The organism is Rufibacter sp. JT3400010 (assembly GCF_054956755.1).
On sequence record NZ_JBUDXA010000004.1, the window covers coordinates 115,343 to 230,685 of the forward strand.

105 protein-coding genes (1 of these 105 cut by a window edge) are annotated in these 115,343 nt (G+C 46.9%); 73 read left to right on the top strand and 32 right to left on the bottom strand.

Annotated features, from left to right (window positions below):
• Positions 1 to 317: 317 nt before the first annotated feature.
• The 6 genes from asnB (ACY0JR_RS05570) to ACY0JR_RS05595 all read left to right on the top strand — a co-directional run bounded on the left by asnB (ACY0JR_RS05570) (position 318) and on the right by ACY0JR_RS05595 (position 8,238).
• Entirely contained in the window at positions 318 to 2,225 is a 1,908-nt protein-coding gene (gene asnB, locus ACY0JR_RS05570; RefSeq protein ID WP_462632952.1) for an asparagine synthase (glutamine-hydrolyzing), read from the top strand.
• Between the two features lie 346 nt (positions 2,226 to 2,571).
• Positions 2,572 to 4,011, top strand: a complete 1,440-nt coding sequence (locus tag ACY0JR_RS05575) for an MOP flippase family protein (RefSeq protein WP_462632953.1) — start codon at positions 2,572 to 2,574, stop codon at positions 4,009 to 4,011.
• A 12-nt stretch (positions 4,012 to 4,023) separates the two neighbouring features.
• Positions 4,024 to 5,100, top strand: a complete 1,077-nt coding sequence (locus ACY0JR_RS05580) for a DegT/DnrJ/EryC1/StrS family aminotransferase (RefSeq protein WP_462632954.1) — start codon at positions 4,024 to 4,026, stop codon at positions 5,098 to 5,100.
• Positions 5,094 to 5,714 carry an acetyltransferase gene (locus ACY0JR_RS05585; RefSeq protein ID WP_462632955.1) on the top strand — a complete coding sequence of 207 codons (621 nt, stop codon included), beginning with the start codon at positions 5,094 to 5,096 and terminating at the stop codon, positions 5,712 to 5,714. The genes ACY0JR_RS05580 and ACY0JR_RS05585 overlap by 7 nt, the downstream gene beginning before the upstream one ends.
• Positions 5,715 to 6,151: 437 nt before the next feature.
• On the top strand, positions 6,152 to 7,279 hold the full coding sequence (locus tag ACY0JR_RS05590; protein ID WP_462632956.1) for a glycosyltransferase family 4 protein: 1,128 nt from the start codon (positions 6,152 to 6,154) through the stop codon (positions 7,277 to 7,279).
• Between the two features lie 41 nt (positions 7,280 to 7,320).
• Entirely contained in the window at positions 7,321 to 8,238 is a 918-nt protein-coding gene (locus ACY0JR_RS05595) for a glycosyltransferase (RefSeq protein ID WP_462632957.1), read from the top strand.
• A 77-nt stretch (positions 8,239 to 8,315) separates the two neighbouring features.
• On the opposite strand, the gene ACY0JR_RS05600 is transcribed toward ACY0JR_RS05595, so the two are convergent.
• Positions 8,316 to 8,525, bottom strand: a complete 210-nt coding sequence (locus tag ACY0JR_RS05600) for a hypothetical protein (protein ID WP_462632958.1) — start codon at positions 8,523 to 8,525, stop codon at positions 8,316 to 8,318.
• A gap of 333 nt (positions 8,526 to 8,858) precedes the next feature.
• Here ACY0JR_RS05600 and ACY0JR_RS05605 point away from each other — a divergent pair, with 333 nt between their 5' ends.
• The 16 genes from ACY0JR_RS05605 (at position 8,859) to ACY0JR_RS05680 (ending at position 28,828) form a co-directional block, all read left to right on the top strand.
• A complete protein-coding gene (locus ACY0JR_RS05605; RefSeq protein WP_462632959.1) occupies positions 8,859 to 10,628 on the top strand; it encodes an ABC transporter ATP-binding protein in 1,770 nt (589 codons plus the stop codon).
• A gap of 847 nt (positions 10,629 to 11,475) precedes the next feature.
• Positions 11,476 to 12,588 (top strand): GDP-mannose 4,6-dehydratase, encoded by a 1,113-nt coding sequence (gene gmd / locus ACY0JR_RS05610; protein ID WP_462632960.1) that lies wholly within the window; start codon positions 11,476 to 11,478, stop codon positions 12,586 to 12,588.
• Positions 12,589 to 12,592: 4 nt separating this feature from the next.
• Positions 12,593 to 13,525 (top strand): GDP-L-fucose synthase, encoded by a 933-nt coding sequence (gene fcl, locus ACY0JR_RS05615; RefSeq protein ID WP_462632961.1) that lies wholly within the window; start codon positions 12,593 to 12,595, stop codon positions 13,523 to 13,525.
• A 58-nt stretch (positions 13,526 to 13,583) separates the two neighbouring features.
• Positions 13,584 to 14,723, top strand: coding sequence for a glycosyltransferase family 2 protein (locus tag ACY0JR_RS05620; RefSeq protein WP_462632962.1), 1,140 nt, complete (start codon positions 13,584 to 13,586; stop codon positions 14,721 to 14,723).
• Positions 14,724 to 14,875: 152 nt separating this feature from the next.
• On the top strand, positions 14,876 to 15,805 hold the full coding sequence (locus ACY0JR_RS05625; protein WP_462632963.1) for a nucleotide-diphospho-sugar transferase: 930 nt from the start codon (positions 14,876 to 14,878) through the stop codon (positions 15,803 to 15,805).
• A 41-nt stretch (positions 15,806 to 15,846) separates the two neighbouring features.
• Positions 15,847 to 17,130, top strand: a complete 1,284-nt coding sequence (locus ACY0JR_RS05630) for a glycosyltransferase (RefSeq protein WP_462632964.1) — start codon at positions 15,847 to 15,849, stop codon at positions 17,128 to 17,130.
• Between the two features lie 39 nt (positions 17,131 to 17,169).
• Positions 17,170 to 17,871, top strand: a complete 702-nt coding sequence (locus ACY0JR_RS05635; RefSeq protein WP_462632965.1) for a GNAT family N-acetyltransferase — start codon at positions 17,170 to 17,172, stop codon at positions 17,869 to 17,871.
• A gap of 4 nt (positions 17,872 to 17,875) precedes the next feature.
• Positions 17,876 to 19,003 carry a dTDP-4-amino-4,6-dideoxygalactose transaminase gene (gene rffA / locus ACY0JR_RS05640; RefSeq protein ID WP_462632966.1) on the top strand — a complete coding sequence of 376 codons (1,128 nt, stop codon included), beginning with the start codon at positions 17,876 to 17,878 and terminating at the stop codon, positions 19,001 to 19,003.
• Between the two features lie 69 nt (positions 19,004 to 19,072).
• Positions 19,073 to 20,155: a glycosyltransferase family 2 protein gene (locus tag ACY0JR_RS05645; RefSeq protein ID WP_462632967.1), complete on the top strand. Its 1,083-nt coding sequence runs from the start codon at positions 19,073 to 19,075 to the stop codon at positions 20,153 to 20,155.
• A 2-nt stretch (positions 20,156 to 20,157) separates the two neighbouring features.
• Complete coding sequence (locus ACY0JR_RS05650; protein WP_462632968.1) at positions 20,158 to 21,075, top strand: glycosyltransferase family 2 protein; 918 nt, start codon at positions 20,158 to 20,160, stop codon at positions 21,073 to 21,075.
• On the top strand, positions 21,072 to 22,187 hold the full coding sequence (locus ACY0JR_RS05655) for a glycosyltransferase (RefSeq protein WP_462632969.1): 1,116 nt from the start codon (positions 21,072 to 21,074) through the stop codon (positions 22,185 to 22,187). The genes ACY0JR_RS05650 and ACY0JR_RS05655 overlap by 4 nt, the downstream gene beginning before the upstream one ends.
• 1 nt (position 22,188) lies before the next feature.
• Positions 22,189 to 23,025, top strand: coding sequence for a glycosyltransferase family 2 protein (locus ACY0JR_RS05660; RefSeq protein WP_462632970.1), 837 nt, complete (start codon positions 22,189 to 22,191; stop codon positions 23,023 to 23,025).
• A 130-nt stretch (positions 23,026 to 23,155) separates the two neighbouring features.
• Positions 23,156 to 24,208, top strand: coding sequence for a glycosyltransferase family 61 protein (locus ACY0JR_RS05665; protein WP_462632971.1), 1,053 nt, complete (start codon positions 23,156 to 23,158; stop codon positions 24,206 to 24,208).
• Positions 24,209 to 24,440: 232 nt separating this feature from the next.
• Entirely contained in the window at positions 24,441 to 26,300 is a 1,860-nt protein-coding gene (gene asnB / locus ACY0JR_RS05670) for an asparagine synthase (glutamine-hydrolyzing) (protein WP_462632972.1), read from the top strand.
• 4 nt (positions 26,301 to 26,304) lie between these two features.
• Positions 26,305 to 27,528 (top strand): glycosyltransferase, encoded by a 1,224-nt coding sequence (locus tag ACY0JR_RS05675; protein ID WP_462632973.1) that lies wholly within the window; start codon positions 26,305 to 26,307, stop codon positions 27,526 to 27,528.
• A gap of 226 nt (positions 27,529 to 27,754) precedes the next feature.
• On the top strand, positions 27,755 to 28,828 hold the full coding sequence (locus tag ACY0JR_RS05680; RefSeq protein WP_462632974.1) for a glycosyltransferase family 4 protein: 1,074 nt from the start codon (positions 27,755 to 27,757) through the stop codon (positions 28,826 to 28,828).
• Here ACY0JR_RS05680 and ACY0JR_RS05685 read toward each other — a convergent pair.
• Together ACY0JR_RS05685 and ACY0JR_RS05690 are read right to left on the bottom strand one after the other, a co-directional pair.
• Positions 28,780 to 30,123 carry a hypothetical protein gene (locus ACY0JR_RS05685; RefSeq protein WP_462632975.1) on the bottom strand — a complete coding sequence of 448 codons (1,344 nt, stop codon included), beginning with the start codon at positions 30,121 to 30,123 and terminating at the stop codon, positions 28,780 to 28,782. The two genes, ACY0JR_RS05680 and ACY0JR_RS05685, sit on opposite strands and share 49 nt — an antisense overlap.
• An 11-nt stretch (positions 30,124 to 30,134) precedes the next feature.
• Positions 30,135 to 31,403 (bottom strand): tetratricopeptide repeat protein, encoded by a 1,269-nt coding sequence (locus ACY0JR_RS05690; RefSeq protein WP_462632976.1) that lies wholly within the window; start codon positions 31,401 to 31,403, stop codon positions 30,135 to 30,137.
• 206 nt (positions 31,404 to 31,609) lie between these two features.
• Here ACY0JR_RS05690 and ACY0JR_RS05695 point away from each other — a divergent pair, with 206 nt between their 5' ends.
• From ACY0JR_RS05695 to obgE, 5 genes are all read left to right on the top strand, one after another.
• A complete protein-coding gene (locus ACY0JR_RS05695) occupies positions 31,610 to 32,524 on the top strand; it encodes a M20/M25/M40 family metallo-hydrolase (RefSeq protein WP_462632977.1) in 915 nt (304 codons plus the stop codon).
• A 108-nt stretch (positions 32,525 to 32,632) separates the two neighbouring features.
• Positions 32,633 to 34,879 (top strand): sodium-translocating pyrophosphatase, encoded by a 2,247-nt coding sequence (locus tag ACY0JR_RS05700; protein WP_462632978.1) that lies wholly within the window; start codon positions 32,633 to 32,635, stop codon positions 34,877 to 34,879.
• Positions 34,880 to 34,992: 113 nt separating this feature from the next.
• On the top strand, positions 34,993 to 35,532 hold the full coding sequence (gene hpt / locus ACY0JR_RS05705; RefSeq protein WP_462632979.1) for a hypoxanthine phosphoribosyltransferase: 540 nt from the start codon (positions 34,993 to 34,995) through the stop codon (positions 35,530 to 35,532).
• Between the two features lie 126 nt (positions 35,533 to 35,658).
• Positions 35,659 to 36,252: an adenylate kinase gene (locus ACY0JR_RS05710; protein ID WP_462632980.1), complete on the top strand. Its 594-nt coding sequence runs from the start codon at positions 35,659 to 35,661 to the stop codon at positions 36,250 to 36,252.
• Positions 36,253 to 36,393: 141 nt separating this feature from the next.
• Positions 36,394 to 37,389 (top strand): GTPase ObgE, encoded by a 996-nt coding sequence (gene obgE / locus ACY0JR_RS05715; protein ID WP_462632981.1) that lies wholly within the window; start codon positions 36,394 to 36,396, stop codon positions 37,387 to 37,389.
• Between the two features lie 320 nt (positions 37,390 to 37,709).
• Here obgE and ACY0JR_RS05720 read toward each other — a convergent pair whose 3' ends face one another.
• Positions 37,710 to 37,889, bottom strand: a complete 180-nt coding sequence (locus ACY0JR_RS05720; RefSeq protein WP_462632982.1) for a hypothetical protein — start codon at positions 37,887 to 37,889, stop codon at positions 37,710 to 37,712.
• An 81-nt stretch (positions 37,890 to 37,970) separates the two neighbouring features.
• Here ACY0JR_RS05720 and ACY0JR_RS05725 point away from each other — a divergent pair, with 81 nt between their 5' ends.
• The 5 genes from ACY0JR_RS05725 (at position 37,971) to ACY0JR_RS05745 (ending at position 43,281) form a co-directional block, all read left to right on the top strand.
• Entirely contained in the window at positions 37,971 to 38,540 is a 570-nt protein-coding gene (locus ACY0JR_RS05725) for a nucleotide exchange factor GrpE (RefSeq protein ID WP_462632983.1), read from the top strand.
• Between the two features lie 6 nt (positions 38,541 to 38,546).
• Positions 38,547 to 39,704: a molecular chaperone DnaJ gene (dnaJ, locus tag ACY0JR_RS05730; protein ID WP_462632984.1), complete on the top strand. Its 1,158-nt coding sequence runs from the start codon at positions 38,547 to 38,549 to the stop codon at positions 39,702 to 39,704.
• A 359-nt stretch (positions 39,705 to 40,063) separates the two neighbouring features.
• A complete protein-coding gene (locus tag ACY0JR_RS05735) occupies positions 40,064 to 40,978 on the top strand; it encodes an ABC transporter ATP-binding protein (protein WP_462632985.1) in 915 nt (304 codons plus the stop codon).
• Positions 40,971 to 42,281 carry an ABC transporter permease gene (locus ACY0JR_RS05740; RefSeq protein WP_462632986.1) on the top strand — a complete coding sequence of 437 codons (1,311 nt, stop codon included), beginning with the start codon at positions 40,971 to 40,973 and terminating at the stop codon, positions 42,279 to 42,281. The genes ACY0JR_RS05735 and ACY0JR_RS05740 overlap by 8 nt, the downstream gene beginning before the upstream one ends.
• Before the next feature lie 181 nt (positions 42,282 to 42,462).
• On the top strand, positions 42,463 to 43,281 hold the full coding sequence (locus ACY0JR_RS05745) for a ChaN family lipoprotein (protein ID WP_462632987.1): 819 nt from the start codon (positions 42,463 to 42,465) through the stop codon (positions 43,279 to 43,281).
• Positions 43,282 to 43,738: 457 nt separating this feature from the next.
• Here ACY0JR_RS05745 and ACY0JR_RS05750 read toward each other — a convergent pair whose 3' ends face one another.
• On the bottom strand, positions 43,739 to 44,089 hold the full coding sequence (locus ACY0JR_RS05750) for a HesB/IscA family protein (RefSeq protein ID WP_462632988.1): 351 nt from the start codon (positions 44,087 to 44,089) through the stop codon (positions 43,739 to 43,741).
• 208 nt (positions 44,090 to 44,297) lie between these two features.
• On the opposite strand from ACY0JR_RS05750, the gene ACY0JR_RS05755 reads away from it, so the two are divergent.
• Positions 44,298 to 44,834 (top strand): DUF7935 family protein, encoded by a 537-nt coding sequence (locus ACY0JR_RS05755; RefSeq protein ID WP_462632989.1) that lies wholly within the window; start codon positions 44,298 to 44,300, stop codon positions 44,832 to 44,834.
• A 122-nt stretch (positions 44,835 to 44,956) separates the two neighbouring features.
• Here ACY0JR_RS05755 and dinB read toward each other — a convergent pair whose 3' ends face one another.
• A complete protein-coding gene (gene dinB, locus ACY0JR_RS05760) occupies positions 44,957 to 46,018 on the bottom strand; it encodes a DNA polymerase IV (RefSeq protein ID WP_462632990.1) in 1,062 nt (353 codons plus the stop codon).
• Between the two features lie 262 nt (positions 46,019 to 46,280).
• On the opposite strand from dinB, the gene ACY0JR_RS05765 reads away from it, so the two are divergent.
• Positions 46,281 to 46,874 (top strand): DUF308 domain-containing protein, encoded by a 594-nt coding sequence (locus tag ACY0JR_RS05765; RefSeq protein WP_462632991.1) that lies wholly within the window; start codon positions 46,281 to 46,283, stop codon positions 46,872 to 46,874.
• A 105-nt stretch (positions 46,875 to 46,979) separates the two neighbouring features.
• On the opposite strand, the gene ACY0JR_RS05770 is transcribed toward ACY0JR_RS05765, so the two are convergent.
• Both ACY0JR_RS05770 and ACY0JR_RS05775 read right to left on the bottom strand, forming a co-directional pair.
• Positions 46,980 to 47,165 carry a hypothetical protein gene (locus ACY0JR_RS05770; RefSeq protein WP_462632992.1) on the bottom strand — a complete coding sequence of 62 codons (186 nt, stop codon included), beginning with the start codon at positions 47,163 to 47,165 and terminating at the stop codon, positions 46,980 to 46,982.
• Between the two features lie 179 nt (positions 47,166 to 47,344).
• Positions 47,345 to 47,731, bottom strand: coding sequence for a hypothetical protein (locus tag ACY0JR_RS05775; RefSeq protein ID WP_462632993.1), 387 nt, complete (start codon positions 47,729 to 47,731; stop codon positions 47,345 to 47,347).
• A gap of 255 nt (positions 47,732 to 47,986) precedes the next feature.
• Between ACY0JR_RS05775 and ACY0JR_RS05780 the strand changes: the two genes are divergently transcribed.
• The 9 genes from ACY0JR_RS05780 to ACY0JR_RS05820 all read left to right on the top strand — a co-directional run bounded on the left by ACY0JR_RS05780 (position 47,987) and on the right by ACY0JR_RS05820 (position 57,149).
• The gene (locus ACY0JR_RS05780) at positions 47,987 to 50,260 is read left to right on the top strand and encodes a Tex family protein (RefSeq protein WP_462632994.1); all 2,274 of its coding nucleotides are present in this window, start codon (positions 47,987 to 47,989) and stop codon (positions 50,258 to 50,260) included.
• Positions 50,261 to 50,698: 438 nt separating this feature from the next.
• Entirely contained in the window at positions 50,699 to 52,261 is a 1,563-nt protein-coding gene (locus ACY0JR_RS05785; protein WP_462632995.1) for a hypothetical protein, read from the top strand.
• 274 nt (positions 52,262 to 52,535) lie between these two features.
• Positions 52,536 to 52,964, top strand: a complete 429-nt coding sequence (locus tag ACY0JR_RS05790; RefSeq protein WP_462632996.1) for a hypothetical protein — start codon at positions 52,536 to 52,538, stop codon at positions 52,962 to 52,964.
• A 25-nt stretch (positions 52,965 to 52,989) separates the two neighbouring features.
• A complete protein-coding gene (locus ACY0JR_RS05795; protein WP_462632997.1) occupies positions 52,990 to 53,181 on the top strand; it encodes a hypothetical protein in 192 nt (63 codons plus the stop codon).
• Positions 53,182 to 53,190: 9 nt separating this feature from the next.
• Positions 53,191 to 53,451 carry a hypothetical protein gene (locus tag ACY0JR_RS05800; RefSeq protein WP_462632998.1) on the top strand — a complete coding sequence of 87 codons (261 nt, stop codon included), beginning with the start codon at positions 53,191 to 53,193 and terminating at the stop codon, positions 53,449 to 53,451.
• A 134-nt stretch (positions 53,452 to 53,585) separates the two neighbouring features.
• Positions 53,586 to 54,263, top strand: a complete 678-nt coding sequence (locus ACY0JR_RS05805; protein ID WP_462632999.1) for a response regulator transcription factor — start codon at positions 53,586 to 53,588, stop codon at positions 54,261 to 54,263.
• Complete coding sequence (locus ACY0JR_RS05810) at positions 54,260 to 55,525, top strand: sensor histidine kinase (protein WP_462633000.1); 1,266 nt, start codon at positions 54,260 to 54,262, stop codon at positions 55,523 to 55,525. Before ACY0JR_RS05805 ends, ACY0JR_RS05810 begins: the two co-directional genes overlap by 4 nt.
• Positions 55,526 to 55,692: 167 nt before the next feature.
• Positions 55,693 to 56,133, top strand: coding sequence for a PepSY-like domain-containing protein (locus tag ACY0JR_RS05815; protein WP_462633001.1), 441 nt, complete (start codon positions 55,693 to 55,695; stop codon positions 56,131 to 56,133).
• 161 nt (positions 56,134 to 56,294) lie between these two features.
• Positions 56,295 to 57,149: a hypothetical protein gene (locus ACY0JR_RS05820; RefSeq protein WP_462633002.1), complete on the top strand. Its 855-nt coding sequence runs from the start codon at positions 56,295 to 56,297 to the stop codon at positions 57,147 to 57,149.
• Positions 57,150 to 57,288: 139 nt separating this feature from the next.
• Here ACY0JR_RS05820 and ACY0JR_RS05825 read toward each other — a convergent pair whose 3' ends face one another.
• Complete coding sequence (locus tag ACY0JR_RS05825; protein ID WP_462633003.1) at positions 57,289 to 57,663, bottom strand: SPW repeat domain-containing protein; 375 nt, start codon at positions 57,661 to 57,663, stop codon at positions 57,289 to 57,291.
• 193 nt (positions 57,664 to 57,856) lie between these two features.
• Between ACY0JR_RS05825 and ACY0JR_RS05830 the strand changes: the two genes are divergently transcribed.
• The 6 genes from ACY0JR_RS05830 to ACY0JR_RS05855 all read left to right on the top strand — a co-directional run bounded on the left by ACY0JR_RS05830 (position 57,857) and on the right by ACY0JR_RS05855 (position 62,159).
• The gene (locus tag ACY0JR_RS05830) at positions 57,857 to 58,708 is read left to right on the top strand and encodes an SPFH domain-containing protein (protein WP_462633004.1); all 852 of its coding nucleotides are present in this window, start codon (positions 57,857 to 57,859) and stop codon (positions 58,706 to 58,708) included.
• Between the two features lie 3 nt (positions 58,709 to 58,711).
• A complete protein-coding gene (locus tag ACY0JR_RS05835) occupies positions 58,712 to 58,903 on the top strand; it encodes a type II toxin-antitoxin system antitoxin (protein WP_462633005.1) in 192 nt (63 codons plus the stop codon).
• Positions 58,904 to 59,176: 273 nt separating this feature from the next.
• Complete coding sequence (locus ACY0JR_RS05840; protein WP_462633006.1) at positions 59,177 to 60,502, top strand: inositol-3-phosphate synthase; 1,326 nt, start codon at positions 59,177 to 59,179, stop codon at positions 60,500 to 60,502.
• A 7-nt stretch (positions 60,503 to 60,509) separates the two neighbouring features.
• Entirely contained in the window at positions 60,510 to 60,968 is a 459-nt protein-coding gene (locus tag ACY0JR_RS05845; RefSeq protein ID WP_462633007.1) for a phosphatidylglycerophosphatase A family protein, read from the top strand.
• Positions 60,969 to 61,358, top strand: a complete 390-nt coding sequence (locus ACY0JR_RS05850; protein WP_462633008.1) for a GtrA family protein — start codon at positions 60,969 to 60,971, stop codon at positions 61,356 to 61,358. It begins immediately after the preceding gene.
• A 36-nt stretch (positions 61,359 to 61,394) separates the two neighbouring features.
• The gene (locus tag ACY0JR_RS05855; RefSeq protein ID WP_462633009.1) at positions 61,395 to 62,159 is read left to right on the top strand and encodes a CDP-alcohol phosphatidyltransferase family protein; all 765 of its coding nucleotides are present in this window, start codon (positions 61,395 to 61,397) and stop codon (positions 62,157 to 62,159) included.
• 96 nt (positions 62,160 to 62,255) lie between these two features.
• Here ACY0JR_RS05855 and ACY0JR_RS05860 read toward each other — a convergent pair whose 3' ends face one another.
• The 7 genes from ACY0JR_RS05860 to ACY0JR_RS05890 all read right to left on the bottom strand — a co-directional run bounded on the left by ACY0JR_RS05860 (position 62,256) and on the right by ACY0JR_RS05890 (position 70,707).
• On the bottom strand, positions 62,256 to 63,110 hold the full coding sequence (locus ACY0JR_RS05860) for an alkaline phosphatase family protein (RefSeq protein WP_462633010.1): 855 nt from the start codon (positions 63,108 to 63,110) through the stop codon (positions 62,256 to 62,258).
• Positions 63,111 to 63,253: 143 nt separating this feature from the next.
• On the bottom strand, positions 63,254 to 64,543 hold the full coding sequence (locus tag ACY0JR_RS05865; RefSeq protein WP_462633011.1) for an exo-beta-N-acetylmuramidase NamZ family protein: 1,290 nt from the start codon (positions 64,541 to 64,543) through the stop codon (positions 63,254 to 63,256).
• 609 nt (positions 64,544 to 65,152) lie between these two features.
• A complete protein-coding gene (locus ACY0JR_RS05870) occupies positions 65,153 to 66,958 on the bottom strand; it encodes a glycoside hydrolase family 3 protein (RefSeq protein ID WP_462633012.1) in 1,806 nt (601 codons plus the stop codon).
• 273 nt (positions 66,959 to 67,231) lie between these two features.
• On the bottom strand, positions 67,232 to 67,906 hold the full coding sequence (locus ACY0JR_RS05875; RefSeq protein WP_462633013.1) for a hypothetical protein: 675 nt from the start codon (positions 67,904 to 67,906) through the stop codon (positions 67,232 to 67,234).
• A gap of 207 nt (positions 67,907 to 68,113) precedes the next feature.
• On the bottom strand, positions 68,114 to 68,905 hold the full coding sequence (locus ACY0JR_RS05880) for a dienelactone hydrolase family protein (RefSeq protein WP_462633014.1): 792 nt from the start codon (positions 68,903 to 68,905) through the stop codon (positions 68,114 to 68,116).
• Positions 68,906 to 69,162: 257 nt separating this feature from the next.
• A complete protein-coding gene (locus tag ACY0JR_RS05885; RefSeq protein ID WP_462633015.1) occupies positions 69,163 to 69,708 on the bottom strand; it encodes a phosphatase PAP2 family protein in 546 nt (181 codons plus the stop codon).
• Between the two features lie 540 nt (positions 69,709 to 70,248).
• Positions 70,249 to 70,707 (bottom strand): DUF2059 domain-containing protein, encoded by a 459-nt coding sequence (locus ACY0JR_RS05890; RefSeq protein WP_462633016.1) that lies wholly within the window; start codon positions 70,705 to 70,707, stop codon positions 70,249 to 70,251.
• A 159-nt stretch (positions 70,708 to 70,866) separates the two neighbouring features.
• On the opposite strand from ACY0JR_RS05890, the gene ACY0JR_RS05895 reads away from it, so the two are divergent.
• The 8 genes from ACY0JR_RS05895 (at position 70,867) to ACY0JR_RS05930 (ending at position 77,778) form a co-directional block, all read left to right on the top strand.
• On the top strand, positions 70,867 to 71,415 hold the full coding sequence (locus ACY0JR_RS05895) for an NUDIX domain-containing protein (protein ID WP_462633017.1): 549 nt from the start codon (positions 70,867 to 70,869) through the stop codon (positions 71,413 to 71,415).
• A 258-nt stretch (positions 71,416 to 71,673) separates the two neighbouring features.
• Positions 71,674 to 72,216, top strand: coding sequence for a hypothetical protein (locus ACY0JR_RS05900; protein ID WP_462633018.1), 543 nt, complete (start codon positions 71,674 to 71,676; stop codon positions 72,214 to 72,216).
• Positions 72,217 to 72,527: 311 nt separating this feature from the next.
• A complete protein-coding gene (gene ligD, locus ACY0JR_RS05905; RefSeq protein ID WP_462633019.1) occupies positions 72,528 to 73,454 on the top strand; it encodes a non-homologous end-joining DNA ligase in 927 nt (308 codons plus the stop codon).
• A gap of 7 nt (positions 73,455 to 73,461) precedes the next feature.
• Positions 73,462 to 74,487 carry an SDR family NAD(P)-dependent oxidoreductase gene (locus tag ACY0JR_RS05910; protein ID WP_462633020.1) on the top strand — a complete coding sequence of 342 codons (1,026 nt, stop codon included), beginning with the start codon at positions 73,462 to 73,464 and terminating at the stop codon, positions 74,485 to 74,487.
• A gap of 64 nt (positions 74,488 to 74,551) precedes the next feature.
• The gene (locus ACY0JR_RS05915) at positions 74,552 to 74,938 is read left to right on the top strand and encodes a CZB domain-containing protein (RefSeq protein ID WP_462633021.1); all 387 of its coding nucleotides are present in this window, start codon (positions 74,552 to 74,554) and stop codon (positions 74,936 to 74,938) included.
• 165 nt (positions 74,939 to 75,103) lie between these two features.
• Entirely contained in the window at positions 75,104 to 75,358 is a 255-nt protein-coding gene (locus ACY0JR_RS05920) for a hypothetical protein (protein WP_462633022.1), read from the top strand.
• Between the two features lie 222 nt (positions 75,359 to 75,580).
• Complete coding sequence (locus ACY0JR_RS05925; protein WP_462633023.1) at positions 75,581 to 76,513, top strand: M48 family metalloprotease; 933 nt, start codon at positions 75,581 to 75,583, stop codon at positions 76,511 to 76,513.
• Positions 76,514 to 76,848: 335 nt separating this feature from the next.
• Entirely contained in the window at positions 76,849 to 77,778 is a 930-nt protein-coding gene (locus tag ACY0JR_RS05930; RefSeq protein WP_462633024.1) for a M20/M25/M40 family metallo-hydrolase, read from the top strand.
• 122 nt (positions 77,779 to 77,900) lie between these two features.
• On the opposite strand, the gene ACY0JR_RS05935 is transcribed toward ACY0JR_RS05930, so the two are convergent.
• Both ACY0JR_RS05935 and ACY0JR_RS05940 read right to left on the bottom strand, forming a co-directional pair.
• A complete protein-coding gene (locus ACY0JR_RS05935; protein ID WP_462633025.1) occupies positions 77,901 to 78,344 on the bottom strand; it encodes a DUF937 domain-containing protein in 444 nt (147 codons plus the stop codon).
• A 107-nt stretch (positions 78,345 to 78,451) separates the two neighbouring features.
• Positions 78,452 to 80,983: a PAS domain-containing sensor histidine kinase gene (locus ACY0JR_RS05940; RefSeq protein ID WP_462633026.1), complete on the bottom strand. Its 2,532-nt coding sequence runs from the start codon at positions 80,981 to 80,983 to the stop codon at positions 78,452 to 78,454.
• Between the two features lie 381 nt (positions 80,984 to 81,364).
• On the opposite strand from ACY0JR_RS05940, the gene ACY0JR_RS05945 reads away from it, so the two are divergent.
• The 5 genes from ACY0JR_RS05945 (at position 81,365) to ACY0JR_RS05965 (ending at position 88,290) form a co-directional block, all read left to right on the top strand.
• Positions 81,365 to 83,164: a S8 family peptidase gene (locus ACY0JR_RS05945; RefSeq protein ID WP_462633027.1), complete on the top strand. Its 1,800-nt coding sequence runs from the start codon at positions 81,365 to 81,367 to the stop codon at positions 83,162 to 83,164.
• A gap of 11 nt (positions 83,165 to 83,175) precedes the next feature.
• Complete coding sequence (locus ACY0JR_RS05950; RefSeq protein WP_462633028.1) at positions 83,176 to 84,513, top strand: hypothetical protein; 1,338 nt, start codon at positions 83,176 to 83,178, stop codon at positions 84,511 to 84,513.
• A gap of 152 nt (positions 84,514 to 84,665) precedes the next feature.
• Entirely contained in the window at positions 84,666 to 86,420 is a 1,755-nt protein-coding gene (locus tag ACY0JR_RS05955) for a tetratricopeptide repeat protein (protein WP_462633029.1), read from the top strand.
• A gap of 461 nt (positions 86,421 to 86,881) precedes the next feature.
• Entirely contained in the window at positions 86,882 to 87,358 is a 477-nt protein-coding gene (locus ACY0JR_RS05960; RefSeq protein WP_462633030.1) for a hypothetical protein, read from the top strand.
• Between the two features lie 251 nt (positions 87,359 to 87,609).
• Positions 87,610 to 88,290 carry a porin family protein gene (locus ACY0JR_RS05965; protein WP_462633031.1) on the top strand — a complete coding sequence of 227 codons (681 nt, stop codon included), beginning with the start codon at positions 87,610 to 87,612 and terminating at the stop codon, positions 88,288 to 88,290.
• Between the two features lie 87 nt (positions 88,291 to 88,377).
• On the opposite strand, the gene ACY0JR_RS05970 is transcribed toward ACY0JR_RS05965, so the two are convergent.
• The 6 genes from ACY0JR_RS05970 to ACY0JR_RS05995 form a co-directional block, all read right to left on the bottom strand.
• The gene (locus ACY0JR_RS05970) at positions 88,378 to 89,076 is read right to left on the bottom strand and encodes a ferritin-like domain-containing protein (RefSeq protein ID WP_462633032.1); all 699 of its coding nucleotides are present in this window, start codon (positions 89,074 to 89,076) and stop codon (positions 88,378 to 88,380) included.
• A 308-nt stretch (positions 89,077 to 89,384) separates the two neighbouring features.
• Complete coding sequence (locus ACY0JR_RS05975) at positions 89,385 to 89,936, bottom strand: hypothetical protein (protein ID WP_462633033.1); 552 nt, start codon at positions 89,934 to 89,936, stop codon at positions 89,385 to 89,387.
• A gap of 105 nt (positions 89,937 to 90,041) precedes the next feature.
• The gene (locus ACY0JR_RS05980; RefSeq protein WP_462633034.1) at positions 90,042 to 90,455 is read right to left on the bottom strand and encodes an EamA family transporter; all 414 of its coding nucleotides are present in this window, start codon (positions 90,453 to 90,455) and stop codon (positions 90,042 to 90,044) included.
• 148 nt (positions 90,456 to 90,603) lie between these two features.
• Complete coding sequence (locus ACY0JR_RS05985) at positions 90,604 to 92,274, bottom strand: M28 family metallopeptidase (RefSeq protein ID WP_462633035.1); 1,671 nt, start codon at positions 92,272 to 92,274, stop codon at positions 90,604 to 90,606.
• 283 nt (positions 92,275 to 92,557) lie between these two features.
• Positions 92,558 to 93,067 carry an SIMPL domain-containing protein gene (locus tag ACY0JR_RS05990; RefSeq protein WP_462633036.1) on the bottom strand — a complete coding sequence of 170 codons (510 nt, stop codon included), beginning with the start codon at positions 93,065 to 93,067 and terminating at the stop codon, positions 92,558 to 92,560.
• Between the two features lie 125 nt (positions 93,068 to 93,192).
• Positions 93,193 to 95,349, bottom strand: a complete 2,157-nt coding sequence (locus ACY0JR_RS05995) for a S9 family peptidase (protein ID WP_462633037.1) — start codon at positions 95,347 to 95,349, stop codon at positions 93,193 to 93,195.
• Positions 95,350 to 95,545: 196 nt separating this feature from the next.
• Here ACY0JR_RS05995 and ACY0JR_RS06000 point away from each other — a divergent pair, with 196 nt between their 5' ends.
• The 5 genes from ACY0JR_RS06000 to ACY0JR_RS06020 all read left to right on the top strand — a co-directional run bounded on the left by ACY0JR_RS06000 (position 95,546) and on the right by ACY0JR_RS06020 (position 101,083).
• Positions 95,546 to 95,827 carry an ATP-dependent Clp protease adaptor ClpS gene (locus tag ACY0JR_RS06000; RefSeq protein ID WP_186642124.1) on the top strand — a complete coding sequence of 94 codons (282 nt, stop codon included), beginning with the start codon at positions 95,546 to 95,548 and terminating at the stop codon, positions 95,825 to 95,827.
• 16 nt (positions 95,828 to 95,843) lie between these two features.
• Positions 95,844 to 96,452, top strand: coding sequence for a recombination mediator RecR (recR, locus tag ACY0JR_RS06005; RefSeq protein ID WP_462633038.1), 609 nt, complete (start codon positions 95,844 to 95,846; stop codon positions 96,450 to 96,452).
• A 145-nt stretch (positions 96,453 to 96,597) separates the two neighbouring features.
• Positions 96,598 to 98,505, top strand: coding sequence for a glycosyltransferase (locus tag ACY0JR_RS06010; protein WP_462633039.1), 1,908 nt, complete (start codon positions 96,598 to 96,600; stop codon positions 98,503 to 98,505).
• A gap of 232 nt (positions 98,506 to 98,737) precedes the next feature.
• On the top strand, positions 98,738 to 99,946 hold the full coding sequence (locus tag ACY0JR_RS06015) for a pyridoxal phosphate-dependent aminotransferase (protein ID WP_462633040.1): 1,209 nt from the start codon (positions 98,738 to 98,740) through the stop codon (positions 99,944 to 99,946).
• Between the two features lie 105 nt (positions 99,947 to 100,051).
• On the top strand, positions 100,052 to 101,083 hold the full coding sequence (locus tag ACY0JR_RS06020; protein WP_462633041.1) for a bifunctional heptose 7-phosphate kinase/heptose 1-phosphate adenyltransferase: 1,032 nt from the start codon (positions 100,052 to 100,054) through the stop codon (positions 101,081 to 101,083).
• A 405-nt stretch (positions 101,084 to 101,488) separates the two neighbouring features.
• Here ACY0JR_RS06020 and hemE read toward each other — a convergent pair whose 3' ends face one another.
• Together hemE and ACY0JR_RS06030 are read right to left on the bottom strand one after the other, a co-directional pair.
• Positions 101,489 to 102,520 (bottom strand): uroporphyrinogen decarboxylase, encoded by a 1,032-nt coding sequence (gene hemE, locus ACY0JR_RS06025; RefSeq protein WP_462633042.1) that lies wholly within the window; start codon positions 102,518 to 102,520, stop codon positions 101,489 to 101,491.
• A 153-nt stretch (positions 102,521 to 102,673) separates the two neighbouring features.
• A complete protein-coding gene (locus ACY0JR_RS06030) occupies positions 102,674 to 103,291 on the bottom strand; it encodes a MarC family protein (RefSeq protein WP_462633043.1) in 618 nt (205 codons plus the stop codon).
• 298 nt (positions 103,292 to 103,589) lie between these two features.
• On the opposite strand from ACY0JR_RS06030, the gene ACY0JR_RS06035 reads away from it, so the two are divergent.
• The 3 genes from ACY0JR_RS06035 to ACY0JR_RS06045 all read left to right on the top strand — a co-directional run bounded on the left by ACY0JR_RS06035 (position 103,590) and on the right by ACY0JR_RS06045 (position 105,778).
• Positions 103,590 to 104,717 carry a 5-(carboxyamino)imidazole ribonucleotide synthase gene (locus tag ACY0JR_RS06035; RefSeq protein WP_462633044.1) on the top strand — a complete coding sequence of 376 codons (1,128 nt, stop codon included), beginning with the start codon at positions 103,590 to 103,592 and terminating at the stop codon, positions 104,715 to 104,717.
• Positions 104,714 to 105,241, top strand: a complete 528-nt coding sequence (gene purE, locus ACY0JR_RS06040) for a 5-(carboxyamino)imidazole ribonucleotide mutase (protein ID WP_462633045.1) — start codon at positions 104,714 to 104,716, stop codon at positions 105,239 to 105,241. The genes ACY0JR_RS06035 and purE overlap by 4 nt, the downstream gene beginning before the upstream one ends.
• A 63-nt stretch (positions 105,242 to 105,304) precedes the next feature.
• On the top strand, positions 105,305 to 105,778 hold the full coding sequence (locus ACY0JR_RS06045; RefSeq protein WP_462633046.1) for a GNAT family N-acetyltransferase: 474 nt from the start codon (positions 105,305 to 105,307) through the stop codon (positions 105,776 to 105,778).
• 50 nt (positions 105,779 to 105,828) lie between these two features.
• Here the strand turns inward: ACY0JR_RS06045 and ACY0JR_RS06050 are convergent, their stop codons facing one another.
• Positions 105,829 to 106,176: a transmembrane 220 family protein gene (locus ACY0JR_RS06050; RefSeq protein ID WP_462633047.1), complete on the bottom strand. Its 348-nt coding sequence runs from the start codon at positions 106,174 to 106,176 to the stop codon at positions 105,829 to 105,831.
• 126 nt (positions 106,177 to 106,302) lie between these two features.
• Between ACY0JR_RS06050 and ACY0JR_RS06055 the strand changes: the two genes are divergently transcribed.
• From ACY0JR_RS06055 to ACY0JR_RS06065, 3 genes are all read left to right on the top strand, one after another.
• On the top strand, positions 106,303 to 107,763 hold the full coding sequence (locus tag ACY0JR_RS06055) for a PQQ-dependent sugar dehydrogenase (RefSeq protein ID WP_462633048.1): 1,461 nt from the start codon (positions 106,303 to 106,305) through the stop codon (positions 107,761 to 107,763).
• Complete coding sequence (locus ACY0JR_RS06060; RefSeq protein ID WP_462633049.1) at positions 107,760 to 108,161, top strand: c-type cytochrome; 402 nt, start codon at positions 107,760 to 107,762, stop codon at positions 108,159 to 108,161. Before ACY0JR_RS06055 ends, ACY0JR_RS06060 begins: the two co-directional genes overlap by 4 nt.
• Before the next feature lie 78 nt (positions 108,162 to 108,239).
• On the top strand, positions 108,240 to 108,821 hold the full coding sequence (locus ACY0JR_RS06065) for a histidine phosphatase family protein (protein WP_462633050.1): 582 nt from the start codon (positions 108,240 to 108,242) through the stop codon (positions 108,819 to 108,821).
• A gap of 48 nt (positions 108,822 to 108,869) precedes the next feature.
• Here the strand turns inward: ACY0JR_RS06065 and ACY0JR_RS06070 are convergent, their stop codons facing one another.
• From ACY0JR_RS06070 to fabG, 5 genes are all read right to left on the bottom strand, one after another.
• The gene (locus ACY0JR_RS06070) at positions 108,870 to 109,490 is read right to left on the bottom strand and encodes a 3'-5' exonuclease (protein ID WP_462633051.1); all 621 of its coding nucleotides are present in this window, start codon (positions 109,488 to 109,490) and stop codon (positions 108,870 to 108,872) included.
• Between the two features lie 113 nt (positions 109,491 to 109,603).
• Entirely contained in the window at positions 109,604 to 111,547 is a 1,944-nt protein-coding gene (dnaK, locus tag ACY0JR_RS06075) for a molecular chaperone DnaK (RefSeq protein ID WP_462633052.1), read from the bottom strand.
• Positions 111,548 to 111,985: 438 nt separating this feature from the next.
• Positions 111,986 to 112,591: a pseudouridine synthase gene (locus ACY0JR_RS06080; RefSeq protein ID WP_462633053.1), complete on the bottom strand. Its 606-nt coding sequence runs from the start codon at positions 112,589 to 112,591 to the stop codon at positions 111,986 to 111,988.
• A 96-nt stretch (positions 112,592 to 112,687) separates the two neighbouring features.
• Positions 112,688 to 114,775, bottom strand: a complete 2,088-nt coding sequence (locus ACY0JR_RS06085) for a vWA domain-containing protein (RefSeq protein ID WP_462633054.1) — start codon at positions 114,773 to 114,775, stop codon at positions 112,688 to 112,690.
• A 348-nt stretch (positions 114,776 to 115,123) separates the two neighbouring features.
• Positions 115,124 to 115,343, bottom strand: partial view of a 3-oxoacyl-[acyl-carrier-protein] reductase gene (gene fabG, locus ACY0JR_RS06090; RefSeq protein WP_462633055.1) — the 3' end only. It continues 527 nt past the right edge of the window; only the last 220 of its 747 coding nucleotides appear in the window; its start codon lies off the right edge, out of view — the gene reads right to left on this strand; it ends in the stop codon at positions 115,124 to 115,126.

Genomic DNA, 115,343 nt, shown 5'->3' on the forward strand with positions numbered 1-115,343 from the left:
CATACAGCTTTTTTTTAATTGTCATTATATTCTGTAGGAGTAATTGCTTGAAAGAGAGTTGTATGCAGAGTTTTGTAACTGCTTAAACAGTAAGCTGTGTTACTAAATTGTAAATTCTGCAAGGTAGGTAAATAGTGATTTTAGTAGTTGAATCTACTTGAGAATAGAGAATTAATGTTTAAGTAAGAAGTTACTGGTTTGATTTTCAATAGTATATGTATGTTTCTTGGGGCCTTAAAAGAAGAATAGGTAAGGGCGAAGTATAATCTAAACAATATAAGTAACCGTCTCAAGGATATATCGTACCTTTGCGGCATATGTGCGGTATATCAGGAATCTACGCTTTTACTCAGGAAGGCCGTTTGGCTATCCAACGTTTATCAGACTCAACTGACGCGCTTCAATCGCGCGGCCCAGACTCTAGCGGGCATTTTACCCATGGGCCGGTAGGATTGGGGCACAGGCGGTTGTCCATCATTGATGTAAGTGATGTGGCGTGCCAGCCCATGCATACAGAGAATGAGCGCTATACCATTGTGTTCAACGGTGAAATCTTCAATTACCAGGAACTGAAGAAGCAACTCGTGGAAAAAGGATACACCTTCTTCTCGCAGTCAGACACAGAGGTGCTCCTGAAGTATTACATTGAAGAAGGACCCTCTTTTCTTAAAAAACTGAACGGCTTTTTCGCTTTCGCTATCTATGACAAGGAAGAGGAGAGCTTATTTGTCGCTAGGGACCGATACGGCGTAAAGCCCCTCCTGATGTATCAGGATGAGGATAAATTGGTGTTTGCCTCAGAGATGAAGTCGCTGCTCACGTTCGGAATTCCGCGTAAGTTAGACTATGCTTCTTTGTATGAATACCTGCAGCTAAACTACATTCCCGCGCCCGCTTCTATTTTCAAAGGGGTGAAGAAGCTCATGCCCGGCCATTACTTCATGGTAAGTAAAAAAGGCAAAGTGGAGGTGAAGCGTTGGTACAAGATTCCGTACGACGAGAAAAAGGTTAAGCACAATGATCTCACCTATGAGGCACAGCAGAAAAAACTGGTTGACCTGATGGACGGAGCCGTGCAGCGCCGTATGATTGCCGATGTGCCCTTAGGCGCTTTCCTGAGCGGAGGAATTGACTCCTCGGCCATTGTAGCCTTGGCTTCGCGTCATACCCAGCACCTGAACACCTTCTCCATTGGGTACAAAGACGAGCCGTTCTTTGACGAGACCAAGTACGCCAAATTGGTGGCAGACAAATACAAGACCAATCATACCGTCTTCTCGCTCACCAATAATGATTTGTACGAACACCTATTCCGGGCATTAGAGTACATAGATGAGCCCTTTGCCGATTCTTCGGCCCTAGCCGTCAATATCCTCAGCCACTACACCCGCCAGAAAGTAACCGTAGCCTTGTCGGGAGATGGGGCCGATGAGCTTTTTGCCGGTTATAACAAGCACATGGCGGAATACAAGGTGCGCCAAGGCGGATTTGCCGCCGAGACCGTGGCCGCATTACTGCCGCTTTGGGAAATGATGCCCAAATCCAGGAACTCTTCCTTCGGAAACCGCATCCGTCAGTTTCAACGCTTCGGCGAAGGGATGAACCTTTCCGCCAAAGACCGCTACTGGCGCTGGGCTTCCTTTGCCACTGAAGAAGATGCCAAATCTCTGCTCAGCGGGAAATCCAAAAAGATACTTTCCAAAGATGTCTACAAGAAACGCCGGCAGAAGATTTTAAGCCATCTTTCCCAAAAAGGGGACATAAATGAAGTCTTGTTAACGGACATGCAGTTGGTGTTGCCTAATGATATGCTCACCAAAGTGGATCTAATGTCTATGGCCAACAGCCTGGAGGTGCGCACGCCGTTCCTGGACTATAAAGTAGTCAATTTTGCTTTCTCCTTGCCTCAGTCTTCCAAAATTGATGGAGGTATGAAAAAGAAGATTGTGCAAGATGCGTTCCGCGAAATGCTTCCGCCGGAATTATACAAACGCCCTAAGCATGGTTTCGAAGTACCTTTGCTAAAATGGTTCCAAAACGAACTACGGCCTATGATTGTGGATGATCTGTTGTCAGATGCCTTCATTGAAGCCCAAGGTATTTTCAACCTGAAAGAAATTCAACGGCTAAAAGCCCAGCTTTTCTCCAACAATCCCGGTGATATCCATGCTCGCATCTGGGCCTTGGTGGTGTTCCAGCATTGGTGCAAGAAGTGGATGGCGTAGGACTTAAGCTTACGTGCTAATTTCAGTCTTTTAATTTGCGTCATATTAGCTCCTTCACTAAAACACAGCTTTGAATATCCTAATTGACTAAATAAGATCAAATGATTGCAGTTAGTGATAGAAGGTAGGCTTTAAATATTAAATACTATTCTTTAATAACTTTATATATAAGTGTTCCTTGAGTATGAGCCTCGTTAGTCGCATCGGCTAATGGAGTAGAGTAATCAGGTGTGCTATAATGATGTGTGAAGATTGAGAAGTTTAGGATTAAAAATATAGTTTTCTGTGAACGCTTACTTAGGAAGGTGAGAAAACTCAAACAAATTTAAAGGACATAGTAACTATAGTGACTACTACTTTCAAAGAAAAAGCTGTTTCAGGAGTTAAATGGAGCGCAATAAGTCAATTTGGGACCCAAGGGGTGATCATGGTCTCCTCTATCATGCTAGCCCGTCTGTTATCACCGGGGGAGTTTGGTTTAATGGCTATGTTAACCGTACTTGTTGGCTTAGCACATCATTTTACCAGTTTTGGCTTTGGAATAGCACTTATTCAGCAAAAAGAAGTTTCAGAGATAGAGCTTTCTTCTGTTTTCTGGGTAAACTTGGGATTAGGTGTGTTACTGACGTCGGTATTTGCGCTGCTTTCTCCAATTATTGCAAGGTTTTATAATGAGCCATCTCTTACGTATTTAACTGCTGCTGTCTCCGTTAACTTTGTTTTGGCCGCACTTACCGGGGTTCATGTATCCATTTTGAATCGGCAATTGGCATTTAAACAATTAGCAATTACAACTTTCAGTTCAATTTTTATTTCCTACACAATTGCCATTCTTTGTGCCAGTCTAGGTGGGGGAGTTTGGAGTCTTCTTATTCAAAGTATTGTTAATACGTTAGCTCTTACCTGCTTCTATCTGTATTTCTGTAGGTGGAAGCCAAAATTTGTTTTCAGCAAGAAGGCTATTCGTCAATTAAGTAGAGTGGGCGGGCATATCTTCTTTATTGGCATTTTTGACTACATAGCTACCAACATAGACACTGTATTAATTGGGAAATATATTAACAAGAAGCAATTAGGTGAGTATGGTAGGGCTAATGCCTTCACCATGTTGCCCGTGTCCAATGTTTCCTCAGTCCTTGCTCGTGTACTAATGCCCTCACTTGCTCAGATACAGGATGATAAAAAACGAGTTGCTGATATATACCTCCGTACGGCTCGGGTGCTTGCGTTAATAATCTTCCCAATGATGATTGGGCTAGCCTTGGTCGCGCATCCTTTTGTAGAAGTAGTTTTTGGGTCAAAATGGTTAGGTATGGTTCCTATGCTGCAATGGTTTGCCCCTTTAGGAATATTAATATCTTTTAATAGCATCCATGACCCAATAATAGTATCTCAAGGGCGTAGCGATCTTTTGTTCAAGATAGCTCCCTTTGAAAAAGGCTTATTAATTGCGGTCGTTTTTATAGGACTACCTTGGGGAGTATTCGGGATTATTGTTTGCAAGGCTATCGCCAATCTATTAATCTCCTTCCCAAAATTCTGGCTGCTAAGTAAAGCAGTTCATATTAGAATGAGTAAAATGTATATAAATTTGATGCCAGCTGCCGCTTTGTCAGGTATGATGGCAATAGCAGTCTATTTCAGCGTAGATACGCTTGATTCTGTTTTATCTGCTCCGCTTCTGTTAGGTGCAGGGGTGCTGGTAGGGGTGACTTCTTATGTAGTAGGTACAATCATTTTCAATTCATCTGTTTTCACTGAAATCAAAGATATTTTAAAAAAATAAAAAGGAGTTTTGATGATTAATGTTACAAAGACTTTTCTTCCGCCCTTAGAAGAATACACAACATATTTGAAAGGAATATGGGAAAGGTCATATGTTACGAATAGAGGGCCTCTAGTCTTAGAACTAGAGGAAAAGTTGAAGAATTACTTGGGTGTTAAGCATTTGCTTTTCGTTTCAAATGGTACAATAGCTCTGCAAATTGCAATAAAAGCTTTAGAACTCAAAGGTGAAATTATCACTACCCCCTTTTCATATGTAGCTACTACAACCTCTATCCTTTGGGAAGGGTGTGAGCCAATTTTTGTAGATATTGAGTCAAATACTTATTGCATTGATCCAGATAAGATTGAGCAGAAGATTACGGAAAGAACCTCTGCTATACTAGCAACTCATGTTTACGGGTTTCCATGTGCAGTTGAAAAAATCAACTCAATTGCAGAAAAATTTAATCTAAAAGTCATATATGATGGAGCTCATGCATTTGGGGCAAAATATAGAGGTGAGGCTGTTTTAAGTTTCGGAGATGTATCCACTGTAAGTTTCCATGCAACAAAATTGTTTCATACCATAGAAGGAGGGGCCATCATCACGAACGATGATGAGCTATTTAAGAAAATAACCTTGTTCCACCAATTTGGGCATGTATATGATGATTATTTCCTAATGGGGATTAATGGTAAAAACTCAGAACTTCATGCTGCTATGGGGCTTTGTACTTTGCCTTTGATAGATAAATTCATACTTAAGCGTAATTCTCTTATCAAGCTCTATGATGAGTTGTTATTGCCAAAAGGACTAACAAGGCCCGATGTTGTAGATGACTTTGAGTACAATGGTGCTTATTATCCAATTCTGTTTCATTCTGAAAAGGAATTGGTAAAAGTAAAAGCGTCGCTGTCAGATAATATGATTAATACCAGAAGGTATTTCTACCCCTCTTTAAATAACTTGCCTTATTTAGAAGAGCAAAAATGTGATGTCTCAGAAAACATAGCTAAAAGAGTACTTTGCTTACCACTTTTCTATGAACTTGAAGAGCGTCAAGTGCATGAAATATGTGCTGCCATTGAAAATGCTTTGATATGCTGATAGCAGGCGCTAAAGGACATGCTAAAGAAGTATTAGAGATCCTCCACAAACAATCAAACCAGATCATTCATTTATATGATGATGTAAGCACTGATTTACCTGAAAAGCTATATAATCTTTTTTCTATCATCCGCTCCAAAGAAGAAGTTGTGAAGCTTTTTGAAATAGACCCCTTCTTTGTTTTAGGTATAGGAGGAGCACAGCAACGGTATGCTTTATGTTCTAAACTAGAGGATATAGGAGGTGAACTTGTGTCTGTGATTGCTGGGAATGCTGAAATTGGCAGTTTTAATGTGGAGTTGGGAGAAGGAGTAAATATTATGCAAAAATCATTCATATCCAATGATGTCAAAATAGGAAGAGGTACACTCATCAATGCAAAATGTTCAATTCACCATGATTCTTTAGTTGGAGAATTCTGTGAGATTTCGCCTGGAGTAACCATTACAGGAGGAGTAAGTATCGGGAACTTTACAACTGTTGGTACTGGAGCTATCATATTACCAAAAATAAAGATTGGAGACAATGTAATCATTGGTGCAGGAGCAGTAGTAACCAAAAACTTGGAAAGCAACTCTCTTGCGGTTGGAGTACCGGCGCAACCAAGGATATAGAAGTAGCTGATACTCTTTCAGATATTTTTTATTAGGATAATTAACTAATGAAATAGATTTGTTAGTGATTAGATCATGCTAGGTATTTTTCTATTTTGAAATTTATTTTACAGGCAGGTTTGTTGCTAAAAGACTTGCAAATGATAGCCAAAAAGATCAAGCTAAAAATCTATAAACGCTCAGGGTATTTGGAGGTATGTTGAAAGGTTAGTTATGCATGAATAAAGTGTTTTATTTTTATTGAATATTTCTGAAAATTAGTTTTTTAACTATTGTATAAAGAGGCCTTATAGAAAATAGCGATCTTTATATGATGAAGTTGCTTTCTTAATTTGATTAAGTATTTGAAGGAAAGAAGCCAGTAAGAATGTTAACGAGTAAGCATTTTGATGATTGTTTTCTTCTGTGGAATAGAACTAGATTTTAAAATAGGTTGAATGAACATACTGTATTATTACCCTTCAAACAAAAGAGCTATTGGCTTTGATACTATCTTTATCGAACTGATAAAACGGGGACATAGTATATATCTGCTTACAACCTGTGAAGAGGGGTTATTGCATGAGGATGTAAAGAAGTTAGGCGTAAAGGTATATGCACACCCTGTAACTAGTACTAACTCTATCATATACCACTTGATGCAATGGTGGTATTTGGTGAAATTCTGCTATGAAAATCATATTGATTATATTTTTTCGCATCTGCAACCTGTAAATATTATTGCTGTTGTTGCCCAGTTTTTCATTAGAGCCAAAGTTGTTATTTTTAGGCATCACTTCAGATTTGACTTGCTTCTAGAAGGTAGCACCCTAAATATTAATAAAAATGAAGTGATGGGGGAGAGACTAGTGAATTTTTTGGCAAAGAAAATCATAGTTCCTTCCTCTGGGGTTTACCAAGGAATGAAAGAATTCGAAAAGGTTGATATGGGGAAAGTACGTATCATTCCCTATATATATGATTTTTCTAAATACAAGAAACCAGATCCATCTAGAGTAAATGCCATAAGAGAACAATATAGAAGTCATTTACTTTTGATTATGTGTTCCCGCTTTGTGCCCCTGAAAAGGCATGAAATTGCTTTCAAAGCTTTCAATGAATTAATTAGAAAAGGATTAGACATCAAAGTTTTGGTACTGGATGATGGTCCTGAAAAGGGAAAGTTAGAGAGGTACGTGGTTGATAATGCCCTGCAGAAACACATTATCTTTGTGGGATATACTACTGAAATATTAAATTTCATGGCCGCGGCTGACCTTCTAATTCATCCATCTTTAACGGAGGCCAGCAATAGTGTAGTCAAAGAAATGGGTATTTTAGAGAAACCGGTGGCTGTCTGTGAGGGTGTGGGTGATTTCAGTGATTACATCATAGATCAAAAGAATGGGTTTTTAATGCCCAAAAACCAAACTGAGCTGCATATCTTAGAGGCCATAAATCAGGTATACCATAACAAATCCATGCTTCATGAGCTTGGAAGAGAACTGAAGAGTACTGTAGTTGAGAAGTTTAGTGTTTCAACTGAAACGATGGCTCATTATGAAGCGTTGTTAAAAGATCAATAATTAAGTAATCAATTGTGGAAGAACTGAAGCTAAGCATAGCCATGATTACTTATAATCATGAAGATTTTATTGCAGTAGCTCTAAAAAGTATACTTGATCAGAAGGTAGACTTCAAGTATGAAATTGTTGTGGGGGAAGATTATTCTACTGACAACACAAGAGCAATCATTGAAGCAATTCAAGAACAAAACCCAGGTATTGTTAGGTTGATTGATCGTGGCAAAAATGTTGGTTCTACAATCAACTTTGATGATACTTTAAAGCAGTGCAGGGGTGAGTATATTGCAATGCTAGACGGTGATGATTATATGCTGCCGGGAAAACTTCAGAAACAGGTTGATTTCTTAGATCAAAATCCAGATTGCGTAATGGTTGCCCATGACTTACGTGCGTTTGATAATGATACTGGAGCTACAGTTCGTATTGTAAAACCACCGGTTATTAAGCAGTATTATACTATAGAGGATTTGTTTATTTATAGCAGCATTTTTGGGAACTCTTCTAAGATGTTTAGGAGAAGCGCATTGCCTTCTTATGGAGTAAGCCCTAAAATTCATTTTATTGCAGATCTCTTTATTACGTTACATATAGTCAAAGAATCTAGAATAGGGTATATCCAAGAGATTTTAGGCGATTATAGATTGCATTCTGGAGGAATGATGCGGAATCTCAAAGGGAAAGAGGCATTTGAAGATGTGATTACAACTATTGATTCAATTACAGAAATTTACGGAGATAAGTATAAGCCTATCTATCAGAATCAAATTGCGTATGCTTTTCTTATTTATGGGGTAGATGAATTTTTGAAAGATAATTTATCTAATGCAAGGGCTAAATTAATAGAAAGTATAAAAGTTAAATGGAACTTTGCTCCATCTCAGTATTTTTATTTTTTTATCTCGTTCTTGCCAAAGGCATTCAGAAAAAAACTAATCCAACTTAAGCAACAGTTGAGCTAATTTTGACGTGTGTCATTGAGTGTTTTAAGTATACTAAGTGCAAGTAGCATAAACATCAATAGAGAGAGTGCCTGTAGCTAGTGTCCCGCCAAATCTAGTGATGTAGAGTTGTAGCTTACTTGCCAGGCAGGGCTTAGACCTACAGAGGACTGCTCTACACTACCACGCATATATAGCGAGAAGACGGGTAAGCTGAGTCTTATCCTTGGGAAAGTAGTAAAGAGATAGTTTATCTTCACTTTGTTGTAGGTGTCTTCTTCCAAGTGCAGGCCGGTAGGGTAGTCCATTTCCCTATACAGGTAAACATATCTGCACTAACGTCCTTATAACATGAAGAAGCAGGAAAGAGGCGGAGAATTCAAGGTATTTATAGGAAGCCTAGCTACTATTCAATCATGAGGAGATGATCAACGCCATCCAGCATATGGAGGAGTAAGTATAAGTAGTTGCCCTATAACCCGAAATCTAGAGAATGTTTGATTTTGACATAGGTATTTATTGATAAGTGGTAGAAAGTTTAACAAGTAAGTAGGTCTTATTTTTGAGTTTATAGCTTTCCAAGGTATAGAGTAAGTGAAATGGCTTACTCTATACCTTGGAAAATTTTCTAATAGAGTTTTATGAAAAACGGAATTATATTCCAATCTATCAAAGGTGTTGCAAAGTACTTGACAGGTAGAGAAAAAGGAGTAGCAATCGTAAACTTCCTTTTGCTACTGCTTGCTGCTATGTTAGATGTAGTTGGTTTGGCATCACTTGTGCCTGTCATTATGACTGCCACAAATCCAGAAGTTGTTAAGACCAACAAGTATATGGCCTTTGCATATGAAACGCTGGGTTTCCAAAGCTTTAAGGCTTTTATGGTTTTCCTGATATTAGCAGTATTTGTTTATTTCTTAGTTAAGAACTTATTTACTGTATGGATTAACTATAAGCAAGTTCAGTTTACTGCTCAAATTGCTATAAAAGTCGTTAAACGTCAATACGATAAGTACTTGAACTTGCCCTATTGGCACTTTCAGGATATGGGGTCTTCAGGCCTAATGAATAAAGTGAGCCATCTTCCAACAGTTTTTGTGGAAGGTATCATTAGACCATTGTATTTGTTATTCTCTGACCTTACTATGATAGTAATTATTGTAGTAGGAATATTAATTTATCAGCCAATTTTAGCCTTATTGTTGGCTTTAATTCTTGTGCCTAGTGCTCTCTTAACCTATAAAGCTGTGAAAGATAAGTCAGAGCATATAGGTACAAGGCTAAATGATTTACGTCCTGTTTCCCATACACTTCTTATGAATTCTTTTAATGGATTTGTAGAGTTTAAATTAGCAAATAGAGTACGAGATAATAAAAATCATTATGTAGAGAAACAAATTGAAATACAGGACCTAGGAGCAAAGGGCTTTTTGTATAGCTTGGTGCCGATGAAAATAATTGAGATGGTAGCTATTTTGGGGGTAGTTACTATTTTTCTATATTCTGTTTTGTTACCTCAGTATTCTGGAAGCCTAATTGCCTTAGTTGGTTTGTTCGCAGCAGCAGCTTACCGGTTAATGCCTTCGGTAAATAGGTTGCTTTTGCAAGTTATGATGCTAAAGCAAAATAATTATGTTTTAGGGCTTTTAGATGAATTTAAAGAATATGAGAAATCACTTGTTTCAAGTGATGATCAAGAAATACTATCATTCAAAGACTTTATTAAGTTTGATGATATTTCCTTTGCATACCCAGGTACAGAGAAGAAAGTAATACAAAAAGTAAACTTTACTGTAGGAAAGGGGGAGAAAGTAGGGTTTATAGGTGCTTCAGGCTCTGGTAAAACAACCTTAATGAACATTCTACTTCGTTTTTACTTGGAGCAGGAAGGACAGATCTTGGTTGATGGTGTGCCACTAAGTGAAAAGAATAAGCTGGATTGGTATAGAATGATAGGGTACGTGAAGCAAGATACCTTCTTAATGGAAGGTACCATTCAAGATAATATCACGTTAGGAGACCCTAAGGTAGATAACACTCGGCTTATGTATGCTTTAAAGTATGCTTCATTAGAAGATTTTGTTCAAAAATTACCAGATGGTGTTCATACGGAGATAGGAGAAAGAGGGTCAAAGCTTTCAGGAGGCCAGAAACAACGAATTGGAATTGCCAGGGCATTGTACAAGAAGGCAGAAATCATGGTGCTTGATGAAGCCACCAGCGCCTTAGACAATAACACAGAACGGGAAGTAAGCGAAGCAATAGATAAATTAGCTGATACTAATATTACAATCTTTATGATAGCGCATCGTATTACCACCTTAAGAGAGTGTGACAGAATATACGAACTGAAAGATAGTGAGATAGTTGCAGAGTGGGTGTATGAAGATCTTATCAAAACAGTTATTTAAGTCTAACTTTTTGCTGCAATAAGTAGAATGCTTGTTTATCTGGTATAGTAGTTCCCCTTTCTATCTATAGTCTGTTAAGAATAGTTAATCTTTAACCATCAAAAGGGCTGTTTCTTATACAAACGCCTGCCTCAGCCAACTTTTAAGCTACTCTTCTGAAAACAGCCCAAAAACAGAAACTCACCTAATGTAGGCAAACGCTTGCGCCACAAAGAGATTGGAAGACCATTTAGATCTCTCAATAACTTTGAACGCTGAAGAGCCTTCTTTGCAAACTTCTGCATAGCGTCATCAGTTTTAGTCTGTTTCTCGGAAAACACCCCAAAGAGAGATAGATCCCTCTAAGAAGGCACAGCTGAAGCTTTCGCGAGGGACAAATTGGAAAGCCTGGTTGGTTCACAGTTGAATGTTTCCTTGTATTCCACTTCTGTTCAAAGGAACTTTCTCTGTATGTAGGTTCCTTGCAGTAATTACCATTAGTGAAATCCTGAAAAGTTGAATACAGACAAGTCAAGGCATTTTCATTTATCTAAGTAGAATTCAAGGAAACAGAGATTATGGTAATCTTGTTTGAGATTTCTGTTGAATAGATTAATAATAAATCTATGAAAACATTTTATGTTTCAGAATATCAGATAAGGAAAGAATAATTATATTCTTGAGGAGAGAATGCACCGCTTCAGGGTATTCTGTAAAAAGCTTATGCTTTAAAAATTCCTATTTTAAGAAATTTCTCCTCATCTTTGCTGCAGGAACTATTTATCTTACAATTTAACTTCAGTTCAACCATTTTAGGGCAAAAAGTGGATGTTGAAATGTATATAATCTTGAAAGTAAGTCAATTAAAATGAAAAAAGCTCTAATCACAGGCATAACCGGACAAGATGGTGCATATTTAGCAGATCTTCTGCTAAAAAAAGGATATGAGGTGCATGGTATAAAGCGCCGTAGCTCCTTGTTCAACACAGACAGGATTGACCACCTTTACCAAGATCCACACGAAAATAACGTCCGGTTTCACCTGCACTATGGTGATCTAAGTGATTCCACTAACATCATCCGGATTATTCAGCAGGTACAACCCGATGAGATTTATAACTTGGGTGCCATGAGTCATGTGCAGGTAAGCTTTGAAACTCCAGAATATACCGCCAATGCCGATGGAATTGGAACACTCCGGATTTTGGAAGCGGTAAGACTCCTTGGATTAACTGAAAAGACCCGCATCTACCAGGCATCTACTTCTGAGTTATATGGCTTAGTGCAAGCAGTTCCTCAAAGTGAAACCACTCCCTTCTACCCTCGTTCCCCTTATGCCGTGGCAAAGCTATACGGCTACTGGATTACAGTAAACTATAGAGAGGCCTATAATATGTATGCTTGCAATGGTATCTTGTTTAACCATGAAAGCCCATTAAGAGGTGAAACTTTTGTAACGCGTAAAATCACTAGAGGGGCCGCTAAAATAGCGTTAGGTATGCAGGATAAATTATATCTGGGTAACCTTGATGCACAAAGAGATTGGGGGCATGCCAAGGATTATGTAGAGGCCATGTACCTTATTTTACAGCAAGACACACCAGAAGACTACGTTATTGCCACAGGTATCACAACTACAGTGCGGGACTTCGTGAGAATGGCATTTGCAGAAGTAGGAGTAGAGTTGGAGTTTTCTGGCGAAGGGGTAGAAGAAAAAGCAACAGTGGTGGCCTGCCATAATCCAGATTACCAGATTGAAGTTGGCAAGGAAGTGGTAGCCGTTGATCCGCGTTATTTCCGTCCTACAGAAGTGGAACTATTGATTGGTGATCCTACTAAGTCAAAAACCAAGCTTAAGTGGGAGCCTAAATATGATTTGGCTGGTTTGGTGAAGGAAATGATGGAGGCTGATGTAGAGCACTTCCAAAAAGAAAAGATGTTGCTGGAGCAAGGCTACAGAGTTAAAAATCAATTTGAATAATTGAATGCTGAAGGAAGACAAGGTTTATGTGGCCGGGCATAGAGGCATGGTTGGCTCGGCAATCACAAGAAAATTAGAAAAGGAAGGATATACTAATCTGGTAACCCGTACCTCAAAAGAACTAGATCTCCGGAACCAGGAGGAGGTAAATGCCTTTTTCCAGGCAGAAAGGCCAGCCTATGTTTTTTTAGCGGCAGCTAAAGTAGGCGGGATTGTGGCTAACAGTACCTATAAAGGGGAGTTTCTATACGATAACCTCATGATTCAGAATAATGTGATCCATGCGGCTTATCTAAACCAGGTGCAGAAACTTATGTTTCTGGGATCTTCCTGTATTTACCCAAAGTTAGCTCCACAGCCGTTAAAAGAAGAATACCTGCTCACTGGAGAGCTTGAGCCTTCAAATGAACCCTATGCCATTGCTAAAATAGCGGGAATCAAGATGTGTGATGCCTATCGGGATCAGTATGGGTGTAATTATATATCAGTGATGCCTACCAACCTGTACGGGCCCAATGATAATTATGACCTGCAAAACTCGCATGTATTACCCGCTCTCATTAGGAAAATGCATGAAGCAAAAGTAAAGGGAGAAAGCCAGGTTACCATCTGGGGAACAGGTACCCCTAAAAGAGAGTTCTTGCATGCCGATGATCTAGCCGATGCTTGTTTTTACCTGATGCAGACGTATAATGAACCAGGACTAGTAAACATTGGGGTAGGTGAAGATATCTCTATTCTTGATTTGGCTAAACTGGTACAACGAATTGTGGGATTTGAAGGGGAAATTATTACTGATACCAGTAAACCTGATGGAACTCCAAGAAAATTGATGGATGTGACAAAGTTGGCGTCATTTGGTTGGAAAGCATCTATTTCCTTGGAACAGGGGCTTGAAGGGGTCTATAAAGAGGTGAGTGCAAAGTTGTTCAACTAGACCAAAGTTGTATCAATATCAGCCATTAGTAAAGGTCAGTATATAGGTAATTGAAATAATGATATTATCAGTTTTAATAAGTTTTAGAAATAGAGATAAAGATAGGGTTGTAAGATGTCTAACTGCATTGAACAATCAATCTTTCAAAGACTTTGAGGTAATATTTGTTGATTACGGAAGTGAAGAAAGGCTGGCAAAAGAACTTGAAGAAATTGTGTCAGGATTTTCCTTTACAAAATATCTATATAATGACACTCGTGGAATGCCATGGAATCAACCTCATGCTTTGAACACTGGATTGATAAGAGCGGTCGGAGATTATGTAGTGAGACTAGATGTTGATTTAATCATTCCTCCATACTTCTTTGAGAAACTTGTTCCAAGACTCACCCCAGATAGCTATATCCATTCTCAAGCTTTTTATTTAACAGAAGATTTTAAGAATTATGATAAACTTTTTGCTGGCAAAGGTGCTCAAGAGGGTTTACTAATTTCAGATAAGATAGTACTTGGATTGTTGATGGTGATTGACCGTAGATTCTTTTTGAAGATCAATGGCTTTGATGAATTCTATACTTATTGGGGCTTTGATGACTTAGATATGAGTAAGCGAATACAGGCTGCAGGTAGAAAAATTGAGTGGCTAGATATTGAAGAGTTTCCTGTATTTCATCAATGGCATTTACCTTCATCACTTAAGAATTTAACCGGTTGGTACGATGTTCTGAAAGAATATTATCATAATACTTCTAATGAAAAAATTGCCGGTAGAGAGATTGGTAGATTATATAAGAAAGAAGAGCGAAAAGCTTTATTAGCCTACTTAAATGAAGATCACCAAAATTCTGAAGAAATTACATATAGCTTTCCCAAAGCAAACTTCTTTACGAACTTAAGTAAACATCTTGTAGTAGATACAGGAAAAAAGCTATTTCACATTAAGTATATTTCCCCACTTGATAATAAAAATAAAGTTGGGAAACTGACAAATGTAGTTGAAAAGGTAAATAAACTTATTTCTTTAACGAAAGTCTCTTATAGGTTGACTGATATTCAGACATATAGTACAGAGTATTTAGATGTTATTGAAATGAGGGATTTTTTATTTTATTTTATTGTAAATATGGGAGGAATGATGGAGGATTATTTCTTTGAATATAATGACAAAAAGGTAGTATTGATCGTAGCCAAGAAGTAGGTCTATGTATTAAAAGATTGGCTAATAAAGTTAACACTAATGAGTGTGTGAGAGAAATAGCACTTGTTTTTTGCCGTCTTTTAATAGAAGAGTAATTCTTTAAATATCTAAATCATGAAAAGAATGGATTACAAGCGCTCAATTACCATACGATGACATTACATACTCCAGTACTCTTTTTAATCTTTAATAGGCCACAAACTACAAAGTATGTATTTGAAGCCATAAGAAAAGTTCAACCAAAACAGCTTTTCATTGCTGCCGATGGCCCACGGTTAAACACGCCGGGCGAGGTGGAGAAATGTGAAGAAGCGAGGAAAGTTGTTTCTAATATAGATTGGGAGTGTGAGGTGACAACACTATATAGAGACGAAAATAGAGGTTGTGGCCTAGGAGTATCTGAAGCTATAAATTGGTTTTTTGATCAGGTAGATCAAGGTATAATTCTTGAGGATGATTGTTTGCCTAGTCCATCGTTCTTCTATTTCTGTCAAGAATTGTTAGAGAAGTATAAAGATGATGAGAGAGTGCAGCAAATTGGGGGCACAAATCTTCTTAAAGAATGGAAGAGAGCAGATGAGACATACTTTTTTTCAAACTTTTCGGGAATATGGGGCTGGGCAACTTGGAAACGTGCATGGCGTGAATACGATTTATATGCATCTAAATGGAACAACCCAGAAGTAAAAGACTTGTTCAAAGCAAGATTTACAAATCGGATAGAATTAGCAGAATATGAAAGTGGCTTGAATAAAGCTGTGCAAGGGGATATAGATACGTGGGATTATCAATGGTTGTTTACTAGAATAATTAGTGGCGGATATGGAGTTATTCCTAGTGTTAACTTGGTATCTAATATAGGGTTTGGAGTCGATGCTACTCATACTAAAGACAGTGCATCAATATTAAGCAATTTGGATGTTTATGATAAATCCCTGTTTATTGTAGAGCCAAGTTGCATGATGGTTGATGAAGAGTATGATAATATAATTTCTATGAAATTCTATCCTAAACAATCGGGTCGTTCATTATTAAATATTTTAAGATCTCTGTGGATAAGGTTATTGAAACTAATTAGTTGATTATAGGTAATCTGTTAATTTGTAAAAATTTATTTTTTTAAATGAAGATATTAATCTTAGCCACAGAAGATTATTTAGGTGCTGGTAAGGCTGCATTAAGGATATATAAAGCGCTAAGGAAGGAAGAGCATGATGTGTACTTGTTGGTCAAAAACAAAATAAATGATGATGCAAGAATACTGCGATATGGTGATCTTGTTACAGAAAGTCGATATGGTAAATTTAGGTCATTAATTAAAAGGTTCTCAAATAAGTTTAAGAGGAGGATAGCAACAGATAAAGACTATTATTTTTTAAACTTGGATGAGGATAATATGTTTGTCGATATAAATGCTTTAACGCGAAAGTTACCTATTGTTCCAGACGTTATTTTAGTTACATGGGTAAGTAGGTTCTTAGAGCCAGAGCACTTATTTCAATTGCATAATATAACAAAAGCTAAAACTGTTTTCTATCCTTTGGACATGTCTATCTTGACTGGTGGTTGTCATTATGCATGGACGTGTGAAGGTTTTACAACAAATTGTACAAGATGTCCCGCCATATTAGACGAAAGTAGTAAGAATTATCCGGCTATTCGGTTGAAGGAAAAGGATAAATATTATTCAAAGTCTAAAGCTTCTGTTGTAGTAGCTTCAGATCAATTATTAGAAGAAGCTAGGAAATCTTTCCTCTTTAGGGGTTCAGAATATATAAGTAAAGTTCTCATTCCAATTGATAAAACAGTATTCAATAGAGAATTCAGGACTTTAGCTAAAAAGGTTTTTAATATACCAGATAATAGTAAAGTGATTTTTTATGGATCTTCATTTACTAATGAGAAGCGGAAGGGGATGCGGTACTTTGTGGAAGCTCTCAAAGTTTTACATGCTAAATATATACTAGACGAGCGTGAGCGAAGTAATATATTTATTCTTCTTGGAGGTAATGCCAGTGATGAAAGCATTAAAAATGATATACCATTTAATGTAGTCTTTGCGGGTTATATAAAAGATGATAGGCTATTGTCTATAGCCTATCAAGCCTCAGAAGTGTTTGTTTCTACATCTGTTCAAGATTCAGGGCCAATGATGGTAAATGAATCAATTATGTGTGGAACACCAGTTGTCGCATTTCAAGTTGGCGTTTCAAATGACTTGATCAAGGATAATGTTTCTGGATACAAAGTGGAATCTGGTAATAATGAAGAAATTGCTAAAGCTTTACATCGAATATTGAAGCTAAATGAAAAAGAGTTTGAGCAGCTTTCAATAAGTACACGTAATCTTGGGTTAGAGAAAACAAGTGAAAGCGTTTTTGTGCAGGATTTGATAAAGGCTATATAAATATAGTTGATGTTTCTCTAGTTTGTATCTAATGATCTTATGGATAAATACAAGGAGTTGAGTTGGGATTCGGAATTCTTCAATTATAAAGTGGTTTCGCTAATTCAGCAAGATTTTAATGAAACAGAACTTAGGAACTTGTTGAATGAACTAAAAATTCAAGGTGTTAAATTGGTTTACTGGGTTGCAAATTCATCTAAACCTGTTGCCATTAATTTAAAAGGTAAATTGACCGATATAAAGTTGATCTATCTTAAAGAAAATATAGTGAGTTCAAATGAGAACTTATGTATTAGAAAGTTTGGTGCAACTGAAGACTTCGCATTATTAATCCCTTTAACATTGCAAAGCGGTGTATACTCACGCTTCAATACTGATGAAGAATTCACTAATAATGAATATAATCGAATGTATACTGAATGGATTAAACTTTCAGTAGAAAGAAAGATAGCTGATGAGGTATTTGTGTATCAGGAGCATAATACTATATTAGGTATGGTGACAGTAAAGATTATTGGTAGCACGGCAACAATAGGTCTGATAGCTGTTGATCATATTAGTAGAGGTAAAAGTATTGGTTCAAGCCTGTTGACTACAGTTGAAAATTATGCTTACACTAAGGGTTGTGTAAATATTGAGGTTGCTACCCAAAAAAATAATATTTTGGCTTGCCGATTTTATGAAAAGAGTAAATATTTTATTTCTAATACCTCATGGGTATATCACTTTTGGTTAAATTAAGCAGATGAAGATACCATTTAACAAACCATACATGACTGGTAAAGAAACTGATTACATAGCTCAAGCTGTACAATCAGGAAAAATTTCAGGCGATGGAGTTTTTTCAAAAAAATGTCATGAATACTTTGAGAATAAATTAGGTTTTAAAAAAGCGTTGCTGACTACATCATGTACAGATGCTCTAGAAATGGCTGCTATTCTGATTGATGTTCAACCTGGTGATGAGATTATTATTCCTTCTTTTACCTTTGTGTCTACTGCAAATGCATTTGTGCTAAGAGGAGCAAAAATTATTTTTGCAGATAGCAATGATGTAAATCCAAATATTGATGTTGCTAAAATTGAGCAATTAATTACAAGCAAAACTAAAGCTATTGTTCCTGTTCATTATGCTGGTATTGCTTGTGATATGGATTCAATAATGAATTTGGCTTCTAAATATAATTTATTTGTTATTGAAGATGCCGCCCAAGCAATAGATAGCTTTTATAAAGGTAGGCCACTCGGGTCAATAGGTCATCTAGCCGCATTCTCTTTTCACGAAACAAAAAACATTATTTCAGGTGAAGGTGGTATGCTAATTATAAATGATGATCGATTTATAAATCGTGCAGAGATAATTCGAGAAAAAGGAACAAATAGGTCTTCTTTTTTTAGAGGAGAAGTAGATAAATATGGTTGGGTTGATTTAGGTTCTTCTTTTTTGCCTTCTGATATTATCTCTGCTTTCTTATGGGCACAGTTGGAGAATATTACCGATATTCAGAAAAGGAGAGTGGCTATTTGGATGAAGTATTATAAAGGCTTAAAGCCTCTTGCAAAATCAGGTAAGATAAGTCTTCCTGTTATACCAGAATACTCTACCAATAATGCGCATATGTTTTATGTTGTTTGTTCTAGTTTAGAGGAAAGGACAATGTTAATCAGTGCATTAAAGGATGCGGGTATTATGCTTGTTTTTCATTATATTTCACTTCATAGTAGCCCCTTCTTTTACCAACAGCATGATGATAGAACTCTAGTGAATTCTGATAGGTATTCTGATTGTTTAGTTAGAATACCTATGTTTTATGAGTTGACAGATGTTGAAGTTGATTCAATTATTGAAAAAATTGTTGATTTCTACTCCTGACTTTTATAGGCTTACTTATTTTAGACTATACGGTGTTCTTTTCTTGTAAATTTATAGTTATACTATAGAATGTCTAATAATGATAAATTGTTTTTTGCTAAAAAGGAGGACATGTCATGGCCGTGGATTGATAGCATAGATTTAAATGGCGCAGTAGATGGACATGCTATGCCAAAAATCACCATTATCACTCCCAGCTTTAATCAAGGTAATTACTTAGAAGCGACTATCCGTTCTGTTCTGTTGCAGAACTACCCTAATCTTGAGTACATCATTATTGATGGAGGTAGTACAGATAACTCTGTTGAAATCATTAAGAAGTATGCTCCTTATCTCACTTATTGGGTAAGTGAAAAAGATAGTGGCCAGAGTGAGGCAATTAATAAAGGATTGAAAGTTGCCACTGGTGACATCATCAACTGGTTAAATTCAGATGATTACTATGCCCCAGGAGCCTTGTTGAAAGTGGCTGAAACATTTCAAGAAAGTCAAGCTTTAGTAGTAACTGGCAGAAGTTTCCTCTTTAAAGGAGAAAATGAAGTGGTAAAAGAATCTACGGGCACAGATGTTTATTCCAATAACTTACCTAAGACTATTGGCTGGGCTAGAATAGATCAGCCAGAGACTTTCTTTAGAAAAGAAGCCATAGAGGCAATGGGTCCTTTAGATACCCGTCTGCATTACTTAATGGATAGAGATTGGTGGATGAAGTTTCTTTTCAAGTTTGGAATCGACCACGTAAAGAAAATACCAAACTTGCTTGTCCATTTTCGGTTACATGATTTGTCAAAGACTGTTTCACAGGCAGAGGCATTTCAAGTGGAGCATGATACTTATTTTTATAGTCTGGCAAAGAAAACAGGCCAACTGGCTATTGCAAATCTAGTGAAGGGGAATACAAAAGTTAAATTGGACTTTGAAACGACTCTAGTCTCTCCTGATCCTAAATTAGCTGAACAGGCACTCCATTACTATCTCTTATTGAGGGCTAACGAGTTCTATGCTTCAAATGAGAAACAGAAAGCGAAGATGTTTTTGACTGCTATTAATCCTGCCTTTTTGAAGAATGAGGATCAGAAAACTTTACGAAAGTTAAAATTTAGAAATTCATTTATCCCACTGTGGGTTTTGAATAAGCTGCGTAAGTCTTAGCTATGATCAAGACTAGTATTATTATTGCCACTTTCAATGGAGAGAAAAAGATAGGTAACCTTCTTAAGTCTCTTGAAAAGCAAAGCGTCAAAAACTTTGAAGTAATTATTGTGATTGACGGTTCCACTGATAGAACAAAAGAACTTCTGGAAACCACTTCTTTTAATTTACAGGAAGTAGTCATCATTGACCAGCCTAATGGAGGGAGATCTATTGCCAGAAATGCGGGTGCAACGAAAGCGGAAGGTGAGTTACTGATCTTTTTTGATGACGATATGCGTCTAGGAGAAGAATGTGTAAAGCAGCATCAACTGCATCATATTCATAACCCTGGATCTATCATGGTAGGAACCCAATTAGAAGATTTTAATCTGACCAAGACTGATATTCAGAAGTATAAAGGAGAACTTAGCCGAAACTGGGTAAAGCCTTTGTTGCAAAACAAAGGTGCCATGAGTAAAGAAACACTATTTATCACAGCTGCAAACTTTTCCATTTCCAAAGAAATATACTATGATTTGTCTGGTTTTGATGAACAGTTAACAGATGCAGAAGATTTTGATCTTGCCGTTAGAGCTTTTAAAATGGGTATTGCCATTTATTATAACCCAAAGGCATTAGGATGGCATGATGATTTCATTACCTGTGAATCTTACATAAAGCGCCAAAGGCAATATGCTCTGGCACATAAAAAGTTGATTGCCCTAAAGCCTTGGTTGAAAGAGGAAGGCTTTATTAAACCCGTGCAAATGCCTGAAGGTTTGAAAGAAAACGTATTTAAGCTTTTCTCTAACCAAGGTTGGTTGAAGTTTATTAACAGCCATAGTGTCATGCTGCTGCCTAAGAAGATCAGATATAAATTGTATGATCTTGTTATATCTAGCAATGGTGTTTTTTACCCTGATAAAGTGAAATTGTGAGGAAAAAAGTTGTTTATATTGTTTCAGACATTAATAAGGCATTGGCTTATGAATGGATTGCTCAAAGCCAGTTAAAAGATAAGTTTCATCTCATTTATATATTGCTGAACCCTGGTGGTTCTGTGCTAGAAGACTTTCTGCGTCAGCAAAAAATTGAAGTATATAGAGTTAGTCAGAATGGTGTAAAGGATTGGCCCCTTGCTACCCTGAAAACGTATCAGTTACTTAAAAAGATAAAACCAGAAATTATACACTGCCATTTACTTGCAGCAAATGTGATAGGTCTTGTTGCAGGTAAGTTAGCTGGTGTAACTACTAGAATTTATACCAGACATCACTCTTCATTGCATCATATCTATTTTCCTAAAGGCATTTGGTGGGATAAGTTGTCCAATAGACTAGCTACTCACATTGTTGCAATATCAAGTATTGTAAAAGATATTTTAATTAAGTGGGAGAAAGCAAAAGAGTCAAAGGTTATTTTGATACCTCATGGTTTCCTTTTAGAAGGATTTTCTGCCGTTAATGATAATAGGGTTGCAGATTTTCAAAGACGTAATCACGTTGAGGAAAAGGCTCCTGTTATTGGCGTTATCTCTAGATTTACTGAATGGAAAGGCATACAATACATTATCCCTGCCTTTCAGCGAGTTTTAGAAATATATCCCAATAGCGTGCTTCTTCTATTGAATGCTCAAGGTGATTATGAAAATGAATTATTGCTCCAGTTGAAGGTTGTTCCAGAGAGTGCTTATAGGTTGATAAAATTTGAAAGTGATATAGCAGCAGCCTACAAAAGCATGGATGTTTTTGTTCATACACCTATTGATGAACACTCAGAGGCTTTTGGCCAGATATATATAGAGTCTTTGGCTGCAGGTATACCGTCTGTCTTCAGTCGTTCTGGGATTGCGAATGAATCATACTTCAATCATGATATAGCGGTTATGGTTGATCATAAGGATTCTGAACAAATCTATAGCGGTATAATAGAAGCATTACAGAATGAGCCAGTAACCAGTCAGCGGATTGTAAACGGAAAAGCAATAGCTGAGAAATTTAACTATACTTCCTTTATTGAAAGGTTAGTAGATTTATATTCACATACTTGAAATGATATCAATAATCATTCCCTGTTATAACGCTGCTGATTTTATAAAGGAGACCTTAGATTCAATCAAAAGCCAAAAAATAGATGATTTGGAAATTATAGTTGTTGATGACGGCTCAACGGATAGTTCAGCAGCAATTGTTCTTTCTGAAAAAGATCCTCGTGTATTTTACCTTAGACAAGAGAATTCAGGAGTATCTGTAGCTCGTAATAGTGGCTTGTCAGTAGCTAAAGGGGAATACGTGATTTTTTTTGATGCTGATGATAAAATGTCTGATGGATTTCTCTCCTTGCGAAAAAGAATCTTGGATTCAGACAAGGCACTGGACTTTTGCTGTGGTCCTGTAGTGACCTTTCCTGTGTCAGGCGAAGAAACGTATGGTCCTGCAGATGATATTATAGATGGTTTGTTAACCTATAAGCCATACTACTCCAGTTGTCCATCTAATTATCTAATTAGAAAGTCTTCGCTTGCAGAAAATCGGTTAAGTTTTAATCCTAATCTTTCAAGTACTGCTGATAGGTTTTTCTTGATAGAACTTGCTTCTTTTGGAAAAGGAAAACTAATCAAGGAAGCTCCTTTACTGTATAGAATAAGTTCCAATAGTATGAGTAACAAGCTTTCATCTAAATTGGTGCTTGATAACGAAATGTATTTACATGAGTTGAGAAGAAAAGGCTTAATTCCGCAAGAGCTTGAAGATGAATTTATATTTAAGATTTGTTACATACTAGGTTTAGGATTCATAAGAACAGGCTTATACTCTAAAGGAGTAAAATACGTGGCTTCTGCATTTTTTAAAAAACCCTTTAGATTTGTTGAACAGATCTTCGAATAGTTTTAATCTTCCGATGATGTAGCACAGGGCGTATTTTAATGTCTAGTGCATGCTTTGGTTTTGAGAAAGTTTTATTGTAAGTATGCCTATTTTGTATGGGTATATGTTTGAGTTCTAATCCAGTGTGTTAATGAGTGCTAAGTTTGAGAGTGCTACTATCAAAATAGAACTGCCTGCCAATTGTATTAAGGGGGAGGAAAAGTATTATGATATGTCCCTAGAGGGAGAAATTCGTGCCTGTTCGGTTCTTAACTTGAATGATATTTGGGCAAATAGGGAATTGATCTTGTGGAAAAACGGGGAAATGTTACCAGAAGCTTTTGCTTGGCCATGGTTAAGGGAAAAGTTATATGGGTCATTCAAGGAGCAATTGAAATTTAAAATAAAAAGCACAATAAGAAAATCTATCAAGGTACAGCAGCCGGTCTTATGGTGCCTTGATGGTTATTCTACGGGTGGCTATTTTCATTGGATAACTGATATTCTACCTAGGTTATGGATGGCTAAGGAATATCTGCCTAATATTCAGTTTGCTATTCCTGATTATTTTTTTGATAAATGGCCTTTCTGTAAGGAATTCTTTGACTTACTCCATATCAAGGAATTTCTGATTATAGATAACTCCCATAAATATTTGATTAGTCAATTGGTTTTACCTACCCGTGCAGGTAATCCATTCTATTTGCAGCCCATTCCTATAAAGCAAGGTGTTAAATGGTTGCAAGAGGCCGCACTACAACGAAGCTCTACTGTTTTTGCTGAAAGAATCTATATTTCCAGGGCTAGAGCTAATTATCGTAAAGTGTTTAACGAAGAAGAACTATATCCTGTATTGATAAAATATGGGTTTAAAATAATATATTTTGAAGATTTCTCAATATCTGACCAAGTTAGTATATGTAACAATGCACGCGTTATAATGGGATTGCATGGAGCTGGCTTGACAAACCTTGTTTTCTTGAAACCAGGTAGTAAAGTGATTGAGATCAGGCCTAAAAATGTGTATCACATGTATACCTGTTTTTTTACTCTTTGTCCTTACTTTGAATGTGAGTATAATTACATTCTGTGCGATTATGCACCAACAACTCTTCCAACAGAAAAGCGGATTGATGATCATAGTGTAACTTTATCTGCTAAAGAATTGGATGGTGCTTTAGAGAGAATCTTAGGATTTGCTTGATAGTATCTAACGTCCTGTAATACCTTTCTATTACTATCGTTTTCTTCATGCGTTGTTTGTAATTAAATATTTGTCTAAGTTTTGCCTATTTAACTTTTGTAAGTTCTCTTGAAGGATTTCATTTTTCATTATTTGAATCTATAATTCTCTAAACTTCCTTAATACTCCTATGCAATTGCTCAAAGTTGTTTTGTACTTTTGCTAGGAGTAAAGTTTTAAGGATTTATTAAGTATGTGCGGTATTGCTGGTTTTATTGATATTACAGGAGGTATTAGTGAAAATGACCTTCATGTTATAACCGATTGTATAAGCCATAGAGGGCCAGATGCTGCAGGTTATTTTTATGAAAACACTATTGGACTAGGGCATAGAAGGTTAAGTATCTTGGATTTATCTGAGGCAGCTAACCAGCCATTTTACTCCAAAGATGCTCGCTACGTTATTATATTCAACGGCGAGGTCTATAACTTTCAGGAAATTGCACAAGAGCTTGATGTTCCTCTGCGTACATCATCAGATACCGAGGTCATTCTTGAGGCATATATTAAATGGGGAGCCAAAGCTATCAATCGTTTTAACGGTATGTTTGCTTTGGCCATCTATGACAAAGAAACCAAGAAGGTATTCTTAACCCGTGACAGGTTAGGCAAGAAGCCTGTTTACTATTACTATGATGGGCAGTCTTTTGCCTTTGCTTCTGAACTAAAATCTCTTGCCAATCTTTCCTTTCTGAAAAGCAAGTTAACCATTGATAAACAAGCTGTCAGCCAATTTTTATACTTGGGGTATATTCCGCGTCCTCTTTCTATTTACAAAGAGATCAAGAAGATGGATTCCGGAACCTATATTTCATTAGAAAACGGTGTTTTACAAGAAGTTAATTATTGGCAACTGGAAGAACAGGTGCAGTCAGAGCTTATATCAGAGGAGTCTGTTGCTAAACAAACCTTGAAAGAGCTTATAACCAGTTCTGTCAAATACCGCATGATAAGTGATGTTCCTTTTGGTACGTTCCTAAGCGGGGGGATTGATTCAAGTTTGGTGACAGCAGTTGCTCAATCTATTTCAGATAAACCAATCAAGACGTTTTCCATTGCCTTTGATGCCGCAAAGTATAATGAGGCGCAGTTTGCCCGTGCAGTCTCAGAACATTTGGGTACAGATCATCATGAATTTAAAGTAACTGAGAAAGATGCTTTAGACTTGGTAGAACAATTGACAGGTATCTATGATGAGCCTTATGCTGATTCTTCGGCCATACCTACTCTGTTAGTTTCTGAACTTGCCCGAAAGCACGTGACAATGGCTTTATCTGGTGACGGAGGAGATGAGTTGTTCTTTGGATACGGTATGTACCAATGGGCAAATAGGCTGCATAACCCTTTAGTGAAGCTATTTAGAAAGCCTATCAGTCATGTATTAAACACCTTAGGGAACAAGTATGAAAGGGCAGCTACAGTTTTTAACTACTCTGACTCAAAACGGATAAAAAGCCATATCTTTTCTCAAGAGCAATACTTATTCTCTGAAGCGGAGATGCAAAGGCTTCTTACTCCAGAGTATCGTTTGCCTCTTACTTTTGATGAAAGTATTTCTGGAACCAGCAGAGCTTTGAATCCAATGGAGGAGCAGGCGTTGTTTGATATGAAATATTACCTCCAAGACGATCTGATGGTGAAGGTAGACAGAGCATCTATGCGCCATTCACTGGAGAGTCGTACTCCTTTGCTTGATTACCGCATTGTGGAGTTTGCATTGAATCTGGACCCCAAATTGAAGTACAAGGATGGCATAGCAAAGTATCTGTTGAAGCAAGTGCTGTATGACTATGTTCCTGCTTCTTTGTTTGACAGACCTAAATGGGGATTCTCAATACCCTTGGGGCAATGGTTAAAAGGAGATTTAAGGTATTTGTTAGATACATACCTAAGTCAGGAATGCATTCTAAAGTTTAATGTGGTTACCTATGACTACGTGAAACAATTAAAGGCAAGTTTCTTAGGTGGCAAGGACTATTTATATAATAGAATCTGGCTATTGATTGTATTGCACAAGTGGCTGGTAAATAATGATGGAGTGGGAGCACAGTAAAGCTATGAAGAGCAAATCAGTACTTTTTATTTCATATGATGGTATGACTGATCCGTTAGGGCAGTCACAGGTTCTGCCGTATTTGAGTGGTCTGAGTAAACTTGGCTATCAGGTAACACTTTTGTCTTGCGAAAAGCCTGAGAGATTTGAGAAGAACATATCAGTTATTGAGGAAATAGTCAAAGCGAATGCAATTGATTGGCAGCCAATTCCTTTTACTTCAAGCCCTCCCGTACTTGCCAAGTACTATGATTTATATCAACTTAGAAAGAAGGCAGAGCTTTTGTATAAAAGGAAGCGTTTTGATTTAATTCATTGCCGGAGCTATGTAAGTATTTCCGTAGGCGTGGAACTTAGAAGAAAGTACGGAGTAAAGCTGTTATTTGACATGCGAGGCTTTTGGGTAGATGAGCGGGTAGACGGCGGTGCCTGGAACCTTAGCAATCCATTTTTTAAGTTTGCCTATAAAAATTATAAAAAGAAGGAAGCTGTATATATATCCAATTCAGATGCTATCATTAGTTTGACGGAGGCTGGGAAAAAGGAAATACAAACATGGGAGAGCTATAAAAAGGCTCCTATCCAAGTGATTCCTTGCAGTGCCGATTTTAACTTATTCCAACTGAATACCCAGAACCAGAAAAGTGAATCTAGGAAACTACTTGGAATACGTCAAGATGCATTAGTGATCAGTTATCTAGGGTCGGTTGGGGCCTGGTATATGCTAGATGAAATGTTGGAGCTGTTCGCTAAAATCAAAGAAAAGTATGCAAATGCTATTTTCTTGTTTATTACGACAGAACCAGCCGAATTGATTTTTGAATCTGCTTCAAAATACAATTTAACGCCTGCAGACTTTGTTATTAGGAGTGCCTCACGTAAAGAGGTTCCCCTTTTCACTGCTGCGTCAGATATTAACTTGTTTTTCATAAAACAGAGCTATTCTAAAATTGCTAGTTCTCCTACTAAATTAGGTGAAATACTGGCTATGGGAATTCCGGTTATCTGTAATTCCAAGGTGGGTGATGTAAAGGAGATCGTAGAATCAATGGATGCTGGAATTGCCATTGATGATTTTAGTTCGGTTAGCTATGAGAAGGTGCTAACTGCTATTCCTGCTTTGCTTAAGAAGAATGCTGTTGAAATACGAGCGAATGCTTTGGAGTATTATACATTAGAGAATGCAATCAAAAAGTATGCAGAAGTCTATAGCCGTCTTTTGTCATAGGTATTAAGATCTAAGCATCAATTTTGGCTTATTATCTTTCTTTTAGCTGTTGGCAGATACACTTTTCAGCTGGTAGGCATTAGATTGATTTCATGAGTTATCCCTTACGAAGCATGGGAAAGCAGATGAAAAGTATCAGGTTGATGTTAACTATAGAAGCGACTGTGCTTTACATGGCAATTCCCAATTTATTACACTTCATTTTACATAACAATATTAACTTGCCATGGGGCAGAAAATTCTATTTGTAGTGCCTTACCCTGTAGGCAAAGCTCCATCTCAGCGTTTTAGGTTTGAGCAATATTTCAATATATTATCAGACGCAGGATTCACTTACCAAGTGGTTCCTTTTCTGGATAATGCTACTTGGGATATTTTGTACAAACCAGGAAAATCTGCGCGTAAAGCGCTGGGGATTCTTAAAGGATTCCTGCGAAGAGCTTTGCTCTTAAGAAAAGTAGGAGGCTATGATTTTATTTTCATTCATCGCGAAGCCACTCCCATAGGTCCACCTTGGTTTGAATGGTTTACCTCCAACGTACTCAAAAAGAAAATTGTTTACGATTTTGATGACGCCATCTGGATTCCTAATACTTCTGAGGCTAACAAGGTAGTAGCTGGTATAAAATGGCACCACAAAGTTGGCTCTATTTGCCGCTGGGCCTATAAAGTGAGTTGTGGAAACTCTTTCCTTCAAGGGTACGCAAAAAACTTCAACCCTGCTAATTCTTATGTTATACCTACAACAATTGACACTATTGGGCACCACAATAGGATAAAAGAGCAGGAAGGTGAGCCAATCGTAATTGGTTGGACTGGAACGCATTCCACTATGAAATACTTAGAGCCCCTTGTGCCTGTACTTGAAAAGTTAGAGCAAAATTACAAGTTTATCTTTCAAGTGATTTCAAATAAGGAGCCAGAGTTCTCTTTCAAGTCTTTGGTTTATGTTCCCTGGAAAAAAGAGACTGAGATTGAAGATCTGTTGAAGTTTAATATAGGTGTAATGCCGTTAATAAACGACCCATGGTCTAACGGTAAATGTGCTTTTAAGGCGTTGCAATACATGGCCTTAGGAATACCAGCAGTGGTTTCTCCGGTGGGAATGAATACTGAGGTAGTAACCGACGGGGTTAATGGATATGTATGTGACAGCCCAAACGAATGGTTTATCGCTTTAGAGAAAATGCTGTTGGATACAGATAAAAGAAGATTGCTTGGAAGGGCGGCCAGAAAAAGAATTGAGGACTCTTACGCTGTTACTGCTATACGCGCTGACTTCTTAGGTCTTTTTGCCTGAGCTTGCATAATGTACAAAGCTGCCAGATAAAAAGGCATTAAAGGAATTTTATACCGCACCAAGGTTCCGAAGTTTCCGCTGTTTGTTCCCACACCAAAAGCAAATACTAAGGAAAAAATCATACAGAAAGTAAGGATAGGCTTTATGCTTATAAGCCGAATTGTTTTAATCAGTCCAGTTTTATAGATAAACCCTAACGTAAGGTATAAAAATATGGTAGCTTCTATTGCAGATAAGAGCATTACTGGATTGCGAACCTCCCACAGAAAAGGCCGATAAAGCGCTATGATTATTGCTTGTGGTGCAACCGCAAGCATGCTCCCGAGGCTACCGTCAAATGTGCCTATGTTGTAAGCTGATCCAGAGGCAACATACTCACTCAAGTACTCACTATTGATTTTGGTACGTTCCCCAATTTTCTCAATATCATATCTTTCGTCCCCGGCCGTTAAGTTAGTTGCACCAATATAAGCGACTAATAATCCAATCACGATAAATAAAGGTTTCGCGACGTTTCTGATCAAGGAGTTCTTTATTTTATTGTTGTTTTCTATAAATATCCAAAATAAAGCGGGAGGCAAGAAAGAAAGCAAAATATATACTTTGACAGAGTATATGACGTAAGCTGCTAGAAAGATGATAATCAAAGAACTGAATATCTTTTCTTTCTCTATAAAGGTCATATAAAATCCGTAAAACAGCCAGCCCAAGGCTCCAATAGTGATAGAGTCCTTCATTAAGCCAGATCCCCAAAAGAAAACTGATGGAAGAAAGAAGCAAGCTAAAGCAAATTGCTTATGAAGCCTGGGGTACATCTTCAAAAAGGTCAAATACATGGCCCACATACCTGAAAAACTTAAGCAGGCAAATAGCATAGCAGATACAGAATATGCGCCAAAGCTCACTACTCCAAATACCGCAGCAAGTTTAATGATAAAGAATTCTGTAGAAGCAGTATACCAGTAAATTTGGCTAGAATACTGAACTGTTTCAGCGTTGTACTCACCATTTGAAAAAAGGAGTTGTAAACCAACCGAAGGAGAAGTAGTTAATGCATCAACTACAATCTTGGATTGTTTGAAGTAGCTACCAGTATCGCCTCCAACTTCATAGCCCGGACCATAGTAAAACTGGTATATAAGACCCAATGCCAGCGCGCCAATAAGCTTTACCGTAAGTGCAGGAATAAAATGCTTTTTGGTGTACTTAGTAGTGAATCTTGGTCTTATCCAGTAAGCAATACCATAGATAAAGATTAAATAAATAGGGGTGAGTAATAGATCCTTTAATTCCATCTTTATTTGTATTACTTCACCTTCTTATTCTTCCTCAAATAAGCTTTCGCTTCTTTCTCTGCATCAGACTTTGAGCCAGCTAGCCGCATGACCGTTTCATAGTATTGTTTGGCTTGGCGCACATTTTTCTCTTTGTCGCTGATTCTGGCAAGGTTGACGAAAGAGGAAATGTAGTAGCCAGATTCTACTTCCCCAATTTGCTCTGCAAAGCTAATGCATTGCTGGTAGTATCCTTTGGCTTTGGCGTAATCTCTGTTTCGGTATTGGTGGATGTAGGCCAGGTAGAAGCTGGCGTAGCGACCACTGATAGCTTCGTAGCCAAATACCTTTCTGTTAATCTTGTCTAAGATCTGAGTGGAGAGTTGTTCGGCTATGCCGAAGTTACCTTCGGTGAAGGCCATGCGCGCATAAAAACGCTGAAAATAGGGGTTGTCTGGGTAGGTGCTGGCCAAGTACTGGGCTAAGGACATGGCAGAGGCGCCGTTTTTGGCATCGTTTGCGTAAATCTTCATCAAAAAGAACTTCGCTTCGGTACCGGTGTAAAAGCCGTTGAACGCTACTTGCTGCAACTGTTTCAGGCCTAAGTTCTTGTTCCCTTTCGGGAAGAAATAGAGGATGGGGCGCAGGAGGGGATAGTTCTCGTGAATCCAAACGGCGTAGTAGTTGAAGAGCGCTTCGCCAAACAGGAACTCGTCGCTTAGGCCATTTGCTTTTTTACTTTTCTGGAGGTAATCTAAGGCCCGATTGCTCATGATGGCCGCTTTGCGCCAGTTCTTCCGTTCGGCATGAAGACGGGCTCCGAAACCGTTGGCAGCGGAAAGAAAGAAAGCAGCCTCCAAGTTCTTGTTGTCCTTGTCATATAGGTTCTCGGCCAGAGTAATGGTGGTGTCCATGTAGGCCAGAAAGTAATTGTCGTAGCGGGTGTCGGTGATGTTGGACGGTACCATTTTCCACCATTGACTTAGCCCTATGAGGAAATAGGGCATGGGGTGTTTGGGGTATCTTCTTCTGAGCGATTTGAACTGCTTTTCGGCGGTCTCAAACTTGAAATTGTACATGTTGTCTACCGCGCCACCCAGTTCGTTCATGATGCTCTCGTTCAGCAGTAACCAACCTTTGATGTCCAGCGCTTGGGGCAACACATCTACTGAGTCCAGAATGATGCTGGCCTGCAAAGAGTCCAGAAGTTTCTGGTCAATCTGTTTGGTGGAGTCAGGGACCTGCGCCTGCGCCTGAAAAAAGCCGAAAACTAAAACAAAGAAGAAAAGAATCTTTTTCATCAAATTCATATACTGCCTAAACTGCTACTTGCGTATTGCGGCGTAAAGGGTGATAACGGTAGTAGCCCCACAACATGCACAGGCTTGGGTAGGGTTCAATCTACGTTTAATACTGAGGCCGTTTTGGGTTTGTTTTTCCAAAAATAAGCCAAAAATCTCCTTAAAGTCTAAAAAGAAATCTGCTACTTTTGAAAAAACGCACAACTATGCAATTATTGCGCACACTTTGCCAAATTCATGCCCCCTCGGGGAATGAAGTGAAAATGAAGGAGTTTCTGCTGAACTATGTGCAGGAGCAGCAGGATACCTGGAAAACGAAACCGCAGCTCATCCACGGAGAGGGGTTTCAGGACTGCCTATTGTTGGTGTTCGGGCAACCGCGTACTGTCATTTTTGCGCATATGGATTCCATCGGGTTTATGGTGCGGTACGGGAAACAACTGATTACCATTGGCGGTCCGGTGGCGGAAACAGGCTATAAACTGGTGGGCGAGGACAGCCAGGGAAAAATTGCCTGTACGCTAGTGGCCGATGAAGAGGAAAGGGAGCTAAGCTATGACTTTGAGCGGGAGATTGAGCGGGGCACTGAGTTGGTTTTCCAGTGTGATTTCAGGGAAACGGAGGAAACGGTACAGAGCTGTTACCTAGATAACCGCCTGGGTGTTTGGAATGTGTTGCAGGTTGCCGAGACACTGGAAAATGGGATTATTGCTTTCGGCTGTTGGGAAGAGACTGGCGGCGGTTCGGTGGGCTATTTAGCCAAATATATCCATGAAACATATGGCGTCACCCAAGCCCTTATTTCTGATATCACCTGGGTAACCGAAGGCGTGCAAGCGGGTCTGGGTGTGGCCATTTCCTTGAGAGATTTGTTGATTCCCCGCCGAAGTTTTGTGCAGAAGATTATTAAGTTGGCGCAGGAAGCCAATATCCCCCACCAGATAGAGGTGGAAAGCGCCGGTGGCTCTGATGGAAAGGAGTTGCACTACGGGAATATTCCGTGGGATTGGTGCTTTATTGGCGCGCCCGAGGACAACGTGCATTCCCCCGATGAGCTGGTGCACAAGCGTGATATTTACGCCATGGTAAGCTTGTATAAGCTCCTGATGCAGAAACTGTAAAGAAAACAGCATAGAGTATACAGTATATTTGTTTTTTAGGCGAGAAAGATTAGCTTGCAGGGAGCTTCTAAGCTGAAAATCCATACTAACCAAACAAAGCCTTACTCTATGCAGACAATTCTCTACGCCATTCCCGCATTCGGGCTGGTTGCCTTGTTGTACACTGCCATAAAATCGGCGTGGGTCACCAAACAAGATGCCGGCGATGAAAAGATGAGCACCATTGCCCGGTACATTGCCGAAGGAGCCATGGCTTTCCTGAAGGCGGAGTACAAAGTGCTTACCTATTTTGCCATCATCGCTTCCCTTTTCCTTTTCTATCTGGGTTATGTAGGTGAGAATTCCTCTCCAATAATTGTCCTTGCTTTCCTGATTGGGGCGGTTTTCTCGGCTTTAGCCGGATTTATAGGCATGCGAATTGCCACCAAAGCCAACGTACGTACCGCCCAGGCCGCTAAAACCAGTTTGTCCAGAGCTTTGAATGTGTCCTTCGGCGGCGGGGCCGTGATGGGCATGGGCGTAGCCGGATTAGCGGTGTTAGGCCTGGGCTCCTTGTTCATCGCGTTCTACTATTGGTTTGTGCAACGCGCAGGAGCCAGTGCCAACAGTGAGCAAATGGAAGTGGCGCTGGAAGTACTGACCGGATTCTCCCTAGGAGCCGAGAGTATTGCCTTGTTCGCCCGGGTGGGCGGTGGTATCTACACCAAAGCCGCCGACGTAGGAGCGGACTTGGTAGGAAAGGTAGAAGCCGGTATTCCGGAGGATGATCCCAGAAACCCTGCTACCATCGCCGATAACGTGGGAGACAACGTAGGTGACGTGGCCGGAATGGGCGCTGACTTGTTCGGTTCCTATGTGGCTACCATTTTGGCTACCATGGTGCTGGGCCGGGAAATCAACGTGACAGATAACTTCGGGGGCTTGTCGCCTATCATTCTGCCCATGCTTATCGCCGGTATGGGGATTATCTTCTCCATGATTGGGACGCTGTTCGTGCGCGTCAAAGAAGGCGGAAACGTACAAGCGGCCTTGAACATGGGCAACTGGTCTTCTGTAGCGTTAACAGCTATTTCCTCTTATTTTGTCATTGACTGGCTGATGCCCGAAACCCTGAACTTGCGGGGTTATGAATTTACCTCTATGGGTATATTTTGGGCGGTAATCATTGGTCTGATTGTAGGAACGCTCATCTCCATCATCACCGAATATTATACTGCCATGGGCAAAAAACCGGTGAACTCCATTGTACAGCAATCTTCTACCGGCGCGGCTACCAACATTATTGCCGGGCTAAGCGTGGGCATGATGAGCACGGCCATGCCGATCATTGTGTTAGCGGCTGGTATCGTTTTCTCCTACTCGGTGGCTGGACTGTACGGCGTGGCTATTGCTGCCGCCGGAATGATGGCCACTACCGCCATGCAGTTGGCCATTGACGCTTTCGGGCCTATTGCCGATAATGCCGGGGGAATTGCCGAGATGAGCGAATTGCCCAAGGAAGTACGCGAACGCACCGATATTCTGGATGCCGTGGGGAATACCACCGCTGCCACCGGAAAAGGCTTTGCCATTGCGTCGGCGGCGCTTACCTCGCTGGCCTTGTTCGCCGCCTTTGTGGGCATCTCGGGCATCAGCACCATTGACTTGTATAAGGCTCCCGTTTTGGCTGGTTTGTTTATTGGCGGTATGATTCCGTTTGTGTTTTCGGCCTTGGCCATTAGTGCCGTAGGAAGAGCCGCCATGGCGATGGTGCAGGAAGTGCGCCGTCAGTTCCGGGAGATTCCGGGCATTATGGAAGGCACGGGCAAGCCCGAATATGACAAATGCGTGGCTATCTCTACGCAGGCAGCCATCAGAGAAATGATGTTACCCGGGGCTATTGCCTTGGTTGTCCCGCTCATCATCGGGTTTGGTTTGCGGGGCGTGTTTGACAATGTGTCCAGCGCCGAGATTCTGGGCGGGGTGTTGGCCGGGGTAACCGTGGTGGGCGTTTTAATGGCGATTTTCCAATCCAATGCCGGAGGTGCCTGGGACAACGCCAAGAAGTCTTTCGAGAAAGGGGTGATGATTAACGGCGTCATGGAATACAAAGGCTCAGACCCGCACAAAGCATCGGTGACCGGTGACACCGTGGGCGACCCGTTCAAAGACACTTCGGGCCCGTCTATGAACATCTTAATCAAGCTCATGTCCATTGTGTCGCTGGTGATTGCGCCGCACATCGCGGTACGCGAAACCACGCCTCCGGCTCCTGAAACCCGTCCAGATTTGGAGAGTTCTATCAAAAACAGACCTCAAACCGAGGCGACCACCATCGCTCACTATCCACAACCCTCTGCTGGTAGTAACCGTTAGTTAAAACAGGCGCGGAATAGCATCTGAGTAGCCCTTTTCTGCGGAAAAGGGCTACTTCCTTTTAATTTAGGGCAGTTTTGCGCAAATTTGATGCTTCTTATTTTCCAAAGCAGATGCACCAGCCACCGGTAACAATCCTAGACAAGCAGTTCAGTATCTATCTTCCAGAGCGGAAAATTCTTCATAGTGTGGAGATTGTGGCGGCTCGGCTTAGCCATGACTACCAGGGCAAGCAGCCCCTGTTCTTAGCGGTGCTGAACGGTTCTTTCATGTTCGCCTCAGACTTAATGAAGGAGATGAGCATTGACTGTGAGATTTCCTTTGTGCGGCTTTCTTCTTATGAAGACATGCAAAGCACGGGCAAGGTCAAAGAAATCATAGGGCTGAAGGAGGAAATCAAAGACCGCCACGTGGTCATTCTGGAAGACATTGTAGACACTGGGCACACCATAGCGGGCCTTTTGCCGCAACTACAGGCCAAAGAGCCGGCTTCGGTAGAGATTGCCACGCTGCTCCTGAAGCCCGAAAGCCTGCAGCACCGCATAGAAATCAAATATGCCGCGCTGTCCATCGCCAATGATTTTGTGGTAGGCTACGGGTTAGACTACAACGGCTTGGGCCGTAACCTGCGCGACATCTACAAAGTAATGTAACCTGTTTTCAGCTTGTTTTCAGGAAATCAGCCTTAAAAGGACCTGTGCCGAAGGGCAACGCTCCCTTAAAATCTGTCATTATCAAGATTTTATTCTTACTTTTGTTATCTCACTATTTCACTACTCATGCTGAACATCGTACTCTTCGGTCCTCCAGGGGCAGGCAAAGGCACGCAGAGCCAGAAACTAATTGAAAAATACGGACTCATTCACCTATCTACGGGTGACTTGTTGCGTTCTGAGATTTCTCAAGGAACAGAGCTGGGGCTTAAAGCAAAAGGACTCATGGATGCGGGACTTCTGGTTCCCGATGAAGTGGTGATTGGTATGATTGAATCCAAGATTGCCGATAACCGTACAGCGGCCGGATTTATCTTTGACGGATTTCCACGTACCGTTCCGCAGGCCGAAGCCCTGGATCAGTTATTAGTTAAATATGACCAAGGCATTACGTGCATGATAGCCCTGCAAGTGAACGAAGAGGAATTAGTAAAACGTTTGTTGCTCCGTGGGCAGACCTCTGGCCGTCCAGATGACGCAGATGAAGTTCTCATCCAGAAACGGGTGCACGAATACAACTCCAAAACCGCGCCGGTGGCTAATTACTACGCGCAGCAGAACAAGTTTTACGCCGTAGACGGCATTGGCGAAATTGAGGAGATTTTCACAAAGAGCTGCGAAATCATTGGTGCCTGTCAGCTGGCCTTGAACAATAAATAACCGCCTTCGCGCAGGCGTTCCAAGAATTACTTCCGGGAACAACCAAGACGCAAAGACGTACCTTTCATAGCATTACCTTTGAAGCATTCTCCCCGGGGAATGCTTCCTTGTTACCATAGCATTCACTTTACCTTTATTACTGTGTCATCATCTAACTTCATTGATTACGTCAAAATCTGCTGCCGGTCTGGGCACGGGGGAGCCGGTTCAGCCCACCTGCACCGCGACAAGAAAACTGCCCACGGCGGGCCCGACGGCGGCGACGGAGGCAGGGGAGGGCACATCATCCTGAAAGGCAATTCCCAGCTCTGGACCCTGCTGCACTTACAGTACCAAAAACACGTCATCGCTGAAAACGGCGGCAGCGGCGGTCCCAGCCACTCCAGTGGCGCGTACGGGAAAGACATTGTGCTGGAAGTGCCCATAGGCACCATTGCCAGAGACGCCGAAACCGGTGAGATAAAAGCCGAAATCACCGAAGACGGACAGACAGCCATTATCACGCCCGGTGGCCGCGGCGGTCTGGGAAACGCCCATTTCAAATCGCCCACCAACCAAACCCCGCTCTACGCCCAACCCGGCGAGCCTGGGTTGGAAGAATGGACCGTCTTGGAACTGAAATTGCTGGCCGATGTAGGTCTGGTAGGTTTCCCCAACGCTGGTAAATCAACGCTACTGTCGGTCGTATCGGCCGCCAGGCCGAAGATTGCCAATTACCCGTTCACCACGCTGGTGCCCAACCTGGGCGTAGTTGCGTACCGCGATTACAAATCCTTCGTGATGGCCGATATTCCCGGTATTATTGAAGGCGCGTCTGAGGGCAAAGGCTTGGGTATCCGGTTCCTGAAGCACATTGAGCGCAACTCCATCCTGCTGTTCATGATCTCGGTGGAAAGCCCAGACATTGCCGAGGAGTACGAGATTCTGGTAAACGAACTGCGGACCTACAACCCCGAGCTGCTGCACAAACAGCGCCTTTTGGCCATCACCAAAACTGACCTCATAGACGATGAACTGGAAGCCGAGATGCGGGCCACCCTACCCACCGACCTGCCGACCGTCTTCATCTCCAGCATGACCAACAAAAACATCACCCAGCTCAAAGACATGATCTGGCAGGCGTTGAACACCGCGTAGTTTTGCGTTGGTTTTCAGGAAGAAGCCAGGAATCTTTACCATAGGATGGCAGACCAGCCATGCGTGGTTTCGCTGCGGGGCAGCGAGGGTAGTCTGGAGACTACCCATTATCAGTAGGAACGAGTCAGAGACTCGCGCCAGCGGGGACAGCGAAGAAAGAAAAACACGCATATCCAATTCCAGCCTTTCGCTTGAGCGCCTAGAGTTCGACCGCCCCTGAGCGACAGCGAAGTGGGCGAAGGAGAAATCACAGCGCGAGGGCGGAAGGCGGGGCCTCGCGGCCGTGAGCGCTTATCGTCAACGATGAAACAACACAGCTCCTAAACCCACGCAATAAGCGGACAAGCCAAGGCATCAGCCTCAAGCATCAACCGCAAACCAAAAAACACGAGTTTCCCCAAAATCAGCCCAAAAACAAACCACCACTTACCTGTCATACCCCCTGACACAAACAGAACCAAACCGTTCCCCGTTTTCGCCTGAAAATGCCAGAATGACATAAAAACGGGTTTGGCAAAATAGTTGCCACTGGTCAGGCACCCAGAAAAGTAGAAGTATAATCTGTAAGGATAAAAAGATATATGAGTACAGCAGCTGAACAAAATCCTCAAGAACAAGAGAACATCCAGCCTGAAAACACCGAGGCGACAGAAGCAACGGCAACTGAGCAGACAGAAGCCCAAGCCCCGGAAGCAGCAAATGCCTCTCCAGAGGGTGGTTCTTCAGAAGCAGATGAACTGCGCGACAAATACCTGCGCCTGCATGCCGAGTTTGACAACTTCAGACGCCGCACGTCCAAAGAACGGTTAGAGTTGTTCAAAACCGCGAACCAGGAGTTGATGGTGGCCTTGATTCCGGTGTTGGATGATCTGGAGCGAGCTCAGGCAGCCATGAAAGATGCGCAGGATGTGAACGCCGTACGCGAAGGCGTGGAGCTGATCTTCAACAAGTTCTTAAGCCTGTTGCAGCAAAAAGGCCTGAAACCCATGGAAGCGGTTGGGCAGCCGTTTGACGCCGAGGTGCACGAAGCCATCACGCAGATTCCGGCGCCTTCTGACGAGATGAAGGGCAAAGTGATTGACCAAGTAGAGAAAGGATATTACCTCAATGACAAAGTGGTTCGCTTTGCCAAGGTGGTAATTGGAGCATAAGAAGCCATGGCAACCAAAAGAGATTATTACGAAATACTGGGCGTAGCCAAAGGGGCTTCTCAGGATGAGATAAAGAAAGCGTACCGCAAAATCGCGATCAAGTTTCACCCCGACAAGAACCCCGATGACCCTACCGCCGAGGACAAATTCAAGGAAGCCGCTGAGGCCTACGAAGTCCTGAGCGATGAGCAGAAACGCCAACGCTACGACCAATTCGGGCACCAGGGCGTGAACGGCGGCGGCTATGGCGGCGGAGGTGGCATGAACATGGAAGACATTTTCTCCCAGTTCGGTGACATCTTCGGTGGTGGCGGAGGAGGCGGTTTCGAAAGCTTCTTCGGAGGTGGCGGACAGCGCGGCGGCAAGCGCGTGCGCAAAGGCAGCAACCTGCGCATCAAGCTCAAACTGAACCTGGAGGAAGTAGCCAAAGGCGTAGAGAAAAAAATCAAAGTAAAACGCTACGAGGCCTGTAATGTCTGCGACGGAAACGGTTCTAAAAACGGAACTGCCCTGAATACCTGCCCTACCTGCCAGGGACAAGGCCAGGTGAAACGCGTGGTAAACACCATGTTGGGCCAAATGGTATCGGCCAGCACGTGCCCTACCTGTAACGGCGAAGGCAAAACCGTCAGCCAGAAATGCGATGCCTGTCACGGTGAAGGTCGTCAGCTCCGCGAAGAGGTGATTTCCATCAACGTGCCCGCCGGTGTGGCAGATGGCATGCAGCTGTCCATGGGCGGCAAAGGAAACGTGCCGGAACGCGGTGGTATTCCCGGTGATCTGTTAATCCAGATTGAGGAAGAGCAGCATCCTACTCTGCGCCGCGACGGCAACAACATCATGTTTGAGCAGTACGTGAGCTTCGTGGATGCTACTTTAGGAGCCAGCGTAGAAGTGCCTACCATTGAAGGCAAGGTGAAGATTAAGATAGATCCAGGCACCCAGTCCGGCAAAATCCTGCGCCTGCGCGGCAAAGGTATCCCAGACATCAACGGCTACGGCAAAGGAGACCAACTCATCCACATCAACGTCTGGACACCTAAGAACGTGAACCCAGAAGAACGCCAAATCCTGGAGCGCCTCCGCGAGTCCCAGAACTTCATCCCGAACCCAGGTAAGAACGAGAAAGGCTTTTTCGAGAAAATGAAAGAGTACTTTCAATAAGGAGAGTTCTGAGTCTTGAGTCCGGAGTTCTGAGTTATCAACAACGCCCGTTTTCTTTTACAGGAAGCGGGCGTTGTCATTTTCAGGAAGGTGGTTTGTAGCGGCGTTACACCGTAACGCCGTGTTCCTATGAAACGATACTGTCTCCACCTAGACAACCTTTCTTCACCACAGATAGGAATTGCGGCAAGAATTGGTCCTGCTGTTTGAAACTTGTTTGCTGCGTAGAACCACGGCGTTACGGTGTAACGCCGCTACAGGGTGTTTTCCCGAAAACAGGCCTGAAACCCAGGGGCGGTCCACTTGCAAACCGAAGCGCTTTCCCTTAGCTTTAGCCCAACTAACCAACCGCTTTTCTCTTGCAACCCATTCTTCAGATACAGGGCGTGAGCAAACGCTACGAAGCGCACCAAGCCCTGAACAAAGTCTCGTTTGATGTTCCCAAAGGCAGTATTTTCGGGCTGTTGGGGCCGAACGGGGCCGGTAAAACGTCGCTCATCCGCATCATCACCCAAATAACCGGTCCCGACGAAGGGCAGGTGCTGTTTGAAGGCCAGCCTTTGCAGCCGCACCATGTGCAACAGATTGGCTATCTACCCGAGGAGCGGGGCCTTTACAAAAAAATGAAGGTAGGGGAGCAGTTGGTGTACCTGGCGCGGTTAAGAGGGTTGGAGAAAGCAGATGCTACCCAGCGTATCAAAGTCTGGGCAGAACGGCTGGATCTGAAAACCTGGCTGAACAAGAACGTGGAAGACCTTTCCAAAGGCATGCAGCAGAAGGTGCAGTTCATTGCCACCGTCTTGCATGAACCCAAACTGCTGATTCTGGACGAACCTTTCTCGGGCTTTGACCCGGTGAACGCGAACATCATCAGAGATGAAATCCTGAAGCTTAGGGAGCAGGGCTGCACCATTATCTTCTCCACCCACCGCATGGAATCTGTAGAGCAGATGTGTGACTACATTGTCATGATCAACCGCTCGCAGAAAGTGATGGAAGGAAGCGTGAAAGAGGTGAAAGCCCGCTACCGCAGCCACACGTACCACGTGGAAGGCACCGGAAAACTGATGATTATGTCGCCCGATTTCAAAGTGCTGACCCAAGCGCAGAACGGAAATGATTTCACGGCCGAGGTTCAGTTGGAGCCAGAGATTGGCCCCAACCAACTGCTGCGCTATTTAACAGAACGGGTGGAGGTGCACGGCTTTCAGGAGAAGGTGCCCAGCATCCATGATATTTTTATTCAAACTGTAACCCAAGAAGCACATGGATAAGATCTGGTTAGTGTTTCAGCGCGAATATCTGGTGCGCGTGCGCAAGAAAAGCTTCATTGTCATGACTATTCTGGGGCCGCTGCTCATGGCCTTGGTCATGATTGTGCCCATCTGGCTCGCCACCATGTCTGATGATACCAAGGTGGTGCAGGTGCTGGACGAGAGCGGTTACCTCAAAGGCAAGCTTACTTCTACTGAAGAACTGAAGTTTGTGCAGGTGCCAGGGCCGGTAGAATTGGCAAAACAGATTTATCTGAACTCGGAGGACGCGGCGTTGCTGTACATTCCTAAACTAGACCTGGAAAAACCGCAGGGCATTCAATTGTTCTCCCAAAAAAGCACCAGTTTGTCCATGATCTCTTCCTTGCAGAAGCAGGTGCGGCAGGAACTGGAGGAAGTGAAATTCGCCAACTCGGGCATTGACCAACAAGTACTGGATAAGATTAAAACCCCCATCAGCATCCGGACGGTGAATCTAAGCGCCGAAGGGGAGAAAAGCAGTGATGTGGGCGTAACCACGGGAGTGGGCTTTTTAGGGGCGTTTTTGGTATATCTGTTCATTTTCATCTACGGTGCCCAGATCATGCGCGGCGTCATAGAAGAGAAAACCAGCCGTATTCTGGAGGTAATGGTGTCTTCGGTGAAGCCGTTTCAACTCATGGCCGGAAAAATTCTGGGAATTGCCGCCGTAGGGCTTACCCAGTTTCTGCTGTGGATTGTGCTTACCTCGGCCATTGGCGGCGGAGTATCGGCGCGCTTTGACTTGAACCGGTTCTCTGATGACCAGATTGGCCAGACCGTGCAGGGCATAGAGAATGAGCGCGATGCCCAACAAGCCCAGGAAATCCATGAGGTGGTAAGTGCCGCCCAAGACCTGAACCTGCCCTTGCTCATCGGGAGTTTTCTCTTTTACTTTTTAGGCGGATATCTGCTGTACGGCGCGTTGTTTGGGGCCGTGGGAGCCGCCGTAGATTCCGAGACCGATAGCCAGCAGTTCATGCTGCCCATTACGGTGCCGCTCATTTTGTCCTTCATTGTGGCCCAAACCATCATCGTGAAGAACCCTAACGGGCCGGTCGCTTTCTGGATGTCTATGGTGCCGTTCACCTCGCCGGTGGTCATGATGCTGCGCATGCCGTTCGGGGTGCCCACCTGGGAACTGCTGCTGTCCATGTTTTTCCTGATTGCCGGTTTCATTGGCACCATCTGGGTAGCTGCCCGCATCTACCGCGTAGGAATCCTGATGTACGGTAAAAAAGTGAACTACCGCGAACTTTCTAAATGGCTCTTCTATAAAGGCTAAGTAATAGACGCTAGATGTTGGTAATTAGATATTAGACGGTTTAGTAAAGCAACATCTAATTTCTAGCGTCTGTTCTCTAACTTCAACTTCCATTTTTAGCCCGATTTCCGGAAAACTGCTCTAACGCATGAAAAAGCTTCTCTTTCTATTGTCGGCTGTACTGTTCCTTAGCTCTTTCACTATGGATAAACCCGCTTATCGTTTGTTCCAGGGTAATGGCAAGTCGTTGAAGTACGAGAAGATGTTGAAAGAACTGGCTTCCGCCGATGTGGTATTCTTTGGCGAACAGCACAACGACCCTATTGCGCACTGGTTGCAAGTGGAACTCACCAAAGACCTGTATCGCCTGCACGGCAAACAACTGATCCTAGGCGCCGAGATGTGGGAAACCGATACCCAAGCCGCGGTTGATTCTTTTCTGCAAGGGCAACTGGAAGAGCCGAAGTTCCTAGAGGCAAGCCGCGCCTGGCCCAACTACCCCACCGACTACAAACCAACGCTCAGTTTTGCCAAAGCAAACGGGATCAAAGTCATTGCCACCAACGCACCCCGCCGCTCGGCCAGGATTGTCGCCCGTGAAAGTCTGAAAGGATTGGATGCCTTACCTGCCCAGGAAAAGCAGTGGCTGGCGTTGCTGCCCATCACGGTAGATTTAGAGTTGCCAGCTTACAAGCGCATGCTCAGTATGTTCGGAGATGCACATAGCACCTCCGCGGCTTCTGCGCAGATTGTGGAGGCCCAAGCCCTGAAAGACGCGACCATGGCCCACTTCATCAGCAAGAACCTGCCACAAGGCCAACACCTGCTGCACCTGAACGGCGCCTACCACTCAGACCACCACGAAGGCATTCTCTGGTACCTGCACCGCCTTCGGCCTGAACTAAAAGTCTTGACCATTTCCACCGTGCTTCAATCCCAACTGGAAGACCTGGAAAAGGATAACCTGCAACGTGCTGATTTCGTGTTGGCGGTTCCGGAAAGTATGACTAGAACGTATTAGGGAGGTGTGTTTTACCACCCCGCCCTCCGGGCACCCCTCCTAAAATAGGAGGGGTGTTTTGTTTTGGCCTTGTACGGCTTGTAAGAACCAGCAATGCGTAGTGTCGCTGCGTTGCAGCGAGGATAGTCTGGAGACTACCCGGTATCTGCTGGCACGAGTCAGAGACTCGCGCCAGCAGGAGGTCTACAAACTCCACTCACGCATTCCCAGTTCCAGCCTTTCGCTTGAGCGCCTAGAGTTCGGCCACCTCTGAGCGACAGCGAAGCAGGTGAGGAGAAATCACAGCGCGAGGGCGGAAGGCGGGGCCTCGCGGCCGTGAGCGCTTATCGTTAGAAATGAAACAACAAAGCACCTGCAATCACGCAGTAAGCAGCATAACCAAGGGAACAGCAAACTGCATGCACAAAAAAAAGGCCTGCTAAAAAGCAGGCCTTTCCAAGAAATTACCTTAAGAACGTTAGGCAGAGAAAGAGCTTCCGCAGCCGCAAGTACTCTTCGCCTGTGGGTTGTTGAAGACAAAGCCACGGGCATTAAGGCCATCCTGGAAATCTACTTCCATGCCCATCACATACATGCCGTGTTTCTTGTCCATGATGAGTTGAACCCCGTCCAGGTCAAAGATTTCGTCTGAGTCCTTTGGTTTGTCAAAACCGAGCAAGTAGGACATGCCGGAGCAACCGCCGCCTTGCACCCCAATGCGTAAACCGTATTCGGCCGGTACATTTTTATCTTTCATGATCACCTTCACCTCTTGCAGGGCCAGCGGAGTAAGGGATATAGGAGCTTTTTTTAGAGTTGTGCTTTCCATAGTAAGTGGTTTTTGCGTAGCAAAGATACTAAAATACAGACTGTTTGTAAAGGACAGCGCTATACTATAAGTAACTAGAAAAGCGGCAAAATGATTCAGCCGCGGCCACATCAAATTTTTCCCGATATTTACCTAATCAAAGCGTTTCAAAGACGTATTCCGAAAAACCGGGCGAAAACGGCGCAGTTACGCCAGCTATCCCTTTCTTATGACAACAGATACCTCCTCCATTGTGCTGCTCGTATTACTGAGTGCTATTCCGGCTTTCCTCATCGGTGGAGCCATGTACTTGCTCACCCAGAAGTACCTGGACCGCGATTACCGGAAAAGAGTGCTGGAAATACGGCTCAAGAACAGCGAAACCATTCTGCCCATCAGGTTACAGGCCTACGAGCGCATTATCCTGTTTCTGGAACGTATTACACCAAGTAATTTGCTCATCAGGGTTAGTCCCTCGGGCCTGACTGCTACTGATTTTCAGGCGCAACTGCTCCAGGAAATAAGGGCCGAATACACGCACAATCTTTCGCAGCAGTTATACATGAGCGAGGCCGCCTGGCAGCAGGTGAAAAAAGCGAAAGAAGACGTGGTCTCTATGATCAACCAGAACTACCAGAACCTACAGGATAAAACCAAAGGCACCGAACTGGCAAAAAGAGTGCTGGAGAATGTATTGCACAACGAAGTAGACCCCACGGTACAGGCCATTCAGTTTCTGAAGCGTGAACTGCACGAGATCTTCTAAACCGGCTTTCCCGTTTTTAGCTTGTTTCGGGAAAAGACGCAAAGAAGGGAAGGGCGGTGACTGATGGGCAAATCCTAGTCCGGTTGCCGTTACTTTCTGAACACCTAATTTTATGCTGCTTTTCAGAAAGCGAAGGATAACTGACCGCTCTGGTGCTTTCCGTAATGGAGGTTGGAGACGGTGATTCCTAGCAGCCGGACGGGTTTGGTGGGGAGAAACGGCGTGCGCAGCAACTCTGAGGCAATATCCAGCAATACTTCCTCGGCGCGAACGCTGGAGAAAAAGGTTTTGCTGCGGGTGTTTAGGGTGAAGTCGTGGTACTTGAGTTTGAGGGTGATGGTTTTGCCGCTGGCTTCCAGCCGATGCAGGTCATAGGCCACTTCCTCGGCCAGGCGCTGTAACTGCGGCAGCATCTCGTCCTCGGTTTCCAGGTCTTCCATGAAGGTGCGTTCTGAGCCAATGCTTTTCCTAATGCGGTTGGGTTCCACGGGGCGCTCGTCCTGGGCGCGGGCAATTTGGTAAAAGTAAGAACCTGATTTCCCGAAGTGCCGGCGCAGGTCCATCTCAGAGCGGTTTTTCAGGTCGGCCCCGGTATGGATGCCCAGTTGCTTCATTTTGGCGGCGGTCACATCCCCAATGCCGTAGAATTTTTCAATGGGCAAGGCTTCCACAAAGGCCTCGGCTTGGTCGGGCAACACCACCGTCAGGCCATCGGGTTTGTTTTGGCCCGAGGCTACTTTGGCCAGGAATTTATTGAAAGACACACCCGCCGAGGCTGTCAGGCGGGTTTCCCGCAGGATCTCGTGCTTAATGCGCTGCGCGATGAACATGGCAGACTTCAGCCCGAATTTATTCTCGGTGACATCCAGGTAGGCCTCGTCCAGAGAGAGTGGTTCCACCAAATCGGTGTAGCGTTGGAAAATCTCCCTGATCTGACGCGAGACCTGCTGGTACACCTCAAACCGGGTGGGCACCATGATCAGGTTGGGGCATTTCCGGAAAGCCAACTGCGAAGACATGGCCGAGAATACGCCGTATTGCCGGGCCTCGTAGCTAGCCGCTGCCACCACGCCCCGCGCTTTGGTGCCACCCACGGCCACGGGTTTTCCGCGCAGTGCCGGGTTGTCGCGCTGCTCAACGGAGGCGAAGAAAGCGTCCATGTCTATGTGAATGATTTTACGCACTACGCTGGGTCATGAGGGAAGCGGAACAAAGAAATGTACCTCCGGTCTCGGTTGAAAGCAAGCTGCCCAAGTATTTAGAATTTTTTCGGCCTGATTTACAACCTAAAAAGAGTTAGAAAGCTGTATTCATAAAATGATTTGTGAACTTGCGCCGTTACTCAACCGTACTGCGAAGTTAACTTAAGAAACCTTCCCAGACTAAGTGTGAACGGATGTTCTACCTTTTTATGCGTTAAACCAAATCCACTTAATACCTTACACTATGAAAATCAAATCTTTACTGTCTCTTGTTGTTTGCGGCGTGGCTAGCCAGTTCATGGTAAGCTGTTCTTCTTCAAACCAGTACTTTGACTTTAGCACCCCGGCCACTACCTATCAGAAAGCCGCACCGGCTAAAGGTACCCCAACGGTAGAACCGGCCGCCCCAGAAGCGGTGGTGGCTCAGGCCGAACCAGAGAAAGCAGCAACTCCTGTAACTTCAGATGAAAATAAATCAACCCCAGCCCTGGAAGCCAATGCCGCTAGACCGGTTGCCTCCAGAGAAGTGGCTCGTACTGCCCCGTTAACCTCCACAGCGGTGGCCCGGGCGTTGGAAGCCAATCCCAATGTAAAAGCGATGGCCAATGAGCTGGCCTCTGCTAAAAGCAAAAAAGATGTAAAGATGGCTACCAAGAAAATCATGCGCGAAGCCAAAGCCGTGAAAAAAGCCAATGCCCTGAATCAGTACGTAAAGATTGGTTTGATTCTGTTGGTAGCGGGTGTTTTGCTGAGCATTATCCCTGGTTTAGGCTTGGTGGGTACGCTGGCAGCCATTGTAGGTCTGGTGTTTATCTTGCTGGGCTTGCTGGAAATGTAGTTTCCCCGTGCATTTAAACAGCCCCAAAAGAAAGCGGCACCGTCTATTTAGGCGGTGCCGCTTTCTTTTGGGGCTGTTTTGGAAAAAAGGAGTGAAAAATGAAGTTCAATCGTCGTGCCGGTGCACGTAATACAGAATGTACCCGAAGATGGTAATGATTACCCTGAGCGCCCAGCCAATAGGTCTTCCCCAATTGTCTACCCACAAAAGCAGAAAGTGATTCGCCCCGAAGGAGGCCACCAACAGCGAAACCAACCCTACCAGAAAAATAAGTAAACCTAAGAATTTCATAAGCAGCAGGCGTTTAGGTGCGTGAATAGAAGCAAGATGCCGTTTATAGCCCGTTTTCATAAACCTTCGCATAAAAATTTGCGGGCAGGAATCACAAAGAAGAAGGACACCGTTTCCAAGCTGTTTTTATAAAAACTACCCTGAAAATGGTGCCCTCTGAAAGTAAGGCGCTTGCCTTCTTAGTTGTTGTATTCCTGCGGAACGCCGCCAGCGTTGCCTTGCTGCGGAATGCCCATTTTCTTTTCGCGCTGCTGCTGGTACTGCTGGAACTGGGTAACGGAAAGCACGTTCTTCAACGACTCCAAACGGGTTGAGCTAATCAAGTCCATGGTCGCTTTCAACTGGCGCGGGTCATTTTTGTGGTCTTTCTTCGCCTGCTCCAGTTGCTGCACGCTGGTTAAATTAATAGCCTTTACTTTGGCGGCCTGGGCCGGGGTCAGTTTCAGGTGCTGGGTCATGGTAGTGGTCATGGCTTGGGCACGAGCCTCTGGCGTGACGGCTGCGGTCTGGGCCTGGCTGGCAAGGGTGGTGAAAACCAGGGCCAGCAAAAAGGTAATTCGCTTCATATACATACTAAGGTAAATTCTTTCAAAAGCGGAGTTCCCGCGTCGGCATTCAGACACGCGAAGCGAGAAAATTAGTTCCGGTCAGGTAGCGGCAAAGATACAAATACCGGGCCAGCTTCCAGGGCAGGAATAGGGGATAAAAGCAAGCGCCGGAGTGCAGGGTTTCCGCTAATTTCGCCTTATCTTTGAAATCCAGTTGCCGCAGAGTGAACGCGGTAAACCGAGATTCAAGTCTTTTCAGAACGATTATTTAGCATGCCAGAAAACCATTTCAAGACGATTGCGGGGGAGCTGCAAGTAAACCAGAAACAAGTAGAAGCCACGGTAGCGTTGCTGGACGAGGGAGCCACCGTGCCCTTCATTGCCCGGTACCGCAAGGAAGTAACCGGCAGCCTGGACGAGGTGGCCATTGCCGCCATCCGCGACCGTGTAGAGCAACTCCGGGAGCTGGACAAACGCCGCGAAAGCATCCTGAAATCCTTAAAAGACCAGCAGAAACTAACCCCAGAACTGGAAGCCCAGGTACTAGCTGCCGAAACCATGGCCGTGCTGGAGGATATTTACCTGCCGTACAAGCCCAAACGCCGCACCAAGGCCACCATCGCCCGCGAGAAAGGGCTGGAGCCACTGGCGCAGAAGCTGTTTGAGCAAGCCAACCTAGATATTGCTTCTGAGGCCGCTGCGTTTGTGAGCGAAGAAAAAGAAGTGAAATCTGCGGAAGAAGCCTTAGCTGGTGCCCGTGATATTATGGCCGAATGGATCAACGAGAACCCCGAGGCCCGCGCCAGCATCCGGAATTTGTTTGAGAAGAAAGGCGTGTTCAAAGCGCGCGTGATTCCGGGCAAAGAAGAAGAAGGCCAGAAATACAAAGATTACTTTGAGTGGGACGAGCCCATTGAGAAAGCCCCTAGTCACCGCATTTTAGCCATGCGCCGCGGCGAAAAGGAAATGGTCTTAATGCTGGATGCCCAACCTGAGGAAGAGGCAGCCTTGGCCATCTTGGAAGACCAGTTCGTGACCGGCAACAACGCCGCCGCTGAGCAAGTGCGACTCGCCATCAAAGAAAGCTACAAGCGTCTGCTTCGCCTGAACATGGAAACCGAAGTGCGCCTTTCTTCCAAGAAACGTGCCGATGAAGAAGCCATCCGAGTTTTCGCTGACAACTTACGCCCCATGCTCTTGTCTGCGCCGTTGGGCCAGAAACGCGTACTCGCCATTGACCCGGGCTTCAGAACCGGTTGTAAAGTGGTGGCCCTGGATGAGCAAGGCAAACTATTGCACTACGAAGCCATTTTCCCACACAACGGTGCCGGGCAGGCCACAACGGCCGGGCATCAGGTTATGGCCATGTGCGCCAAATATAACATCGAAGCCATCGCCATTGGGAACGGGACCGCTTCGCGCGAAACCGAGACCTTCGTGCGCGGCTTAGGCTTACCCAACACCATTGCCATTGTGATGGTGAACGAAAGCGGTGCCTCCATTTATTCGGCTTCAGACGTGGCCCGCGAGGAGTTCCCAGACCAGGACATCACCGTGCGCGGCGCCGTTTCCATCGGTCGCCGCCTCATGGACCCGTTGGCTGAGTTGGTGAAACTAGACCCTAAGTCCATTGGGGTAGGCCAGTACCAGCACGATGTAGACCAGAATGCCTTGAAGCACAGCTTGGACGATGTGGTAATGAGCTGCGTGAACGCCGTGGGCGTGGAGGTAAACACCGCCAGCAAGCAGCTCTTGACCTATGTATCTGGTTTGGGACCGCAGTTGGCGCAGAACATCGTAGACTACCGCAACCAGAACGGTCCGTTTAAAACCCGCAATGAGCTGCGCAAAGTAGCCCGCCTGGGTGACAAAGCCTTTGAACAGGCGGCTGGCTTCCTGCGCATCAGAGGCGGGAAGCACCCACTGGACGCCAGCGCTGTGCACCCCGAGCGTTATGCTCTGGTAGAGCAAATGGCGAAAGACTTAGGCGCCACCGTCGAAGACCTGCTCAAAAACGCTGAGCTCCGCAAGAAAATCGAGCTGAAGAAATACGTGTCTGAGACCGTTGGTTTGCCAACGCTGCAAGACATTTTGAGCGAATTAGCCAAACCCGGCCGTGACCCGCGCGAAAGCTACGAGGTGTTCAGCTTCACTGAAGGGGTGAACGAGATCAAAGACCTGCGCCAGGGCATGAAACTGCCGGGCATCATTACCAACATCACCGCCTTCGGGGCGTTCGTGGACATTGGGGTGCATCAGGATGGTCTGGTACACGTGAGCCACTTGTCTGACCGTTTCGTGAGCAATCCGCATGAAGTGGTGAAAGTAGGGCAGAAGGTAGAAGTGACGGTGCTGGAAGTGGAAGTAGGCCGTAAGCGTATTGCGCTTTCCATGAAAGGAGATCCGCAGGCCGCTACTGCCAGACCAAGCCGGGGCAATGACCGGAAAGCCGGAAACAACACCAGTGGCGGTAGCAAACGCGAAGCACCGGTAGAGGAAGAAGACATGGCTACCAAACTGAACAAGCTGAAGAGCATGTTTCGGTAATAAGCGTACTTAATGCCGTGTAGAAGCCTTTATGGTTTCAGGCCTGTTTCACTAAAACGGACCTGAAACCATAAAGGCTTCTTTGTTTTTAGGCTGGAAAGAATGTAGTTATGAAACTAAGGTAAATTGAATTAAACGGAGTGTTGTGTGCTGCTGTTTAAGGTTTAATGCTGTTTGTAGATTCGTTTATTTATAGATAAGTGCAATAGCGTGTTCTGGGTATAAGTGTAAAATACTCTTGGTTGATATATAGGGTTTGTATCTGTTTGTTATCTTTTTTACCGAAATGGAGGGTTCTTGTCTTTGATTTAAGAATTAATAGAATCATGTGAATAGGGATGATTTATTAGATTAGTATTATTTATGGTGTTTGGTTTTGGTGTAGTTGAGATTTTGTAGCTAATTTTAGAGGGTTAAAATAATTTCCTATTCCAGTATATGCAGAAACCTTTACTCCTTTTATTGCTGGTGTTATTCTCATGGTCTGTACAGGCACAGAAAGACACTTTGCGCATCAAGAACATCTCGTACTCCTCTGGTTTTGAGGAAAAGTATTTCAAGGCCTTAGACAAGGGTGAGCAAAACAAGCTAGCATTACTGCTTTCGGTGAATCCCTCGGTAACAGAAAAAGAGTTGGAGTTGGCCGGGCAAGCCATGCAGCAGCTTTATGTTGCGCTGGATATGAGTAAAATCAGGGATAAAGCCTTGCCTAAGCAGGTGAAGCTGATTTTCGATCTGGCCCACAGGCAATTCCTGAAGAAATATGAGGAGATCGCGTCTTTTGACCAGATCATGAAAACAGGGACGTATAACTGTGTAAGTGCAACGGCCCTGTATGCACTGGTGCTGGAGCATTACGGCATTGGCTATGAAATAAAGCAATTGCCCACCCACGTCTATCTGGTAGCCGACCCAAAAGGGAGCAAGATCATGATGGAGTCCACCAATCCATTAGGTGGTTATTTTGCCCCAGATCCTAAGTTTAAGAAGAGCTATGTAGAGTATCTGCAAAAGGGCAAACTGGTGAGCGAAGAAGAGGTGAGAACCAAAGGGGTAGATGTTGTCTTCAATGAGAACTTCAAAGCTGACAAATCCATCAATTTTCAACAGCTAGTATCTTTGCAGTATTATAATGAAGGGGTAAAGCAGTATGAAGAGCAGGCGTATGAAAAAGCCGGGAAGGCGTTCCAGAAAGCGTACCGGTTGCATCCCTCGTATGAAACCCGCTATCTGCTCACTTCTGCCATAGGGCTGCAGATGGAAGGGCTTAATTATGATAAAATGGAGCAGGTAGACTTATTGACCAGCTTCTACGCCATGCAACCCGGCGATGCTTACCGAGATGATTTCACCAATGATTTCAAGGTATTAACCCAGAAACACTTGCTAGATAAGCCAGACACTGTCTTTTACAATAAGATCTATGCAGCTTTCAAAAGTGCGGCCCGTGATAGCGTGTCCTACAAAGACATTGCGTACGTCTACAATTTCCACAACGGCCGGGTGAAGGCATTGAATAACCAGTATGAGCAGGCAATGGGATATTTCACCAAGGCATATGGGTTTAACCCTGCAAGTACTGAGTTAGTAGGAATGTTGAAGTCGCTGATCTATGAGCAACTGAATAGAAACCGACTTTCTGGAGATCTTTCCAAGACGTTGGAATCTTACCAGAAAAGCTTCTCTTTCCTCCAGGCAGATCCTGACTTCCATCATAATTGTATGCTGGCCTACGCGAGAGCCATCCATAATGCGTTTAATGCTGATAGCCGTACCGAAGGCAAGAAATTGCTTCTCTCCCTTGAAACTCTTTATAAAAAGGACAAAGGAGACTTCACTGAAAGAATGATGGGTGATTTGTTCCTGGGTGCCTGCCAGTCATACTACCGGGCAAAAAGCGCCACCACCATGAAAGAGCTGGCGAAGAAAGGCTTGTCTTATGACCCAAGAAATGAAGGCTTGCGGATGGTGGCTTCAATGCCTGCCAATGCCAGGTTCTAACCAGAAATGATGTTTACAGAAAGGCCAGTGATTACACTGGCCTTTTTTATGTACAACCAGTCAGGTTTCGCGAGCAAGTAAAGCACACTGCCCTGTTCTGTTAGGAGCATATAGCAGGGTAAAGGCAGAATGTTCGTTGAGTCCAATTTATTTGTTACTTCTTTCCAAAACCTGAACCGCCTAAATAAAGTTAATACAAGGATGGAGGTGACCTCCCGTTTATTGGGGTAAATCTTTAAATATAGGCAGAAAGGGAGACCAAATCCAACCAACCATGGAATCTGAAGAATACTTACAACTGGAAACTGACCGGCGGTACACGTTACTGGTGCTGCACTGGAAGGGGTTTGTGCCCAGTGAAGTATACCGCGACGGGCTCATGGAAGCAGTACAGGTTTCCAGAAGAGGAGGGCTGTTGAGCTGGGTCATGGACATGAAGTACATGAAAGTGATTCGGCAAGCCGACCAGGAATGGACGCTGAGTACCTGGTTTCCGCAGTTTCATCTGTTGGGGGTGAAGCGATTGGCCTTCGTCATTTCAGAGGACATCTTCAACCAGATGGCGGTCAGTAGCATGATTGCCACGCTTCGGCCCAAGTTCCACGGCGAAGTGGAATATTTTCAGGAATTAACTGAAGCCCGGCGCTGGGCGCAGGAAAACGCCGGTGGCCTTAGCGATTTAGGCCTGTTTTCCGTAAAATAGCCGCAAAAACAACTTTTCGGTCTGCATGAACATCAAGAAAAAAGTAAAAGCAATTCTTCCGCTGGAAGGTGGCCGCTTTGTGGCCCTGGGCGTATTTGTGAAAGCCGCCGAGCAGGCCAACTGGTCAGACAATGAGATTCAATCTGTGATAGATGAAGTGGTGGAGGCCGAAGAGGCCGAGGCCATTTCCATCCTGCAATCTTATACCACCGCCTAACTACCTGCCATGCCCTTAAGCCCCAAACTGGAAGCCAAACTGAGCAAGCCTTTCGCCCCAGACAGCCGCATAGATGATGTGTTCGCCGGCAATGACCTCACCTTTATCACAGACAAACAAGGTTATGCGGTCACGCTGTTCATTGGCAAGCGCAGACCAGACGGCAGCATCAATGGGGAGCGCTACGTACGTCACCTCAAGTTTGAGGCCGATGGCATTACCCTCAAATCCAGTCACTGGGACGCAAAAGGAAAAGTTACCCGCTTTTGATTTTACTGCGTTTTAGTCAAATCAGCCGGTAAACGGACGTACGCGTTTCAGGAAATCTGTTCGCAGAATTTAGCGGCGGCATTCCCAACTCTTTACAGATTTCTGGCTGTTCTTGCCAGGAAACCCTTACTGCCATGAAAATACTGGTCATAGAAGACGAACCCCAAATGCTGGATACCCTGGTGCGTTCCCTGCAACAGGAGCAATACCTGGTAGAAACCGCCACAGACTATGAGAGTGCGCTGGAGAAAGTGTCTATTTATGCCTATGACTGCATTTTGCTGGACATTAACCTGCCCGGCGGCAGCGGACTTTCTTTGCTGGAGGAACTCAAAAAACAGCAGAAATCTGATGGCGTAATCATTGTCTCGGCCAGAAACTCCGTGGACGATAAAATTCAGGGCTTGGAGTTAGGCGCCGATGACTATTTGCCCAAACCGTTCCACATGGCAGAACTGAACGCCCGCGTGAAATCTGTGCTGCGCCGAAGAAAGTTTGAGGGCCAGAATCTTCAGACACTCCAGAACCTGCAGATTGACTTAGACAAGCATCTGGCCTGGGTGAACGGCCAGGAATTGGCCCTGAACCGCAAAGAATTCGACATACTGCTGTACCTGGTCACTAACAAAGACCGGCTGGTAAGCAAAACGGCTCTGACCGAGCACGTTTGGGGCGACTACATTGACCAAGCTGACAACTACGAGTTCATTTATTCCCAAATCAAAAACCTGCGCAAGAAACTCAAAGACCACAGCGCCGAGGTAGAAATCCAGGCCATTTACGGCATCGGGTATAAACTAGTCACGGTATGAAACTGCTCAACCACGCCACGGCTTATTTTGCGGGCTTGCTGCTGGTGGTCATCACGGTGTGGGCGGGAATTTTCTACGTGAACATGCTGGATGAAATCTATGACAGCATAGACGATGGCTTGGGCAACCAGAAAATTCTGGTCATGCAGAAGGCCGCGCAAGACAGTTCGGTGCTGGAACAGCATGATTTTGAGGCTGGATATTTCCGGGTGCGGGAGATTCCGGGCACGCTGGCCCTTCACCACAAAGACCAGTACCAGGACACGCTCATGTACATGCAGAACGAGCAGGATTTTGAGCCCGTGCGCATGTTAACCACCGTGTTCCGGCAAAACGGCAAGTACTATGAAATGCGGCTCATCACGTCAATGGTGGAGGAAGACGATCTTATTGAAGACTTGCTGTACGCGCTCCTGTGGCTGTATTTGGGACTCATTGCCAGTATTCTGGTGCTCAACAACCTGCTGCTGAAAAAAATCTGGCAGCCTTTTTACCATATTCTACAGCGTCTGCAGCATTTCAAGCTGGAAGAAGCCAAGCCGGTGCCGGTGCAGCCCACCCGCATTGCCGAATTCCAGCTCCTGAACCAGACCGTAGAAAAGCTATTGCAACAGAACGTCACAGTCTACCAAAACCAGAAAGCCTTTATTGAAAACGCCGCGCATGAACTGCAAACGCCGCTGGCCATTAGCCTTAACAAACTGGAACTGCTCGCTGAAAGCCAACCGCTGCAGGAAAACCAGTTAGAGCAGATTGGGGCCGTCATGGAAAACCTGGAGCGCCTCACCCGCCTGAACAAGACCCTGCTGCTGCTCTCCAAAATTGAGAACCGGCAGTTTGGCCAGGAAGAAGACGTGGTGCTTTCTGCGCTTTTACAGAAAGCCTTGCGGGACTTTGAAGACCAGATCGCCTTCAAAGACATTACCGTTGAGTTACAGCTAACGCAGGAAGTAATCCTTCAGCTCAACCCTGATTTAGCAGCCATGCTGGTTTTGAACCTGCTTAAAAACGCCTTGGTGCATAATGTACCCGGTGGTTTCCTGCGGATTGAGCTAACCGGTTCTGCCCTGGTTTTTGAAAACTCCGGCAAAAATGCCCAGCCTTTAAGCGAGGAACAGATTTTTACGCGGTTCTTCAAAGACGCTTCTTCCACTTCGTCTACCGGCCTGGGTTTATCTATTGTCAAAGCCATCTGTGACCTGTACGGCTTCCAGTTTCAGTACACTTTTCGGCAGGGGCACACCTTTACGGTCACATTTTAATCCCGTCTTCTTGCCCGTAACCTGCTCAAGTACAAGTCCTCCTTTTTTAGCTTTCTTTCCAGAAAATAGCCTCAAATAATTTTCACTTTTTTCTGCATTCCCAATTGTTTCCTGTTTTGGGTCCGAGCTTTGGGTAAAAATAACCTGAAAAGCTAAAACGAAGACCTATGAAAACGACCTTCTTAACCATCGCCCTGGCGAGTTACAGTCTGTGGGGCTGCAGCCAGAATATTACCCTTGGCCAATTGCCTTCACTGGTGCAAAACGCTGTGCAAGTGAAGTTTCCGCAGGCCAAAGTGATTGACTGGGAGAAAAAAGGCTCCCAGTTTGAAGCCGAGTTTGAGATTACAGGCGTAGACCATACCGTTCTGCTAGACGCCACGGGGCACATACTCCTGCACAAACAGGAGATCACGGCTGCCCAGTTGCCTCAGGAAGTTTCTATGGCGCTCCAAAGAGATTTTGCTGCGTATGTGCTAGATGACTTGGAGAAAGTAGAGAAAGAGGGACAGGTTTATTACCAGGTAGAACTGGAGAACAACAACGAAGACCTTCATAAGGTATATGCTTCCAACGGAGTTCTTGCCAATATCAGCTATTGGGATTAACCCTCCATGACAGATTCAGGTGTGTTCATGGAAAATACCTGATATACAGGAATAAAAGCCAATACTAGGAACAGGAGCAAACCATGTTCCGCTAATTAAAAAGACTTACTAAAAGACAGAATCTTATGAAACGCTTTCAGATAATAGCAACAAGCTTGTTTTTGTCACTCTCTGTACTGGCCTGTGACAACGGCAGTGCCCAGGCTAAAGCCGGTGACAAACCCAAAAAGAACAAAAAACAAAAAACGGTAGAAGTGGCTTCTGAGGCCGTGCAGGTAAACCAGAAATGGGAAGTGCCCGAGATTCTGCGCGAAGTATCTGGCATTGTGTTCCTGGGGAACGGCAAATTTGCCTGCGTGCAGGACGAGGCCGGCGTCATCTTCATCTACAACACCGCCACCAAAAGCATTGACGACCAGATCACCTTCGGCGCCGCCGGCGATTATGAAGGAATCACCTTGGTAGGCAACACCGCCTACGTGGTACGCAGCGACGGACATTTGTTTGAAGTGGCGGACTGGCGGTCTGAAGGCCTGAAGATAAAGGAATATCCCACCTCGCTCACCGAAGCCCACAACGTGGAAGGCCTTACCTATGACGCCAAGCAAAACCGCTTGCTGCTGGCCATTAAAGGCGAGGAAGCCAACGGCACAGACTATAAAGGCGTGTACGCGTTTGACCTGGCTTCCAAAACTTTATCGGCGGAGCCCATTTTCAAGCTCAACCTCAGAGATCCTTTACTGCCGCAAGGACAGGCCAAAAAGCCTAGTAAAATATGGCAGCCGTCAGAAATAGCCATCCATCCGGTGACCGGTGAAGTGTACGTGACCGAGGCTTCTAACCCGCAACTGTTTATCCTGAATGCCGACGGCAGCATCAAGAAACGGCACAAGCTGAATGACGCCGCTTTCTACAAGCCCGAAGGCATTGCGTTCAGCCCAACCGGCGAGCTGTTTATCTCCAATGAAGGCAAAAAAGAGCCCGGCAACATTCTGCAGGTGCAGCTTTCTGAGTAAAATAGCTGAATAGCTGTTATCCTGCTTCAACGTTTAGGATAGATTTCCTTTAAAAGCAGTTCTCCCGTTTCAGACGCGTTTTCTTAAAACGCGCCTGAAACGGGAGAACTGCTTTTTTTAGGGTGCTTCGGTTCTACCGTCAGGACTGGTGCCGTTGTGCCACCACTGCCGCTGGGGTCATGCGCGTTAAAATGGCTTGTCCGGTAATGAGTAACCCTACAATGAAGTGGGGCTCCCAAATGTAATCATGGAAGAAGAAAAGCCACGGCGATAACGCCAGTAACAAGCCTATGGCCAAATCACTCATAATGTGCGCCGACATAGGAATCACTTTCATAACCCCGGTTTCATTGCGGGTCATGAGCGCCTGAATGAGGATCACGACTCCTATTCCAATAGGTAAATAACTTTCCACGCCGCCTCTGTAAAACCCGAATAGCCAGGGCGAGGCAATCAATAAAACAGCGATGAGATAATCCATGATGCCATGGACACTGGTTGGTATAATGCGCATAAGAACCTCCTTCTTTTTAAACTTGCCAATAACTACCTTTTATACGCATAGAAAAGCAGATAGCTGTCACGTTTAATACTGATTTTCAAGTGTTTGAATAGATGTAAATACTGTTTGTGTTAAATAGCTTCTCTTTGTCAAATACTTTTTATATCTTAGTTGATATCAAAATGATATCAAAATAAATAAGTCTATGAAAGCCGAAAAATCGTATCATCCCATCTCAGGTTACACCGTCCTGGTTCTCTTGCTACTGCTTATTGCCGTGGCTGGCGTTTGTGCCTATTACATTGGTGCAGAAATCATTGGGCCGTTTACTTTGGTGTTTATTTTCTTCTGCAAAGGTTTTAAGATCGTGAATCCCAATGAATCCAGGGTACTCACGCTGTTCGGGGAATACACCGGTACCATTAAGCAGAACGGTTTCTTCTGGGTGAATCCCTTTCTGGTGTCTAAAAACATCTCATTGCGGGCCCGTAACTTAGATACCAATCCCATCAAAGTGAATGACAAACTGGGTAACCCCATCATGATTGGCGTTGTGTTGGTATGGCGGGTAGAAGAAACCTTCAAGGCCGCTTTTGAGGTAGACCACTACGAGAATTTTGTGAAGGTGCAGAGCGAATCGGCTATCCGGAAACTGGCGGGCATTTACCCGTATGACAACTTCGAGGATGAAAGCGAGATCTCGTTGCGGGGCAGCAGCCAGGAGGTAAATGATGAACTGGAACGGGAACTGATGGAACGCCTGGCCATTGCCGGTATCCACGTGCTGGAAGCCAGAATCAGTTACCTGGCGTATGCCCAGGAAATTGCCAGCGCCATGCTGCAGCGCCAACAGGCCACCGCCATTGTAGCGGCCCGGGCTAAAATTGTGGAAGGAGCCGTAGGCATGGTAGACCTGGCTTTGCACCAGCTCAATGACAGGCGCTTGGTAGACCTGGATGAAGAACGGAAAGCGGCCATGGTCACCAACTTAATGGTAGTGCTTTGTTCAGATAGAAGCATCCATCCCGTAGTAAACGCCGGAACTTTACACCACTAGCCAATGGCCGAAAAAAAATCGTTCGCGCTGCGCATGAATGCTGAGATGATGAAAGCCGTGGAGAAATGGGCCGCCGATGAGTTTAGGAGTACCAACGGCCAACTGGAGTGGATTGTGCAGGAAGCCCTCAGAAAGGCTGGTCGGCTGCCATCTTCCCCGCAGAGTCCGGCAGAGCCAGAAGCGCAAAAAGATTAACCTCTTTCCTGCTTTTTCAGTAGAAGGACCCCAGAAGCTAAGTTCATGCTCCAACCACCCCGTGCAATCATTCCCGGTACCAGATTATTAAAGAGAATAGATTCCAAAAGCCTATTTTTGCCAATCCAGGCCTTGGTTACTTCTTATATAGTAGAAATACCGGAAGAAATAGGGTAATTACATAAGCAGGTTTGTAGGAAAATAGATAACTTAAGCCTTAGTTTTGGTTTTCAATTAAGAGAACCTACTCAACAAGTCAAATAAAATAGAACTATGGAATACGAAGTGAAACCGGCCGACGGCAGGTTAGGAATCCTGATCCCAGGATTAGGAGCAGTGGCAACCACGTTCATTGCAGGTGTAGAGGCTGTTAAGAAAGAGTTGGCGAAGCCGGTAGGGTCTATCACCCAAATGGGTCGTATCCGGTTAGGCAAACGTACCGAAGACCGTCATCCCCTTATCAAGGATTTCGTTCCTTTGGCTGGGCTGGAAGACATCGTGTTTGGAGGCTGGGACGTGTACGCCGACAACGTATTTGAGGCGGCGGTGAACGCCAAGGTGTTGGAGCCTATGTTGCTGCACGCCGTTAAGTCAGAACTAGAGGCTATTGTGCCCATGAAAGCGGTATTTGACAAGTCTTATGCCCGTAATCTGGACGGTACGCACGTGAAAGAAGGTGGCAGCAAGATGGAACTGGCCGAGGCGTTGATGGAAGACATCCGCAACTTCAAAGAAACAAATGGCTGCGACCGTCTGGTAATGGTATGGTGCGGTTCCACTGAGATTTACATTGAGGAAACTGAGGTACATCAATCGGTTGCCGCCTTTGAAGAAGGTCTTCGCAACAGCGATCCTTCCATCGCGCCCAGCATGATCTATGCGTACGCCGCCATGAAAATGGGCGTGCCTTTCGCCAACGGTGCTCCAAACCTGACGGTAGACATTCCGGCCATTGTGGAGCTTGCCGTAGAAAACGGCATCGCCATCTCTGGGAAGGACTTCAAAACCGGCCAGACGTTGATGAAAACCATCCTAGCTCCAGGTCTGCACGCGCGTGCATTAGGCGTAAACGGCTGGTTCTCTTCCAATATTTTAGGTAACCGCGATGGTTACGTGCTGGATGCGCCAGAAAACTTCAAAACCAAAGAAGTTTCTAAACTGAGCGTACTGGACGAAATCTTCAAGCCAGAGTCTAACCCAGAACTGTACGGCGAGATGTACCACAAGGTGCGTATCAACTACTACCCGCCGCACGGTGACAACAAAGAAAGCTGGGACAACATTGACATCTTCGGCTGGTTGGGTTACCCTATGCAGATCAAAATTAACTTCCTGTGCCGTGACTCCATCCTGGCTGCGCCATTGGTACTGGACTTGGCTTTGTTCACTGACCTAGCACAACGTGCGGGCATGAGCGGCATTCAGGAGTGGTTGTCTTTCTACTACAAGTCACCGCAGACCATTGAAGGACTTGCTCCAGAGCATGATATCTTCAAGCAGTTAATGAAATTGCAGAATACCCTGCGTCACATGATGGGCGAAGACCTGATCACCCACTTAGGGCTGGATTACTACCAAGACCTGGTAGACACCCTGTAAGGGTTTTATGATTTGGATGCACAAACTCATTTCCACTAGTCTGGGTATTGGGTACATAGGCAAAGGCGGCGGCACCGTTGCGGCGGTGGTTACCTGTCTGGTCTGGTATCTGGGACAGAACGGTGGGAATGAGTTTCTTTCCTGGCAGATTGCCCTCACGGTGCTCATTACGGCGGTGGGCGTTTGGTCTTCAGACGCAGTGGAGCCGTTTTGGGGCAAAGATGACAAGAAAGTAGTCATAGACGAGGTGGCCGGTATGTGTATTGCGTTGCTGGCGGTGCCCGTAACCATTCCGTATCTGCTGGCCGGATTGGTTTTGTTCCGCTTTTTTGACATTGTCAAACCCCTCGGTATCAGAAAAACCGAGAGACTGCCCGGCGGTTGGGGCGTCATGCTGGACGATGTGCTGGCCGGCGTCTGCGCCAACCTTATTCTTCAACTAGTGATTTACATAAAGTTGTTTTAGATGCTCACCTTCTTAAAGGCACAAACTGCCTCTGTGGGCGCCACAATTATTGATTTTCTGGTAACCGTTTTAGCGGTAGAGCTCTTTGGAAGTTGGTACGTGATGGGCACCATCCTGGGAACCGCCTCCGGCGGGGTCGCCCATTTTGCCTTGAGCAGAGAATGGGTTTTCCACGCCGAAGATACCCGAGTGTCTACGCAGGCCATCAGGTACTTTATCATCTGGAATGGGAGCCTGGCGTTGAATGCGGCCGGTATTTACATCATTACCCATTACGCGGGCATCAGTTATCTTATCTCTAAAGTAATTACCTCTGTAGTGATTGGCGTAGGCTATAATTATCTGCTGCAAAAGAAATTTGTCTTTAAAAAAAATACCACATACAGTTAATCCTTTCTTACTGGGTACATGGATGCAATCAAAGGAATGGAGCTAGATTCTTTAGACAAGAAAAAGAAGGGAACCGGGGAGAAAGCCTGGAAGGTATTTCTGCAACAGGGCATCTACAAAATTGTGAACCCTTTTGTCCGGCTGCTGATCAAACTCGGGTTTACCCCCAACGCGGTTACCACCACCGGGTTCATCATGAACGTAGGCGTAGCGGTTATCTTCGTGATAGGCGGGGAAAGCGAGAACCGCAATGACTTTTCTTACGTGGGCTGGGCCGGATTCCTGATCATGATGGCCGGTCTGTTTGACATGCTGGACGGCCAGGTAGCCCGCATGGGAAAAATGGGCTCCACCTTTGGGGCTTTGTTTGACTCCGTGCTGGATAGGTACAGTGAACTGGTGATGTTTCTGGGTATCTGCTACTACCTAATGGCGCACCATTACTTCCTCAGTTCACTGTTCGCCTTTATTGCCATGATTGGTTCCATGATGGTGAGTTACACCCGCGCCCGCGCCGAAGGTCTGGGCGTGGAATGCAAAGGTGGCTTCTTCCAGCGCCCTGAGCGCGTGGTATTGATTGCCCTGGCAGGCATGTTCTGCGGGCTTACGGCGGCTATTCTAGGCGGAGATTTCAAGTTGTATGTGCCAGGCATTCCCTTTCACATCTTTGAAACCATGTCTGTCTTCACTATTCCTATTACGGTGCTGGCGGTTTTCACCAACGTGACCGCTGTAACCAGGTTAATGGAAGCCAGGCACGCCATTGAATTGAAAGAGAAAAACCAAGCGTTAAACCAATAAACGTCATGTAATTTGCTGGCTTTGCCGAAGTTTTCAGCAGAGCTTATAAGAGGTGTTTTGGGGCTGTTTTGTAGAAACTAGCCCTAAAACACCTTTTTATTTGATAGTAAGGGAAGTTGGCTCAAACAGTTCCAGCATGGGTTCGCCCTTTTGGTTAGGAACTGGAAAACCCAAAAGCTCTGCCGTGGTAGCAGCCACGTCTACCTGCGCCCGTTCTTTGGTAACAGGCGCCCCAACTTTTACATCTGGCCCCAGCGCTAACAAGCTGATGTGCCGACAACCTTCACATTTGTCCCCATGATTCTCAAAACGATTACCTACATGGCGGCCATGGTCATTGGTCACCAATAAGGTAGTCGTGTTCTTGTAATGCGGATTCTCTTGTAGCCAGTTCCAGAACTCGTAAACCAGGCGGTCGCTCTGTTGAATGGCTTTAATGTACCCGTCCCAATTCCCCGCGTGGGCTTCTGAGTCTGGTTCGCGGAGATTGATGAGGACCAACTTCGGTTGGTGTTTGGCCAGCACTTGCTTGGTAATGCGAATGGTGGTGGTGTCAGCACGGTAACCGGTTCCGAAACCTTTCACGCCGCAATTCACCGATGGTGCAAAAGCCGCAGCCGGGCTGGTGCTGTTAGTGCGGGCCAGAATCTCCAGTTTGTCTTTGCTCGTGATCACCCAGGTATCTTTGGCAGGAGCGCCGGTGTGTTGCCGGTAATAATGGAAGATGGACGGGTTTTCAGGGAGTTCGCTGCCGTCATTGTCTATTTTTTGGTGGTGCCCGGTCGTCAAGGCCACGTGGCCAGGATTAGTGAGCGTAACCCCTTCGTTGTAAAACCGCGGATGGAAAACTCCCTTAGGGGCCAGATCCTTCGCCATGTGCGGAATGTTGGTGTAGGTAGAATCTCCCCAGGAATCTGAATACCGCACGCCGTCAATCACCAGAATGATCACGTTTTTAGTGGCGTACTTGCAGGGCTTTTCTGGAAGAGAGCCAAAAGGCCGAAAACTGCTTGAAAACAAAAAAGTAACGACAAACTGAAAGGCTAGAGCCGTGACATTGAGCATGGAGGCGTCAAGTTTGGTGTTCTGCCTTATTACGGATACAGCAGGTATTTTGCTCGCACTTGGTTGAAATAAGTCAGTTCATCGGCCCAGGCCGAAAGAATATCTTTAGGGGCAGCGCCAGCCTGTAGACGCTGCCGGATGGTATCGGTTTTCCAGAGACCATCTAAGCGGCTGTTCTTCCACTCCAGTTGCGTGGGGTACAACGTCTTGAGGGCATGGATAATGTACACCGATAGTTTAGCTGCCTCTAACTTGTTTCTGTCTGTCACAATGGCCTGCGCACCCGAACAGGTCTGCCCCACAAACTTAGGCGGATAAATTCTGATGCCGTCTACCACACTGTCAGGTTTGAATTGAACAGGTTTGAACGTGACGCCGGGTAGTTTGTAGCTGTTCAGTTGCTGCGCCAGTTTCTCGCCGTTTATCCAGGGAGCGCCAATAAACTCAAAGGGCTGCAGGGTACCGCGGCCTTCAGAAACATTGGTACCCTCCAGAATACAGGTGCCGGGATACAAAGTGGCGGTGGTCAGGTTGATCATGTTAGGCGAAGGCTTGATCCAGGGCAAGCCGGTTTGGTCAAACCATTGGCTGCGGGTGTAATGTTGCAGGGGAATCACCTTGAGGTCGGCTTGGGGTAGTTTTTTGGCGGCGCGTTCCCCGTTGAACATGCGGGCTAATTCGCCCACGGTCATGCCGTGGGTAATGGGCAGGAAGCTGGGTCCGGTTACGGGTTGCTTAGCGTTTTTGCCTATGGCGCCGTCCACGTACACCCCGGTAATGGGGTTGGGCCGGTCCAGCACCAGCATCAGTTTCTTGTTCTCGGCGGAGGCTTCCAGCACGGCGGTCATGGTGGCAATGTAGGTATAGTAACGGGCGCCCACATCCTGAATATCGAAAAGAAGCACGTCTACATCCTGGAGCATCTCGGGCGTTGGTTTCCTTACGTTTCCATAGAGCGAGATAACTTTAAGGCCGGTTTTTTGGTCTACGTCATCAGACACGTGGGTGTCGGCCTCACCTCTAATGCCGTGCTCGGGACTGAACAGCTTGACCACTTTCACGTCTGAGCGGGCGTGCAGCAAATCTACCAAGTGGCTTTTATCTGGCATCACACCCGTGTGGTTGGTGAGAATGGCCACCCGTTTGTTCCGGAGCAAAGGCAGGAATTCGGGCGTGACCAAACGCTCTATGCCAATGACCACCCGGCTGGCCGGAGCATCAGAGTTAGCGGCTTTCTGTGACTGGGAAAAGGCCGTTGCCTGCAAGAGCAAGAGCACGGGCAACAAGAGGAGGACGCGGAAGGGAGAACGTATCTTCATGCTGCCAATATAGCAAAAGCCTCTACATGAGCGTTCTGTCTTAGCCCCGTTTCCTCTAAAACATGCCTAAAATAGAGGTAGCTACCTTCTGGATGATCGTGCGCCTTTGAGAGTTGAGACCCTACAATCCACCTCTGCTCCCTGAGGAGGGGAATACGCCTGTGAAGAAGATAGGGGTACAATGGCTGTTCACCGTTCAGGATTCACCAACCCGAAAGAGCAGAAGAGCATACTTGAGCAAACGTTGTTGAGGCTCTCGCCTCACGGAAGTTGCAAACTTCCGAACATAGTAGGTCCAAGTCATAGACTTGAACCATGGTTTGTGATACAGGTGAAAAAATAACTTCCGCTACTTTTCCGTTTCCAGTCTTTCCCGAGCGCGCCTCGCTTTTGGCCTGGAATAGCAAAAATAAGCGCAAAAGACACTTCAGGCCGAAAGGGCAGTGCGGGAGGGGAAGACGGGGCCTCGCGGCCGTGAGCGCACGGAGGGTAACCATGCAACAACAAAGCATAAGGGCACCGCATCCACCACCCGCCACGCCAGCGACAGGCATAAGGCGTGAACAAAAGAATCATGTACTAAGTGAGCCACTAGTAGCCTGTTATCTGCTATAGCCCATCACCGTATTGAAAATGCTGATTCACGGTTACCGGTAGTTTGCCTTGCGGAGTCAGTTCGCCCATGATCAGTTTGGCGGCGGCGGCCTGCACGGCGGGCAATTGCTGGTAGCCTACTATAAGTGTGGTAGCTTGATGCATGTCTTCAAAGCGGTTGAGGGTGTAGGCATTGTCAAACAGCACCACCACGCACCGTTTCTTCCGGATTAGTTCATTGACCAAGGCCCTTTCCTCGGGCGTGAAGCCTAAGTTGTTGCTGGGCCTGATGCTGGGTCCGTAAATGCTGATGAGCACGAGGTCGTATTTCAGGATTTCCTTCCGCAGCTTTTCTATGTCTTTTTTATTGGAGCGGCGCGGCAGAAAGAAGTCTGAAGTATTGAGCTTTTCTTTGATCTTTCTCTGAAAGAAGGTAGTTCTGGTACCGCCCACCGCCAGACTGGCTATTTTCCGGTTTTTCTTGTTCTCCAGCGGAATCAGCTTGCGCTTGTTCTGTACCAGTGTGAGCGATCCTTCGGCTAACCGCCGAAGCATTTCCTGGGCGTGGGAGGTGTGCAGGTCCTGGTACAGGTTCTCCAGTTGGATAGGTTTGTATTTGTTCAGCCCTACCCAATACTTAGCCGCCAGTACTTTTTTGCAGCGCCGGTCAATCTCTTTCTGGCTTAGTCGGCCTTGCTTAATGGCGGCTTTAATGGCTTCCAGGGCTTTGGGCACGCTCACCAGGCGTTCCACCACATCATTGCCTGCTTCCAGGGCCATGACTTCGGCCTCGCCGGGTTTAAAGTATTTGGTGACGCCTTTCATGACCATGGCATCGGTGAAAATGAGACCGCCGTACCCGAATTCCCGCTTCAAAATGCCGGTTACAATGGGTTTGGAGAGCGAGGCCGGTAAGTTGGCGGTAGAATCCAGCTTGGGCAGGTGAATGTGCCCTACCATAATGCCGCCCACGCCGCTCTGGATCAAGTGCCGGAAGGGGTAGAGTTCCAGGGAGTCCAGACGTTCACGGCCGTACGGAATCACGGGCAGGTCTAAGTGCGAATCTACTTCGGTGTCGCCGTGGCCGGGGAAATGCTTGGCAGTGGCAATGATACCGTTGTCTTGCATGCCCATCATCTGAGCCAGACTTTTGGAGCTCACATCATCTTTGTTTTCGCCGAAGGCCCGGTAACTGATGATGGGGTTTTTGGGGTTGTTGTTCACGTCTACCACCGGCGCGAAGTTAAGGTGCATGCCCAGCCGTTTGAACTCGAACGCCATCTCGGCGCCCATCTGGTAAATAAGGCTGTCATTGTTGATGGCGCCCAAAAGCATGGGCAGCGGGTATTGCATGGCGCTGTCCATGCGCATGCCAATCCCGTTTTCGGCATCCATGCCAATCCACAGCGGAATTTTAGAAGCGGCTTGTAAACGGTTGGTCATTTTGGCTTGCCGCACGGGCCCGCCCTGAAAGAAGATAAGTCCGCCCACTTTGTAGCGCCTGATGAGCATGCGTACGTCTTCTTCGTGCTGCGGCCCCTGATTGGAGAATACCTCAATCATCATCAACTGCGTGATGCGCTCATCTGGGGTCATGCGCCGGAAAACCGAGTCCACCCACTTGTTTTTCCGGTTGAGGGTAGTGATGAGTTCGTTGGGGTATTGGATGGTGTCTTCGGGCGAGATAGGTTCCGGTTTGAACACCACCGTATCCTCGGCATGCGGATTTTTCTTTTTACATGCCGAAAACGTGAGGCCCGCCAGCAACACTGCCAACAAACAGATAAAAAAAGCAGGCCTTAAACGAGAGGTTGAACACATAGGTAGCCGCAAAAGTCAGTCATTCTGTTGCCTTCTCGGAGGAAGGTTCGGAAAGCCCTTTCCTTACGGAGTAAGGCAGAGATGGTTGATGTGGCGGGCAGTAGTAAGCTGAATTAGTAAGAATACTTTTTAGTAAATTCTTTGGAAACAGGCAATAAATGGGGAAACCAGGTTGCTGAATCCGGTTCAGAAATAAAGCACTTGGTTTGCTCTGGTTGTACTCAGCTATTTGAAATACAAACTGCTAATTTTGCTGAATTAAGAGAGGGCTGTTTATTTCATCAGTTGGTTAAATTTTTTGATGGCACCATGAGGATTGTAGCCGCTTTCTATGACAGCCTTATGCCACAGTTCATACATTAGATTGAGGTTATACATATCGGGTACATCAGAATCTTTATGCTTCTGGACGATTTTCTGGTATTCAGGAGTTTTAAACAAAAGCAGTATTTTTTCTATTTCTTCTTTAGTTGTAATTGGTTGCAGCTTGTTTAACTCCGTGAGAAATGGCTGGGTATAATAAGTTAAGCTAAATCTGCTTTCCAAATAGCTTTGTTTCAGATTCAAGGTGTCTATCTGAGTTTTGGTGTAATGCTTTGGTTCTGTGATGTAAGACAAGGTTTTTTTGTTCACCCTATGAAAAGCCACGGCTAAGTATCTGTCCGCAGGGTAAGGGTCAGGGGTAAGTGGAATGGAGTCCAGTCGCTCCACCTTAAGAACTGTAAATTCTGATAGCTTTTGGGTTGCTAAAATTTTATAATGTCTATATGGCTTTTTGGGGCAGCTTAAATTTGTAAAACACCTATATATGTATATGGTGTCTCTGTTTTGCTCTAGTTTCTGGAAGCCTTCTTCTGTGAAAATGAAGTAACCAGTATCCAAAACTTTTTGGCCATGTGTGGTGATGACTATGCATAGTAGAGAAATAAGAATGAGGATGTTTTTCATATAAGGCTGGCAAAACAGAACACCTCAATATACCATATAGACCTTTCAAATCAGGGTTGTTCTGATTTTATTTATTAATGCGGACAATGATGCTATTCTTAAGATTTGGCCCAATGTTTTGTTAGGAATGGGATACTTCAGAAACAAAAGCGCCTTTGCCGAAGGTATCTCCGGCAAAGGCGCTGCTATTGGTAATCTGTTTTACGCTTATTTTTTGAAAATCTCGGCAAAAAACTGTTGCATGTCTGCCCAGGAGCGGCGGTCTGCATTGGCGTTGTAGGCGGCCCCTTTGGTGATATCTGTGCCTGCGTTTGGGTTGGTGAACGAGTGAACGGCCCCGCTGTGCGCCACGAACTGGTAGTCTACTTTGGCATCATTCATTTCTTTGAAGAAACCGTCCAGTTCGGCTTTGGGTACGAAGGGGTCAATGGCGCCATGCTCTACCAGTACTTTGGCTTTGATGTTCTTCGCATCGGCTAGGTTGGGGGTGCCCAGACCTCCGTGGAAACTCACTACCCCCGCTACATCGGCTCCGCTACGGGCTAGTTCCAGCACGGTAGTACCGCCAAAACAATAGCCAATGGCGGCAACTTTAGCGGCATCTACGTTGGTCTGTTTCTTTAACTGGGTTAGGGCCGCATTTACCCGCTGGCGCAGCAACGGAACATTGTTCTTGTATTTTCCGGCTTCGGCCCCCATGGCCTCTGGAGTGGTAGGTCTTACCCCTTTGCCGTAAATATCGGCGGCGAAAGCCACGTAGCCCATTTTGGCCAGTTGGTCGCATCTCTTTTTGGTGTAGTCGCTGAGGCCGTTCCACTCGTGCACCACCAACACGCCCGGCAGTTTTCCTTTCTTAGAGGCATCATAGGCAAGGTAACCTTCTAAGGTAGTGGAGCCTTCTTTGTACTCTACCAACTGCGTTTTAATTTGTTGGGCCTGGGCAGAAAGATGTGCCAGCAAGGCGAAAATGAAAACAAAGGCAAGGGAAAGTTTTTTCATAAGTAGAAAGTGGTTTAAGGTTTAAAGTGGCAGCGGTTTCCCACGCAAAGGAAGTGCAAAAATAAAAGCGGAGCCGCTACGAAGGTAACAGTTCCGCTTGGTATTGGTTGAAGGTAAAACCAACCGTTTTATTTGAATGTTCTGAAAACGCGCTAACCTTTGAGAAACCAGCTAGCCCCCTGCTAATAGATTCAGGGCACCCGATTTTAGGTTGTTTCTAAATAACCGGCCAGAAACCGAAAGCTACCTGCCCAACGTTAAAAGCGGAGTGAGGCATTTAAACCAGCCTGTCCGTTCTGCCAGCTAGGCGAAACCAGCCAACTTCTTTTCGTGAGTTTGCCTTTTACCTTGTGGTAACTCCAGTAAGTGGCTTTACCAGTTAAGTAACCGAGCGTGGCCCCCGCCAGCACATCAGAAGCCCAATGTTTGTTGTCATTGATGCGCGACAAACCCACCAAGGTAGCCATGCCATATGCTAACTCTGGCACCCAGTTGCTGTCATGGTAGACAGAGGCAATGGCCGTGGCCGCCGCAAAGGCATTGGACGTGTGCGAAGACGGAAAAGATGTATTGGTGCCATCGCCACCGGCCCCATCAAACAAGTGGCTGTCTGTGGTGTTACTGGGTCTGTGCCGCTGGAATTCTTTCTTCAGTTTATCTGTCAAGAAAGAGTTCAGGTAAAAGCTTCCCAAGCCCACAATGGCCGCTTCCCGCATTTTAGGACGTTTGGCAATGGTCCCTATGGCCATCATGGTGGCGAAGGTGGCGTGTAAGGGGACAGCGGTGCCCATGGGCTGCATCATCTTCGCGGCATTATCCGATACAACGGTGCGTCTATTCTGGGAGATAGCTTGTATTGACTTATCAAAATGTTCATAAGAAGATATGAAGAGGCCGGTCACCAGTAACGCGGACGTTGATTTCAGCAGGAGCCGTTGATGCTGTTTTACCCAAGGTATTTTTGGGCTACTCTGCAGTAGAAATGTGTCTTTGGGTACTTGTAAGGAGTCTGGACCAGGGAAAGCGGCAGAAGCAGAGGCTCTGACTACAAATAGCAAAGCTAAGAGGAGCAAGAAGGAACGCATAGAGTCTTAAAAATCAAAAGGGTAGATGATTTGCTAAGACTATTTTGCACCTAATTAGTTTCCTGCCTTCTTCCTTTTCGATAGAAACAGGAAACTCCTCTGCCAACCATGAAAATCAGGGGTTTAATTTTTCAGGAGGGTAGGCCGAATTGTAACTAAATGGATGACGCCTCTAATGTAGGAGAAAGTTGAAAGGCTTTTAATGCAAGTAGCCCTTGCTATAGGCAAGGGCTACTACTGGGCAGAAGTAAGGTGAAGCTAGTTACCGCTTTCCATTTTCTTCTGAATAGCCTGCTGCAACTCCATCATGTGCGGCTCTACTTTAGCCTGACCAATCTGCGCACTCTTCATGGTGATGGTAGATTGTTTGGCGGCTAGTTTTTTGCCGGTAGGGGTGAGGTAAAAGCTATTCATGTCTTTCAGCTCTTTCTCCGTGAACTCGGCCATGTAGAGCTTGATCATATCGTCTTTGACGGCGTCCCAGTTCATGTACTTAGAGAAAAAGGACCTTACTTCTAGCTCAGCGGCTTTCATGGCGGGTACTTGTTCCATTTGCATGGTCAGCATTTGCTGGAGGTTGTCATCAATGGTTTTAGGGCTGCCCATGGTGATGAGCAAGGTTTCGGCGGCTTTGTAGTGGCTGCTCTGGGTCTGCGCCATGGCACTTCCTACTGAAACCAACAGCAGAACAACCCACAGAGAAAGTAGTTTCTTCATTTTAAAAAGATTGAATGTTGCATAAATTACGCAACACGTCACAGAATAACCAACCTCACGGCTTATTTATTTGAATCATTCCTGCCCATGAACCGGCCCCGGCCTCCTGCGTAGGAGGGAAGTAGAAAATTCAACAACCAATCTCTTGTAAATCAATCTATGAAAATAACCAAGAAAGAAACCGCTTACCAGGGGCACTACCGTTTGCAGGTGTATACCGTAGAGGACCAGGGAAATGAATTCAAACGCGAAGTGTTCCACACCGGGCAGGCGGCCGGGGCACTGGTGTATGACACCAAAAAGCAGAAGTTTGTATTTGTAAAGCAATTCAGGCCAGCCGTAGAACGTGACATGGTAGAGACGGTGGCCGGCATGTTAGACAGCGCTGACGAAAAACCAGAGGCCGCCATCACCCGCGAGATTGAAGAGGAAATTGGCTACGCAGTAGATAAGATTCAGCAGCTCTATGAGTTCTATCCTTCGCCGGGCGCTTTCTCTGAAAAACTGTACCTGTTTTACGCCGAAGTAAGCAGGAAAACCGGCGAAGGCGGCGGCTTGGATGATGAAAACGAAGACATCAAAATCTTGGAACTTGCACCGGAGGAACTCTCCAGCTATCCTTTCATTGATGGGAAAACGCTTTTAACCGTAGAGTGGGCCAAAGCCAATTTACTACCTAAATTACTGAACCAGAAAGACGGAAAGTAAACAACCTGTTTAGGAGGAGTTTTCCTGAAAACAGCCCCTAAATGTGGTGTAGCATGGCAGAAGTCCTTTTACTTGAATGCTGGTGAAAGGACTTCTGCTGTTTAAAACAACTTCAATCTGCTGAATACAAAAAGCAGTTCACCCCAAACTGGAAAAAGAGCACACTCCTGTAAAAATCATTCTTAAATTAACTCTCCTGGTTTCCTCCCGTAAACAGGTACACAAGTTTATTGTACTCACTTAAAACCTGACGATACTATGGAAGAGCAAAATAAAGACCAGGGCACGCCTCAGATGAGTGGCGATGGAAGCAATAACAGCCAGGACGGTAACCGTGGGGAAGGCACCTTCGCCGATCATAACTACGGCACCAAAGCCGAAGGCGGCAACACTGCCAACTATGACGCCGACGGCGACTTTGTAGACTATAACGGCAAAGAAGACTATGGCACCCCACACGTTGATATAAACGGGGGCGGGGATATTGAAGGACGCCGCGGCGGCGGTTACGGCGAAAATCAGCAGGAATTGGGCAAGCACCCAACTGAAGCCAAACAGCCCATTCATGGCGCTGAAAGCGACAAAGACACTGGTTACGGTACCCATGCTGGTGGTTTGAGCGATAGCCACAGCGGCTTTAAAGGAAACCATAACGGCAACGACGGTACCGGCGGCGGCCGCAGCAGCGGACACGCAGGCCACGGCGGAGACCCAGATGACCACAAATATTCGCCCAATGAAGGCGGTAAAGACCAAAACAATGACCCAGATGTAGCCGGACGCGGGGCCAGAACCAACTAAGCTGCATTGATTTCCTACTAAACAGAAAGCCTGTCTCTGAGTAAGTGACAGGCTTTCTGTTTTTAAGCGGCTTTCTGGAAAACGGCAGTAAAACCACTTTTGGGTGACATGCAGCGTAAAACAGAATATTTGCGTAAAAGACAGCTAATAAAGTCAAGAGTGGGAGAGTTTCCGGTAACTGCGGCAAGCTAGTTTCATGGGCTTCAGGATAAGACGAAAAGGCCCGGGAAGTAGTGCCTGAAAAAGCGGTGGCTGCTGTGAAGAAAACTCCTGAGTAAGCGGCTGCCCTAATATCACCTGAAAAACCGAAAATGAGCGCAAAACAGAAAAAGGACGAAGAAGCGCTGGTGCTGGAGTTAGACGGACAGGAGATCACTATTTCCCATCCAGACAAACTGTACTGGCCCGAAGAAGGTATCACCAAGCAAGACCTGGTGCTCTATTACCAGACCATGGCCAATGTGCTGTTGCCTTACCTGAAAGACCGGCCTGAATCATTGTTGCGTCATCCTAACGGCATCACTAAACCGGGCTTCTTCCAGAAAGATGCCGGGGAACATGCGCCAGACTGGGTGCAGACCATTTCCATCAAAGCAGAATCTACGGGCAAAGAGGTAGACTATCTGTTATGCCAGAACAAAGCGGCTCTGGCGTACCTGAACAATTTAGGCTGTATTCAACTCAACCCCTGGAGCTCCCGCCTGCCACATCTGGAAAAGCCAGACTATCTGGTGCTGGATTTAGACCCCGGCGAGAACACCTATGAAGAAGTGGTGGAAACCGCTTTGGTCGCGAAGCAGATCCTGGATGAACTGGAGATACCCGTGTATGCCAAAACCTCAGGGGCCACGGGCATGCACCTGTACGTTCCTCTGGCCGCCAAATGGCCTTTTGACCAGGTGAAAGAACTCGCTTATATGCTGGCCCAGCGGGTACACGAGAAGCTTCCTACACTCACCAGCCTGGAACGTAGCCCCAAAGAACGCCGGAACCAGATTTACCTGGACTTCCTGCAAAACGCCATCGGGCAAACTATAGCTGCGCCGTATTGCGTACGGCCCAGAGCCGGAGCCACCGTTTCTACGCCCCTGCAATGGAAAGAAGTGAAAACCGGGTTACATCCTTTGCAGTTTACCATCCAGAACGTGCCCGCGCGCGTAAAGAAGTTAGGCGATATTTTCAAACCAGTACTGGGCGAGGGGATTGACGTTGCCGCGTACCTAAAGAAACTGAAATAAGAATACCATGGAAAACAACACGAAGAAGACACTTCTACTCACCGGTGCTGCTGGGCTGGGAGCTTTGTTAGCGATGCGCGCTTACACCAAACAGAAGCGCGAATTCTCCTTTACAGACCGCACCGTTCTGATTACGGGCGGCAGCCGGGGATTGGGCTTGGTACTGGCCCGCATGTTTGCCGAACAAGGTGCTAACATTGCCATTTGTTCCCGCACCCAGTACCAGCTAGACGCCGCCCGCCAGGAACTGGAAGCCGGCGGGGCCACCGTGCTGGCCTTCAACTGTGATGTAAGCGACCAAGCTCAGGTAAAAGCCATGATAGCTGAGATAAAAAGCAAACTGGGGCCAGTGGAAGTACTCATCAACAACGCAGGCATCATCGCCGCCGGACCATCTGAAGAAATGACGGTAGAAGATTTTAAAGCGGCCATGGACATCCATTATTTTGGCTCTCTTTACACCATGCTGGAAGTGCTCCCAGACATGAAAGCCCGTGGCGAAGGTCGAATCGTGAACATTGCCTCGGTGGGCGGAAAAGTGAGTGTGCCGCACCTGGTGCCGTACAGTGGCAGCAAGTTTGCGTTGGTGGGCATGTCTGAAGGGTTCCGGTCTGAGCTGCTGAAAGACGGCATTTACGTGACTACCATCAATCCCGGCCTTATGCGTACTGGCAGCGCCCGCAACGCATTCATCAAAGGCCAGAACGAAAAAGAATATTCAGCCTTCGCTTTGATGGATGCCAACCCCATGATTTCGCTGGCGGCTAATGATGCGGCCCGTAAAATCATGAAAGCCTGTCGTTTCGGCAAAGCCGAAGTTACCTTGGGCATCAATGCCAGACTGATCAGTACTTTCCATGGACTTTTCCCCGGCACTACGGCAGATCTACTGGGGCTGGTGAATATGTTTTTACCGGGTCCGGGCGGAGTAGGGAAAGAAGCCGTCCGGGGCTATGAAAGCGAGACCGAATTAACGCAATCCAGCCTCAATGCCCCCAACCATGAAGCGGCCCGCGAAAACAACGAAATGTAATGGGCCGTTTTAGGTTTTACCGTTACGCTCTGTATAACGACACTTTTACTTTACTGCATCACCCATGAACAGCCAGGAGCAGGAAAATTATTTTGAGAGTATTGGCAGGCTTGATTTTGAGCAGGCCCGCATCAAGCACGTCCTGTTCAAGTCAAAGCTGAGGGCCATGTTGTACGGAGCAAACATAGACACAGAACCGGTGATCTCCACCACAGAATGTTCTTTGGGGAAATGGATCTACCAAGTGGCTCTGCCGCGCATAGGGCACTTGGAAGAAGTAAGAGAACTGGAAAAGGTTCATGAAGAAATGCACGTCATTGCCCGGCGTCTGTGGCAGGAGTATCAACAGGGAAAACAGGACGAAGCGCTAAGCAAACTCACCCAGGTAGAAGCTACCGCTCAAAAGCTCCTGCACCTGTTAGATGTCTTAGAACGAAAAACCCTTACGTAGTCCTTTTTGTCAGTTTCAGGTGTTAAGAGGTTGTAATTCTGTCATATACATTCAGTAGGCTTTGTAAACCAGTAGTTAGGAAGAACCTTTTGCTTTGGCTGTAGTAAAGAAGAAGGACCTCATGCAGAAAGCAGAGGGACAGACGTTTCACTTAAGACTATTCTTATGCCAGATACCGTAAACAACCCAGCCAATCCAGAAGGAACCAGCAATTCTGCGAATGAGATGCAGCAAGGCAGCCAGTCAGAAAACCAGCGCCAGAGCATCAGCGACAATGACAGCTACAGACGTACTATGACCGGGTATGACTCCACCAAGCAGGACGAAAACTTCTCGGGCACTGAGAAAGCCGCGGGCGGAAACACCATTGATGAACGAGACCCCAATGACGGTGATTCCAACCAGGAGAATAATTACTAATTCATCAGCAAAAAGCCTTTAGAACAGAACTCTAAAGGCTTTTTTGTGCTTATTCCGGAACTAAAAAAATATTTTTAAATCACCTTGACTTAGGGGCATTTTAGGACTGTTTTTCTAAAACTGGCAGAAAACTTGCTACTAGAGTAGTACGCAATGATTTAAGCGCAACAACGTTGAATCTATACGCGTGTATTTCTGTTATAAAACTACATGAAAAAGCATATGAAAAAGGTTCTTTTATCAGTACTTACCGGTCTGTTTCTGACTGGTGCTTCGGTGGTAACACCGGCTGTGGCTGACACCAAGAGAGAAGCTGCTACCGCATATGCAGCGCCTGCTCCGCTGGGGGCCAGAGATATCATTACCGAGATTATTGACGTAGTTGGGCTGAAACCTAGGTTTGAGGTGCGCGCTGCCAACGTTCCTAACGCAGCGGCCGTGATCATGAACGGTCAACGCTATATATTGTACAACGAGAAATTCGTGAACTCCCTGAACACTGCCCTTAAAACCGACTGGGCAGGCATCAGCATTCTGGCGCACGAGATTGGACACCACCTGAACGGGCACACGCTTTCTAAAGGCGGCAGCAACCAGCAAGATGAATTAGAAGCCGATGAGTTCTCTGGTTTTGTGTTGCGGAAGATGGGTGCTAGCTTAAGCGAAGCTCAGGCAGCTATCAAAGCCTTGGCCGAGGAAGAAGATTCTTACACGCACCCCGGCAAAAGCTCTCGTTTAACGGCCATCAGCAAAGGCTGGCGAAATGCCCAGGATCAGATTCTGGCCAGTGCCAAAGCCGGTACGCCTAACCGTACTGTAGCAGGCATCAGCCGTCCGGTGGTTTCAGAAAGTGCCGTGGCTTCCACCACATCAAACAGACGGGCCTCGGTTTCCAGCAGAATGCCATCGCAGCAAATCCTCCGTCAGGTGAAACTGCAGAGTGCCCCGCAAGAGCGCATCTATGTGACTACCTCTTATAACCTGGTACGTGAAACCGATAGCGGCTTGGAAGTGATTGGCAAGTTGCAGAAAACCAAAAGCAGCCAGTTCCCCTATGTACTGGAAAGCCGTTACTTCTCTTACCTGTTCGTGAGTACAGACGGATTGCTCCTGAATGAAGACGGAAAACGCGTAGGCGTGTTAACCACTACCTAAGCTCCTTCCTCAACCATATCTTACAGCCGCCACCTTCTTCCAGAGGGTGGCGGTTTTGTTTTATGCGGAATGCTGTTTCTAAGCCGATTTTCTGGAAACAAGAGATAAACAGCAGGGGCTCGTTGCGGGTGTTGTGGAATACCTCCTCGTTACAGGGTAACGTCGCTACAGAATGTAACTCATTACCCTGTAACGAGGAGGTACTCCTGCTGAGAAAAACAATTACCTCTATTTCTGTGATCTTCAGGAAAAGCGCCGATTTCTCTAAAACAAGGGTTAAACAGCAAGGGCCTCATTGTTTGTGCCGGATTCCAATTTTTCCGTACCTTTTGGCCATGAACCCATCCAGCTCCCTTTCCGCTTTTTTACTGGCGTCCTTCAGCGTTTGTGCGCTTAGTTTTACCTCTTGTGCCCAGGACGTGTCCCAACCCCCCCAACAAAGCCAAGCCCTCAAAGACGTAGAGATTCTGGCCGCCGACTCGTTGGGCGGAAGATTACCCAACACCCCGGGCCACGCCAAAGCGCAGCAATACCTCTTGCAACGGTTCCAGAGCATCGGCCTGAAACCCGTAGGTGCTCAGTACCAGCATGCTTTTACCTTTACCCAGCGCAACAATACCACCGCGCAACCTGGAGTGAATCTGGTGGGCATGATTCAGGGTAAATCAGACAAAGTGATTGTGGTTTCGGCGCATTATGACCACGTGGGTACCCGCAACGGAAAAGTGTTCAACGGAGCTGATGATGATGCCTCGGGCATTGGGGCAATTCTGGCCATTGCCACGCACTTCCAGAAACAGAAGCCGCAGCACACGTTGGTGTTTGTGGCGTTTGATGCTGAGGAGCAGGGTTTGCAGGGTTCCAAAGCTTTTGTGGCCAATCTGCCGTTCGCCAAAGAGCGCATTCTGCTGGACGTAAACCTGGACATGGTCAGCATCTCAGAGAAAAATGAATTATACGCCTCCGGTACCTACCATTACCCTGCCTTCAAACCATTGCTGGAGCAAGTGAAAGTGCCCGAAGGCTTGAACTTGCGCTTCGGGCATGACCGCCCGGAACAAGGCCATGACGACTGGACAAAACAGTCTGACCACGGCAGTTTCCATGCCGCCCAGATTCCGTTCATCTACTTCGGGGTAGAAGACCACCCGCATTACCATCAGGAAACCGATGAGTTCAAGAACATTCACCAACCTTTCTACCTGAAAGCAGTGGAAACCATTCTGCAAGCGGTGCAGGTGCTGGACAAGCAATTGCCTTTGTAACGCAGCACAACTCGGCCTCAAAAAGAAGGAGCACTTATCTAAGAGCCCCATAGGAACGGTTAAGGCAGACCGTTCCTATGGGGCTCTTACAGATTGATACCAGATATTCTTCTTTGCCAGGTTTATTTGAATAGACCACCCAAACCACCTAAGTTGCCTAAGCCACCTCCGCCTAATTTGGAGAGTGACGACGCGATATTGTCTGGGGTGATGCTATGGTCATTAGGGTCAGCGGCTTTATGGGCGAAGTTCTGCAACAAGCCGGGCAGGGCGGCGGCTATGGCACCGGTGGCCGCCGGAGGTAAGCCAAACTTGCTTCCCAAACTGCTGACCACGCTACCCACAATAGCAGACGTAGCAGGACTTCCACCTGACATGCCTCCCTGCAACATGGAGAGCAAACCGCCTATGCCGCCTTGGGTTGCGGCTTGTCCGGCTAAGCCGTGGGTTATCTGGTGGGCAATTTCGGTGTGTACGGCATCTGCCTGGCCGGCTGGTATAGCAGCGGCAACCTGCGGGTTATTGCCCAACTGCTGTTTCACAAGACCTACTATCTGATCAAACATAGTTTCTTCGTTTATGGAATAAATAAGCTATTCCGTAAACGGCTTGCTGGCGAAATTGTTAGTGCGGGTCTGCTTGCCTCGTGCGCCAGCCGGAAGAGACGTGTTTCTTACGTTTTAGGTAACCTGATCAGGAAAGTGGTGCCTTTGTCTACCTGGCTATCTACCTCAATCTGCCCGCCCATGGCTTCTACATGGTTTTTGACTAAGTAGAGCCCAATGCCTCGCCCTTCCTGCTCTGTGTGGAAGCGTTTGTAAAGCTTGAAGAGGTTTTTCTCCTCCCTTTTAGAATCAAAGCCCGAACCATTGTCTGAGAAGGAGAGCAGAAGGTCCGCTGGTAAATGCTCCTGGCAAGAGATGTGCAGTTCCAATCTTCTATCTTCGGCTTTGTACTTGATGGCGTTTGACAGCAGATTGTAGAAGATACTGTATAGGTAAGCCCGGTTGGCCTGTATGGAAACACCTTCGGCCACTTCAACCGTGACGCTGGCCCCTAGGGTCTGCAGAGGCTCCTTGAACTGCGACAAGGCTTGCTTCAGTATTCCGTTAAGGTCTACCTGTTCCCGTTCCAAGGCTCCCCGCCCGTCTTTGATGCTCAGGATGGTGTTTATGTCCTTTAAAATGACATCTAGCCGGTAAACGCTTTGCCGAAGGTAGGTGAGGGACTGATCAAACCTGTCAGAGCTTTTGTCAGAAGTCAGCAGTAAGTCGGTCAGGCCCATGACATTGGCAACGGGAGCCCGCAAGTTGTGCGACACAATGTAGGTGAACTGGGCCAGATCGGCGTTCTGTTGGTAAAGCTCCTTAGCAAGTTTGGCCAGGTCCAGTTCAGAGTTCTTGAGGTCTGTGATGTCGGTCTGCACAATGATGTACCGCACTACCTCATCTATGGTATTATACACTGGGGTGATGTCTACAGAGAGCCACACTTCTTCTCCGTTTTTTCTCACATTCAGCACCTGAAAAGAGATAATCTCTCCTTTTTCTAAATTGGCTTCTAAAGGGGAAATGTTTGTGAAATCGGTGTTATGGCTATGCAAGAGGTCCATGGGCCTTTTTCCGGTCGCTTCTGCCAAGGTATAGCCAAAGAGCCTCGTGAAGCCTTCGTTTACCCATTCTATTCCCCACTTCTGGTCACAGATAATGACACTGTTATTGGTTTTGCTGGCCACTAGGGAAAGGGTTTCTACCTGCCGCTGCGCCTCTATTCTGGCGGTCACATCTGTCTGAATTCTGATGCGCCCTAAGAGTTCGCCTTGTTCATCCAGAATAGGAGTTACTTCTATCTCCAGCCACTTTTCAGCCCCAAATTTGTTATAGACTCTTATCTCCTTCTTGTAAGGTGCTGTTTGCTTCAGGTTTTCCACAAACTGCCGGGAAACCGGGTGGTTGGGGTTCACCCTTCTGAGAAGTTCCAGGGGCTTTTTCCCCACAGCTTCAGAAAATGTGTAGCCGGTAATTTTGGTGAAACTTTCATTGACCCACTCAATGGTATCTTCCCGGTCTGTAATGATAATGCTACTTTTGGTTTTGCTGGCCACCACAGACAGTTTCTCCAATTCTTGCTGGGCTTTTATCTGCTCGCTGACGTCTGCAAAATAAATGGAGAGCCCTTCTTCTGAGGGGTAAGCTTTCACCTGGAACCACTTGCCATGTCCTGACAGGAAGGTGAGAAACGTAACGGTCTTTCCCTTTTCAAAAGCACGGTGATACTGGATGTAAGATTCCTGCTCAACTTCTTCGGGGAAAATGTCCCAGATGCTTACCCCAATGTGCTTGGTACGGTCAAAGGGCAGTAGTCTTTCGGCTTCGCTGTTGAGGTAGGTGATGCGCCAGTCCCGGTCAACGGTCAGAAAAGCGTCTGTGATGCTTTCTAGGATGGTGTTTAACTTTTTGGCTTGCTGCTGTATGGTTTCATACGCCCGTATGGTGGGGGTAATGTCTTTAGCCACCGTCTGCACCCCTGTAATCTCGCCGTTTACCTTCACCGTAAACTTCACCACATCAAAGGTTTTCCAGCCTGCTACTTCCTTTTGGAAGTTCACCGTTTTGCCAGACAGGGCCTCTTTGAAAGCTTCCTGGGCTTTAGAAATCATTTCAGGAGGCAGAAAAGCGGCGGGGTGTTGGTTGATGGCGTCCTCCCTTTTAATGCCCAGCACCTGGCAGAGGCTTTGGTTCACTTCGGTCACTATGCCTTCCTTGTTTTCCAGGTAAATGACATCTGGGTTATTCTCAAACAGAGCTCTGTACCGCTGCTCGCTTTCCTCCAACTTCCTTCTGCTCTCTTTCTGCTCGGTCATATCCCGCCCAATGGCGTAGATTACCTCATCTTCCTGTGACCACGTCACAGACCACAGTACATACACTGTATGCCCAGATTTATGGATAATCCGGTTCTCAAAATTGATCCAGGGGGAGGGACCCGTTAGGGCAGACAGGGCATTTTCTGAGGTGGCCAGATCTTCTGGATGAAGAAACTCTACAAAACGGCGGCCTTTCAATTCCTCGCCGCTATAACCCAAAAAACACGTACTGGCATCGTTGACATGTAAGATAACTCCCTCTCTGTCTGTGGTACAGAGAAAATCATGGGAATGGTAGGCCAGCCTTCCCCATACTGCGGCGTTCAGATCTTTTTCCAAAATGTATTGGTGAAACTGGCGTTAAATCCCTATTAATTACTGAGTACTATATTTTCTTACTATCCACTAGATACGAAAGTAAGTGAATGGGGGCACATAATCTGACACTCGCAATGCATAGAATTTTCCCTGGTAATTCTTGCCCCATGAAAGTCTGAGAAGCAAGGTTGTGTCAAGTATACAGCGTTGTTTTGCGGAAGAAAATATTCCTATGAATAACCCGCTTGCTTTCATAGTGTTTTCGCGAAAGAAGCTTAAAAACTGCTGTTCTAAGACATTCAACATTATACGAGAAATTTCTTCAAAATCCCATATTTAAAATTGGATAAGTTATAAATATAAATTATCTTCCATGACTAATTCTTTGTGTGTAAGAAAGTTATGGCTAAGTACGAGCAGAAAGGAGGCAGGTCCTCTAAAAAAGCAGAAACTACGGATGCAGAGAATAGGGGCAAAAGGGAGGGATCTGATGTGCCCAGTTCTGCGGCTTCTATGCTGGACATAGAAGGAAGTGACCCAGACGAAGCCGATTTTACGCCCATTATTATGGAAAAGTCGGTCATAGCGGTGCCTCTTTTTAATGCGTTCAAAAAAGACAAAAAAAGGCAGGGTAAGAAGAAAGAAGCCACAAACGGAGACGCCCCGGTATATCCCATTATCATTGACGTGAACTTGCTCTATCACGCCGGGCGGGAAGAGGCGAAACGGCAGGTGCAGCGGCTGATCTATGATATCCTGAAAAGCCCCACCTTCGTTAAGAAATCCAAGGCCAGCCAGGGAGTGAATCTTGTGAAAACGAAGTACAGTCAACAGTACGTTTTCGCAGTTCTGGAGGAAGGGGTAATCAAAGAACTTGTCAGGAGAGATAAAAGCGAAAATACGCGTCCAGAAGTATCTCGGGAGACATCATTTGGGTTACAGGCTATTTACCACGTGTGGCCAGACTTCGAGATCAGGAAATTAACCACCAAATCGGTTTCTACGGTGAAGGCAGATGCCGCCCGTAACGCTTTTGCCGCGTTGGGGAATGACATTTACTGGGCCGTCATGGATTCAGGCATAGATGGGCAGCACCCCCATTTCAAACTACACCAAAACCTGAAACTTCCCCCAACGCCAGATCCTCTCCAGCACCGTGATTTTACCGTCTTGAGCACTGATCTTACGGTAGAGGGAGATCCTTCCAGAGACGTTGATCTCACCATCAGTGAAAATGAAAAACCCCTGGAAGATGAGTTTGGTCACGGAACGCACGTGGCTGGCATTATTGCCGGGGAACTGAAAAAGACATCTACTCAAAATCTTATTGCCACCACCCTGCACCGCGACGAAAGCCAGAAGGTTTTCAGTGAGGAGATTGAGCTGGAGCCGGGCATTAGTGGGGTGGCCCCCCGGTGCAAACTGGTGAGCCTGAAAGTACTGGACAAAGATGGCAAAGGACAGACCAGTAACCTGATTGCGGCCATTCAATGGATTCAGGAAATAAATGGCTACGGTAGGCGCGTCAGGATACAGGGCGTGAACATGAGCGTGGGTTATGAATTCGACCCTGAATGGTTTGCCTGCGGGCAGAGCCCCCTCTGCGTGGAAGTAGACCGGCTGGTGAAATCTGGGGTGGTGGTGGTGGTGGCGGCGGGTAATACCGGATACGGCTTTATCCAAGCGCAAGGCAAGAAAAACGCCGTTACGGCCGGTATGGATTTGACCATCAATGACCCCGGCAATGCTGATCTGGCTATTACGGTAGGGTCTACCCACCGCGAGATGCCCCACGTCTACGGCGTCTCCTACTTTTCCTCCAAAGGCCCCACTGGCGACGGCAGACTCAAGCCCGATTTGGTGGCTCCCGGCGAGAAGATTATTTCCTGTGACTCCGCGCAGCGCAGAGCCAAAAAAGCCGGGGTAAAGGCAGAGCCCGGCATCAATGAACCAGTCAGAGATAACCCCGATGCAGAAGTAAAGCAGGAGCCGGGTTATTACCGTGAAAGCAGCGGTACCAGCATGGCCGCGCCGCATGTGTCTGGGGTTATTGCCGCCTTTTTGTCTGTTAGGCGGGAGTTTATTGGCAAGCCGGAAGCCGTGAAAGACATCTTCCTGTCTACCGCCACAGACCTGAAGCGGGAGAAATATTTCCAGGGTCACGGGCTCGTCGATTTGATGCGTGCCATTCAATCTGTTTAATCATAACGCCTATGAACCTACTTTCTAACTTTCCTTACTTTGAGGTGCAGTTCAATAAACAAGGAGCAGCCCATGATTCTGGAGCTGTCAGGCAGTTGCTGGACTACCTCAAAGCAACTGATATTTCAGACTTGGTCGTGATTAGTCACGGGTGGAACAATGACATGCAAGAAGCGCAGGATTTGTATAAAAGGTTTTTTGCCGAAATGCGCCGAGAAATGGACAGAGGGCTGTTTCCTAATCTTGCTTCCCGAAAGTTTGCCGTGCTGGGTATTCTGTGGCCTTCCAAGAAGTTCGCCGATGAAGATTTGATTCCCAGCGGTGCCGCTGATTTCGGGCTGACCTTGAGCGAAGAAGATGAGTTGCAGCAGGAATTAGAGGCATTGAAAGGCGTCTTTGATCTTCCGGAGGCAGATGCCCGCCTGGAGCAGGCGAAACAGCTGGTGAGCAGGATGGAGGAAGATGATGAAGCCGCTGCCGCCGAATTGGTGGATCTGATCAGATCTCTGCCCCAGAAGCAGGAAACCCATTCAGATGACAATTCAGATGCGTTCTTCCAGATGCCTGTAGACGAATTGCTGGATAAACTCAGCAGACCAGACGTACCCTTGCCCTCGGGGGAAGATATGGGCGGGGCCGCCGGTTTTGAGCCCGGCCTTACCTTTCAGCCCGAAGGGGAAGCCGCCGGTTTTGACCCCATTGGCGGCATCAAATCTGCCGTTAGGAAAGTGCTTAATTTCACTACCTATTACCAGATGAAGGAGCGGGCCGGGCTGGTGGGGCGTACCGGCGCGTACCAGGTTCTGGCGCAAGTGAGGGAAGTTAAACCGACAATGAATATCCACTTAGTGGGGCATAGCTTCGGTGGAAGATTGGTGACAGCCTTGGGCTTAGGACCTGCCGGAGGGAAGCCTATTCTGCCAGCCTCCATGACCTTGCTCCAGGCCGCTTTCTCCCATAATGGCTTCGCCGAAAACTTTGACGGAAACCGGGACGGCTTCTTCCGGAAGGTGGTTTCTGAGCAGAAAGTCAAAGGACCCATCCTCATCACCCACAGCGTAAAAGACACCGCCGTAGGCAAGGCTTATCCCGTTGCCTCTAAACTCTCAGGCGATGATGCCGCTACTTTTGGTGATGCAGAAAGCCTGTTTGGTGGCATAGGCCGCAACGGAGCCCAACATACCCCTGAGGCAGTAAATACCATCCCCCTTAGTCCGGTCAATTTCACCTACCATTTTCAACCCGGTAAGTTATACAACCTTCGGGCCGATGGCCTGATCATGGGCCACTCTGATATTACCAAAGCAGAGATTGCACATGCTTTTCTAAGTGCGGTCTCCAGTGTCTGATAAGCAGAGATTTTTGAAAACCAGGTCATTTACGGGTGTGCAATGAAGGCGCTGAAAGGCTGACGGCATGACCCATAGTGGAACACGTCTGCTGCCCCGTTGGGGTGAATCTCTCCTTCTGTTTATCATGTTACAACTAATCTTCAACAGCCATGCAGCCCCAGATTTTTATTTCCTATAGCTGGAAGAACAAAGATATCGCAGACACCATTGACAAAGATTGGGAAACGGTAGGTATCAAACTCATCAGAGACATACGGGATCTGGAGTTTAAACAGAATATCAAGGCATTCATGCAACGCATAGATACCTGTGATTATGTTCTGTTGCTTATCAGCAAAGGGTACCTGGAGTCTGGAAATTGCATGTATGAGGCGCTGGAGCTTTTTAACGAGCCTTCTTTCAAAGAGAAAGTACTGCCAATACTGGTTGAAGATGCCAGAATTGTAAAACCGCAGGAAAGGGCAAAATACGTCCACTTTTGGCAAGAGGAACTAAATAAACTTCAGGAAAGCATACAACCCCTCACCAACCAAAACACTGTTTCTGGTATCCATGAAGATCTGGAGCATTACCAAAGGATCAGAGATACCGTTGACAGCTTCCTGACGGAACTGAAAGACACGCTTTGCCTGCCTTGGGAGGAAGCAAAAAAGACTTCCTACAAAGCTATTTTCAAGTTTATTGGTTTTGCTTCTGAGGGAATGCTGGAAAGATGTATCCAGATTACCAAACTCAACGGCATTGAAGAAAAGGAGATTGCCCTTGATGAATTGGCTCTGGAATTTCCCAACAACAAGTACGTCTTGTTCACCAAAGCCATGATAGCTACGGAGGAGAAGAAGTACAGGAAAGCAAGACAGACGTATGAAAAGATAATCTGCTTATACCCAGACCACGCGACGGCTCATTACAACCTGGCGCTGCTTCTGGCGGACCTTACCAAAGATACAGGTGATACCCAGGAATACGAACTTGCCAGAAAACACTATGAACAAGCCCTTCAGTTACTTCCTACTTATGCAGATGCGCACAGCAACCTGGGTATTCTGTTGGCTAATCACTTCCAGCAGCCGGTACAGGCTAGAGAGCACTATGAAAGCGCTTTAGCCAGTGCACCCCAACACGTGGGTGCCCACCAGAACCTGGCAGATCTGTTAGTTGGTGATTTTTTCGGGGAACCAGAGTTAGCCAGAAAGCACTACGAGAAGGTTTTGGAGATAGACCTTGGTCATGCCGGGGCGCATAACAACCTGGGGATACTCCTCGCTAATCCCTATTTCCAGGAAATCGAGAAAGCAAAGAGCCACTATGAGCGTGCGTTGGAGATTGATCCAGACTATGCATTTGCCCACAACAATCTGGCGTTCCTTTTGGCCCAGCATCATCAAGACTACCCCCAAGCCAGAAAACATTATGAGCAAGCGGTAGCCTTAAATCCTGGCTATGCCTTAGCCCATCTAAACTTGGCTACTTTACTGAAAGACCATTTCCAGGAACCAGCGCTAGCCCGGCAGCACTATGAACGTGCCCTGGAATTAGACCCCCAGGACGCAGATGCACATACTAACTTAGCCCTTCTTCTAAAGAAGCATTTCAATGAGCCAGAAAAGGCCAGAAGGCATTATGAGAAGGCACTGGAAATTAATCCCGCCAATCTCATCGCCCATTGCAACCTGGCGAATCTTTTCATGAATCACTGTCAGGAACCAGAAAAGGCGAAGCAACACTACCAAACAGCCCTGGCCCTTGACCCTGCCAACGCAAGTGTGCATTTTAATCTTTCTGTGCTCTACACAGATTGTTTTCAGGACCTGGTAAAAGCCAGAGAGCATTACCAATTGGCCTGTCTCTCTGATTCCCGTTTCAAAGATGCGGCCGCAGATCATCTCTATGGAATCAAATAGCTTTCGTACTTGGTAATCCTAAGGCTAATCTGCGTTGCAATTTCCTTTCACAGCCATCATGTGCAATAGTCTGCTCTGGAGCAACCTTCGCCGGAGTTCGGGATAACCCGTATTGAGTTGTTTCTAACCTGTTTTCAGAAAACCGCCTTTGAAATAGAGACACAGATAGGGAGCTGCGGCAATTCAGATGACCCTCAAGATAAATTCAAGTCTCCTATCTAGGTGAGTCTTACTTAACATAAGTGGGGTTTTTTGACTCTTTTGATGAAAATGTACCTACAACGGATTCATAGAACAATCAGTATGTATACGGTTTAAATTAAATAGGCCATGATTTGGCACATAATGTGCAAGAAAGGCCTAATTCAATGTAATTGTACAATTTTTATGTTTAAAACCCTATAAAATATAAACCGTTTAAGATGTAGTACCTAAAACGATGTTTCACCAAAGACGAAAGCATGGTTAAGAATCAAACGTATGGACTACTTCTTTTAATTACGCTCCCGTTTCTGAAAGAACTAAGCGGGTCAACTACGCCAGCCCCAGCCATGCCAGTGCTGGAGCACCGGCCTACGGTTGTGGCGGCTCCCGCTAAACCTGAAATTGAGTTGGAGGTAGATGCCTCGGTATACTTCCCGGTAGAGGAGCAAACAGACGAAGACCCGCTCATCACCGCCGACGGTTCTAAGATCAACGAGAAAAACCCGATGCAACACCGCTGGCTAGCCCTTTCCAGAAATCTGTTGTCACGCTGGGGAGGCAAGATTTCGTACGGTGACTCTGTAAAAGTAGAAGGAATTTCCCCGCAGTTAGACGGTGTTTATGTAGTAAGAGATGCCATGCACCACCGCATCAAAGACCGGGTAGACATTCTGGTAGGCCCTCATGACAAGGTCATGGGATACTGGGAAGATGTAAAACTCAGCAAATTATAGAATACATAACGCACTAAACCAGAAAGGCCCCAACTTCTAAAAGTTGGGGCCTTTCTGGTTTAGTGCGATTCATCCTTACAGGTATTTACTACTTTATGATAAATTAATCGCATTGATAATCAATAGGTTAATGCGTTTTTCATCTGATGTCTACTTCTAGTCAATCCAGAGGAAAGTGTTTTTGGCACGGTTTTTCCATTTAGGCAGGTACAAGTCTGGTAAAGGGCTACAAGCTGAAAAACACAAGTGACATGAAAAAGACATTACTAATAGTGGTAGTTCTGTTGGCAGGGCTGCTCCACAAAGCATCGGCCCAAAATGGTGGCGGTGTAAGAGTAGGAATCAAAGGCGGTTACAGCGTAACCGGTTGGCAAGGCGAAACAGTGAAGAGCTTCGGAGATTTACTGGAGTACACCAACGGAAGTGTGCAGACCAGAATGCGCCAGGGCTTTCATGCGGGTGCTTATCTGAGCATACCTGTGGGTACCGGGTTGGAGTTTGAGCCCGGCATTCAATACTCACAGAAAGGGATGGTCTTGGAAGGACGCGTGCCCGGTAATGCGGCAGAATTTGCCAATGCCAAAGTAACCCTTACCAACAAAGCAGAATACATTGATATTCCGTTGCTGGCCAAAGTATACATAGGCGAAGGATTCAATCTGTTTGCCGGTCCGCAGGTATCGTTCCTGCTTTCTAACAAGGTGAACGTGAAAGCCGGAGCCTTCGGGTTCAATGCGTATGACAATGATTTTGAGTGGCAGAACAGCCAGCGCAAAGTAGACCTGGGCATGTCGGCGGGAGCCGGATACCAGTTCCAGAATGGGTTGAACATAGGCGGCAGCTATGACATGGGCTTCACCACCATAGACGCCAACTCCAGTTATAAATCTTACAACCACGGCTTTAAAGGCTCTGTTGGTTTCAGATTTTAAAGAGAATTAAGTTGTAGTGAATGTGTTATAGGATGGGAAAAACGGCGGACAATGTCCGCCGTTTTTTTTTTGTTATTGATTTTCTTTCTAGCCTCTGTTGTTGCCAGTATTTCCGGAGTTGCCGGTACGTTCGCTAAGCGCACCTAAAATGCCTTGCGAGATGTTTCTGACGCTGGAGATTAACCGACCAGTTGGAATTCTTTTGGTCACCAGACCGTAAATGAGGGCTGCGCCAGCGGCTCCAGCGGCCACATACAAAGCAGTTCTCCAGACTGTCTTAGGGCTGCCTGTAACAGCAGTAGCGGCGGTGAGGCCGGTTGGGGCAGATTCTTCATACCCGGCAGCTTCCCAAAGTTGGTGCAGATAGGTCAGGACATCGGTTGAAGCTTCGCGCTGGCGTAAGATAGTGCCGCGTACTTCGGCAGGCAGTTCATGGTCCAGGGCATCGCGGTACGCTTTCTGGGCCCATTCTTCGCCGTAAATGCAAGAACCTAAAATAGCTTCCTCATTGCTGCCCGAAATAGTGGCTTTGAAATCCATCCATTGGCGGTAAAGTTTGCCTTTGGCAGTAGTATCACGCTCGGGGCTGCCGCCGTGGTTTTGAATGATTTGGTTCAGTTCATTTGCAAAAGCCAGGCGTTGCTGTGAAAAACGGCGGTACGCATCTTGCCGAAGGGAATCAGTGCTTTCTCTGGCGGCACGCTCGTAGCCTTCCAGGCCATCATGGACAAATTCGTTTAGTTCCTTCAGAACTTGCACTACTTTTTGTTTATCGTTACTTGACATACGTTTGGTTTTGGTTTATGAACTTTTATGAACGTGAACCGCCGTGTCAGGTTTAGGAAAAATACGTATCTAAGTTTGGCGCGGAAGAAGGGAAGAGTTTTATGGTGTTTGGAAGCTGCTTTGGAAGAAACAGTGCTTAAACAGCAGCAGATTCAGGATGCTTCTATGGCGCGGAAGTTGCTTCCGTGACTTTCATGCAACGTTTCATAAAGGCACGGAAGTAACTTCCGCGCCATAGAGGACCAGCATGTAGGGGTGCTATTTTAAGGCAAATTTCCGGAAAACAGGGCAGAAAAGGGGCTTGCATATCAGTCCACGTCAAATTGCATGGGCAGGTTAAATGATAGTTGCCGGCGTTTGCTGCGGCCGTTCAAATCTGTTAGGAAGGCGTTCAGTTTTTCCTGGTACTCCAGGTGGTAATCTTCATGCAGGTGTTTTTTGATGAGGGTCATGGTGCGCAGCACCAACCGGGCGGTGGCCACGTAAAACCCTTTGTAGATGCTATCAAACTGACCCGTGAAGTTTTCAAAGATGAGGTTCAATAGATAAAGGTGGAGTTCAATTTCACCTTTCCGGTCTTTGGTGATGCGCTGGAAACGGGCAATTTCCTGCGTGGCTTTTTTCAAGCCTCGGTTTAAAGCTTTGCTCAGGGAACGGCCAGACACGGTGAACAGAATATCATGGATTGCCTCTGAACTCCGCTCAAAAAGTGATTCCAGCGTGACGTCCTCCAGCAATTCAAACGCCAGCGTGTCATAGGCTTCCGCATCTTTGCGGACTAACCTGAGAATAAGGGCTTCCTTTTCTTTTTCGGTTAGATTTTTCAACGCCTGCTTAAAATCAGCGGAGGGAACGGGCATTGTTGTAATTAAGAAGTAAGAAAAGAGAATCAGGAATTAGAGCATGTTGTGCAACCTTAGGGCTTTCAAAATTACGGTTTTATGCCGAGAACCCAACCAAAGGCGTCAGGCTATCAGGACTAGGGTACCTGCAATGATGAGGCATGCACCCAAAGCAGTTTTAAAGGTCAGGACTTCGCCCAGGAAAACCACAGACAGCACAATGGCGATGGCTACGCTGGCTTTGTCTACGGGTGCTACCTGGGATACTTTACCCAGTTGCAGCGCCTTGAAGTAGAAAATCCAGGAAAGGCCCGTAGCCACGCCAGACAGAAGCAGGAACGACCAGTTGGTTTTGGAGAGCGCCGTTATGGTAACATGGCTTCCCTTCACCAAGACAATAGACCAGGCCAACCCCAGAATAATGACCGTTCTGATGGCTGTTGCCAAATCTGAGTCTACTCCTTTTATACCAACTTTGGCGAAAATGGCCGTTAAAGCCGCAAATACTGCTGAGAGAAGAGCGTATATCCACCACATGATTCCTGAAGTTTAGTGCAGTTGTGTATACGGGCCTTGAACCGGACTGGACTTTGCAAAAAAGAGACGCTGCCTCCTTTGAAAGGAAGCAGCCTCTCTTGAACGTTTTCTGCCTGTTTTGGCGAAAACAAGTGGAAAAGGGTTTCTGTTACTTCATGTATTTATCGCGTGCGGCTTTGAATTCAGAGCCGGTTTTCCATTGGGGCCAAACTTCTGAGTTGGCCAGGCGGTTGCCCACTTGGTACAGCAACGTTAAATCGGCGACCGCGCCGTCCATTTTGAAGGCGTCGTTTACCTCGTCGTTGGGTTTGTGGTAGACGTTGGCGGTGAAGTTGTCCAGCAGTTTTTTGCCTTCGGCTTTGCCGAGTTCCACGTGGTCTGTGCCCATGCCGGTGAACAGGGCGGGCACCCCGGTCTTGGCGAAGTTGAAGTGATCTGAACGGTAGTACAAACCGGCCTCGGGATTGGGGTCTCTGGCAATGTAGCGGCCTCCTTTTTGGGCTTCCTCGGCCAGTATCTCTTCCAGTTCAGACTGACCCATGCCAATGAGCACAATGTCTTTGGTCTTTCCGAACGGGTTGAGCATGTCCATGTTTAGGTTGGCTACAGTTTTCTCCTTCGGGAAGACAGGGTTCTGCGCGTAGTGCGCCGAGCCCAGCAGTCCTTGTTCCTCCGCCGTCACCGAAAGAAACACGATGGTTCTGTCTGGCTTTTGTGCCTGGGTCTTGAACGCCTTGGCTACGGCCAGCAAACCCGCGGTTCCACTGGCGTTATCGGCGGCGCCGTTGTAAATGCTATCATTCTGGGCGTTCTTTTTGCCGATGCCCAGGTGGTCCCAGTGCGCGGAGTACACAATGGCCTCGTCGGGACGTTGGCTGCCGGTGATTTTGGCGATGAAGTTGTACGACTTGTCATTCCTGATTTTGGCTTTGAGCGAAGTGCTCACGGTCAAGCCCAACGGACTCCCTTTGAACCCCGGCTTGGCGGCCCGTTGCAGTTCCGTCTGGAAATTCTTGCCGGCGGCAGTGAATAGTTTCTCCGCAATGGGCGTGGTAATCCAGCCTTCCATGGCGCAGTGATACGTCTGCTTGCCTTCAGAAGCCAGGTAAAATTTAGAGGTGTTCCAGTTGTTCTGCACTACCTGAAAGCCGTAGCCCGCCGGTTCGGTGGCGTGCACAATCAGACAACCTTTGGCTCCTTGGCGGGCCGCTTCCTCCAGTTTGTAAGTCCAGCGGCCGTAATAGGTCATGGTGCGGCCTTTGAATAACGTAGTGTCTGAAGAATAAAACCCCGGGTCGCTCACCAGTACCACCACTACTTTGTCTTTCACATTGAGCCCGGCATAGTCGTTCCACTTGTACTCCGGGGCCACTATCCCGAAACCGGCAAACACCAGTTCACTGTCTTTGATGGTCACATTCTCTTCTGTGCGCCGCGCCCAAATCACGTAATCTTCTAAGCCTTTCAGCTCTATGGCTTGCTTGCCTTTCACGGTCATGGTAGGGGCGGGCGAAGAGGTGATTTCCACCATGGGCACTTCCTGCAAAAAGCTGTCGCCATTTCCGGGTTCCAGGCCCAGCGCTCTGGCTTCTTTTTCCAGGTACGCCAGCGTCTTTTTCTCGCCGTTGGTGAACGGCTTCCGACCTTCCATGTCATCTGCCGCCAAAGCGGTTACATACTGGCTATAACTTTCCTCCGTCAAATTGCCGGAAGCTTCTGAAACAGATGTGGCGGCTTCTTTCTTGCTATTGCTGGACTGGCATGCTGTGGCAAGTGCCAGACTGAGCGGAAGAGCCCAGAAGTGGATTCGTTTGAACATAGGTAGTTTGTTTAGTAGTCAGGTGGCCGAAAATAGGAATTTGCTTAATCAAAAGATGTAGGAGAAGAATGAAAAAGAACCTATTACCTAAGCTCAAATACAACCTTTATAGTAGTGGCAAAAGAAACAGTCTGCGGAATTTCTATTAGTGATCCTTCACTCGCAGGAGCTGAAGCAACATCTGCGTAAACCGTGCTGCTTGGGAAGTTGCTGAAGACAGGATCGTTTTCATCTGTGTCAGATACTTTCACAATTCGCCAGATTTTCCGGTTAGAGGCTTTGGCTAAAATCTCAGCTTTTCTTTTGCTACCTCAATACCTTTTGTTAGCAGCTCCTTTTTTATCGTTTCCTCCTTGGTAGATTTGAAATGACTGCTAAAGGAGATAAATCCTTCTCTAATTAAACGGTCCTGAATTGCCTGAAATCTACGTAGTGAGTCAATGGTAAAAAAGACTTCTTGGCTGCCCTCAAAATACCAGATTGGTTTTTTATTGTCTTCTGAGTAATCTGGCTGTTTGCCCACTGATAGAAGAGTGTAATGAACGCTGTTAGAAGGTATATTCAATTCTTTAAGAATGCTGACCAACTTCCCTTCTAACCGTCTGTGCTTCTCATATACTTTGTCAAGGTTCACTGAGTCTTTAGAGGAAAGATAGATGCTGAAAGCTACCCGGTCAGCCGGAGCCTCAACAGTAGCTTGTCCTAAGACAACGATCCGGTTTTCAGGAGCAAGTACTTGAGCCGAAGCAATACTGGAGACCAAAATCAATAAGGCGAGTAGAAATTTTTTCATGCAGAGGAGAGAGTGGAAGTGTTTTCCAAAGATAGAAATTGCTCTGTAAACAGAAAGGCGCTTCTATGATAGAAGCGCCTTTCTACTTTAAGCCCGTTTTCCGCAAAACAGACGCTAAACGTTTCTTATTTCAAGTGCTCATCAAAGTACTCCGTCACTTTCTTATACAGGTGCACCCGGTCTTTGCCGCCCACGTTGTGCGGGTGGCCTGGGTACACAAAGTAGTCCAGCAACACGCCTTCATCTACGGCTTTTTTCAGGAAGGCTTGGCTGTGCTGCCACACCACTACGTCATCTACGGTGCCGTGAATCATGAGCAGTTTGCCTTTGAGGTTTTTGACATGGTTCAGTAAATTGGCTTGTTCGTAGCCTTGCGGGTTTTCCTGCGGGGTATCCATGTAGCGTTCGGTGTACATGATTTCGTAGAGACGCCAGTCAATCACGGGGCCACCGGCAACGCCTACTTTGAAGACACCGGGTTGTTTGAGCATGAGCGAAGTAGTCATGAACCCGCCGTAGCTCCAGCCGTGCACGCCCAGACGGTTCGCGTCTACGTTGGGTAGGTTTTTCAGGTAGTCTACGCCTTTCATCTGGTCGCTTACTTCGGCTACGCCGGCTTGCCGGAAGATGGCTTGCTCAAAGGAGCGGCCTCTATCGGCGGAGCCGCGGTTGTCTAATGTGAACACGATGTAACCTTTCTGGGCCATGAGTTGCATCCAGAGGTTAGAACCGCCCAGCCAACTGCTGGTCACCATTTGCGCGTGCGGACCGCCGTACACGTAGACTACCACCGGGTACTTTTTCTTCTCGTCAAAACCAGGAGGCGTAATCATGCGGCAGAACAGGTCGGTACCGTCCTCGGCTTTGATGGGGAAAAGGGTGGTTTCACCCAGGCTGTATTCCTGCAACGGGTTCTGGGCTACGAGCAACGTACGGGCCACTTTTCCGGCATCGGTGTCCAGAATACGGATGGTGCGCGGGGTAACGGGGCTGCTGTAGTTGTCAATGAAGTACTGGCCGGTGGGGCTGAAGCTGATGTTGTGCACGCCGCTGCCTTGCGTCAATCTTCCGGTGCGCCCGGTACTGAGTTCGGCGGCGTAAAAGTGGCGCTCCAGCGGGCTTTCGGCAGTGGAGGTGTAGTATACTTCGCGGCCGTTTTTGTCAAAACCCACTACATCTGTCACCACCCACTCGCCTTTGGTGAGTTGCCGGATGAGTTGGCCGTTGGTGTTATAGAGGTACAGGTGATTGAAGCCATCGCGCTCGCTGATCCAGACAAATTGGTCGGGTTTGCCGGGCACGAAGTACATAGGGTGCTCGGGCTCTACCCATTTTTCGTTCTGCTCCTCAAACAAGGTTTTCACGAAGGCTCCGGTGGCGGCATCGTACTGGTTCAGCCACATGTGATTTTGAGCTCTATTCACCACGGCCAGGTAAATGGATTTCTCGTCGGGGCTCCAGGTCAGGTTGGTGAGGTACTGCTCGGCGGGCTCGCCGGTTTTCAGGAAAATGGTTTTGCCCGAGGCCACGTTATACACGCCCACGGTTACATGATGGCTTTTGCCGCCCGCCATGGGGTATTTGATGTTGTTCAGTTTAGCCGGAACAGCGCTGATGTCTACCAGCGGATAGTCGGTGACCATGGTCTGATCCATGCGGTAATACGCCAGGCTGTTGCCGCTGGGGCTCCAGAACGTGCCCTTCGTAATCCCGAACTCAGAGCGGTGCGCCGCCTGTCCGTTCACAATGGCCGGGTTGGTTTCCTGGGTGATTTGTTTGTTTTCGGCCCCGGCCAGGGAAATGAACAGGTTCTGCGCTTTGGTGAAGGCGGCGCGCTGTTTGTTAGGCGAAAAGTCTACATTCTCGGCGGCGGCATCCAGTTTGTAGAAGGCTTGGGCTACCTTGGTTTGGACATTGAACCGGAACAAGTTACCGCGTTGGTTAATCAAAAGCTCGTTGCCGTTCAGCCATTCCAACCCGTTCAGGCCGGTCAAATTAGCACCCCCGACTTTTGCCAGAGCAGTACTTACTTCTGAGGCAGTCAGTACAGGCCGGGCACTTTCTCTTGCGGAGCCCCGCAGCAACTGGTCACTTTTATCATTGACGTAACTGTAGTCATTGGTGCCGGGCACCCAGGTGAGTTGGCGCAGGTTGGCGGGAATGAGGCTTGGGTTGCGGAAAGCATCTTCCATGGTCAGGAGCTTCTGTTGGGCAGATACCGTGAGGGAAGACAGAAGCGACAGCCAGAGAAGGGCTACCAGCGTAGTTTGTTTTTTGGTCATGTTTTTAAAATTAAGCACAGAAAAACCAGCAAAATAAACGCGGGGAAGCGTACACATGCGTAGGGGTTCTTCTATCAAAAATAAGGCTAAACTAGCTATTTTTCAGGAACAAGGGGTGCTTTTTGACTGTTTTACTTTTGCTGAGACCCAGGTGAGGAGACTTCCTAAACTCATGTTAATTGCTTAATTTTGCGTTATGGACATTCTAACTGAAATTCTGGAGCAGGAAGACGTGCTGTTATTGGAGGAAACCACTGACATGCGCGAGCTGGTGGTGTACAACGATGACGTGAATACGTTTGAGCACGTGATTAATACACTGGTGCAGGTCTGCCGCCACACACAGGAACAGGCCGAGCAATGTACCATGTTGATCCACTACAAAGGGAAGTGTACCGTAAAACTGGGCACCTTCACCGAGCTGGAAATCATGTGCACCGCCATCCATGACCGGGGTATCTCAGCAGATATCGTTTAACCCTGTGAACTAACGGATGAATTTCCCTTCTAAGCTGATTGAGAATGCGGTGGAGGAGCTGGCCAAATTACCCGGTGTAGGCAAGAAAACTGCCCTGCGCCTGGTGTTGCACCTGCTCAAAGCCGAAACCGAAGATACCAAACAACTTTCTGAGGCGCTGGTACGCATGCGCACCGGCATCAGGTACTGCAAAACCTGCCACAACATCTCAGATGTGGAAGTATGCAGCATCTGTTCCAACCCGCTCCGCGACCGCGCTCTGCTGTGCGTGGTCAGTGACATGCGAGATGTGATTGCCATTGAGAACACGGCCCAATACAAAGGCGTGTACCACGTGCTGGGCGGCGTCATTTCGCCGCTGGAGGGCGTGGGTCCTTCAGATTTGCACATCCAGTCTTTGGTAGAGCGTTTGCCTAATTCTGGGGTGAAAGAAATCATTCTGGCCTTGAGCCCTACCATGGAAGGCGATACCACCGCCTTTTACCTTACCCGTAAACTGAAGGAATATCCGGCCCGCATTTCAAGCATCGCCAGAGGTATTCCGGTGGGGGGCGAGTTGGAGTACACCGATGAGATTACCTTGGGGCGCAGTATTCTGGATAGAACCGCTTACAGCCAAATTTAGGTTTATTGCCTTATTTATATAAAACAGGCCAGAAATGGCGATCAGAGCAGGAACTTATGTTCCTGCTTTTTTATGTTTGTCGTACTTTTCTGAACTTACCAGCGTAAACCTTTCCCACATACTTCTTCCACCCACCTAGTACTGCTTGAAAGACCTTTCCGTCATTATTGTCAATTACAATGTCAGCTACTTTCTGGAGCAATGCTTGCTTTCTGTCAGGAAAGCGGTAAAGGGTTTGCGGGTAGAGGTGTTTGTGGTAGACAACAACTCGGTAGACGGGTCGGTGGAGATGGTGCAGCGGCGGTTCCCCGAGGTCATGCTGCTGGCCAACCAGGAGAACCTGGGTTTTTCCAAAGCCAATAACCAGGCCATCCGGCAGTCTCAAGGCAAATATGTGCTGCTCCTGAACCCAGACACGGTAGTGGAGGAAGACACCTTTCTGAAGTGTTTCCAGTTCATGGAGGCACATCCAAACGCCGGAGCGCTAGGCGTGAAAATGATGGACGGAGCCGGTAAGTTCCTTCCAGAATCCAAGCGCGGACTGCCTACGCCGTGGGTGGCTTTTTGTAAGGTGTTCGGGCTGTCTGCCATGTTTCCTACTTCTTCGGTGTTCAACCGCTACCACCTGGGGCACTTGCCGGTAGATGAGGTACACCAGATTGATATTCTGGCCGGGGCTTTTATGTTCATGCGAACCGAGTCCTTGGCGAAAGTAGGCTTGCTGGACGAGAACTTCTTCATGTACGGCGAAGACATTGACCTTTCTTACCGTATCAAGCAGGGCGGTTTTGAGGTGTACTACTTTCCGGAGACCCGCATCATCCACTACAAAGGCGAAAGCACCCGCAAAACCAGCGTGAACTACGTGTTCATGTTTTACCGGGCCATGATGGTGTTTGCCGAGAAACACTTTAGTAGTGGGCAGGCCCGGCTGTATTCCTACCTCATCAGGCTGGCTATTTACCTGCGGGCCGCATTGGCTATTCTGTACCGGGGACTCCAGTTCGTGACGCCGTTTTTGCTGGATGGGCTGTGTCTGGCCTTGGGCGCAGTGGTGGGGGAGAAGGTGGTGCCAGACCCTTTACCCTTAGACGTATCACCTATGTGGGCGGCCTATCTGGGCGTTTGGTTGGGGAGTGCCTTCTTCAGCGGTGCCTATGACAAGCCTTCTAGGCTTTACCGCTTGGTAAAAGGCATGTTGTGGGGCAGTATTCTGCTCATGGCATTTTCCAGCATTGTGGCCATTGTAGGCGAAACAAATAAAAAACATTTATTGGTGGCGGTGCTGGTTGGCTTAGTAGGCATGGCCTTTTGGCGCTTAGGCTGGCATTTCCGGCAGTACGGCCATTGGCGCTTAGGCGAACCCAAAGCGAAGCGCATTGCGGTGGTGGGCAGCGGCAAAGAAGTGAAACGGGCGTCTTCCCTGTTACGCCAGGCTGGGGCCCCGGAGCCGCAGGCGCATCTGGAACCGCAGCATACCCCCGCCGACTTAAAGCAGATGCAGGAAGTGATTGAAATCTACAAAATCAATGAGCTGATATTCTGCGGCAAAGACCTAGCTGTTTCACAGATTATTGAGTGGATGGTGCAGATTCATAACAGTGCCGTTGAATTCAAGATTCTGCCTGAAAACAGCGCCTACATTATCGGGTCCTCGTCTAAAGATGCCCGCGGCGATTACTATGCCCTGCACATTGAAGTGAATCTGCTGAACCCGTATCACCGCCGGAACAAGATAATCCTGAACTCAATAGTAAGTGCGGTGTTGCTGGTGCTGTCTCCGGTTTTGATCTGGCGCATGAAAGGAAAGAAGCAGTTTCTGAAAAATTGCTTGGGAAACCTGGTAGGTCTGTACCAATGGGTAGGCTTGAAAGCGACCTCGGCCTCAGATGCCAAACCCACCATCCTCTCGCCCGTTGACAAAGTCTCCGGCAAGCGCATCAGTCCGGCAGCGGCGCGGCAAATGGAAGTGGTGTACGCCAAAGACTATACGCCTTATACAGACTTACTTATCTTGGCGCGTAATATCTCCAATCTGGGCAGATCTGCTTAGAAAAACAAAACCCTTTCTGGCCAGACAAGTAGAAGCAGGTAAGCGGTTTAGGGCTTGTAAGGTACTGAGCAGCCACCACCTGCGTTAAAGAAAGAGAGTTTGGTAGAATCTTCGCGAGTTTACTAAGCATTTTGCTATTATTGTGCAGGATTATTGAAACATCCTCTACTTTGCTGTAAAAACGGCAAAAGCTGCTATTTTTGATCTCATACTATATATGTCTTCCCAAGAGATGATGACTTCCGAACAAACCGTATTATCAGACCGCATTACTTCCCTGGCCGAATCCCAGACCATTGCCATGGCTAAAAAAGCCCGTGAACTGGCCGCCAAAGGAGTAGATGTGATCAACTTAAGCTTCGGGGAACCCGATTTCCAGACCCCGCAGTACATCAAAGACGCCGCCAAAAAAGCCATTGATGATGGCTATACCTTCTATACGCCGGTGGCGGGCTATCCCGAACTGCGCAAAGCCATCGTGGAGAAACTTCGCCGCGACAACGGCCTGGAGTACGGCCCTGAAAACATTGTGGTGTCTACGGGAGCCAAACAATCCATTGCCAATGCGGTGATGTGCCTGGTAAACCCCGGCGACGAGGTGATCATCATTTCTCCTTATTGGGTGAGCTACGAAGAAGTAGTGAAACTGGCTGAGGGCATTCCGGTGCCGGTGCGCGGCTCGCTGGAGAACGACTTCAAAATCACGGCCCAGCAACTAGAAGAGGCTATAACGCCCAACACCAAACTGGTGATGTATTCTTCGCCGTGTAACCCAACGGGTTCGGTGTTCACCAAAGATGAACTGGCTGCTTTTGCCGCCATTCTGGAAAAACACCCGCAAGTACACGTCATTGCTGACGAAATCTACGAGTACATCAACTTTACAGGGGAGCATTACAGCCTGGCCCGTTTTGAGTCCATCAAAGACCGCGTCATTACCGTGAACGGTTTCTCCAAAGGCTACGCCATGACCGGCTGGCGCGTGGGCTACATTGCCGCCCACAAAAGCATAGCCGATGCCTGTGATAAAATGCAGAGTCAGATTACCAGCGGTACTTGTTCCATTGCCCAAAAAGCTGCGCAAGCCGCGTTGGAAGGCGGGAGAGCCTCTGCCGAGGAAATGAGTGCATCTTACCTGCGCCGCCGTGACCTGGTGTTAGGACTGATGAATGACATCCCCGGCATCAAGACCTACGTACCGCAGGGCGCTTTCTACATCTTCCCAGACGTGAGTGCTTTCTTCGGGAAATCTGCCGGAGACCTCAAAATCGAGAATGCGAACGATCTGGCCATGTACCTGCTCAATGATGCCCACGTATCCTTAGTAGAGGGGGGAGCCTTCGGGGCACCGCAGTGTATTAGGTTCTCGTTTGCCGCCTCAGACGCTAAATTGATTGAAGCCTTGGAACGTATTAAAGCTAGTTTGGCGAAACTAAGCTAAAAACGGGTTTCAAGATTTCTTACTACTTTTGCCTTACATTGGATAAAGTACCTCTAAAACCGGTGCTTTATCCAATGTTTTGTTTTCAACCATACCTTTTCCTGAATGTCCCTTCAGCCCACGATTTCTGCCCTGTTTCAGCGTTTCAGCCAACTGCGGGTGTTGGTGGTAGGCGATGTCATGATTGACGCCTATCTCTGGGGAAAATCAACCCGGCTGTCGCCCGAGGCCCCGGTTCCCATTGTGAACCGCCTCAAGATGGAGCAGCGCCTGGGCGGAGCCGCTAACGTAGCCCTGAACGTGCAAAGCCTGGGGGCCACTCCGTTGCTCTGCTCGGTGGTAGGCGATGACCAAGAAGGCAAAGACTTACTTCAGTTGCTCCAGGAACAAGGCCAGACGGCCGAAGGCATTGTGCTGAGTGCGGAACGCCCTACCACCGTCAAGCAGCGCATTATCTCCGGCGGACAGCAATTACTCCGGATAGATTCAGAAGTAGAAACAGACCTATCCGCAACTGAACGGCAGGCGCTAGTACAACGGTTCGAGACACTGTTAGAGACTGCCCACGTAGTTATCTTCGAGGATTACGACAAAGGGGTGCTGAGTGCCGAAGTTATTGACGAGTTGTTGAGTCTAGCCAAAACAGCCGGCATTCCCACGGTAGTAGACCCCAAGAAGAAGAATTTTCTTTCCTACCAAGGCAGCACGCTTTTTAAGCCCAACCTGAAAGAACTCAAAGAAGGCCTGAAAGTAGACTTCGCTGATGCTAATCTAGAGGCATTTGAAGCAGCCGTGAACCAATTGCAGGAAACCATGAAACTGGAGAACGTGCTAGTCACCCTCTCAGAACGCGGAGTCTTCTGCCAGGCTACTGACCAAACCAGAACCTACCTGGATGCCTACATCCGGACCATCTCAGATGTTTCCGGGGCCGGGGACACCGTGGTCAGCATTGCCGCCCTGAGCCTGGCTGCCGGCCTGCCACTGCCTGCCCTCGCGGAATTGTCAAACTTAGGCGGCGGGTTAGTCTGCGAACACGTAGGCGTAGTGCCCATTGACAAAGAACAACTGCAACTAGAAGCGCAACAGTCCAACGTGCTGCAACGTGAATTGGCTTCGTTTGAAGTGAAAGTTTGAGATGAAGGCGTTTCAGCGCTGTTTTCAGAGAATCAGCCTTTAAATAACTTTAGCTAGGGTCTTTTTTCAGTAGTGAAGCAGTTAGTAGACTGAGGCTGAAGGCAAGTTGCAAACTTGCCAACAATGAGAACCACAAGTTGCGCTAACGCTAAACTTGCGGTATGGTATATTTAGCCTTGGAACAGAACAGATAATTAGAACCTATTCGTTCACCCTTTATCATGGTTCAAGTTTTCAACTTGGACCCAATATGGCCTGAAGTTTGTAACTTCAGTGAGGCAAAGCCTCAAAACGGCGTTCCCAAGTCTATAAATGCTTGCTGCATCAAAAATAAAAACGGCCTCCTGTTCAATTGAACAGGAGGCCGTTTTTATATCGGTTTCTCAAAAAGAGGCTTTAAACAGTCTATCGGTGGCTGTATTCCTTCACCGTCTGGATAAAGCATTTCACCTTCTCCGGGTCTGTGTCTGGGTATACGCCGTGGCCTAGATTGGCAATGTGGCGGTTAGGTCCGAAGGCTTCCAGCATTTTGATGGTTTCGCGTTTTACACCTGCAAAATCATTGTAAAGCGCACACGGATCCAGGTTTCCTTGCAAGGTTTTGTCTGGGCCAACGGCAGCACGGGCATCTTTCACGTCCATGTTCCAGTCCAAGCCAATGACCTGGCAGTCTAGTTGGGCGAAATCTGCGAGCGAGAAGAAGGCACCTTTGGCGAAAACCGTCACTGGTACGCCTTGAATGGCCTGACAAATCTCTGAGATATAGCGGTAAGAGAATTCTTTGTAGTGCGCCGGAGGCAAAATGCCCGCCCAGGAATCGAAAATCTGGATGAGGTTGGCTCCTGCTTCTACCTGCGCTTTGAGGTACGCAATAGTGGTATCTGTGATTTTACGGAGCAACTGGTGCGACAACTCCGGTGCCTCATACAGCATTTTGCGGGCTTTGGAGAACGTTTTAGAGCCGCTGCCTTCCACCATGTAGGCGAAAATAGTCCACGGGGCACCGGCAAACCCAATCAAAGGCACGCGGCCGTTCAGTTCCCGCTTGGTGACTTTAATGGCTTCCAGCACGTAGTTCAGTTGCTCGTAAGGGTCGGCTACGCGCACGTTTTCTACATCGGCGGCGGTTTTGATGGTATTGGGGAAAAGCGGTCCGCGTTTCTCAATCATTTCATAGGTGCAACCCATGGCTTCGGGCACCACCAGAATATCAGAGAAAATAATGGCGGCGTCTACGTCCAGCAAATCCACCGGCTGAATGGTGACCTCGGCGGCCAGCTCAGGGGTTTCCACCAGTTCCTTGAAGCCGGAAAGACGTTCGCGCACGGCGCGGTATTCCGGTAAAATGCGGCCTGCCTGACGCATGAGCCACACAGGAGTTCGTTCAGTAGGCTGCCCCAGGGCGGCCCGCAGGAGCAAGTCGTTCTTTAATTGCATGGCGCAAAGATAAAGCATAATAATGAGTCCTGAGTTCTGAGTCTATAGTTCTGAGTCAGAAAAAAGGACAGGTGAGTAGGCAGAGTAGGGCTGTTTTGAAGGCGATTTCTCTAAAACAGGGTTGAAACGGAGCTTGTCAGGTAGACTACTAGGTTACTTGAAAAGGGCCAACAAGGCGGTCACAATGAAACTAACGCCCAGTGATAAGACAATGAATCCCATTATTTTAGCGAGGGCAGCAAGACCGGCTTTCCCCATAAAGACCATGAGGCGGGGCGAGAAAAGCAGGATGATGTAGCTGACCAGCCCTAACAAAATAATGGCCAATATCATCAGACCCATGTCAAGGTAGGTGAGGGATTTGGTGAAAAGGCTGATGACTACGGCAATGGAACCCGGACCGGAAAGCAGGGGCATGGCCAACGGCGTAAAGGAGATGTCTTCTTTCTCCACGCCTTCGGCCACTACATCCTTGGAGATCTTCTTTCCTTCTTCGGCCTTGGGGTTGAGCAGATCTAAGCCAGCCCGCATAATCATGATGCCACCCGCAATGCGCAAATCATGAATTCTGAGCCCGAAAAAGTCCAGCACAGCCTGACCAGCCAGAAAGAACACGGTCAAAATCAGAATCATGTAGAGACATGCGCGTAATGCCTGCTGGTTTCGGCGGGCCGGGGAGTCGTCATGCGTGAGGGTGAGAAACACCGGCATGGCCCCAAACGGGTTTACCACCGAGAACAAAGCAGAGAAAGTGGCGAGTAGGATTTCCATTGCCGTCAATAATACGGAAATTCAGGAAATTACCAGCCATTCGCGTCAATAGCAGGAAACCAGATTATCTGTTTCCTGATCTGCCGCAGACGCTGCAAACGCACATTTTTTCCTGGCCAATTAAAGCGGGCTGGAGCGTCCGGTTTCCGCCGCCTGTTTATTTCTAAAAGAAAATGACCTTCTTGCGATCTTAAAATTTGTAGCTTACCCGCATAAGGGTGAGATTTGGGGTTTCAGCGGGGAAAGTGATTCCGCTGTAAAATCAATTTCCTTTTTACCCTGATTTTCCAGTTTTAAGATGAATACTATCAAATTAGGCATACTGGGCGGCGGACAACTGGGCCGTATGTTGTTGCAGGCGGGCCTGGATTTCAACCTTTATACCCTGGTGCTGGATCCCGATGAACACGCACCTTGCCGCCATCTCTGCGAAGAGTTTGTACACGGCGATTTCAAGGACTATGACACAGTGTACGCCTTTGGGAAACGCTGCACGCACGTAACCATCGAGATTGAGCACGTGAACGTGGATGCCCTGTTTGCGTTGGAAAAGGAGGGAATTCAGGTGTACCCGAAACCTTCTTCGCTGCAGACCATCCAGGACAAAGGTTTGCAGAAAGAGTTCTTCCAGAAAAACAGCATTCCTACTTCAGATTTCAGGTTGTTACAGGATTCTGGTGAGTTGGAATCCAACGTAGATTTCCTGCCTGCCTTCCAGAAACTCCGCCGCGGCGGATATGACGGAAACGGCGTGACTAGATTAACCTCTGCCTATGATTTCCCGAAAGCGTTTCAGGCCCCAACGGTGCTGGAGAAGTTGGTAGAATTTGAAACCGAGATATCCGTGATCTGCGCTCGCAACGTGCAAGGCGAGGTGAAAGCTTTCCCGGTGGTAGAGCAGGTCATGCACCCCGAGCACAACCTAGTAGATTACTTGTTGGCTCCGGCCCAGATTGCGTACAAACTGCAACGCATGGCCATTGAGATTGCCACCCACGTCACCACCGGACTGGACATTGTAGGTCTGCTGGCCGTAGAAATGTTTGTGACGCGTGACGGGCAAATTCTGGTGAACGAAGTAGCGCCGCGCCCGCATAACAGCGGCCACCACACCATGAAAGCCAACGCCACCTCTCAGTTCGAGCAGCACCTGCGGGCCATTTTAGGCTTGCCCCTCGGCGATACTGAACCGCATTGCCCAGCCATTTTAGTGAACCTCTTAGGCGAGGCGGGCTATTCCGGCGAAGCCGTGTATGAAGGGCTGGAAGCCGTCTTGCAGGAACCCGGCGTGCACATTCATCTCTACGGAAAGAAATTTATCCGTCCTTTTAGGAAAATGGGTCATTTAACGGTGCTGGCCCACACCATTGAAGAAGTAAAACAGAAAGCAGATACCATCAAGAACCGCTTAAAAATCATTGCATGAGCCAAACTCCTGAGCAAACTACTGCCCTTGTAGGCATTATCATGGGCAGCCAGTCAGACCTGAAAGTGATGTCCGGCGCCGCCGATATTCTGGAACAACTGAACGTTCCCTTTGAAGTAACCATCGTCTCGGCGCACCGCACCCCACACCGCATGCTGGAGTACGCCGAAGGTGCCCGCAAAAAAGGCCTGAAAGTGATTATTGCCGGAGCCGGCGGAGCCGCGCATTTGCCGGGCATGGTGGCTGCGCTCACTACCTTGCCGGTCATTGGCGTACCCGTAAAATCAAGCAACTCCATTGACGGCTGGGATTCTATTCTGTCTATCCTGCAAATGCCGTCGGGCGTGCCCGTGGCTACCGTAGCCTTGAACGGCGCCACCAATGCCGGTTTGCTCGCCGCCCAGATTCTAGGAAGCACCAACGCGGTGGTAGCCGATGCCCTGGAGAAACACCGCACCACCCAACGCGACAAAGTGATGCGCTCCGTAGAGCAACTCCGTCGGGGCGATATTGAAATGGACTAGTCCTTGCTTTCATTTCAGCCCATCGTAAATACTGCCACGCCTGAGTTCGCTCAGGCGTGGGCTTTGTATGAAGAGGCCTTTCCGGCAGAGGAACTTAGAAATTTAACGCAACAACAAGCACTTCTACCCAACCCTGCTTACCAGTTTCTCGCCATATATCACCAAGCAGAATTCGCTGGATTACTGGGTATTTGGCAGCTGGCTGGCTGTACGTTTCTGGAGCATTTCGCCATTATGCCCTCCTTACGAGGCAAAGGAGTGGGGAAAGAAGCGCTTGAGGCGTTGGTAAAAGAAAGTAGGCCACCCGTTATCTTAGAAGTGGAACCGCCTCCGGCAGAGATGGCGCAACGCCGCATCAATTTTTATGAGCGCGTGGGCTTTCAGGTAAACGATTTCAGCTACCGGCAACCACCTTATGATGCCACAAAACCTTGGGTGAGGTTATTACTCATGTCTTATCCCAGTTTGGTTGAAACGGCTGCATTAGAAGAAATTAAAATGCAATTATACCGGCACGTCTACGGGCAAACTGTTTGAAGCCTTCTTTTTAGAATTAAGGAGAAAAACAGAAGACGGTTCTCAGAAAATCAGACTCTGTACTTCCACTCCAGAATAAAGCAATAGACCATTACCAGAGCGCAAATGGTGAGTCCCAGTGATTCCCGGGCTTCCTCAATGGCCGGTGCGCGGCTCATGTCAAAAAAGATGCCCTGGTAAACAGGAGGCCAGAGCAGGAAAGCGGCCACGGCATACCCCACAAACGCCACCGCATACACCCACCTGAATAATTTCCGCTTATAGGCTAGAAAGCAAAGTATCGCCGCCGCCAGGTACGCTGCCGCCCAAATGGAGGGGTCGGGGTCGTTTAATTGCACAAACGCAAATAAAATAAACATGACCATAAACACAAGCAGCAGCAGAACACGGATTTTCATGGTGTCTTTAAAATAGCTTAATGTATATATTTTCCACTAATGTAAAATTTTCTAAACAAGGTGCAAAAGCAACTGTTTTACTTAATAAAAGTATCAGTAGTAGAACTTCTCTTCTAATGCACGCCTATGAGAATACTTCTCCGCTTATCTATGGTTGCTTTACTGCCCCTGCTATTTTCAGGTTGCTACAAAATAAAGGGAAGCTACGGCGGTCCCAAAACCTTCCATCCGCAGGCCAGAGCCTTACAGCCCACAGATGTGGCGCTGCCCGCGGGCTACACCATTGAACCCATAGCTTCTGGTTTGACGTACCCCACCGGCATCACGTTTGACGAGCAGGGCACCGCCTACATTACAGAATCAGGTTATGCCTACGGCGAAGTCTGGTTGCCGCCCAAACTGCTGCGCCTGAACCCAGACGGCACCACCACCCAGGTAGCAGCCGGTGACAAAAACGGCCCCTGGACTGGCGCTACTTACCACGACGGCTTTTTCTACGTGTCTGAGGGCGGAGAACTGGAAGGTGGGCGCATCCTGAAAATCTCCCGGACTGGACAAATCACGCGCCTGGTGGAAGGCCTGCCTAGCTACGGCGACCACCACACCGATGCCCCGGTCATAGGCAAGGACGGTTATTTGTATTTCGGGCAGGGAACGGCCACCAACTCCGGCGTAGTAGGCACCGATAATTACCATTACGGCTGGCTCAAGCGCAACCCTTCCTTTCATGATATTCCGTGTAAGGACATTATTCTGAATGGGCAGAACTTTACCACCTACAACCCTTTGACCGAGGATGACAAAGACGAAGTCACCACGGGCGCTTACCTGCCCTTCGGTACGCCTAGTACGCCTAACCAGACTATCAAAGGTGCTATTCCGTGTTCAGGGGCCATCTTCCGGGTATCCCTGCAGGGTGGCCCGCTGGAGTTAGTAGCCTGGGGCTTACGAAACCCCTTCGGGCTGGCTTTCTCCCATAACGGGCAACTTTACGTTACGGATAATGGCTATGATACCCGCGGCAGCAGGCCCGGCTACGGGGCCGGTGACGTGTTGTGGGCGGTACAAGCGGGGCAATGGTACGGCTGGCCAGATTTCGCGAATGGGCAGCCCATGGCCTCAGATGACTACAAAACCCCGCATGATGACCCCAAGTTTCTGCTGGCTCAGCACCCCGGCACGCCTCCCAAACCCGCCGCCATTCTAGGAGTGCATTCCTCTTCCAACGGACTGGATTTCTCCCGCAACGCAGGTTTCGGGCACGTAGGCGAAGCGTTTATCGCCCAATTTGGCGACATGACGCCCGAAGTAGGCCACACCTACGGCCCGGTGGGCTTCAAAGTGGTGCGGGTAAACCCCACCAACGGAGTAGTAGAGGATTTTGCGGTAAATAAAAGCAAGATTAACGGACCCGCCTCTATCATGAAAAACGGAGGATTGGAGCGCCCCATTGCGGTGAAGTTCAATCCTGGCGGGACAGCCCTTTACGTGGTAGATTTTGGCATTATGCCCATGACGGAACAAGGTCCCGCGCCGAAGCAGCAGACCGGAGTAATTTGGAAGATCACTAAAACCGCAGGCAAATGAAACAGTTTCTGAAAAATCCTAAGATTGCCGGGCAACTGCTGTGGCTGCTGCCTATTTTATTGCTAAGCAACTGCGGCACCGCCCGGCGCAGTGAACCCATCATGGGTCCCTTAGCCATGCGGACCCAGCAACTGGAAAACGGGAGAGTGGTTTTCATGCAGAACTGCCAACGGTGCCACCCTCTAGGCGAAGCCGGGTTGGGTCCGTCCCTCAACAACATTCCGCTGCCCGGCGCAGCGCTCCGGTTCAGGGTCCGTAGCAAAGCCTTCTTTCTAGGAATAGGACGGATGCCTTCCTTCAAAAAACACGAGATATCGCGGGAGCAGATGGATGATCTAGTGGTGTACTTGAAAACCCTTCGGCGTCATAAAACAAACGAAACAATTGCTGTCCAATAGTTTCTGTTTTAAATCAGTTTCTTGAAAAGCACGTGAAAAAGGATGCTCATTTTCACGTGCTTTTTACTTAGTTGAAAAATGAACTCCAAAGTCCGGCACATCTACCTTATTCGGCACGCGCGGCCCATCATTAACCGGAAAGGTTTTTTCTCCAAAACCGAGGCCCAACAGTACCTGCAGGATTACAATCTGGCAGAGGTGGAGAAAATCATAAAACGTAGCGAGCACCTACCTATAGACCAAATCAAGAGAGTTTTCTGCAGCACCTTGCCCCGGGCAAAAGCCACGGCCCTGATGTTGTTTGGCTCAGACGTGGAATTGATAGAAGATGCTACTTTCAAGGAATTTGAGAACCGCATCTGGGGTTTGCCTTTGGGTAAGTTTCCTCTGAAATGGTGGCAGGTAACATCCAGGGTCTTGTGGTTGCTGGGCTTGAATCAGAAAGACATTGAAAGCTTCAAACAAGCCAAAGCCAGGGCAAAGCAAGCCGCTGATCATTTAATCCAGGAAGCGGAAGAAAACGGATTAGCGGTATTGGTGGCCCATGGTCTCCTAAACCGCTTTATCAGACGAGCCCTCCGCCGAAAAGGCTGGAAAGTAGTGTTGGATGGAGGGCATGGATATGTTGGGATAACGCAACTAGAGAAACAGAGCCCTTGATTTACGCTTACTTTTTAGAAAACTCCCCTAAAAACAAGATGCCTCTTTTTAGAACGGAAAAGCTCTTTTGACTCGAGGTTCCTTTTTCACGGAAGATGCTTTGTAACCACCTTCAAACAATTGCCCGAAATTGATTTTCAGTTTCTCGGGAAAGTCATCTAGGCAACTGCATTGGGTATGTTCCAAGGCACGTAACGTCAACTCGGCACAAGCATACGAATCTGCTGCAGCGCGGTGGTGCTTGAACTGAATACCATGACGGTTGCAGAGCGATTTCAAGTCATACTGAGGTAGGCCTTGCCACACTTGTTTGGAGAACTGTACACTGCAGGCACAGCTCAGCTCCGGAAAAGGCAAGCGGTAGGTAGTCAACGTGGCTCTGAGCACGCTCATGTCAAAGCTGGCGTTGTGGGCAATTACCAACTGGTTCTGTAGCAAAGGGCGTAGTTCCTGCCACACCTGGTCAAACTCAGGGCTGTTCTTAACATCCTGCGGTTTGATGCCATGGATAGCAATGTTCCAGCCGTTGAAGTAGGGGTAATATTTTGGTTTGATGAGCCAAGCTTGGGTATCTACAATCTTTCCATTCTCTACAAAGGTCAATCCGATCTCACAGGGGCTGTCCCGATCAGATGTGGCCGTCTCGAAATCCAGGGTAATGAAGTTCATGGGGTACTTTGGTGATAGACCTGCAAGTTACAACCATTTTAGGGAAAAGGACTCTAAAACAAAAAAGGCTCACCGCAACGCGGTGAGCCTTTCCTCAACTAAACCTATTTTTATTACTTAACTTCTTCGTAGTCTACGTCGGTCACGTTGTCAGCACCGGCAGACTGAGTAGCACCGCCTTGTCCGTCAGAACCTGGTTGTCCACCTCCGAATCCGGCTCCGCCGTCAGCACCTGGTTGTCCGGCTCCGCCAGTGGCGGCGTACATCTCCTGAGAGGCCGCCTGCCAGGCGTTGTTGATGCTTTCCATAGCGCTGTCAATAGCGGCTAAGTCTTTAGACTCGTGCGCTTTCTTCAGGTCAGCCAGGGCACCTTCAATGGCAGTTTTGTTTCCGGCGGAGAGTTTGTCTCCGTACTCTTTCAGCTGCTTCTCAGTCTGGAAGATCATAGAGTCAGCCTGGTTTACTTTCTCAACCTGCTCTTTTGCAATACGGTCAGCCTCGGCGTTGGCCTCAGCCTCTTTACGCATGCGCTCAATTTCCTGCTCAGACAGACCAGAAGAAGCTTCAATACGGATCTTCTGCTCTTTACCGGTTCCTTTGTCTTTGGCAGACACGTGCAGGATACCGTTGGCGTCAATATCAAAGGTTACTTCGATCTGAGGAACGCCGCGCGGTGCTGGCGGAATGTCTGACAAGTGGAAACGACCGATGGTGCGGTTGTCGCGGGCCATTGGGCGCTCACCCTGCAACACGTGGATCTCCACGCTTGGCTGGTTGTCAGAAGCGGTTGAGAAGGTCTCAGACTTCTTGGTTGGGATAGTTGTGTTAGACTCAATCAACTTGGTCATCACGCCGCCCATGGTCTCGATACCCAATGAAAGCGGTGTTACGTCAAGCAACAACACGTCTTTCACTTCACCGGTCAATACACCACCCTGGATAGCGGCACCAATGGCCACCACCTCATCTGGGTTTACACCCTTAGATGGTTTCTTACCGAAGAATTTCTCTACTTCTTCCTGAATTCTTGGGATACGGGTAGAACCACCCACCAAGATCACTTCGTCAATGTCACTTGGCTGCAGGCCAGCGTCTTGCAAGGCTTTGCGAACCGGCTCCATGGAACGACGAACCAGAGAATCAGCTAACTGCTCAAACTTGGCACGAGACAGTCTGCGCACTAAGTGCTTAGGACCCGTCTGGGTAGCCGTGATGTATGGCAGGTTGATTTCAGTTTCAGAAGAAGAGGAAAGCTCAATCTTCGCTTTCTCAGCCGCTTCCTTCAAACGCTGAAGCGCCATTGGGTCAGTGCGTAAGTCCATGCCTTCTTCGGCTTTGAACTCATCGGCTAACCAGGCAATGATTACTTGGTCAAAGTCGTCACCACCCAAGTGGGTATCACCATTGGTAGATAATACTTCAAACACACCGTCGCCAAGCTCTAGAACAGAAATATCGAAGGTACCACCACCTAAGTCGTATACCGCGATTTTCTGGTCTGCATGTTTTTTATCCAAGCCGTACGCCAACGCAGCGGCAGTAGGCTCGTTGATGATACGTTTTACATCCAAACCGGCAATCTGTCCGGCTTCTTTTGTAGCCTGACGTTGTGCGTCGTTGAAGTAAGCTGGAACTGTGATCACGGCCTCGGTCACGGTTGTGCCCAGGTAGTCTTCAGCAGTTTGCTTCATTTTCTGCAACACCATGGCAGAAATCTCCTGCGGCGTAAACTGGCGGTCGCCAATTTGCACACGCACGGTATTGTTGCTGCCAGACTGCACGTTGTAAGAAACGTGGCTGGTTTCGTCTTTCACTTCTGAAAAACCGCGACCCATGAAACGCTTGATGGACGCGATGGTATTTTGTGGGTTGGTGATAGCTTGACGTTTAGCAGGGTCACCTACTTTACGCTCACCGTTCCCGTTGTCCAGGAATGCCACGATGGACGGAGTAGTCCGGCGGCCTTCGCTGTTCGGAATCACCACTGGTTCGTTACCCTCCATTACGGCCACGCAAGAGTTGGTAGTTCCTAAGTCAATGCCTATGATTTTTCCCATTGTCTATAGTTTTATTTTAGTAGTTCCTAGTTTAACTTTCTTGCAGTCTTATTAACAAGACATGTGCCAAGGCGCTTTTGCCTGCCATTTGTGACACAATGTCATTTCTGCCGAAAGGCGAAAGTTTCTCTATACGAACATTTGACGGAGGATGGCAGGAAAGCGTGCGCTTTTGGCTTGTTTTTAGAAAAGTGGGCAGAAATATGGGGAAGAGATAGTTAAAAGCAGTTGCCAAAAAACAAGCTTTAAATGCTAAAAGTCCATCTGCCCCGTAGCGGCGTTACACGGTAACGCCGTGGTTCTATGAAACGAAAACGCCTACAACTAGAACACGGCTGTCTGTAAGATCATATTTTATTAAAACAGACCAAAGTTGCAGAGACAGATAATTGGGAGAGGGAGCAGGTATTGCTTCGTGGCACCACGTCGTTACAGGAATTACCTTTTCCTGAAATGCGGTTGATACGCTGCTTTGGGCTTGGCCAAGCCTTTCAGAAGCTTCACCTCCTCAAACGTCAATTCCCGGTATTCACCCGGCTGTAAAGAACCCAATTGTAATGGTCCAATGGCTACTCGTACCAACCGGAGCGTTGGAAAACCTACGGCTGCCGTCATCTTGCGCACCTGGCGGTTCATGCCTTGGCTGATTTTGATCTCTACCCAAGTGGTAGGAATGTTGGCCCGGAACCGGATGGGTTTAGAGCGTTCCCACAGGTTTACGTCTTCCAGCAGTCTGGCTTTGGCGGGGGTGGTTTTCTTGCCTTGGATGAGCACGCCGCGTTCCAGTTGATCTAAGGCCTCATGGGTGGGTGCGCCTTCTACCTGCGCCCAGTAGGTTTTCTCTACCTTGAATTTGGGGTCAGACAGCCGGTGCTGTAATTGTTTGTCATCGGTGAGTAGGACCAGTCCTTCGCTATCATAATCCAATCTTCCCACCGGATACACGTTAGGGATGGGCACAAAGTCTTTCAGGGTGCTGCGGCCGGTCTCATCCGTGAATTGGGTGAGGACCTCAAAGGGTTTGTTGAGAAGGAAATACTGCAAAGTGGTAGCGATAGGTAGAGGACAAAGGTACGCCTTTGGCTTGTTTCAGGCTAGCTTTTAGGAAAACAGCGCTGAAACGCCGGAGCGTCAAACAGGCTACAAGCTCCCGAAGAATCTTCTCAACGCCCACTCAGAGCAAGCCAAGCCCAGAAGCAGGAAGTAAAACCAAGGCTGCTCCAGCAAGTCTTTTTCTTCTTCATGGCTGCGCAGGATGGTCTTAAAGTTCGCCTTCACTAAGTCTTGTTCCAGTTGGGCCAGTTGGGCTGGGTAGTAGAGGCGGGTTTCTGAGCGGTCAGCGATTTGGCTGAGTAGACTGTGGTCGGCCACGGCCAGGAGCGATTCAAGGTTTTGCTCCTGGACTACAAACTCGCCGGCGTCAGTGTAGGATTGGTTATCTAGGCGGGTAGAGGCGGTGTAGCGGTACACACCGGCGGGCAGGTTGCCCAGGCGCAGGCCTTCGCCGCCTTGCTCGTGCCGAAACGAATGGCGGGTTTGTTTTCCGCCTTCATGGGTTAGAAGCACCGCGACGGTTTGCCCGAAGATTTCCTCCTGAACGGCATTGAAGACGTCGGCCTGCAAGGCCACGCCCTCTGAGGTCTCGAATTCATCTTTCACGGGGTACACGTGCAGGCGTTTCTGGTTTCGGCGATTAGCCAACAGTTGCACCAGGTGCGTCATCAGCTCATCGTAAATCTGGGACGTGCCGTGGTCTACGGCTTCGGTGAGACGCCATTGCCAACTGCCGTCGGTGAGGAGCACGGCCGAAGGGGCCGGAGAAGCCGGTTTATAGACCAGAAGCGGTTTAGTGGTTCGCACAGACCCCACCTGTTGCTGCAGAATGACCTCAGCGGCGGGCGCGATGTTCCAATCCCCGAAGGTGACGGCGGTAGGAGGCCAGCCTTTGATTCTGGTTTGAGCAATGGGCTCGGTAGAGAACCGCTGAAAGGCATTGTTCAGGAGCGGCTGTACTTCATCGAACTGGGGCGAAGGCCGGTTTAACCGTACGCCAGCTTGTAAGGCGTTGAAGGCATTGAAATCTGTTTGAGCGCCCAGAATATAGAAAGACGGAACGTTGGCCGCTTTTAATCGGCGGAGCCACTCGGTTCCCACACCGCTGGCATTGGGAATCTGGTGGAGGATGGCCGCATCATAGGGTGTTTTGAACGACGGGTTCTGGAAAGGGCCTAACACCACCTCTACGTCTAAAAGCGGGTTGGTGAGCAACGCACTCCGGAGGGCCTTGATATCGGGGTGCGGGGCGGCGGCGGCTACCAGCACTTTCAGTTTTCCTTTAATTACCTCCAGGTAGGCGTGGCGGCTATTGTTCAGGTTGGTGAACTCGCCGGTGAGCGGCTGTACCAGCACCTGGTAATGTTTCTTGCCCGCTTGCGCCGCCGTTACCTGAAAAGACGTTTGAATAGCACCACTACGGGGTAACGTTACTGTTTTGCGCTGTACCGTCTTTCCATTTTCCTGTAGTACTACCGTAGCTGATGTTCCGCTGAAGCCGTTGTGCCGCACCCGCGCTTCCACCGGAAAAGAGGTGCCGGTATAATTGATTTTGTTGTATTGCACTTCCTCCAGTACCACATCGCGCTTGGGAATGGTATCGCCTAGCGCCACCGGAAAAATAGGCGCATCATACGACTGGAAAGTAGGGGTGGGGCCCTGGTTATGGATGCCGTCTGAGATGAGCACCGTGGCCGCCAGGTTCTGGTTTCTATACGTCCGGCTTCCTTTTTCCACCAAAGCGTGCAAATTGGTCACTTGCGCACTCAGCGGCGTTTGGGCAAACGTAGAAACTGCGGTGTCACTCTCTTGAAACGTTTCTTTGACCACTTCCAGGCCTTTCTTCTGCAAGCGTTCGGCTAAGGCATCCAGGCCCTGCAGGGTGCGATTCAGTTCTTCTTTGGGGGTAAACAACCCCACGGATTGGGAGTTGTCCAGCGCCAGCACTACTTTGGGTTTTACTTCTTCCTGCCGGATGCGGCGGGTGTAAGGTTCCAATAGTAGGAAGCACACCAAGGCCACCAGCAGTGCGCGCAGAGAAGCTAAAAACCAGCGCAGACCCGTAGGCCAGGGCCCACCTTTGCGGTACATGAACCAGGCAACGCTTATTCCGGCCGCCAGGCAAAGCAAGGCATACCAGGGAGAATAAGCAGTGTGTATTTGGAGTGATTGCACAAACGGTGAGTTAATTCACAGGATATAAGTAGCAAGATAAAAGAAGTACGCCATATTTGAGCGGAATACCCACTGGGGAACGTCTTTATTTCTTAACTGTCCGTTTGTGCCGGTTATTGCCTGGATTTTGGTTCAGGCCTGTTTTCCAGAAAGTAGGGGTGTTTGGCTATGCATGTTTTCTGCTAGCGTGGGATAGGTCGCGACCTGTCCGTACATTCTTTGGAAAGTAGTGAGGAGCGTGAAAAGTGCAACTATTAGAAATTGTTCCTATAGTAAAAGGAAAAGCCGATGTTAGGTCATCCCAACATCGGCTTTCTATAAAAAGGAATTCTTAAATCATAATTAAAATTAGGTCAGCATGCCGCCATCTACTTGCAGGATTTGCCCAGTCACGTAAGCAGAGAGGTCAGAGGCCAGGAATACGGCGGCGTTGGCTACATCTTCGGGAGAACCTCCGCGTTTCAGCGGGATGGCTTTGCGCCACTCGGCTACTACGGCGGCATCCAGTTCATCGGTCATATCGGTTTCAATGAAGCCTGGGGCGATGGCGTTGCTGCGGATGTTTCTA

Excerpts from the sequence above, each read along its gene's own strand:
- ACY0JR_RS05690 (WP_462632976.1), bottom strand. The coding sequence starts at position 31,403 with ATGAAAAAGATTCTTTTCTTCTTTGTTTTAGTTTTCGGCTTTTTTCAG.
- ACY0JR_RS05595 (WP_462632957.1), top strand. The coding sequence starts at position 7,321 with ATGATTACTTATAATCATGAAGATTTTATTGCAGTAGCTCTAAAAAGT.
- fcl (WP_462632961.1), top strand. The coding sequence starts at position 12,593 with ATGCTGAAGGAAGACAAGGTTTATGTGGCCGGGCATAGAGGCATGGTT.
- ACY0JR_RS05870 (WP_462633012.1), bottom strand. The coding sequence starts at position 66,958 with ATGTGTTCAACCTCTCGTTTAAGGCCTGCTTTTTTTATCTGTTTGTTG.
- ACY0JR_RS06000 (WP_186642124.1), top strand. The coding sequence starts at position 95,546 with ATGGACATTCTAACTGAAATTCTGGAGCAGGAAGACGTGCTGTTATTG.
- ACY0JR_RS05695 (WP_462632977.1), top strand. The coding sequence starts at position 31,610 with ATGCAATTATTGCGCACACTTTGCCAAATTCATGCCCCCTCGGGGAAT.
- ACY0JR_RS05920 (WP_462633022.1), top strand. The coding sequence starts at position 75,104 with ATGCCAGATACCGTAAACAACCCAGCCAATCCAGAAGGAACCAGCAAT.
- ACY0JR_RS05755 (WP_462632989.1), top strand. The coding sequence starts at position 44,298 with ATGACAACAGATACCTCCTCCATTGTGCTGCTCGTATTACTGAGTGCT.
- ACY0JR_RS05630 (WP_462632964.1), top strand. The coding sequence starts at position 15,847 with ATGAAGATATTAATCTTAGCCACAGAAGATTATTTAGGTGCTGGTAAG.
- rffA (WP_462632966.1), top strand. The coding sequence starts at position 17,876 with ATGAAGATACCATTTAACAAACCATACATGACTGGTAAAGAAACTGAT.
- ACY0JR_RS06015 (WP_462633040.1), top strand. The coding sequence starts at position 98,738 with ATGATGACTTCCGAACAAACCGTATTATCAGACCGCATTACTTCCCTG.
- ACY0JR_RS05880 (WP_462633014.1), bottom strand. The coding sequence starts at position 68,905 with ATGAAAAAACTTTCCCTTGCCTTTGTTTTCATTTTCGCCTTGCTGGCA.
- ACY0JR_RS05925 (WP_462633023.1), top strand. The coding sequence starts at position 75,581 with ATGAAAAAGGTTCTTTTATCAGTACTTACCGGTCTGTTTCTGACTGGT.
- ACY0JR_RS05875 (WP_462633013.1), bottom strand. The coding sequence starts at position 67,906 with ATGAAAAACATCCTCATTCTTATTTCTCTACTATGCATAGTCATCACC.
- dnaJ (WP_462632984.1), top strand. The coding sequence starts at position 38,547 with ATGGCAACCAAAAGAGATTATTACGAAATACTGGGCGTAGCCAAAGGG.
- ACY0JR_RS05890 (WP_462633016.1), bottom strand. The coding sequence starts at position 70,707 with ATGAAGAAACTACTTTCTCTGTGGGTTGTTCTGCTGTTGGTTTCAGTA.
- dnaK (WP_462633052.1), bottom strand. The coding sequence starts at position 111,547 with ATGGGAAAAATCATAGGCATTGACTTAGGAACTACCAACTCTTGCGTG.
- ACY0JR_RS05780 (WP_462632994.1), top strand. The coding sequence starts at position 47,987 with ATGCCAGAAAACCATTTCAAGACGATTGCGGGGGAGCTGCAAGTAAAC.
- ACY0JR_RS05585 (WP_462632955.1), top strand. The coding sequence starts at position 5,094 with ATGCTGATAGCAGGCGCTAAAGGACATGCTAAAGAAGTATTAGAGATC.
- ACY0JR_RS05645 (WP_462632967.1), top strand. The coding sequence starts at position 19,073 with ATGTCTAATAATGATAAATTGTTTTTTGCTAAAAAGGAGGACATGTCA.
- ACY0JR_RS05840 (WP_462633006.1), top strand. The coding sequence starts at position 59,177 with ATGGAATACGAAGTGAAACCGGCCGACGGCAGGTTAGGAATCCTGATC.
- ACY0JR_RS05895 (WP_462633017.1), top strand. The coding sequence starts at position 70,867 with ATGAAAATAACCAAGAAAGAAACCGCTTACCAGGGGCACTACCGTTTG.
- ACY0JR_RS06055 (WP_462633048.1), top strand. The coding sequence starts at position 106,303 with ATGAGAATACTTCTCCGCTTATCTATGGTTGCTTTACTGCCCCTGCTA.
- ACY0JR_RS05885 (WP_462633015.1), bottom strand. The coding sequence starts at position 69,708 with ATGATGCAGCCCATGGGCACCGCTGTCCCCTTACACGCCACCTTCGCC.
- ACY0JR_RS05795 (WP_462632997.1), top strand. The coding sequence starts at position 52,990 with ATGAACATCAAGAAAAAAGTAAAAGCAATTCTTCCGCTGGAAGGTGGC.
- ACY0JR_RS05580 (WP_462632954.1), top strand. The coding sequence starts at position 4,024 with ATGATTAATGTTACAAAGACTTTTCTTCCGCCCTTAGAAGAATACACA.
- ACY0JR_RS05980 (WP_462633034.1), bottom strand. The coding sequence starts at position 90,455 with ATGTGGTGGATATACGCTCTTCTCTCAGCAGTATTTGCGGCTTTAACG.
- hemE (WP_462633042.1), bottom strand. The coding sequence starts at position 102,520 with ATGCAATTAAAGAACGACTTGCTCCTGCGGGCCGCCCTGGGGCAGCCT.
- ACY0JR_RS05815 (WP_462633001.1), top strand. The coding sequence starts at position 55,693 with ATGAAAACGACCTTCTTAACCATCGCCCTGGCGAGTTACAGTCTGTGG.
- ACY0JR_RS05685 (WP_462632975.1), bottom strand. The coding sequence starts at position 30,123 with ATGGAATTAAAGGATCTATTACTCACCCCTATTTATTTAATCTTTATC.
- ACY0JR_RS05955 (WP_462633029.1), top strand. The coding sequence starts at position 84,666 with ATGCAGCCCCAGATTTTTATTTCCTATAGCTGGAAGAACAAAGATATC.
- ACY0JR_RS05590 (WP_462632956.1), top strand. The coding sequence starts at position 6,152 with ATGAACATACTGTATTATTACCCTTCAAACAAAAGAGCTATTGGCTTT.
- ACY0JR_RS05935 (WP_462633025.1), bottom strand. The coding sequence starts at position 78,344 with ATGTTTGATCAGATAGTAGGTCTTGTGAAACAGCAGTTGGGCAATAAC.
- ACY0JR_RS05985 (WP_462633035.1), bottom strand. The coding sequence starts at position 92,274 with ATGTTCAAACGAATCCACTTCTGGGCTCTTCCGCTCAGTCTGGCACTT.
- ACY0JR_RS05600 (WP_462632958.1), bottom strand. The coding sequence starts at position 8,525 with ATGGACTACCCTACCGGCCTGCACTTGGAAGAAGACACCTACAACAAA.
- ACY0JR_RS05725 (WP_462632983.1), top strand. The coding sequence starts at position 37,971 with ATGAGTACAGCAGCTGAACAAAATCCTCAAGAACAAGAGAACATCCAG.
- ACY0JR_RS05620 (WP_462632962.1), top strand. The coding sequence starts at position 13,584 with ATGATATTATCAGTTTTAATAAGTTTTAGAAATAGAGATAAAGATAGG.
- ACY0JR_RS05810 (WP_462633000.1), top strand. The coding sequence starts at position 54,260 with ATGAAACTGCTCAACCACGCCACGGCTTATTTTGCGGGCTTGCTGCTG.
- ACY0JR_RS05970 (WP_462633032.1), bottom strand. The coding sequence starts at position 89,076 with ATGTCAAGTAACGATAAACAAAAAGTAGTGCAAGTTCTGAAGGAACTA.
- ACY0JR_RS05910 (WP_462633020.1), top strand. The coding sequence starts at position 73,462 with ATGGAAAACAACACGAAGAAGACACTTCTACTCACCGGTGCTGCTGGG.
- ACY0JR_RS06020 (WP_462633041.1), top strand. The coding sequence starts at position 100,052 with ATGTCCCTTCAGCCCACGATTTCTGCCCTGTTTCAGCGTTTCAGCCAA.
- ACY0JR_RS05650 (WP_462632968.1), top strand. The coding sequence starts at position 20,158 with ATGATCAAGACTAGTATTATTATTGCCACTTTCAATGGAGAGAAAAAG.
- ACY0JR_RS05850 (WP_462633008.1), top strand. The coding sequence starts at position 60,969 with ATGCTCACCTTCTTAAAGGCACAAACTGCCTCTGTGGGCGCCACAATT.
- ACY0JR_RS06030 (WP_462633043.1), bottom strand. The coding sequence starts at position 103,291 with ATGGAAATCCTACTCGCCACTTTCTCTGCTTTGTTCTCGGTGGTAAAC.
- ACY0JR_RS06035 (WP_462633044.1), top strand. The coding sequence starts at position 103,590 with ATGAATACTATCAAATTAGGCATACTGGGCGGCGGACAACTGGGCCGT.
- ACY0JR_RS05950 (WP_462633028.1), top strand. The coding sequence starts at position 83,176 with ATGAACCTACTTTCTAACTTTCCTTACTTTGAGGTGCAGTTCAATAAA.
- ACY0JR_RS06060 (WP_462633049.1), top strand. The coding sequence starts at position 107,760 with ATGAAACAGTTTCTGAAAAATCCTAAGATTGCCGGGCAACTGCTGTGG.
- hpt (WP_462632979.1), top strand. The coding sequence starts at position 34,993 with ATGCACCAGCCACCGGTAACAATCCTAGACAAGCAGTTCAGTATCTAT.
- ACY0JR_RS05805 (WP_462632999.1), top strand. The coding sequence starts at position 53,586 with ATGAAAATACTGGTCATAGAAGACGAACCCCAAATGCTGGATACCCTG.
- purE (WP_462633045.1), top strand. The coding sequence starts at position 104,714 with ATGAGCCAAACTCCTGAGCAAACTACTGCCCTTGTAGGCATTATCATG.
- ligD (WP_462633019.1), top strand. The coding sequence starts at position 72,528 with ATGAGCGCAAAACAGAAAAAGGACGAAGAAGCGCTGGTGCTGGAGTTA.
- ACY0JR_RS05785 (WP_462632995.1), top strand. The coding sequence starts at position 50,699 with ATGCAGAAACCTTTACTCCTTTTATTGCTGGTGTTATTCTCATGGTCT.
- ACY0JR_RS05720 (WP_462632982.1), bottom strand. The coding sequence starts at position 37,889 with ATGTCATTCTGGCATTTTCAGGCGAAAACGGGGAACGGTTTGGTTCTG.
- ACY0JR_RS05830 (WP_462633004.1), top strand. The coding sequence starts at position 57,857 with ATGAAAGCCGAAAAATCGTATCATCCCATCTCAGGTTACACCGTCCTG.
- ACY0JR_RS05700 (WP_462632978.1), top strand. The coding sequence starts at position 32,633 with ATGCAGACAATTCTCTACGCCATTCCCGCATTCGGGCTGGTTGCCTTG.
- recR (WP_462633038.1), top strand. The coding sequence starts at position 95,844 with ATGAATTTCCCTTCTAAGCTGATTGAGAATGCGGTGGAGGAGCTGGCC.
- ACY0JR_RS05800 (WP_462632998.1), top strand. The coding sequence starts at position 53,191 with ATGCCCTTAAGCCCCAAACTGGAAGCCAAACTGAGCAAGCCTTTCGCC.
- ACY0JR_RS05930 (WP_462633024.1), top strand. The coding sequence starts at position 76,849 with ATGAACCCATCCAGCTCCCTTTCCGCTTTTTTACTGGCGTCCTTCAGC.
- ACY0JR_RS05710 (WP_462632980.1), top strand. The coding sequence starts at position 35,659 with ATGCTGAACATCGTACTCTTCGGTCCTCCAGGGGCAGGCAAAGGCACG.
- ACY0JR_RS05855 (WP_462633009.1), top strand. The coding sequence starts at position 61,395 with ATGGAGCTAGATTCTTTAGACAAGAAAAAGAAGGGAACCGGGGAGAAA.
- ACY0JR_RS05865 (WP_462633011.1), bottom strand. The coding sequence starts at position 64,543 with ATGAAGATACGTTCTCCCTTCCGCGTCCTCCTCTTGTTGCCCGTGCTC.
- ACY0JR_RS05965 (WP_462633031.1), top strand. The coding sequence starts at position 87,610 with ATGAAAAAGACATTACTAATAGTGGTAGTTCTGTTGGCAGGGCTGCTC.
- asnB (WP_462632972.1), top strand. The coding sequence starts at position 24,441 with ATGTGCGGTATTGCTGGTTTTATTGATATTACAGGAGGTATTAGTGAA.
- ACY0JR_RS06065 (WP_462633050.1), top strand. The coding sequence starts at position 108,240 with ATGAACTCCAAAGTCCGGCACATCTACCTTATTCGGCACGCGCGGCCC.
- ACY0JR_RS05605 (WP_462632959.1), top strand. The coding sequence starts at position 8,859 with ATGAAAAACGGAATTATATTCCAATCTATCAAAGGTGTTGCAAAGTAC.
- ACY0JR_RS05675 (WP_462632973.1), top strand. The coding sequence starts at position 26,305 with ATGAAGAGCAAATCAGTACTTTTTATTTCATATGATGGTATGACTGAT.
- ACY0JR_RS05635 (WP_462632965.1), top strand. The coding sequence starts at position 17,170 with ATGGATAAATACAAGGAGTTGAGTTGGGATTCGGAATTCTTCAATTAT.
- ACY0JR_RS05825 (WP_462633003.1), bottom strand. The coding sequence starts at position 57,663 with ATGCGCATTATACCAACCAGTGTCCATGGCATCATGGATTATCTCATC.
- gmd (WP_462632960.1), top strand. The coding sequence starts at position 11,476 with ATGAAAAAAGCTCTAATCACAGGCATAACCGGACAAGATGGTGCATAT.
- ACY0JR_RS05765 (WP_462632991.1), top strand. The coding sequence starts at position 46,281 with ATGAAAATCAAATCTTTACTGTCTCTTGTTGTTTGCGGCGTGGCTAGC.
- ACY0JR_RS05680 (WP_462632974.1), top strand. The coding sequence starts at position 27,755 with ATGGGGCAGAAAATTCTATTTGTAGTGCCTTACCCTGTAGGCAAAGCT.
- ACY0JR_RS05790 (WP_462632996.1), top strand. The coding sequence starts at position 52,536 with ATGGAATCTGAAGAATACTTACAACTGGAAACTGACCGGCGGTACACG.
- ACY0JR_RS05835 (WP_462633005.1), top strand. The coding sequence starts at position 58,712 with ATGGCCGAAAAAAAATCGTTCGCGCTGCGCATGAATGCTGAGATGATG.
- ACY0JR_RS05625 (WP_462632963.1), top strand. The coding sequence starts at position 14,876 with ATGACATTACATACTCCAGTACTCTTTTTAATCTTTAATAGGCCACAA.
- ACY0JR_RS05990 (WP_462633036.1), bottom strand. The coding sequence starts at position 93,067 with ATGAAAAAATTTCTACTCGCCTTATTGATTTTGGTCTCCAGTATTGCT.
- ACY0JR_RS05960 (WP_462633030.1), top strand. The coding sequence starts at position 86,882 with ATGGTTAAGAATCAAACGTATGGACTACTTCTTTTAATTACGCTCCCG.
- ACY0JR_RS06050 (WP_462633047.1), bottom strand. The coding sequence starts at position 106,176 with ATGAAAATCCGTGTTCTGCTGCTGCTTGTGTTTATGGTCATGTTTATT.
- ACY0JR_RS05770 (WP_462632992.1), bottom strand. The coding sequence starts at position 47,165 with ATGAAATTCTTAGGTTTACTTATTTTTCTGGTAGGGTTGGTTTCGCTG.
- asnB (WP_462632952.1), top strand. The coding sequence starts at position 318 with ATGTGCGGTATATCAGGAATCTACGCTTTTACTCAGGAAGGCCGTTTG.
- ACY0JR_RS05845 (WP_462633007.1), top strand. The coding sequence starts at position 60,510 with ATGATTTGGATGCACAAACTCATTTCCACTAGTCTGGGTATTGGGTAC.
- ACY0JR_RS05745 (WP_462632987.1), top strand. The coding sequence starts at position 42,463 with ATGGATAAACCCGCTTATCGTTTGTTCCAGGGTAATGGCAAGTCGTTG.
- ACY0JR_RS05750 (WP_462632988.1), bottom strand. The coding sequence starts at position 44,089 with ATGGAAAGCACAACTCTAAAAAAAGCTCCTATATCCCTTACTCCGCTG.
- ACY0JR_RS05660 (WP_462632970.1), top strand. The coding sequence starts at position 22,189 with ATGATATCAATAATCATTCCCTGTTATAACGCTGCTGATTTTATAAAG.
- ACY0JR_RS06070 (WP_462633051.1), bottom strand. The coding sequence starts at position 109,490 with ATGAACTTCATTACCCTGGATTTCGAGACGGCCACATCTGATCGGGAC.
- ACY0JR_RS05945 (WP_462633027.1), top strand. The coding sequence starts at position 81,365 with ATGGCTAAGTACGAGCAGAAAGGAGGCAGGTCCTCTAAAAAAGCAGAA.
- ACY0JR_RS05915 (WP_462633021.1), top strand. The coding sequence starts at position 74,552 with ATGAACAGCCAGGAGCAGGAAAATTATTTTGAGAGTATTGGCAGGCTT.
- ACY0JR_RS05975 (WP_462633033.1), bottom strand. The coding sequence starts at position 89,936 with ATGCCCGTTCCCTCCGCTGATTTTAAGCAGGCGTTGAAAAATCTAACC.
- ACY0JR_RS05775 (WP_462632993.1), bottom strand. The coding sequence starts at position 47,731 with ATGAAGCGAATTACCTTTTTGCTGGCCCTGGTTTTCACCACCCTTGCC.
- ACY0JR_RS05900 (WP_462633018.1), top strand. The coding sequence starts at position 71,674 with ATGGAAGAGCAAAATAAAGACCAGGGCACGCCTCAGATGAGTGGCGAT.
- ACY0JR_RS05995 (WP_462633037.1), bottom strand. The coding sequence starts at position 95,349 with ATGACCAAAAAACAAACTACGCTGGTAGCCCTTCTCTGGCTGTCGCTT.
- ACY0JR_RS05740 (WP_462632986.1), top strand. The coding sequence starts at position 40,971 with ATGGATAAGATCTGGTTAGTGTTTCAGCGCGAATATCTGGTGCGCGTG.
- ACY0JR_RS05665 (WP_462632971.1), top strand. The coding sequence starts at position 23,156 with ATGAGTGCTAAGTTTGAGAGTGCTACTATCAAAATAGAACTGCCTGCC.